Source organism: Citrobacter sp. Cs237 (assembly GCF_030332325.1).
GTDB lineage: Bacteria > Pseudomonadota > Gammaproteobacteria > Enterobacterales > Enterobacteriaceae > Citrobacter_A > Citrobacter_A sedlakii.
In genome coordinates this window covers 694,095-781,440 of record NZ_JAOWIB010000106.1, presented here as the reverse complement: position 1 = coordinate 781,440, position 87,346 = coordinate 694,095, and the positions used below count along the sequence as shown (strand labels likewise).

Here is an 87,346-nt window from a genome sequence, read left to right as displayed (position 1 = left end):
TTTCAGAGTCAACCCTGAATTTCAGGATTTTTCTCTTCAACCGGACCGGCTGTTTGTGTGAAGTGATTCACATCCGCCGTATCGATGGAGGCGCATTATAGGGAGTCGTCTCAGGAAGACAAGCGGAAAAATGCAGATTTATTTCAACCGCTCACCTTTTGAGCACAACGCTTACTTTTACTGCTGTTTTATCGCTAAAGGCAGGTCTGCCAGACTATTAATCACCCAATCCGCGGCATTTTCTGCTTCTGGCGTCACAGGCTTACCGGTACGTACCAACACTTTGGTTCCGACCCCTGCTGCCAGCGCGGCCTGCATGTCTTCTAATTTATCGCCCACCATATAAGACGCCGCCATATCAATATGCAGAAAATCGCGAGCAGAGATCAGCATGCCTGGATGCGGTTTACGACAATCGCAAACCTGACGAAACTCCTCTACGCTTCCCTGTGGGTGATGGGGACAATAATAGATACCGTCGAGATCAACATCGCGGTCTGCCAGCGACCAGTCCATCCATTCTGTTAAGGTTTCAAACTGCGCTTCAGTAAATTTGCCGCGCGCAATGCCGGACTGGTTGGTGACAACCACCAGCGCATAGCCCATTTTTTTAAGTTCACGCATGGCGTCAATGACACCGTCGATGAATTCGAATTCGTCGATCTCATGTACGTAGCCGTGGTCCACATTGATAGTGCCGTCGCGGTCGAGAAAAATTGCGGGTACAGACTTTGCCACCTTTTATAGCTCCTGAATAAGGCATGTGGCGCTAGTATCGCATTTTTCGGCAGGCAAGAAAGTGCTCATCGTAGAAAGCCTGATTGATTTAGACGTCTGGATGCCTTAACATCCATTTTGTTGACGGCGATTCACCGCTTCAGACAGACAAAAATGCTACGGCTAACTTCATTACGATAATAAATAATCAATGATTAAACTTTCGAATATCACCAAAGTGTTCCAACAAGGGACCCGCACCATTCAGGCGTTGAACAATGTCAGCCTGCATGTCCCTGCCGGACAAATTTACGGTGTGATTGGCGCATCAGGCGCCGGTAAAAGTACGCTAATCCGCTGTGTCAACCTGCTGGAGCGCCCGACAGAGGGGAGCGTGTTGGTAGGCGGGCAGGAGCTGACCACGCTTTCTGAATCTGAGCTGACCAAAGCGCGTCGCCAGATCGGCATGATTTTCCAGCACTTTAATCTGCTGGCCTCCCGTACGGTTTTCGGCAACGTGGCGCTGCCGCTGGAGCTGGACAACACGCCGAAAGAGGAGATCACACGTCGCGTGACCGAATTGCTGGATCTGGTGGGTCTGGGCGATAAGCACGACAGTTACCCGGCCAATCTTTCCGGTGGTCAAAAACAGCGTGTGGCGATTGCCCGTGCGCTGGCAAGCCAGCCCAAAGTGCTGCTGTGCGACGAAGCCACCAGCGCACTGGACCCGGCAACCACACGTTCGATCCTCGAATTACTGAAGGACATTAATCGTCGTCTCGGTCTGACCATTCTGCTGATCACACACGAGATGGATGTGGTTAAGCGTATCTGTGACTGCGTGGCCGTGATCAGCAACGGCGAACTGATAGAACAGGATACGGTCAGTGAAGTGTTTTCCCACCCGAAGACCCCGCTGGCGCAAAAATTTATCCAGTCCACGCTGCATCTCGACATTCCGGAAGATTATCTGGAGCGTCTGAAACCAACCCCCGAAGCCGATAGCGTACCGATGCTGCGCATGGAGTTCACCGGTCAGTCGGTTGATGCGCCGCTGCTTTCCGAAACAGCGCGTCGCTTTAACGTCAATAACAACATTATTAGCGCGCAGATGGATTACGCCGGCGGCGTGAAGTTCGGCATTATGCTGACGGAAATGCACGGCGCTCAAGAAGAAACACAAGCCGCCATTGCCTGGCTGCAAGAACACCATGTAAAAGTAGAGGTACTGGGTTATGTCTGAACCGATGATGTGGTTGCTGGTTCGTGGCGTCTGGGAAACGCTGGCGATGACCTTTGTATCCGGATTCTTTGGTTTCGTTATCGGTTTACCGGTTGGCGTGTTGCTCTACGTCACGCGTCCCGGGCAAATTATCGAAAACGCGAAGCTCTACCGCATTCTTTCCGCGGTGGTGAATATCTTCCGGTCAATTCCGTTTATTATTCTTCTGGTCTGGATGATTCCGTTTACTCGCGTCATTGTCGGAACCTCAATCGGACTGCAGGCCGCGATTGTGCCGCTTACCGTTGGCGCCGCGCCGTTTATCGCCCGCATGGTGGAAAACGCGCTGCTGGAAATCCCAACAGGATTGATTGAAGCGTCACGCGCGATGGGTGCGACGCCGCTGCAAATCGTGCGTAAAGTTCTGCTGCCCGAAGCGCTGCCGGGTCTGGTGAACGCGGCGACTATCACGCTGATTACCCTTGTCGGCTATTCAGCCATGGGAGGCGCTGTGGGCGCTGGCGGTCTGGGCCAGATCGGTTACCAGTATGGCTATATCGGCTACAACGCGACCGTGATGAACACGGTGCTGGTATTACTCGTCGTTCTGGTTTATTTAATTCAGTTCGCAGGCGATCGCATCGTTCGGTCTGTAACGCACAAGTAACGTTAACCACAACACAAATAACTCATTAAGGAAATAAGCATGGCGTTCAAATTCAAGACCTTTGCGGCAGTAGGAGCCCTGATTGGTTCTCTGGCTCTTGTGGGTTGCGGACAGGATGAGAAAGATCCCAACCACATCAAAGTGGGCGTTATCGTCGGTGCTGAACAGCAGGTTGCCGAAGTTGCGCAGAAAGTCGCAAAAGAAAAATACGGGCTGGACGTAGAACTGGTGACGTTCAATGACTACGTGCTGCCTAACGAAGCGCTGAGCAAAGGCGACATTGATGCCAACGCCTTCCAGCACAAACCGTATCTGGATCAGCAGATCAAAGATCGCGGCTACAAACTGACGCCTGCGGGCAATACTTTTGTCTACCCGATTGCGGGCTACTCCAAAAAAATCAAATCGCTGGATGAACTGCAGGATGGCGCTCAGGTCGCCGTACCAAACGATCCGACCAACCTCGGTCGTTCGCTGCTGCTACTGCAAAAAGTGGGTTTGATCCAACTGAAAGACGGCGTGGGCCTCCTGCCAACCTCACTGGACATTGTCGGAAACCCGAAAAATCTGAAAATTGTCGAACTGGAAGCCCCGCAACTGCCCCGTTCTCTTGATGATGCGCAGATCGCCCTGGCGGTGATCAACACCACCTATGCCAGCCAGATCAACCTGACCCCGGCGAAAGACGGTATCTTTGTGGAAGACAAAGATTCCCCGTACGTCAACCTGATCGTCACCCGTGAAGATAACAAAGATGCGGAAAACGTGAAGAAATTCGTGCAGGCCTATCAGTCTGACGAAGTCTACGAAGCTGCCAATAAAGTCTTTAACGGCGGCGCGGTGAAAGGCTGGTAATTTTTAGGCTCTTTTCTCAAACTGTAATATCATTCAGGACGGGCACTTGCCCGTCTTGTCATTTATGCAAGCTCCTGATTCAATATCTGACAGTTAGATCATTCATTGAGGAAATATTATGCGTGCTTTACCGATCTGTTTATTGGCACTCATGCTGAGCGGCTGTTCCATGCTAAGCAGATCCCCCGTTGAACCTGTTCAAAGCACTCCAACCCCACCTAAAGCGGAGCCGGAAAAACCTAAAGCGCCGCGCGCAGCTCCTGTCAGAATTTATACCAGTGCTGAAGCGCTGGTCGGCAAGCCGTTCCGCGACCTGGGTGAAGTCAGCGGCGACTCATGCCAGGCAACGAATCAGGATTCTCCACCGAGCATCCCTACGGCGCGTAAGCGTATGCAGATTAACGCGTCAAAAATGAAAGCGAATGCCGTCCTGCTGCACAGCTGTGAAGTGACCAGCGGTACGCCGGGCTGCTACCGTCAGGCTGTCTGCATTGGTTCTGCGCTTAACATTTCGGCTAAATGAGTCATTTTCAGTTTGAGCAAATCGGTGTCATTCGCTCACCTTACAAAGAAAAGTTCGCCGTCCCTCGCCAGCCGGGTCTGGTAAAGAGCGCGCATGGCGAACTGCACCTGCTGCCGCCCTTTAATCAGGCCGATGCCGTCCGTGGTCTGGAAGCGTTCAGCCATCTGTGGGTGCTCTTTGTGTTTCATCAGACAATGGAAGGCGGATGGCGTCCGACCGTACGTCCGCCTCGCCTTGGCGGCAATGCGCGCATGGGGGTCTTTGCCACCCGCTCGACGTTTCGCCCAAACCCTGTCGGCATGTCGCTGGTTGAGCTAAAGGACATTTCCTACCACAAAGAACGCGTCATTCTGAAGCTCGGCAGTCTGGATCTGGTTGATGGAACGCCGGTTATCGACATTAAGCCTTATTTGCCGTTCGCCGAATCGCTTACAGATGCCCGGGCCAGCTATGCGCAACATGCGCCAGTGGCCGAAATGCAGGTAAGCTTTAGTGATGAACTTGAGCGGCAATTCCCGACGCTGGAAAAACGCTACCCGCAGCTTAAAACATTTATTCGCGATGTGCTGGCGCAGGATCCGCGTCCCGCTTATCGTAAAGGTGAAGAAACAGGGAAAACGTACGCGGTCTGGTTGCATGATTTCAACGTGCGCTGGCGCGTAACGGAAACGGGATTTGAAGTCTTTGCGCTCGAACCCCGCTAATTTCATGCCCTTCTCTTTTGACATCCCTTTCTCGCTGGTAAACTAAATCACTTTTTTTGTGTCAGGCTCACGTTGAGCCTGTTCGATCGTCCAACTGGAACCGTAACAACATGCGTACTAGCCAATATCTGCTCTCCACTCTGAAGGAGACACCTGCCGACGCCGAGGTTATCAGCCATCAGCTGATGCTGCGCGCCGGGATGATCCGCAAGCTCGCCTCCGGGTTATATACCTGGCTGCCGACTGGCCTGCGCGTTCTGAAAAAAGTCGAAAACATCGTGCGTGAAGAAATGAACAACGCCGGCGCGATCGAGGTGTCTATGCCAGTGGTTCAGCCAGCTGACCTGTGGCAAGAGAGTGGCCGTTGGGAACAGTACGGTCCGGAACTGCTGCGTTTTGTTGACCGTGGCGAGCGTCCGTTCGTACTCGGCCCAACCCACGAAGAAGTCATCACCGATCTGGTGCGTAACGAACTCAGCTCATATAAGCAGTTGCCGCTGAACTTCTTCCAGATCCAGACGAAGTTCCGTGACGAAGTGCGTCCGCGTTTCGGCGTCATGCGCTCCCGCGAGTTCCTGATGAAAGATGCCTATTCTTTCCACACCTCGCAGGAATCCTTGCAGGAAACCTACGACGCGATGTACGCCGCCTACAGCAAAATCTTCACCCGTATCGGTCTGGAATTCCGCGCAGTGCAGGCTGACACGGGTTCGATTGGCGGTAGCGCGTCTCACGAATTCCAGGTGCTGGCGCAGAGTGGCGAAGATGACATTATCTTTTCTGACACCTCCGATTACGCCGCCAACATCGAGCTGGCCGAAGCCGTCGCGCCAAAAGCCCCGCGCGCTGCCGCGACGCAGGAGATGACGCTGGTTGATACGCCAAACGCGAAAACTATCGCGGAGTTAGTTGAACAGTTTGCTCTGCCGATTGAGAAAACCGTGAAAACGCTGTTGGTGAAAGCGGTTGAAGGCAGCAGCTATCCGCTGGTCGCGCTGCTGGTTCGCGGCGATCACGAACTGAATGAAGTTAAAGCGGAAAAACTGCCGCAGGTCGCCAGCCCGCTGACCTTCGCAACCGAAGCGGAAATCCGCGCCATCGTCAACGCAGGCCCGGGTTCACTTGGTCCGGTCAACATGCCGATCCCGGTTGTCATCGACCGTACCGTTGCGGCGATGAGCGATTTCGCGGCAGGCGCTAACGTTGACGGCAAGCACTACTTCGGCATCAACTGGGATCGCGACGTGGCAACGCCGGAAGTGGCAGACCTCCGTAACGTGGTCGCAGGCGATCCGAGCCCGGATGGTCAGGGTACGCTGCTTATCAAGCGCGGCATCGAAGTGGGTCATATTTTCCAGTTGGGTACCAAATACTCCGAGGCGCTGAAAGCCGCCGTTCAGGGTGAAGATGGCCGTAACCAGATCCTGACCATGGGCTGCTACGGAATCGGCGTAACACGTGTGGTTGCAGCCGCGATTGAGCAAAACTACGACGAGCGCGGCATCGTGTGGCCCGACGCTATCGCACCGTTCCAGGTCGCTATTCTGCCTATGAATATGCATAAATCTTACCGTGTGCAGGAACTGGCGGAAAAACTGTATGCCGAACTGCGAGCCCAGGGCATTGAAGTGCTGATGGACGACCGTAAAGAACGTCCAGGCGTGATGTTCGCGGATATGGAGCTGATCGGTATTCCTCACACTATCGTGCTGGGCGACCGTAACCTCGACAATGACGACATCGAATACAAATATCGTCGTAATGGCGAGAAGCAATTGATTAAAACCGGTGACATCGTTAGCTATCTGGTTAAACAGATCAAAGGCTGATGCACAAAAAACCCCGCAGCCGCGGGGTTTTTCTTTTTCATACTCATGCACTATTGCTGAGCACAGCTTTTACCCGGCATAAACGTAATCGCTTTATCCGCGTTCAGGGTCTTCACTGGCGCTCCCGTGTCCGGGTTGGCTTCAAGCGTGAAGTGCCCTTCCACCGACAACAGGACGGGTTTTTCGCTGTTCCCCCTGGCAGCAAGATAACCGCGCTCAAGCTCGGCGTTATTCGCCACAGAAACACGCTTACCGGTTGCACAATCGGTAAAGGTCGCTGCATCTGCCATATAGAAATACATACCGCGCATCGGCATTGGGGTTACCGGTAAAGTGGCCTTCACGGGTTCAAGCGTATAGTTAAACTGCGACTCAACCGGGTTGCCTTCACGGTCGAGCATCTCAAGCGCATCGCCTTTAGCGCGATAATACGCTTTCTCGCCCTTACTGTCGGTGAGCACCAGCTTATCGGCGGTCCGCGCCCAGGTACCATAGGAAGCAAAGGAAGATGGTTCGTCACGGACGCCCTGGTAGCGTTCATTCATCACCCAGGTGCCATCTTTTTCAAGAAACAACGAGGTTTCAATTCCTTCACAATCTGCGCACGGTAAAATGCCCCGCCAGCTTTGCTGCATCGGTTTAAGTTCCGCAGCCTGCGTCGGTTGCAGGACATCGACTTCTGAACGGTTGTTACAACCTAACAATGAAAAAAGCGAAAGCGCTGCTATCGCCGAAATGAGTGTCTTTTTCACCCCGAATTCCTTCTGCATTTTTATTCCTGCCCGTCAATCCACGCGACGGACTTTACCGCGGAGGGCTTTCACTGTGGATTTTTGCGCTTTCGAAGACAATCTTCGTTCTTTCGAGGCGCGCGTTGGCCGGGTTGCCCGTCGGCTTTTTTGTTCCGCGGTGAGTTCTTTGATCACTGCCACCAGTCGGGCCAGCGCCGCTTCACGGTTTAGCGTCTGGCTTCGGTATTCCTGCGCCTTAATGATAATGACGCCATCAGGGCTAATCAGGTGATGACTGGCAGCAAGTAAACGTTCTTTGTAATACTCTGGCAGGCCAGAGGCCCGGATGTCAAAACGCAAATGGATCGCCGTTGAGGCTTTATTCACATGCTGTCCGCCTGCGCCCTGCGCGCGAATTGCCGTAATTTCCAGCTCATCATCGGCGATAGAGACGTTTCGCGAAATAACAATCATGCCGGTTGTTGCCAGGCAGCCAGATGAATTTCCAGATTATTCTGAGCATCCGAAAGCCAGATGGCTCCGTCCTGAATGGTGGCTTGCAACGTCATCGTCCGTTCCGCGAAGGCGCTTAACTTCGCCAGTTGCTCATCATTAAGATACCAGACTGCCAGATTCGGAAACTGTGCGCACTTATTCTGGTTCTGCTGCCACCAGATCTGCGCCGCTCGGCTGTTGTAAGCAAACAGCGCAACGTTTTTCGCCTGGGTGCAGGCTTTCTTGATCCGCCGCTCTTCCGGTAACCCCAGTTCAATCCACAGATCGATCCCCAAATGGTCGTTACGCAGCCAGGCTTCCGGCTCGTCTTCTGCGCTCAAACCTCGCGTAAACTGCAAGCGCTCATCCGCATATTTGATCCACGCCAGCAGGCGCAGCATCATGCGCTCCTGGGTTTCTGAAGGATGACGGGCCAGCGTCAACGGCGCGTCCAGAAACTGGTTGCGGTCCAGGTCCGCCACATTTACCACGGCTTTGTATATTGTCGCTTTAAGCGCCATGAAAAAACTCCTTTCGAATCAGGCAAACATTGTAACGAAAACGACGACAAAAGGCTGTTAATGGTTCGGCTATCAAGCTGCTGATTTCGGCGGAATGGCTGTGGTATAGTCACCTTGCTAAACAGAGTTTATCTTCGTAGGCTTAGACTTGCATCCACGGTGAAGTCAGAATACTGACAGGAGGGCATGTGGAAAAATATTGTGAGTTAATACGCAGGCGGTATGCGGAAATAGCCAGCGGAGACTTAGGGTATGTCCCGGATGCGCTGGGGTGCGTTTTAAAGGTGCTTAACGAAATGGCCGCAGACAGCGACCTTTCAGAGTCGGTCAGGGAAAAGGCGGCGTATGCTGCTGCGAACTTACTGGTGAGCGATTATGTCAATGAATGAAACATATCAACCCATCAACTGCGATGACTACGACAACCTTGAGCTCGCCTGCCAGCATCATCTGTTGCTGACGCTGGAACTGAAAGATGGCGAAGTTCTGCAGGCAAAAGCCAGCGATCTGGTGTCGCGTAAAAATGTGGAATACCTGATTACCGACGTTGCAGGTGAAACGCGCGAACTGCGTCTCGACAAAATCGCCAGCTTCAGTCACCCGGAAATCGGTACCGTGGTGGTCAGCGAATCCTGAATAGTGGTCGCCGGATGGCGCTACGCTTACCCGGCCTACAATGTGCGGTTACTGTAGGAGGAATAAGCGTAGCGCCATTCGGCATTTTAGTCTGCTTCCCGCCATAACAGCTGTAGTCCCTCTTCCTCCACCGCCATCCCTTCATCAGTGACAAAAACGCCAGCGGCAGCAATGAGCATATCGCCGTAAAACAGCAAAGGCGTAGTATCACGTCGCCAGGGTGGAACACCGAGTTCCTGCCAAACCTTCTTCAGCTTACGTCCACCGTTCCGTCCGACGATATGCAGCAGGCCCGGCGCTTTAAAGCGAATGGAAACCGGTTCATCCGTTCGCGGTGTTCTCAGTTCACCGCCGGGCGCCAGCGCGACTTCGCCCAGCCCGGCGGGCAGCATGAGCGGCTTGCGCCTGTCTCGCCATGCCAGCGTCGTTTCACTCTGACCGCCAACCGATTTTATCCACCACAGCTGCGCCTGGTAGCGGCGAACCTCATACGCGCCAAAACGCAAACAGGGCGCAGCGTCTTCACGCGCCAACGCCACTTCCTGCCAGATGCGCTCAAGGCCGTCACGCGAGGGCATCGGCGCATCCTTCGTCGCCAGCCAGCGGCGGATCACTGCGGCGCGGCGAGACTGGCTCATCGACAGCAGCGGCGCAAGCTGAAGCGTACCGTGCGGGGTCATGCAGCCTGACAGCTCTTCCGCCAGCAGTTCATCCAGCAGGCTTTCCTGGCTGGCGCACAGCGCCGCGCTGCGCGCCGTCGCTTCAGCAAAATGCGGCCAGCGCTGTTGCAGAAGCGGCAGCACACGCAGACGCAGGAAGTTACGATCGAAGGCATCATCCTGATTGCTTTCATCTTCAATCCAGCGAAGCTGATGATCCGTTGCCCACTTTTCCAGGTCGCGACGGCTTTGCTGCAGCAAGGGACGAATAAGGTGGGTACCCGCAAACGTGGACACCTCGGCCATTGCGGAAAGTCCCGCCGGCCCACTACCGCGCTTGAGCGCCAGCAGAAATGTTTCACATTGATCGTCAAGATGCTGGGCGGTCGCCAGCACTTCCCCTGGCAACAGCGCCTGTGCGAATGCTTTATAGCGCGCCTGTCTGGCATGCGCTTCCGTGCCCAGCCCTTCATGCGCCAGCTGTACGCGCTCAACCACCAGCGGCACCTGCCACTGCGCGCATACCGCCTCACAGTGCGCCACCCACGCATCGGCATGAGTGCTCAGCCCGTGATGAATATGAATCGCCCGTAGCGTGATACCTGGCTGCTGGGCCCGCCATTGCACGAGTTGATGCAGAAGAACGGTAGAGTCCAGCCCGCCGCTGTATGCGACGAGAATTTGCTGAGCGCTAAACAGTGAAGTCTTCAGGGTGAGTGTAGTCATGGCGATTATTTACAGTGACGTTGCCCGGCACGTTACCGGGCAATCCTCGCGATCGCAAGTCTCACTGTTCATACAGTTCGAGCGGCAGGCCATCCGGATCGTTAAAAAAGGTGAAACGTTTGCCGGTAAACGGATCAACGCGTACAGCTTCGCATTTGACGTTTTTCGCCGCAAGGTGCGCGATAGCCTTCTCCACGTCATCAACGCTGAAAGCCAGATGGCGCAAACCGCAGGCCTCCGGTCGGCTTGGGCGCTGCGGCGGAAAGGGGAACGAAAACAGCTCAATGACATATTGCCCGTTCAGCGCGAGATCGCCTTTCCAGGAATCACGCTCCTCTCTGTAAGCTTCACTCATCAGGGTAAAGCCCAGCACATCGCAGTAGAACGCCTTACTTACCGCATAGTCGGTGGCGATAATTGCAATATGATGAACCTGTTTTAATCCCAGCATAGTGTCAGTGTCTCCATGTTATGTTATCTGCACGTTACCCGCCCGGGGTCCGCGAAAGCAAGCCGTTACGCGCTTTTTAAGACTCGTACGTGGTACACGCCATCATCATCCTGTTTTGCGCCGTGAATATCCGTTTCAAAGCCAGGATAGTGGTGCCCTATCGAGCAGAGCATCAGGAGAAAGTCGAGCACCGCGCGGCTCTGCTCGGTGATCATCTCCCCCGGCATCAGCAGCGGCACGCCCGGCGGATACGGCAGGATCATATTAGCTGACACTCGCCCAACCAGTTGATCCAGCGTTACCGTCTGCACCTCGCCTTTGATCTGCCGCTGCCACGCCTGATGCGGCGTCATAATCATATCCGGCAGCGTGTCGAACGCCCGCAGCATGAGCCCGGAAAGATCGTGTTGGCGAATCAGTTTATGGATCCCCTGCGCCAGATCCTGAATGCGCATATTGCGATAAAAATCAGGATCTTCAGCGTACAGATCCGGCAACATGTTCTTCACTCGCAGGTTAAGATCATAGGCCCGCTTAAATTCGGTCAAACCGCGCAACAGTCCCATTGCCCGGGTTTTATCAATACCGATACTGAACAAAAACAGTAAATTGTAGGGGCCGGTTTTCTCAACGACCACGCCGCGTTCATCAAGAAATTTCGCCACCAGCGCGGCGGGGATGCCCTCATCGCTCATGTTCCCTTGCTCATCCATCCCCGGCGTCAGGATCGTGACTTTCACCGGATCGAGAAACATATGATCGTCGTCGGCGTCGGTGAAACCGTGCCAGTCCGCGCCTGGCGCGACAGGCCAGCATTCGGCTTCATCGACCTCCTCCGGCTGCCAGATATCAAAGAACCAGCCCTCGGACTCCTCTCGAAGCCGCTGAATCTCTTTGCGAAAATGCAGCGCCCGCTCCACCGAGCGGTTAATTAACCGCTTGCCCGGGTTACCGCGCAGCATCGCCGCTGCCGTTTCAATGGAGGCGACAATGGGATAGCTCGGCGAAGTGGAAGTGTGCATCATAAACGCTTCATTAAAGGTCTCTTCGTCGTACTCACCTTTAATATGAATCAGAGAAGCCTGGGATAGCGCGGCCAGCATCTTGTGCGTCGATTGCGTTTCGAAAATCACTTTGCCGGGCACCCGATCGCCGCTCATGCCGCTTTTACCCTGGTAGATGGGATGAAAATGCGTATATGGCACCCAGGCGGAATCAAAGTGGATCGACGGCACATCCAGCGTCTGCTTGATCCAGTTGGTGTTGTAGAGCAAGCCGTCATAAGTTGAGTTGGTAATGACGGCGTGTACCGGCCACTGCGCCTGCGGCGTTTCGGTGACTTTACGTTCAATACTCGCGCGCGTGAACTCGCGTCGGGGGATGCCGCCCAGGATGCCGAGCGCATTCCGCGTCGGTTTCAGCCATAAAGGGACAACGTCGCTCATCATCAACAAATGCGCCAGCGACTTATGGCAGTTGCGGTCAATCAGCAGCGTGCTTCCCGTCGGCGCGGCGTACATGCCAACGATTTTATTCGATGTCGATGTCCCGTTGGTCACCATGTAGCTCTGTTCAGCGCCGAAGGTGCGGGCAATATACTCCTCGGCTTCCAGATGCGGGCCGCTATGATCGAGCAGCGAACCGAGTTCAGTGACAGAAATCGAGACATCCGCCTTCAGCGTATTGCCGCCGAAAAAATCATAGAACAGACAGCCTACCGGACTCTTTTGATAGGCGGTTCCCGCCATGTGTCCCGGCGTACAGAAGGTGTATTTCCCCTCTTTCACATAGGTGAATAACGCTTTGGTGAAAGGCGGCGTAATATTGTCGAGATACTCACCGGTATATTGACGGATACGCGTGGCGATATCTTCCGCCTGTCCCAGCGCGTACTCAAAAAACCACAGCGCCATACGCATATCATGTACGCTGACATCCATGGTGGAATGGGTATTGATAAAAGCGTACAGCGGCAGATATTCGTTTAACTGATTAATGTCGCTGCACAGATCGAGACTGTATTCATCCCAGTCAAAAATAACGCCGCAAATACGCGGATTGTGTTCAATAAACTTCAGCAGGTCGACGCTGTTTTGTGGCCAGATAATCTGGAACCCTTGCGATTGCAGCGCGCGCTCAAGCTCCTTAATGGGCTCATCTTTATAAAAAACGCCGTGCGGTCCCATAATGGCAATGATATTCATGCGCTCCTCCTGGAAAATCCTTAGCTAATCATAGACTGTTCAAACCGCAGGTAAAAAAAAGGGCCACAATTCGTGGCCCTTTTCAGAATGGTCAACGCTTACGCGTAGCCGTAGCTCATCAGACGCTGATAGCGACGGTTTTTCAGATCGTCAGTGCTTAGCACATCAAGATCCGCAAGGTCAGCCAGCAGTTGCGCTTTCAGCGACGCGGCCATTGCTTCCGGGTTACGGTGCGCGCCGCCCAGCGGTTCCTGAATAATGGAATCGATCAGCTTCAGCTCTTTCAGGCGTGGCGCGATAATCCCCATCGCTTCTGCGGCCAGCGGCGCTTTATCTGCGCTTTTCCACAGAATGGACGCACAGCCTTCCGGAGAGATAACCGAATAGGTGCTGTATTGCAGCATATTCACTTTGTCACCCACACCGATCGCCAACGCGCCGCCGGAGCCGCCTTCACCGATAACGGTGCAGATGACCGGCACGCTGAGGCGCGACATTTCGCGCAGGTTACGCGCGATGGCTTCAGACTGGCCGCGCTCTTCCGCCCCGACGCCCGGGTAAGCGCCCGGGGTGTCAATGAAGGTCACAATCGGCATCTTAAAACGTTCGGCCATTTCCATCAGACGCAGCGCTTTACGGTAGCCTTCTGGCGCCGGCATACCGAAGTTACGACGGATTTTTTCTTTGGTTTCACGGCCTTTCTGATGGCCAATGACCATCACCGGACGACCATCCAGACGCGCGATACCGCCGACAATTGCTTTGTCGTCCGCATAAGCGCGGTCGCCCGCCAGTTCGTCAAATTCCTCAAACGCCAGGCGAACATAATCCAGGGTGTAAGGACGCTGCGGGTGGCGCGCCAGTTGGGCTACCTGCCATGCGCCGAGATCGGCGAAGATTTTGCGCGTCAGTTCTACGCTTTTTTCACGCAGACGATGCACTTCTTCATCGATGTTAATATCCAGTTTCTCGTCCTGACGGCTCACCGCAGTCAGAGAATCGATTTTTGCTTCCAGCTCGGCAATCGGCTGTTCAAAATCAAGGAAATTCAGACTCATAGTATTCCTGTATTAGTCAAACTCCAGTTCCACCTGCTCCGAACCAATGAGGCCACGGAGATCGTTGAGTAAACGATCGCTCGGAGAAACGCGCCACGTCGCGCCAAAACGCAACCGCGCGCGCGCATCCGCCCTCTGATAGTAGAGATGTACTGGAATTGTCCCCGAGCGGTGGGGTTCCAGAGACTGACGGAGTCGGTTTAAAAGCTGGTCATCAATTTGCCTGTCCGTCAGCGAGATAGCAAGCCCGCGAGCATATTTTTCCCGGGCCTCGTCAATATCCATCACTTCGCGGGCGGTCATTTTAAGCCCCCCGCTGAAGTCATCAAAGCTGACCTGTCCGCTGACGATAAGTATGCGGTCTTTTTCCAGCAGTTGCTGGTATTTATCCAGAGCGTCGGTAAATAACATGACTTCAAGACGTCCGGAACGGTCATCCAGCGTACAGATGCCGATACGATTGCCGCGCTTGGTGACCATAACCCTTGCGGCAATGACGAGCCCCGCAGCCGTGGTGACTTTACCACGTTCTGTCGGATGCATGTCTTTCAGCCTGTAGCCTCCGACATAGCGCTCAATTTCTTTTAAATACTGGTTGATGGGGTGCCCCGTCAGGTACAGACCCAACGTTTCGCGCTCGCCATCCAGCACCACTTGTTCCGGCCACGGCTGGCAGCTGGCGTAGGACTGCTCAATTTGTTCCGGCTCTTCCGCCAGTACGCCGAACATATCGGCCTGACCAATCGCTTCCGCTTTGGCATGTTGATCGGCGGCCTTTAACGCATCGCCGAGCGAATTCATCAACGCGGCGCGGTGGGGTCCCAGGCGGTCAAACGCCCCGGACATAATTAACTTTTCCAGTACCCGGCGGTTCAGTTTTTTGGTGTCAGTACGGGCGCAAAGATCGAACAGCTCGCGGAAGTATCCGCCGTTGTTGCGCGCCTCGATGATCGCCTCAATCGGGCCTTCACCAACACCTTTGATCGCGCCGATCCCGTAAACGATCTCACCTTCGTCGTTAACGTGAAAGTGATACAGGCCGGAATTGATGTCCGGCGGCAGGATCTTCAGCCCCATCCGCCAACATTCGTCCACCAGACCTACCACTTTTTCCGTGTTATCCATATCGGCGGTCATAACCGCCGCCATAAATTCGGCGGGATAGTGCGCCTTCAGCCATAGCGTCTGATAGGAGACCAGCGCATACGCGGCGGAGTGTGACTTGTTAAATCCGTAACCGGCGAATTTCTCCACCAGGTCAAAGATTTTCATCGCCAGTTCGCCGTCGATCCCGTTTTTCTTTGCGCCCTCTTCAAAGACAGATCGCTGTTTGGCCATCTCTTCCGGCTTTTTCTTACCCATCGCACGACGTAACATGTCCGCGCCGCCTAGGGTATAACCAGACAGCACCTGGGCGATCTGCATGACCTGTTCCTGATACAGGATGATGCCATAGGTCGGTTCCAGTACGGGCTTCAGGCTTTCGTGCTGCCACTGTACGTCAGGATAAGAAATTTCTTCACGCCCGTGCTTACGGTCGATGAAGTTATCCACCATCCCCGACTGCAGCGGGCCCGGGCGGAACAGCGCCACCAGCGCGATCATATCTTCAAAGCAGTCAGGTTGCAGACGCTTGATCAAATCTTTCATGCCGCGGGATTCAAGCTGGAACACCGCCGTGGTTTCCGAGCGTTGCAGCATGTCGAAGCTTTTCTTGTCATCCAGCGGGATGGCCGCAATATCCAGCGGCGGCTCGCCGTTTTTCTCACGACGGGCGTTAATCATTTCCAGCGCCCAGTTGATAATCGTGAGCGTTCGCAGGCCGAGGAAGTCAAACTTCACCAGCCCGGCGTATTCCACGTCGTTTTTATCAAACTGCGTAACCGGGTGCAGCCCCTGCTCATCGCAATACAGCGGCGCAAAATCGGTAATTTTCGTCGGGGCGATAACCACACCACCGGCGTGCTTACCGGCGTTACGCGTGACGCCCTCCAGCTTACGCGCCATGTCGATCAGCGCTTTGACCTCTTCGTCGGCTTCGTAGATTTCCGGCAGTTGCGGCTCAGCTTCAAACGCTTTTGCCAGCGTCATGCCCGGATCTGGCGGCACCAGCTTTGAAATACGGTCTACGAAGCCATACGGATGGCCCAGCACGCGGCCCACGTCGCGGATAACCGCTTTCGCCGCCATGGTACCGAAAGTAATAATCTGCGATACCGCATCACGCCCATACATATCCGCCACGTGCTCGATCACCTGGTCGCGTTTCTCCATACAGAAGTCAACGTCGAAGTCAGGCATCGAAACACGCTCCGGGTTAAGGAAGCGTTCGAACAGCAGGTCAAATTCCAGCGGGTCGAGGTCGGTGATTTTCAGCGCGTAGGCCACCAGCGATCCCGCGCCGGAACCACGGCCTGGCCCGACCGGCACGCCGTTATCCTTCGACCACTGGATAAACTCCATCACGATCAGAAAGTAGCCGGGGAACCCCATCTGGTTAATAACCTGTAGCTCAATGTCCAGACGCTCGTCATATTCCGGGCGGCGTTTTTTACGCTCTTCTGCATCCGGAAACAGGAATTCAAGACGCTCTTCAAGACCTTCTTTCGATTTCTTGACCAGATAGTCTTCGGTGGTCATATCACCGGTCGGAAACTGCGGCAGGAAATATTCGCCCAGACGCACCGTCACGTTACAGCGTTTGGCGATCTCAACGGTGTTTTCCAGTGCTTCCGGAATGTCCGAGAACAGCTCGCACATCTCCTCTTCCGTACGCATATACTGCTGCGGCGAATAGTTACGTGGGCGCTTAGGATCGTCGAGAGTAAAACCGTCGTGAATGGCGACGCGAATTTCATGCGCGTCAAAATCATCGCTGTTAATAAAGCGCACGTCGTTGGTAGCGACGACCGGCAAGCCGCGCGCTTCCGCCAGTTCTACGGCTGCGTGCAAATAGCTTTCTTCATCCTGTCTGCCGGTACGGATCAGCTCAAGGAAGTAACGATCCGGGAAATGCGTTTCATAGAACGAGACGCACTCTTCAACCAGCGCGCTATTACCCCGCAACAGGCTGCGGCCAACGTCGCCCATGCGTCCACCGGAAAGCAGAATTAACCCCTCTTTCAGTTCGATCAACCAGTCGCGATCGATAACCGGACCCGCCGCGCCGTAGCCGCGTTGATAGGCTTTAGAAATGAGCAGCGTAAGGTTCTGGTAACCGGTGTTATTCGACGCCAGCACCGTTAAATGGGTGAGTTCTTCGCCCATTTGTTCGCTCTGAACGTGGAAATCGGCGCCAACAATGGGTTTAATCCCGGCGCCATGACCCGCCCCGTAGAACTTCACCAGACCGCAAAGGTTGGTAAAATCGGTGATCGCCAGCGCGGGCATGCCCAGTGCGGCCGCCTTTTTCACCAGCGGTCCGGTTTTGGCCAGCCCATCGATCATGGAGTAGTCGCTGTGCACCCGTAGGTGGACGAAACGAGGTTCAGACATCTTCAGATTCCTTTAACCCAGAGATCAGGACGCGAGTCCCAGTGCGCGTTTGACCGGGCCAAAGCTGCGTCGATGGTGCTCTGTCGCGCCATGAGCAGCCAGCGCCTCCAGATGAAAAGCGGTTGGATACCCTTTGTGCTGGGCAAAACCGTACTGCGGGAAAACGCTATCCAGCGCGGCCATTTCCGCATCCCGCGTGACTTTCGCCAGAATAGACGCAGCGCTGATTTCCGCCACACGGCTGTCGCCTTTTACCACCGCCATTGACGGTACCGGCAGCGCGGGGCAGCGATTGCCGTCGATGAGCACGTATTCCGGCGCAATATGCAGACCAGCGACCGCACGCTGCATCGCCAGCATGGTGGCATGAAGAATATTCAGCTCATCTATCTCATGCGGCTCCGCACGGCCCAGACTCCAGCTTAACGCTTTTTCTTTGATTTCGTCATACAGCGCCAGACGGCGCTTTTCAGATAATTTTTTAGAATCGTTAAGACCCACAATCGGACGCGTCGGGTCGAGAATCACAGCGGCTGTCACCACCGCGCCGACCAACGGTCCCCGTCCAACTTCATCCACACCGGCGACTAAATGCATGTGCGGATAAACAAATTCGATCATTGTGCTAACTCCAGAACCGCGTCAGCCGCCTGCTCGTCGGCATTGCAGCGGATCTGCTGATGCAGCTCGCGGAAAGTATCATGCATCGCATGGCTGGTTTTACCGTTAGCCAGAAGCGGCAGTAGCGCTTGCGCGAGTTTCTGCGGCTCGCACTCTTCCTGCAGCAGCTCTTTGACGAGTTCTCTCCCTGCCAGCAGATTCGGCAACGACACATAGTCGGTTTTCACCAGCCGCTTCGCCAGCCAGAAGGTAAACGGCTTCATGCGATAGCCTACCACCATCGGGCACTTCGCCAGCATACACTCAAGCGCGGCGGTTCCCGACGCCAGCAGCGCGGCGTCGCTGGCGACCATCGCTTCGCGTCCCATCCCGTCAAGCAGATGCACGGACAGTTCCGGTGCGACATCCGCTTTGATTTTCTCAAACTGTTCACGCCGTTTGGCATTCACTAACGGCACCACGACTTCGAGATCGGGGTAATGCTGACGCAAAAGCTGCGCCGTTTTCAGGAAGTCGGCGCTGAGCATCTCCACTTCTGCGCCACGGCTACCAGGCAGCAACGCCAGGCAATGGGCGTCATGCGGAATGCCCAGGACATCACGGGCCGCGTTTTTATCCGGGTCAAGCGGCATGGCATCCGCCATCGTGTGTCCAATAAAACGGCACGGCACGTTATATTTATCGTAAAACGCTTTTTCGAAAGGCAGAAAAGCCAGCACCATATTGGTGGATCTGCCTATTTTGAAAACACGTTTCTGCCGCCACGCCCAGACGGACGGACTGACATAATGAATGGTTTTGATACCCTGTTTTTTCAGGTTGCCTTCCAGGGTGATGTTGAAGTCAGGCGCATCAATCCCTACAAAGACATCCGGCTTAAGCCCGGTAAAACGACGGGTTAAATCGGCGCGAATGTGCAGCAGGCGACGGAGGCGTCCAAGCACCTCAACAATCCCCATAACCGCCAGTTCTTCCATTTCGTACCAGGCTTCACAGCCTTCAGCCTGCATACGCGGACCCGCTACGCCGACAAAACGGGCGTGGGGGACACGCGCCTTCAGGGCGCGGATCAAGCCTGCGCCAAGAATATCGCCGGAGGTTTCTCCGGCGACCAGGGCAATCGTTAAAGGACGCTGTTCAGCCATTAACGAATCAAACCGCGCGTTGAGCGGGCAAAAAAGTCGCTGAACGGTTGCACTTCCGGATACTGCTTCGCCAGCTCGGCGATTTCCGGTTTTGCTTCATCCAGCGTTTTACCGCTGCGATACAGCGCTTTATATGCGTTGCGGATCGCGGTGATCGCTTCGCGGGTAAAGCCGCGGCGCTTCAGCCCTTCAATGTTCACGCCAAACGGCGTGGCGTGGTTGCCCTGTGCGATAACGAACGGCGGAACGTCCTGAGCGACGCCAGAACAGCCGCCCACCATCACGTGCGCGCCGATAATACAGAACTGGTGCACGGCGGTCATGCCGCCGATGATGACGTAATCGTCCAGCGAAACATGGCCCGCGAGGGTTGCGTTATTCGCCAGAATACAGCGATCGCCTATTGTGCAATCGTGCGCCACGTGGGCGTTGATCATCAGCAGGTTATCGCTGCCCACCTTCGTTAATCCACCGCCCTGCACCGTGCCACGATGAATGGTTACGCTTTCGCGAATGCGGTTACGATCGCCAATTTCCACACGGGTCGGTTCACCAGCGTATTTCAGATCCTGGTTCACTTCACCGATAGAGGCGAACTGATAAATCTCGTTATCACGGCCAATTTTGGTGTGGCCATTCACGACAACGTGAGACTTCAGTACGGTACCCTCACCAATTTCAACATGGGGTCCAACGAGACAAAAAGGTCCAATGTGGACGTTAGCGCCAAGAGAAGCGCCTTCTTCCACAATGGCGGTTGGATGAATAAAGGCGGATTTATCAATCACGTATCAGGCCTCCCGGCTACGAGCGCACATCATCGTTGCTTCGCAAACTACTTTACCGTCGACCAGAGCAACCCCTTTGAAGCGGGTCAGGCCACGGCGCGTTTTCTCGAAAGTCACTTCCATGATCATCTGATCGCCAGGCACGACAGGACGCTTAAAGCGCGCTTCATCAATACCTGCGAAATAGTAAAGCTCTCCCGGCTCCAGTTTACCCACGCTTTTAAACGCCAGAATACCGGTAGCCTGTGCCATTGCTTCCAGAATCAGAACGCCCGGAAAGATCGGCTTGCCCGGGAAATGTCCCTGGAAAAACGGCTCGTTAACGGAAACATTCTTCACTGCGCGGAGAAAGCGACCTTCTTCAAAATCCAGCACCCGATCCACCAGCAAAAACGGGAAACGGTGCGGCAGAAGTTCTAAAATCTCTTCAATGTGCAGAGTATGAGTGTTAGTAGTCAAAATACTCTTCCTGTCCAAATATACTAAAAGCCAATAATAACACGGCCTGCCGCAATCGTATGAATGCCGACAGGCCGTAAAGTATGTGTGACCGGGTGAGAGTTTAGTCTTGTTGATTAACCTTGCGCTCAATCGCTTTGAGACGCTTGCTCATATCATCAATGTTCATCACCAGTGCGGCTGTCTTACGCCATACTTTGTTAGGTTGCAGCGGAATGCCTGAGGAATAGACGCCAGGCTCCGTGATGGGACGCATCACCATCCCCATGCCCGTCACCGTCACCTTGTCGCATATTTCCATATGGCCATTAATGACGCTGGCGCCGCCAATCATACAGTAACGGCCAATCTTCAGGCTGCCCGCCATAATGACGCCACCGGCAACCGCCGTATTGTCGCCAATCACAACGTTATGCGCAATCTGACACTGGTTATCGATGATAACACCGTTGCCGATCACCGTATCATCCAGCGCACCACGGTCGATGGTGGTACAGGCGCCGATCTCCACGCGATCGCCAATAATGACGCGACCAAGCTGCGGAATCTTCACCCAGTTGCCGCGATCGTTGGCATAGCCAAAACCGTCAGCGCCAATCACCGTACTGGACTGGATCAGGCAATTCTCACCTATCTGGATGTCGTGGTAAACCGTTACATTCGCCCATAAACGCGAGCCGGCACCAATTTTCGTATTTTTCCCGACGAAGCAGCCCGCGCCGATAACCACGTTATCGCCCAGCGCTACGCCTGATTCAATGACCGCATTTGCGCCGATTGAAACATTGCTACCCAGCGTCGCCGTCGCATCCACCACCGCACTTGGTGCGATATTCTGCGCCGGCTGCGGCGTGGTATCTAAAATTTGCGCCATTCGCGCATACGTGAGGTAGGGATTCTTCACTACCAGCGCGGCGCTTTTAGCAAAAGGAAGATCGTCCTGCGTCATGACAACGGCAGACGCCTGGCATAACGCCAGGTGCTCACGGTATTTCGGATTCACCATGAACGTAATGTGACCCGTTTGCGCAGATTGCATGGACGCAACGCCGGTGATGACGATATCGCCATCACCGTGTAATTCTGCATCCAACTGCTCTGCTAAATCAGACAGTCGAATTGAAGGCATTACTTATTTAACCTGTTTCAGTACGTCAGCAGTAATATCTTTTACATCGCTGCTGTTGTAAGCAACGCTGTTCGCGTCAACGACCAGATCGATGCTCTGGCTGTTCGCAACGGATTTCACCGCAGTCTGGATACGGGTAACCAGTTTGCCACGTTCTTCGTTGGAACGACGTGCGCGATCCTGCTCAAAAGCCTGCGCTTTCTGAGAGAACGTCTGGCGCTGCGCCATCACGTCTTTTTCCAGCTTGGTACGTTCGCCACCTGCTTTCATGGACTGCAGACGCTGCATTTTGGACTGCAGGTCAGTTTCCATACGTTGCAGTTCGCTGGCGCGGCTTTTGAACTCGTTTTCCAGCGTTTTGGAAACGCCAGTCTTCTGCGCAACCTGCTGGAACAGGCTACCCATGTTGACGATTGCAATTTTGTCAGCAGCCTGTGCAGACGTAACCATTGCTAAACCGAGACCTGCCGCTAATAACCACTTTTTCACAATAAACTCCTTACCATCCCATTTGCACCCGAAGGTGCAGTTCTTTGCGTGGCCAGGCGACCCCATGCAAGATCGCCTAAAGTCATCGCTACACTACCATTACATTCCCTTGTGAAGAACCGTTACCAGGTTTTACCAATGTTAAACTGGAACTGTTCTGCTTTGTCTCCATCGTACTTTTTAAACGGCTGGGCGTAGGAGAATACCAACGGCCCCAATGGGGACATCCATTGTAATGCGATACCAGCGGACATACGGATATTGCTCGGATCGCTGTAATCAGGATAGCCTGAGAAACGGCTGGAATCCCAGTTTGTATCCCAAACGGTACCCATATCCCAGAAGAAGGAGGTACGTACCGAGTTCGCGTATTTATCGCTGATAAACGGCGTTGGGGTAATGAACTCAAGGCTGGCGACAGCCATTGCGTTACCGCCCACTGCGTCATCGGATTCACACGGCGCCGTGTTGGTGCTTGCACATTCGTTATCGTAGTCATCATCGCCATCATGACGGCTGCTGGCTGGCAGATAGACCGCTTTCGGACCGATGGTGTTCGACTGGAAACCACGTACGGTGCTGGAGCCGCCCGCATAGAAGTTTTCATAGAACGGCATCTCTTTGCCGCCGATACCATCACCGTAACCCCAACGCGTACGACCCAGCACAACCCATTTATGGTCGTCGTCGATCGGCACATAAGTCGCGGTGTCCAGCGTCGCTTTGTAGTATTCGTTATCAGAACCCGGAATGGTCACTTTACCGTTCAGGTTGATACGCGTACCTTCCGTCGGGAAGAAGCCACGGTCGAGTTTGTTATACGTCCAGCCGTAGTTAAAGGTGAAGTCATCCGCGGCGAAGCTGTTGCGATCGTTCGTCGGATCCGGGTTTTCCCCCATCGAGTTCAGATAACGCCACATGGCGACCTGCGGCTGCATGTTGGACAGTTTGTTATGCACATAACCGAGGCCCGCGCGCAGCGTGTTGTATTCATTCACCGGGAAGCCCAGCGTCACGTCCGTACCGTAGCTCTTGTTGGTATAGTCGGACAGATCGGCGTCATCCGCCTGGAAATCGTTATAGAACACGCGACCGCCGAGACTGACGCCGTCAACGGTGAAGTACGGGTTGGTCACAGACAGTTCGGTATAGGTCTGGTAGTCGTTCTTCGTACCATTGATCCCTACCGCATAACCGGTACCCAACCAGTTATCCTGCTGTACGCCCGCCTGGAAGCTGACGCCGCTTTCTGTACCGTAACCGATACCGAAGTTGAAGCTACCGGTGTTACGCTCTTTCACCTTGTAGACCACGTCCACCTGGTCCGGGCTACCCGGAACGCGCTGGGTGTCAGTATCGACGGTTTCGAAGTAACCTAAACGGTTCAGACGTTCTTTACCCTGGTCGACCAGATCGCTGCCCAGCCATGCCCCTTCCATCTGACGCATTTCACGACGCAGAACGGCATCTTTAGAGGTGTCATTGCCTTCAAAACGGATCTTACGTACGTAGAAACGGTTACCCGCATCAACGTTGACGCGCAGGTTAACGGTTTTATCCGTATCGTTGATTTCCGGCTGAGACTGAACGCGTGGATAGGCGTAACCATAGCGACCAAGAAGCTTTTTAATGTCATCTTCCATTTTGGTCACTTTGGTGCCGTTATACAGCTCGCCCGGCTCGATTTTGGTCAGGCTTTCGATCTCAGCAGAGTGACCCGCCAGGTTACCGCTCACCTGCACGCCAGAAAGCTTGTACTGATCGCCTTCCGTGACGTTAACGGTGATATAAATGCCTTTCTTGTCCGGCGTCAGGCTGACCTGAGTAGAGTCAATGTTGAAGCGCGCGTAGCCGCGATCCAGATAGTAGCTGCGCAAGGTCTCTAAGTCGCCCGCCAGTTTCTGTTTCTGGTATTTGCGATCGCCGACCACATTCCACCACGGCACTTCGTCGCGCAACTGGAAGTGAGAGATCAGTTCGTTGGTACTGAAAGCATGGTTGCCAACGATGTTGATCTGCTGGATCTTCGCGGACACGCCTTCCTGGAAGACCAGTTTCAGGTCAACACGGTTACGCGGCAGCGGAGTCACCACCGCTTTAACGCTGGCGCTGTATTTACCGACACTGTAGTAGAAGTCTTCCAGCCCTTTTTCGATATCGGCAATGGTGGTGCGATCCAGAGATTCGCCGACACGCACGCCAGACGCCTCGAGGTTTTGCTTCAGCATATCGTCTTTCACCGATTTGTTACCGGAGAACGTGATGCTGGCAATAGTCGGGCGTTCTTTTACCTGAACCAGAAGGGTATCACCATCACGAAGGACGCGGACGTCCTCAAAGTTGCCGGTGGCAAACAGAGCGCGAATGGTATTACTGATATCTTCATCATTAACCGTGTCGCCTGTGCGCACCGGCATACTGAGGAGGGCCGCACCAACGGCGACACGCTGCAGGCCTTCGAAATGAATGTCCTTCACTACGAACCCTTCAGCACCGTATACGGTGGCGCTGCTAAACAGCAGCGACGCTATGAGCAACTTTTTCATCGCCATCGTTATTATGCGTTCTTCCTAACTAACTCTCTTACAACCGAGAGAAATCATTGAAAAGTGCAAGCCCCATTAACAGCACCAGCAAAATCGAGCCAATGCGATAACTAAAGTCTTGAACCCGCTCGGATACCGGCCCGCCCTTAAGCTTTTCAATCGCCAGGAACAGCAGATGCCCCCCGTCAAGAACGGGCAGCGGAAACAGGTTGATTATCCCGAGGTTCACGCTGATAAGCGCAAGGAACATCAGGTAATATATCACCCCGAACTCCGCTGACATCCCAGCCCCCTGAGCGATAGAAATCGGCCCACTGAGGTTGTTCAGTTTCACATCACCGGTTATCAATTTTCCCAGCATACTGACCGTCAGCTTCATCAACTGCCACGTTTTATCCGTGGCCTGTGCGATGGCGCTAAACGGCCCATACTGGCGTACTGTCTTGTACTCATCCGGCAGAGGAATGATTTTCGGCACAACGCCGGCAAAACCTTCCGCCTTTCCGTTACCCGATTTGGTATCCGGGATTAACGTCAAAGACAAGGCACTCCCCTGCCTTTCAATTTCCAGCGCTAACGGCTTACCGGGATTATCGCGCACAAGCGTCACGAAATTCATCCATTGCGTTAACGGTTGACCATCGACTTTAACGATCCTGTCGCCAGCTTGCAAACCCGCTTTACTTGCCGCGGACTGCGCCTGCACTTCTGACAGCACCGGTTCGATCTGAGGCCCGCGCGGTCGAATCCCCAAAGAAGATACAGGATCTTCCTTGTCTGGCTCAAATGCCCAATGACGCAAATCCAGCGTTTTCTCCTGACGCTGGTTACTGCCAAAAGGCGCGACGCTGAGCGTCGTCTGCTCGTCGCCGATTTTCGCGACCAACTGTAAACGCACCGCATCCCAATCAGGGGTTTCGATACCGTCAATGGCTTTAAGTTCCGTTCCCGGCGCAATTTGCGCGTCGGCGGCAATCGAGTTGGGGGTTATTTCACCAACCACCGGACGAACGCCAGGGACGCCGATGATAAACACCAGCCAGTAAGCGAAGATGGCAAAAAGGAAATTAGCAACCGGGCCGGCGGCGATAATTGCCGCACGCTGACCTACGGTTTTGTTGTTGAACGCGTGGTGGCGCAGTTCCGGAATCACCGGCTCAGCACGCTCATCCAGCATTTTGACGTAACCGCCCAGCGGGATAAGGGCGATAACATATTCTGTACCAGACCTGTCGGTACGGCGCCAAAGCGCTTTACCAAAGCCAATGGAAAAGCGCTCTACACGGACACCGCAACGCCGTGCAACCCAGAAATGACCAAATTCATGCACGGTGATAAGCACACCCAGTGCAACAATGAATGCAGCCAGATTCCAGAGAATACTCAGCATAAAACCTTCCGTTAAAGCGTTTTGAATACCAGTAACAACAGGCACGCAAAGACCGGTACTGCCGCCGTCAGGCTATCAATACGGTCCAGAATACCACCGTGTCCTGGAATCAAATGACCGCTGTCTTTAATTCCTGCTTCACGCTTGAACATGCTCTCTGTGAGATCGCCCAGCACAGAGGCCAGCGCGGCAATAATAGAGCAAATTAACAAGGTGACCGGCGCAACGTCCAGGTTCGCCCACATGCTGTAACCCCAGGAGATTACCGCTGCTGTCGCGAGACCGCCAAAAAAGCCCTGCCAGGTTTTCCCTGGCGACACCTTCGGCGCCAGCTTATGTTTGCCAAACAGTTTGCCAAACATATACGCCCCGGAGTCCGCGCCCCAAACGAGGATCATGACATAGAGTAGCCATATCGCGCCACTGTAATGATTATCGTCATAATGCCAGGCGCGAAGCGCCAGCATGCCCCAGAAAAAGGGAACGATAGTCAACACGCCGAAAATTATGCGTAATGTCTTCGAATTACGCCAGATCGCCGCTGAACCGGGATAGAAAAACACCAGGAGTAAAGCAACGATCCACCAGCCTAACGACGCCCAAAGTGAGACCTCGACCAGCGGCTGGTGAATATTATGATGGTATTCCGGCAGTAAAAACAGCATTAGCGCGAGTAACAGCCCGCACAGTACCGCCAGCCATACGCGTTGCGTGCGAGTGGCAAAACCGCTTAACTGTCCCCATTCCCACGCGGCCAGCATACACACCAGCAGCGTAACAATAGCGAACCCCACCGGCGGCAGCAGAAACAGCGCCGCGATGACCACGGGTATTAAAACAAAAGCAGAAATCAGGCGATACTTCAGCAAAAGCGACCCCCATCAGGCTTTGTCATCACCGGGCTCGGTGCCGCCGAAACGACGCTCTCGATTAGCAAAGGCATGCAGCGCACCTTCAAAGTCTTGTTCATCGAAATCGGGCCAGAGCACATCAGTAAAGTAAAGTTCGGCGTAGGCAATTTGCCAAAGCAAAAAGTTACTTATTCTATGCTCTCCCCCAGTCCTAATTACTAAATCCACCGGAGCCAGCTCATGCATACAGATTTGTTGGTTGAGCATTTCTTCATCAATCTGTTCCGGGCGCAGTACACCGTCCTGCACCTGTTCCGCCAGTTTTCTGACTCCCTGGACAATATCCCAACGTCCGCCGTAATTCGCCGCAATGTTCAGCGTCAGCCCGGTATTCTGGGCAGTTAGCGCTTCCGATTTACGAATACGTTCCTGCAAACGCGAGTTAAATCGACTGGTATCGCCAATAATGCGCAGGCGGACGTTATGGCGGTGCAGGCTTTTGACTTCGCTGTCAAGCGCCCACACAAACAGCTCCATTAACGCGCTAACTTCCTGCGCTGGTCGGTTCCAGTTTTCACTACTAAAGGCATACAGCGTTAACGCATCAATACCGTTGTTGGCAGCAAAAGAGACGGCCCGGCGGACGGATTTCGCTCCGGCCTTATGCCCGAATGCCCGAATCTTCCCTTGCTTTTTTGCCCAGCGACCATTGCCATCCATAATGATCGCGACATGACGACAGCCATGTGCTGGCAAATTTTCGCTTACTGGTTGAGTTGCAGACAACATAACGCGTTTTTAGTCCCTGAAAGGATTTAGCGGTACTCAGGAATACAGAAGCCTTTTACACTTCATCTTTCAGGCTGCCTCTTGTCAGCTTGCTGTCCCGCGTCACGTACCGCTGTACGCGCCCGGGAACGCATCCACTCGCCGCCCTGATGCAACCTGAATGATTTTGCGTATCCACAAAAAAGCCGTGTCAAACCACGGCTTGCCTGACCGAAAAAAGCCAAATACCTGCGATCAGGTGGCGCAGACTATATCACTGAAGCCCAACGCTAACAAATAGCACGATCTTCTGTAGCCGGATTATCCTCAGCTTGCGAGACGCGTCACTTGTTTTCTGGCGACTTCTCGCGCAATGGCATCCACTCGCAGGACGTCATCCACACTCTGAGGCTCTTGCAGGTCCATCTGTTCCAGCACAGCTAAATTGAGATCGGCAATATCGGTAAAGCGAAGTTCTTCAGCAAGAAATGCAGCAACGACGATTTCGTTTGCCGCATTCAACGCAGTGGTTGCCGCCTGCCCTTGCTCAAACGCTTCCATTGCCAGTTTCAGGCACGGATAGCGCTCATAGTCCGGCGCGCTAAAAGTCAGCGCGCTGAGCTGGCAGAAATCGAGCGGCTTAACACCCGAGGTCACGCGATTCGGCCAGGCCATGGTATGGGCAATTGGCGTACGCATATCCGGCTCCCCCAGTTGCGCCAGAACGCTGCCGTCCTGATAACGCACCATTGAGTGAATAACCGACTGCGGATGAATCAGCACGTCCATCTGGCGGGCACTGGCGTTGAACAACCAACGCGCTTCTATGTATTCCAGACCTTTATTCATCATGGTGGCGGAGTCGACGGAAATTTTACGCCCCATCGACCAGTTCGGGTGACGGCATGCCTGCTCGGGCGTCATTGAGGCCAGATCGCGCAGCGGCGTTTCCCGAAACGGGCCACCAGACCCGGTAAGCAAAACCGACATCACGCCATTTTGCTCAAGGTCAGCGTATCCCAGATTGTGTTGAATGGGTTGGGGCATACTCTGAAAAATAGCGTTATGCTCGCTGTCCACCGGTAAAAGCCGTGCGCCACTTTGCTTTACCGCGTCCATAAACAGGCGTCCGCAGGTGACCAGCGACTCTTTATTGGCCAGCAGAATGGTTTTACCGGCGCGAATGGCGGCCAGCGTCGGCAACAGCCCTGCTGCGCCCACAATGGCCGCCATGACTTGATCCACATCATCCAGCGCCGCCATCTCACAGGCTGCCTGTTGCCCGCTAAGAACCTCTGTGCGGCAACCGTGTTGCTGCAACGTGGCTTTTAGCAGCGTTGCGCTGGCTTCATCATCCATCACCGCGTAATGCGGGGAGAATTCCAGGCACTGCTCCACCATACGGGTGACATTTTTACCTGCCACCAGCGCGACAACGCGAAAGTCGTCAGGGTTCTGGCGCACCACGTCAAGCGTGCTGCAACCAATAGAGCCGGTCGAGCCCAGAAGGGTTATGTGCTTCATTGAACGTCCAGTCTGAAAGTGAGACAGGGTAAAAGGTAAAAAGCAAAACGCCGCCAGCCGATCCAAAAGATCTTCTGAGCGGCGTTTTCGTCGTACCGGTGAATCAGAACTGCATCAGTTCCGCTTCTTTGTCTGCCAGCGCCGCTTCCACTTTCTTGATAGCGGCATCGGTCAGTTTCTGAATATCGTCCTGAGAACGACGGTCATCATCTTCGCTGATCTCTTTGTCTTTCAGCAGCGCCTTGACTTTATCGTTAGCGTCACGACGCACGTTACGCACGGCAACGCGAGCCTGCTCCGCTTCGCCACGCACGATTTTCGTCAGGTCTTTACGACGTTCTTCAGTCAGCGGCGGCAGTGGAACACGGATATCGCTGCCGGCAGAACTTGGGTTCAGACCGAGGTCAGACGCCATGATCGCTTTTTCAACGGCCGGGCTCAGAGAACGGTCAAATACGTTGATTTTCAGGGTACGGGAATCTTCTACCGTTACGCTTGCCAGCTGACGCAGCGGCGTCGGCGTACCGTAATATTCCACAACAATGCCATCCAGCAGGCTGGGAGAAGCACGACCCGTGCGAATTTTGCTGATTTGGGTTTTGAATGCTTCAACGCATTTGTCCATGCGTACTTCAGCATCTTTTCTGATATCGCTAATCACGTTACGAATCCTTGGAAACTAGTCTCAGTCAGACCAGACAATTGCACATAGTGGAAATGCGCTTAGTATAGCCCTGATTAAAATATTACGGGTAATCCCGCGATACTGACGCAAAATCTTACCGCGATTTCTGCACAAAATCATTCAGGTTGTATCAAGGCGGCAACTGAACGACAAATTTGTCAGGAACAAATTTGAACAGCCGCAGGCGTCCTTCAGTGAGGGACAAGGATGCCCCTCATTTATTCCCAGCAGCTTACACATGTAAGTGGCTGGGGTGAGCAAAGGCAGCCAACGCAGAGACAGCCTGAAAGATGAAGTGTAACACGGGAATTACTCCGTGATTAACGTCCCTTCTTTCTCACCCATGACCACACGACGCAGCGCGCCCGGCTTGTTCATGTTGAACACGCGAATCGGCAATTTGTGGTCACGCGCCAGCGTAAACGCCGCCAGATCCATCACTTTTAGCTCTTTTTCCAGCACTTCGCTGTAGGTCAGCTGCTCGTACATGGTGGCCGACGGATCTTTTGCCGGATCGGCGGTGAATACACCATCCACCTTGGTTGCTTTCAGGACAACGTCCGCTTCAATTTCAATACCGCGCAGGCAGGCTGCAGAGTCGGTAGTAAAGAACGGGTTACCGGTCCCGGCAGAGAGGATCACCACGCGGTTATTACGCAGCAGGCTGATCGCTTCCGCCCAGCTGTAGTTGTCGCACACGCCGTTAAGCGGAATCGCCGACATCAGGCGAGCGTTCACATAGGCGCGATGGAGCGCATCGCGCATCGCCAGGCCGTTCATCACGGTGGCCAGCATGCCCATGTGGTCGCCCACAACGCGGTTCATTCCCGCTTTCGCCAGACCTGCGCCACGGAACAGGTTACCGCCACCAATAACCACACCAACCTGAATCCCCAGTTCAACCAGTTCTTTGATTTCCTGAGCCATACGATCCAGTATGCTTGCGTCAATACCGAAGCCTTCCGAACCCTGCAGAGCTTCGCCACTCAACTTAAGCAGAATACGTTTATAGACGGGTTTTGCATTGGTAGCCATGTTTCTTTCCTGAGACTGTCAACGATTTAAAAGGGGGTAAATTCTGGCGACAATGATATGTCGCTTCTCAGTACAACGAAATAAGAGCCATACTGATTTTGCGTGACGGGTGACAAAAAGAAGCCGCCCTCAGGCGGCTCCTTTTCAATCATTAAGACTGCTTGGACATTGCAGCAACTTCTGCTGCGAAGTCAGTCTCAACTTTTTCGATGCCTTCGCCCACTTCGAAGCGGATGAAGCCAGTCACGTCAGCGTTGTGCTCTTTCAGCAGCTGACCAACAGACTTGCTCGGATCCATAACGAAAGGCTGGCCAGTCAGAGAAACTTCGCCGGTGAATTTCTTCATGCGGCCTTCAACCATTTTCTCTGCGATTTCTTTCGGCTTGCCAGACTGCATGGCGATGTCCAGCTGTACCTGGTATTCTTTCTCTACCACTTCAGCAGACACGTCTTCCGGCTTAACGAATTCCGGCTTGCTTGCCGCAACATGCATTGCCAGCTGCTTAACCAGTTCTTCGTCAGCGCCTTTCGCGGCAACCAGAACACCGATGCGCGCACCGTGCTGGTAGCTACCCAGAACGTCGCCTTCCAGGGAAGCGATACGACGGATGTTGATGTTCTCGCCGATTTTCGCAACCAGCGCAACGCGCTCTTCTTCGAACTGCGCTTTCAGTACTTCAACGTCAGTGATTTTACCCGCAACCGCTGCGTCCAGTACTTTGTCAGCGAAAGCCTGGAAACCGCCGTCTTTCGCAACGAAGTCAGTCTGGCAGTTAACTTCCAGAATGAACGCGATATTGCCTTCGATTTTGGTTTTGATTACGCCGTCAGCAGCAACGTTGCCTGCTTTTTTCGCTGCTTTGATCGCACCGGACTTACGCATGTTTTCGATTGCCAGCTCGATGTCGCCATTCGCTTCAGTCAGTGCTTTTTTGCAATCCATCATGCCTGCGCCAGTACGCTCACGCAGCTCTTTTACCAGGGATGCGGTAATTTCAGCCATTCTAAAATCCTCGGAAGATTTGATCTGCCCGGCGTCAAACCGCACAGATTTAAAAGTGAAAAAGGGGGCCATTGATAGGCCCCCTAACCAAACGTGATACTACCTGGTCCAAAAAGGGGCTCGAACGAGCGTTCCTTATTATTCAGCTTCTACGAAGCTTTCTTCCGCCTGGGAAGCCAGATCCTGAGAACGGCCTTCACGAACGGTTGCAGCGACAGCGCCCAGGTACAGGCTAACAGCACGGATTGCGTCGTCGTTACCCGGGATAACGAAGTCAACACCGTCCGGATCAGAGTTGGTATCAACGATAGCAAATACCGGAATACCCAGGTTGTTTGCTTCTTTGATAGCAATGTGCTCATGGTCAGCATCAATAACGAACAGCGCGTCCGGCAGACCGCCCATGTCTTTGATACCGCCCAGGCTGTTTTCCAGTTTCTCAAGCTCACGCGTACGCATCAGCGCTTCTTTCTTGGTCAGCTTTTCGAAAGTACCGTCCTGAGACTGAGTTTCCAGGTCTTTCAGACGTTTGATGGACTGACGAACGGTTTTCCAGTTAGTCAGCATACCGCCCAGCCAGCGATGGTTCACGAAGAACTGATCGCAGCTGTTAGCAGCTTCTTTCACCGCTTCGCTTGCAGCGCGTTTAGTACCAACGAAAAGGATTTTACCTTTACGAGAAGCAATCTTGTTCAGCTCAGCCAGGGCTTCGTTGAACATCGGTACCGTTTTCTCAAGGTTGATGATGTGAACTTTGTTACGCGCACCGAAGATGAACGGCTTCATTTTCGGGTTCCAGTAACGGGTCTGGTGACCGAAGTGAACACCAGCCTTGAGCATGTCGCGCATGGAAACAGTTGCCATGATTAAAACCTCTATAGATAAAGTTGGGGTTATGCCTCCACGTATCCCATATTACCGACCCCAAAGGGCACCCCGGAATATGTGCCGATACGTGTGTGTTGTTACACAAAGTGAGATATGTCGCTTCCGTCCATCTTGTGTAGTCTCGAATGGAACGGAAGTCCGGCGCGCTTTATACCACAAATACACCGCCGACACCAATAATTGTTGGCTGAGTGTGCTGTTAATGATTCTCAATTTGGCACGGGGTGCGCCTGACTGATACCATTGACAATACTTACACTAGTATTGTCGAAAAAATCGACACCGATGGACAGATTACATGGCTATCTCAATTAAGACCCCTGAAGAAATCGAAAAAATGCGCGTCGCGGGCCGTCTGGCCGCGGAAGTGCTGGAGATGATCGAACCGCATATCAAACCGGGCGTCAGCACGGGCGAACTGGATCGTCTTTGTAACGACTACATCGTCAACGAGCAGCACGCGATTTCCGCCTGCCTCGGTTACCATGGTTATCCGAAATCCGTCTGCATCTCTATTAATGAAGTGGTATGCCACGGGATCCCGGACGATGCCAAGCTGTTGAAAGACGGCGATATCGTCAACATTGACGTCACCGTCATCAAAGACGAATACCACGGCGACACCTCAAAAATGTTTATCGTCGGCAAGCCGACTATCCTTGGCGAGCGTCTGTGCCGCGTCACGCAGGAGAGCCTGTATCTGGCCCTGCGTATGGTAAAACCGGGCATCCGTCTGCGCGCCCTGGGCGCGGCGATTCAGAAATACGCGGAAGGCGAAGGCTTCTCTGTAGTGCGCGAATACTGCGGACACGGTATTGGCCGCGGCTTCCATGAAGAACCGCAGGTACTGCATTACGATGCGGACGACGGCGGCGTGGTGCTGCAACCGGGCATGACGTTCACCATTGAGCCAATGCTGAATGCCGGTGATTACCGCATCCGCACCATGAAGGATGGCTGGACGGTAAAAACCAAAGACAGAAGCTTGTCTGCACAATATGAGCACACTATTGTAGTAACCGAAAACGGCTGCGAAATTCTGACCTTACGCAAGGATGACACTATCCCGGCGGTCATTACGCACGACGAATAACTGATTGCCTGATGGCGCTGTCGCTTATCAGGCCTGGAAATTGCAGTGTTCCCTGGGCCGGATAAGGCGTTTCGCCGACATCCGGCTTTTTAATGGGTGGCGCATAATGAATATTCTTCCTGAACAGCACGCGAATACCGCACTTCCCACCCTTCCCGGCCAGCCGCAGAACCCAGGCAGTTGGTCGCGTGACGAACTCACCGTCAGCGGGATAAAGTCCCACATCGATACCTTCCAGCAGTGGCTGGGCGACGCGTTTGACAGCGGGATCTCCGCCGAGCAGCTGATCGAAGCCCGAACCGAGTTTATTGATCAGCTGCTGCAACGGTTGTGGATTGACGCGGGATTCGGGCAGATTGCCGATCTGGCGCTGGTCGCCGTCGGCGGCTACGGGCGCGGCGAACTGCATCCGCTTTCCGACATCGATCTGCTGATCTTAAGCCGCAAAAAATTACCCGATGACCAGGCGCAGAAAGTGGGTGAACTGCTGACGCTGCTGTGGGACGTAAAGCTGGAGGTCGGTCACAGCGTACGTACGCTTGAAGAGTGTCTGCTGGAAGGGCTGTCGGATCTGACCGTCGCCACCAACCTGATCGAAACCCGGCTGCTGATTGGCGACGTGGCGCTGTTCCTTGAGCTGCAAAAACACATTTTCAGCGAAGGCTTCTGGCCGTCCGACAAGTTCTACGCCGCCAAAGTCGAAGAACAGAACCAGCGCCACCAGCGCTATCACGGCACCAGCTATAATCTCGAGCCGGATATCAAAAGCAGCCCCGGCGGCCTGCGCGACATCCATACGCTACAGTGGGTCGCCCGCCGTCACTTTGGCGCCACCTCCCTTGATGAGATGGTCGGTTTTGGCTTTTTGACCCAGGCCGAACGCGCGGAGTTAAACGAGTGCCTGCACATACTCTGGCGGATCCGCTTTGCGCTGCATCTGGTGGTGCCCCGTTACGACAACCGTCTGTTGTTTGACCGCCAGCTTAGCGTCGCCCAGCGTCTCAACTACCGTGGCGAAGGCAACGAGCCGGTCGAGCAAATGATGAAGGATTTCTTCCGGGTGACGCGGCGGGTCAGCGAACTGAACCAGATGCTGCTCCAGTTGTTTGACGAAGCCATCCTCGCCTTGCCGGCGGACGAAAAACCCCGCCCGATCGACGATGACTTTCAACTGCGCGGCACGCTGATCGACCTGCGTCACGACGATCTGTTTATCCGCGAGCCGGAAGCGATCCTGCGGATGTTCTATACCATGGTGCGCAATAGCGCGATCACCGGGATCTACTCCACCACCCTGCGCCATCTGCGCCACGCCCGACGTCATCTGAACCAGCCGCTGTGCTACATCCCGGAAGCGCGTTCGCTGTTTCTCAGCATGCTGCGTCACCCTGGCGCGGTCAGCCGCGGCCTGCTGCCCATGCACCGCCATAGCGTGCTGTGGGCCTATATGCCCCAGTGGTCGCACATTGTCGGACAGATGCAGTTCGATCTGTTCCACGCTTACACAGTGGATGAACACACCATTCGCGTGATGCTGAAGCTGGAAAGCTTCGCCAAAGAAGAGACCCGCCAGCGCCACCCGCTGTGTGTGGATCTGTGGCCCCGTCTGCGTCAGCCGGAGCTGATTCTGATCGCCGCTCTGTTCCACGACATCGCCAAAGGACGCGGCGGCGACCACTCCGTGCTGGGCGCGCAGGACGTGCTCAAATTCGCCGAGCTGCATGGCCTGAACTCGCGGGAGACCCAACTGGTGGCCTGGCTGGTACGGCAACATCTGCTGATGTCAGTTACCGCCCAGCGCCGCGATATTCAGGATCCGGAGGTGATCAAGCAGTTTGCCGAAGAAGTACAGACGGAGCACCGCTTGCGCTTTCTCGTCTGCCTGACAGTGGCCGACATATGCGCCACCAACGAAACGCTGTGGAATAGCTGGAAGCAAAGCCTGCTGCGCGAACTGTACTTCGCCACAGAGAAACAGCTGCGCCGCGGCATGCAGAATACGCCAGATATGCGCGAGCGCGTACGCCATCATCAGCTTCAGGCGCTGGCGCTATTACGGATGGACAATATTGATGAAGAGGCGCTGCACCATATCTGGTCGCGCTGTCGCGCCAACTATTTTGTCCGTCACAGCCCAAATCAACTGGCCTGGCACGCGCGACATCTGCTTCAGCACGACCTGAGCAAGCCGCTGATTTTGCTCAGTCCGCAGGCGACGCGCGGCGGAACGGAAATTTTTATCTGGAGTCCGGACCGCCCTTACCTGTTTGCCGCCGTCTGCGCTGAACTGGACAGGCGTAATCTCAGCGTCCACGATGCGCAGATCTTCACCACCCGCGACGGCATGGCGATGGATACGTTTATCGTCCTGGAGCCGGATGGCAGCCCGCTGTCATCCGATCGCCACGAAGCGATCCGCTCAGGACTGGAACAGGCGATCACCCAGCGCAGTTGGCAACCGCCGCAGCCGCGTCGCCAGCCGGCTAAATTGCGTCACTTTACCGTGGATACCGAAGTGACGTTTTTGCCGACGCACACTGACCGGAAATCGTTCCTCGAACTGATTGCGCTCGACCAGCCCGGACTGCTGGCGCGGGTCGGGCAAATTTTTGCCGATCTGGGAATTTCGCTTCACGGCGCCCGAATTACAACCATTGGCGAGCGAGTAGAAGATTTATTCATAATCGCCACCGCGGACCGGCGTGCCCTTAATAATGCGCTCCAGCAGGAAGTGCATCAACGGTTGACAGAGGCCCTCAATCCAAACGATAAAGGGTAGTGTGTTTTTTTATTAGGGAAAGAGTTTACCAATGCAGCAGTTACAGAACGTTATTGAGACCGCTTTTGAGCGCCGTGCCGAGATCACGCCGGCGAATGTAGATACCGTGACCCGTGAAGCGGTGAATCAGGTGATTTCCCTGCTGGATTCCGGCGCACTGCGTGTTGCAGAAAAAATCGACGGCCAGTGGGTAACGCACCAGTGGCTGAAGAAAGCGGTACTGCTCTCTTTCCGTATTAACGATAACCAGGTTATCGACGGCGCGGAAAGTCGCTACTTCGATAAAGTGCCGATGAAATTTGCTGACTATGACGAAGCGCGTTTTCAGAAAGAAGGCTTCCGCGTGGTGCCACCTGCGGCGGTGCGCCAGGGGGCGTTCATTGCCCGTAACACCGTGCTGATGCCGTCTTACGTTAATATCGGCGCCTATGTTGATGAAGGTACGATGGTTGATACCTGGGCGACCGTCGGCTCCTGCGCGCAGATCGGTAAAAACGTTCATCTCTCCGGCGGCGTCGGCATCGGCGGCGTACTGGAGCCGCTGCAGGCGAACCCGACCATCATCGAAGATAACTGCTTTATCGGCGCGCGTTCAGAAGTCGTGGAAGGCGTGATCGTGGAAGAAGGTTCCGTGATTTCGATGGGCGTTTACATCGGCCAGAGCACCCGTATTTATGATCGTGAAACCGGCGAAGTGCATTATGGCCGCGTTCCGGCAGGTTCTGTTGTCGTTTCCGGCAACCTGCCGTCGAAAGATGGCAAATACAGTCTTTACTGCGCGGTGATTGTGAAAAAGGTCGATGCCAAAACGCGCGGCAAGGTCGGCATCAATGAGTTGTTACGTACCATCGACTGACAATGATTTGAAAAAGCGGGCATAGCCCGCTTTTTTTATCGCCTGAAGTGGCGGAAACGGGGCTTTTCGTTAATTATTCATAGGTTATGTTGAGATTAAGGGTACCGCTATGTACGACAATCTGAAAAGTCTGGGCATTACCAATCCTGAAGAAATCGATCGTTACAGCCTGCGGCAAGAAGCCAACAACGATATCCTGAAAATCTATTTCCAGAAGGATAAAGGCGAATTCTTTGCCAAGAGCGTGAAGTTTAAATACCCACGGCAACGTAAAACCGTGGTCGCCGACGGTATTGGGCAGGGTTACAAAGAGGTGCAGGAGATCAGCCCCAACCTGCGCTATGTTATCGACGAGCTGGATCAGATCTGCCAGCGCGATCGCACCGAAGTCGATCTGAAGCGCAAGATCCTTGACGACTTACGCCATCTGGAAAGCGTGGTCGCGAATAAGATCACCGAAATTGAGGCCGATCTGGAAAAATTGACGCGTAAGTAAGCGATTGTTGCCAGATGGCGCCGCCCACGTCCAGCCTACGCCTCCTGTCCTTTGTAGGCCCGATCAGTGCTGCGCCATCAGGCAAAAATTACCGTTGTTCATCAAGTTGTAGCGCCACATACAATAACAATCTGTCGTCAAAATTCCCCAGATCCAACCCGGTCAGCTCTGAAATACGGTTCAGTCGGTACTCCAGCGTATTACGATGAATAAACAGCGCCTTTGACGTTGCCAGCGGCTGCACATTATGACGGAACCACGCCGCCAGCGTTCGGCGCAACAGGCCGTTATTATCCATTGCCTTCAGTCGCGCTAAAGGGCGCGCCAGCTCGTTAGCCTGCCAACCGCCGCGCAGACTGTCGAGCAGCACCGGCAACATTAAATCCTGATAAAAATAACTGCGGCTGTCCGGCATGCGCTGCTTGCCGACCATCATGGTGGTGCGGGCGGTACGGTATGAGCGGGCGATACTGCCGGGGCCGGTAAAGTAGTTGCCCAACGCGACGCGAAAACGCAGTTGCCCATTCTCTTTCATCCGCGAAATAAGCTGCTCAACGCGCCTGCGGTGATCTTCTGCATCCCAGCGACCAAACTGATTCAGCGCCGGTTTTAACACCACCATTTCGGTCAGCGAGACAATCGCGATCAGGTTATTGCGCTCGGGGGTGGTCAGCGCATTTTGCAATTGCTGCAGTTCCGCCATGGCGCTGTCGACGCCAAGCTGTCCGCTGTCGACTTCCACCACCGCCACCACGCGCGGCTGATTGAGATCGATGCCCAGACGCTGCGCCCACTCGGTCAGCGCCGGGGTGTTTTCTTCCGCCTGAATCAGGTTCATCACCAGTTCTTCACGCAGACGGCTGTCCTGCGCCAACAGGTGCATCAGACGTGACTGCTCCAGCATCATTTCTGCCGTCATGCATACCAGCTCGCCATATTTGCGCAGGTGCTCCGGCTCGCCGGTCAGACCGATCACGCCAACGATCTCCCCTTCCAGACGCAACGGTAGGTTGATCCCCTGACGCACACCGTGCAAGTGCCGCGCCACCGCGTCGTCAATATCAACCACGCGTCCCTGAGAGAGCACCAGCAGCGCGCCTTCGTGCAATTCACCAATACGCTCACGATCGCCGCTGCCGATAATCCGCCCGCGGGCATCCATTACGTTGATATTGGTATCAATGATGCGCATCGTCCGCGCCACGATATCCTGCGCCATTTTGGTATCAAGATGCCAGCCAGCCATAAACCCTCCTGTGAGCAGAGCTCAAGCATAAGGAAGATGACTAATCGCAGCATTGTGCAAATGCACAAAGCGAAGCAAAGAAGTATGGAGTTGTGGGGGGTATCACAAAAAGAACCCCCTTCCCTGTTCGGGAAGGGGGTGGGGAGATTACTGCATCAGCAAATAGATGGAGCTATCGCCACGCTGAATATTCAGCGCGAGGACAGACGGCTTGCTGTCGAGGATCTTGCGCAGCTCAGCGATGTTTTTCACCGCCTGCTGGTTAGCGCCGACAATCACGTCTCCTTTCTTCAGACCAATCTGCGCCGCTGGAGAATTCGCTTTCACGTTATTCACCACCACGCCTTGATCCTTGCCTTTGTTGCTCATTTCAGCGCCCTCAATGCCGCTGAAAATAGAGCTGGAATCCACCTGATTCTGGCTGCTCTGCTGCAGTTCCAGATTCACGGTCACCGGCTTGCCGTCACGCAACAGTCCGAGGGTGAGCTTGCTGCCGACCGGCATGGTGCCGACCTGCGCCCGCAGCGCGGCAAAGCTGCTGATGGGCTTGCCGTTCAGGGAGGTAATAACATCCCCGGCTTTAATGCCCGCTTTCGCCGCCGAAGAGTTTGGCATCACCTGGCTGACGAACGCGCCGCGCTGTGCGTCGACTTTCATCGCCTTCGCCAGCTCAGAGTTCAGTTCGGTACCCATAATGCCCAGCTCGCCGCGTTTCACCTGACCGAATTCCACCATCTGGGATGTGAGGTTTTTCACCATGTTGCTTGGGATGGCGAAGCCGATACCAATGTTGCCGCCGTCCGGCGCAAGGATAGCGGTGTTAATACCGATCAGTTCACCATTAAGGTTAACCAGCGCGCCACCAGAGTTACCGCGGTTGATCGCCGCGTCAGTCTGGATAAAGTTTTCATAGTTTTGCGCGTTCAGACCGCTACGGCCCAGCGCCGAGACGATACCGGAAGTGACGGTTTCGCCCAGACCAAACGGGTTACCGATGGCCACCGTGTAGTCGCCGACACGCAGCGCGTCGGAGTCAGCCAGTTTAATCGCCGTCAGGTTTTTCGGATCCTGGATTTGGATCAGCGCGATGTCAGAGCGCGGATCTTTGCCGACAATTTTGGCGTCGAATTTACGGCCATCGCTCAGCTGTACTTTGATTACCGTGGCGTTGTCCACCACGTGGTTGTTGGTGACGACATAGCCTTTCGCGGCATCAATGATGACGCCAGAACCCAGCGCCATGAATTTTTGTTGCTGGCCGCCGTTACCCCCAGGGCCTCCCTGACAGAACGGGGAACTCTGGAACGGAGAACCCTCCTGGCAGAACGGGGAGTCATCACCAAAGAACTGCTGGAAATTACGCGGCATACGCGGCGTATTTACGGTTGTGCTACCTTCAACGTTAATGCTGACCACCGATGGCATCACTTTTTCGAGCATCGGCGCCAGACTTGGCATCTGCTGAGCGGTCGTTGCTGAGGCGGTTTCAGCAGCCGTGGCAGAAAGCGGAGATAACGCCAAACCTAAACTCAGAGCCAGTGCACTCATTGCTAATGTGGTTTTTTTCATGTGTATCAATCTCGATTAACAGATAACGCAAAATTGCTGTGTACGTCAGATTCATTTTATAGCGCTAAGTTCCGGACAAAAGTTTATGGAAAAAGTAAAAATTTATTGTCCGTCTTTACAAAAGTTGCTTTATTGCTCGACCGCCATGAGCCGTCGATATTCATCCCACGCGTAGAGGTCTGTCATGCCGCTGATATAATCCTGGATCAGACGGCAACGGTAATAATATTCCAGCACCGGATACTCGGGGGAATCTGACGCTAATTTACTGACGGCTTCAATGTACGCCAGTCGATGACGAGTGGAGAGTTTCTGAAATAATCTGGATTCTATCGGAAAGCGTATCAGCCGCTCTTTTTCCACCAGCTCGCTGAAGTCTGCTAATGGAAGACTTAATAAAGGCCGGTAAATGTCTAATAACCCACTGATAACGCGATACCCCTGCAGCTCGAGTTGTTCCACGTCGGGGTGGCTAAACACATGTTTTATGGCGACATTTTTATAGAGCTTAAGCAAACGGCTAACGCTGCTGCCATCTTCCAGTAACGCCTGATTAAAAGTACCCTCAAAGATCTGCTCAAGATTATCAATAAAACGCTGCGCGGCATAAGGCACCAGCTTATTTAGCGTGTTCACCCGCAAATACATAAAGAATTGATCTTCCGTACTCCGACTCAGCGTATTTGCGCGGGATTTCTCCCACGCATTTTCCACCACCTGCGCAAACAGAGAGCCTTTTTCGTGCTCGCCCCAGGCCTCGTGCAAATGGTGATACAACTGCTCTACGCTGAAAATTCTTTTCTCTACGGCGTCCTCAAGATCGGCCACGCAATAAGAAATATCGTCAGCGGCTTCCATGATCCAGGTTAATGGAAAGCGACTGTAAAGCGCGAGATCAAGTTCCTGACGTAACCTTGCAATATAGGACTCTTCAGAAAGATAGTAGCCCGGTTTTTTCATTAAATAATGATGCGTCGTAGGCGTTTCCCCCCGCCACCATGCCGGACGGGTATATTTTAAAATCCCGCCCACCTGCGCCCAGGTCAGGTTCATGCGCATTAAGGTATGCACCAGACGTATCCCCTGCGCATTGCCTTCGAAATGGCATAAATCCTGGCGGACTTTGCGCCGGATGTCATTCAGGGACTCCTCCCCTTCGCTCAGGCGCAGCGCGGCGACAATACAGCGGTCCTCCGTCAGCGGCTGGCTTTCGGCATCTGCCGGATGCAGACGCTGGCGAAACCAGTCGTTGATTGCCGCTTCGCCAAAATGACCGAACGGCGGATTCCCAATGTCGTGCATCAGGCAGGACATTTCGACAATGCTTTCGAAGGGACCGGTCAGTTCGTCCAGCCCGTAATGCGCCAGCAGTTGCAGTTCCTTAAGACGGCTCAACACTTCTTTGGCGATATAGCGTCCCACCTGCTGCACTTCCAGCGAATGGGTAAGACGGGTGCGCACCGCCGCGTTGCGCTCCAGCGGAAACACCTGCGTCTTTTGCTGCAAACGGCGGATCGCCGGAGAGTTAATAATGCGCCCACGGTCACTCTCAAAGATGCGCAGGATCTCATGCTCAGTCTTCACCCCCTGAGGTGAGCGGTAACGACGATGCCAGTTTATTTTTTTGCGGAAATCAATCTGAGCCATCTCCTCCCCCATGAACATGCACTTCCCGTTAAGCGCATGATAGACTATGCCTTTAAATCTCACCTGGCGCGAGTAAATCTATGAAAATCGGCATCATTGGTGCAATGGAAGAAGAAGTTACGCTGCTGCGTGACAAAATCGAAAACCGTCAAACGTTCAGCCTGGGCGGTTGTGAAATCTACACCGGTCAGTTAAACGGCACCGACGTTGCGCTGCTGAAATCCGGCATTGGTAAAGTGGCTGCAGCGCTGGGCGCGACGCTGCTTCTTGAACACTGCAAGCCGGACGTGATTATTAATACCGGTTCCGCAGGCGGTCTGGCGCCAACGTTAAAAGTGGGTGATATCGTGGTGTCTGATGAAGCACGCTATCATGACGCCGATGTTACCGCCTTCGGCTATGAATTCGGTCAGCTTCCGGGCTGTCCGGCAGGGTTTAAAGCCGACGAAACGCTGATCGCGGCGGCGGAATCCTGCATTGCGGCGTTAAACCTGAACGCGGTTCGCGGGCTGATTGTCAGCGGCGACGCCTTCATTAACGGCTCCGTGGGGCTGGCGAAAATCCGCCATAACTTCCCGCAGGCGGTTGCTGTTGAAATGGAAGCTACCGCGATCGCGCACGTCTGCCATAACTTTAAAGTTCCGTTTGTGGTGGTTCGCGCTATTTCTGACGTCGCAGACCAGCAGTCGCACCTGAGCTTTGACGAGTTCCTGGCCGTCGCGGCCAAACAGTCCAGCCTGATGGTCGAAACGCTGGTGCAGAAACTGGCGCATGGTTAACGCATTCTTCAGGGCGTTTGTCGCCCTGCTGATTCTGCTGCCGGTGTGGCTGTCAGCCGCACCGCGCGTGATTTCCCTTTCTCCCGCCAATACCGAACTCGCCTTTGCCGCAGGCATCACCCCCGTCGGCGTCAGCAGCTATTCCGACTATCCGCCAGCGGCAAAGAATATTGAACAAGTGTCCACCTGGCAGGGCATGAATCTGGAACGCATTGTGGCGCTGAAACCCGATCTGGTTATCGCCTGGCGCGGCGGCAATGCGGAACGACAGGTTAATCAGCTCACCTCGTTAGGGATCCAGGTGATGTGGGTGGATGCCGTCACCATCGAACAAATTGCCGACACGCTGAAAAAATTAGCCGCCTGGAGCCCGGAGCCGGAAAAAGCGCAACGCGCCGCACAAAGCCTGCTGGACGACTATCATCAACTAAAATCGGCGAACGCGGCGAAAGCCAAAAAACGCGTCTTTCTCCAGTTTGGCATCAATCCGCCGTTTACCAGCGCAAAAGGATCGATTCAAAACCAGGTGCTGGAGCTGTGTGGCGGAGAAAATATCTTTGCCAATAGCCGGGTTCCCTGGCCGCAGGTAAGCCGAGAACAGGTGCTGGCGCGCGCTCCGCAGGCGATCGTGGTGGCAGGCGATGCGGATGAAACCCGCAAAATTCAGCGATACTGGGGCGATCAGCTCACTATTCCGGTTATTCCTTTAACCAGTGACTGGTTTGAACGCGCCAGCCCGCGTATTATCCTCGCCGCAAAACAACTCTGTAGTGCGCTTTCACAGGTGAAGTAAAACCCGTCACAGCACGGCTGGTCTTGAGGATAACGTGATGCTCGTCTATTGGCTGGATATTGTCGGTACCGCGGTATTTGCTATCTCTGGCGTATTGCTGGCTGGAAAATTGCGCATGGACCCGTTCGGCGTACTGGTTCTGGGCGTCGTGACAGCCGTCGGCGGTGGAACGATCCGTGATATGGCGCTGGATAACGGGCCGGTGTTTTGGGTGAAAGATCCGACCGATCTGGTGGTGGCGATGGTCACCAGTATGCTGACGATATTGTTGGTGCGCCAGCCCAGGCGCTTGCCCAAATGGATGCTGCCGGTACTCGACGCCGTCGGTCTGGCGGTATTCGTCGGGATTGGCGTCAATAAAGCGTTTATTGCCGGCACCGGTCCGTTGGTCGCAATCTGTATGGGCGTGATCACCGGCGTCGGCGGCGGGATTATCCGCGACGTGCTGGCGCGTGAAATCCCGATGATTTTGCGGACTGAGATTTACGCCACAGCCTGCATTATTGGCGGAATTGTTCACGCCACCGCGTTTTATACTTTTGCGATCCCGCTGGAAACGGCAAGTATGATGGGGATGATCGTGACATTATTCATTCGCCTGGCGGCGATCCGCTGGCATCTGAAGCTGCCGACGTTTGCATTAGATGAGAATGGGCGTTAAGGCATCGGGGCGAGAAGCGCAGGCCGGATAAAACGTTAGCCGCCATCCGGGACATCGCCCGGCGGCGTTACGCTTACCGGGCCTGTAGAACGGTTAACCGGCGGGACAACCGGCAACTGATCAAATACTGAACGAAGAACCACACCCGCAGGTGCTTTTCGCATTCGGGTTGGTTACGACGAAGCGTGACCCTTCCAGACCTTCAGTGTAATCCACGGAGCCGCCAACCAGATATTGCAGGCTCATCGGATCAACCACCAGACCCACCCCCTGTTTCTCGATGGTCATATCACCTTCGTTGACCTGATCGTCAAAGGTAAAACCATACTGGAAGCCGCTGCAACCACCACCGGTAATATACACGCGCAGCTTCAGATTCGGGTTATCTTCGTCAGCGATCAGGCTTTTCACTTTATTGGCTGCTGCTTCAGTAAATTGCAGTGGCAGCGCTACGTCATCACTCATATTTTTGCTCCAAACGACATCGGCAATTGGGCAAATTCTGACCCAATACGAAAATCATTATCTAATACCCTGGTATTTCATTCAAGTATTCTCGCCAGCGACCGCCGTCTGGCTTTTTGCCGCCTGTTCCGCTTCCTGCTTCGCCAGGGTGCGGGCAAGAATGGTGGAGTATAGCGGTTTTCCGCCGAGGAATTGCGCCAATAGTGTTGCGCCGAGACAGGTAATAATCATTGGCAAAATGAGCTGATAATTGTCGGTCATTTCCAGCACCAGCACGATGCCGGTCAGCGGCGCGCGTACCGACGCCGCCATCAGCGCCCCCATGCCGGCGATAGCAAAAGTGCCTGCTTCCAGCTGATAGTGCGGAAAGAAGGCCGCCGCCGCCATGCCGAACGCGGTTCCCAGCAGCGTGCCGAGCGCCAGCATCGGGGCGAATATTCCACCCGGCGCGCCGGAGGAGAAACAAAGCAGCGTTGTGATTACCCTGGCGACAAAGATAAACAACAGCAATCCGACGCTAAAATTGCCCGCCGCAGCGATGGGGATCAGATTAAACCCGCCGCCTGCCGCTTCGGGTTCAATCAACCCGAGAATACCGCACAGTCCGCCAATCGCGCCGCCCATCAGCACCCATTTGGTGATATTGCCGCCGTGAAAGCGCTGGAACATATCCTGCGTACGCAGCACCAATCTATTAAACAGCGGCCCCACGCAGCCAAAAATCATACCGAGGATCAGATAGAGCCACAGCGTATTCACCGGCGCGTTAGACAGTTTACCGACCTCGATAATCGGTGCTTCGCCATTGACCACGCGAAAGACAATGCTCGACATAATCACGCCCGTGAACACAGCCTTAATGGAAATCAGGTTATAGCGAAACTGCGGACGCATCTCTTCGATGATAAACAAAATGCCCGCCAGCGGCGCATTAAACGCCGCGGAAAGACCGGCTGCCGCCCCGGTAGCCAGCAGCGTATGGCGAGCTTCGGCGCTGCGCATACGAAAAATATCCAGCACCATCCGGCCAATGTTGCCGCCGATCTGGACCGTTGGCCCTTCGCGTCCCAGCACCATACCGGCCCCCAGCGTCCCCATCCCGCCGATAAATTTCACTGGCAGCACGCGCCACCAGCGCACCGGACGCAGCTCTTCCAGCGCGCCTTCGATCTCCGGGATCCCGGAACCACCGGCTTCCGGCGCGAATTTGCGCACCAGAAAATAGCCCACCATGGCGAGCAGAGCGGAAAGCACAAATGCCAACGGCCAGACGAGAAACGCGTGATCGGCAACGCTGACCAGCGTGCTGATACGCATATTCTGCACCCAGGTCACCGCTTTTTCGAACGCCACGCCGACCAGGCCGGTCACCGTGCCAACCACCGCCGCCATCAATAAGATCGCCAGTGGCGTTTTGTCCCGCTCAAGCAAACGACGGATTTGATCCCGGCGCCGCAAGCGCACGATTTGCTGTGCTTCAAAAGAGGGAGTTTCTGTCTTCATCAGATGATCATTAATTGGTAATACAAATGCAGAGGCGGCATTGTACTCGCCTCTCGCCGGAAAATCCCCTGCAAATCGTGATGTTTCAAATGCGCAAAACTTTCATAACCTTCTCTGAATAATTAGAATAGCGGGCATTCACTTTTTCTACGAACCAGGAATCCATCCATGAGTAAGTCTGAAAACCTCTATAGCGCGGCGCGTGAGCTCATCCCCGGCGGCGTTAACTCTCCTGTTCGCGCCTTTACTGGCGTGGGTGGCACTCCGCTGTTTATCGAAAAAGCTGACGGCGCGTATCTGTACGATGTCGATGGTAAAGCCTATATCGATTACGTCGGCTCCTGGGGACCGATGGTGCTGGGGCACAACCACCCGGCCATCCGTAATGCGGTGATCGAAGCCGCCGGGCGTGGCTTAAGCTTCGGCGCGCCAACCGAAATGGAAGTGAAAATGGCGGCGCTGGTGACGGAGCTGGTGCCGACGATGGACATGGTGCGCATGGTAAACTCCGGTACCGAAGCGACCATGAGCGCCATTCGTCTGGCGCGCGGTTTTACCGGGCGCGATAAAATCATTAAATTCGAAGGCTGCTACCACGGCCACGCCGACTGTCTGCTGGTGAAAGCCGGCTCCGGCGCGCTGACGCTGGGTCAGCCAAACTCGCCAGGCGTGCCGGCGGATTTCGCCAAACACACGTTAACCTGCACCTATAACGATCTGGATTCCGTCCGCGCCGCGTTTGAGCAGTTCCCGCAGGAGATCGCCTGCATCATCGTTGAGCCGGTCGCGGGCAATATGAACTGCATCCCGCCGCTGCCGGACTTCCTGCCGGGTCTGCGCGCCCTGTGCGATGAATTTGGCGCATTGCTGATCATTGATGAAGTCATGACCGGCTTCCGCGTCGCGCTGGCGGGCGCGCAGGACTATTACGGCGTAACGCCGGATCTGACCTGTCTGGGCAAAATCATTGGCGGCGGTATGCCAGTGGGCGCCTTCGGCGGCCGTCGCGAAGTGATGGATGCGCTGGCGCCAACCGGTCCGGTGTATCAGGCAGGGACGCTGTCCGGAAACCCAATTGCGATGGCGGCAGGGTTTGCCTGTCTGAACGAAGTGGCCCAGCCGGGGGTCCATGACACGCTGGACGAACTGACGACCCGTCTCGCCGAAGGTCTGCTGGCAGCCGCACAGGAAACGGGTATTCCACTGGTAGTAAACCATGTCGGCGGCATGTTCGGCCTATTCTTTACCGATGCGAAAACGGTCACCTGCTATCAGGACGTGATGGCATGCGACGTAGAACGCTTTAAGCGTTTCTTCCACCTGATGCTGGAAGAAGGCGTGTACCTGGCGCCGTCGGCGTTTGAGGCGGGCTTTATGTCGATCGCACACAGCATGGACGACATCAACAACACTCTCGACGCCGCGCGTCGGGTGTTTGCAAAGCTGTAATAACGAGAAGGTTATCCATCGCAGGCCGGGTGAAGCGAAACCGCTACCCGGCCTTTTTATTGTCTGAAGGCGACGCCAGACGTTTTATCTGGCCGACAACGCAGACTGCCGTCTTATCGACTCTGCTTACGCAGCAGATAAATAAAGTATGGCGCGCCAATAAAGGTGGACAGTATTCCGGCCGGGATCTGATACGGGAACATCAGCATTCTGCCGCACCAGTCAGCAAACACCAGCAGTAATCCCCCCGCCAGGGCCGACATCACCATATGCGGCAGGGTGCGGCGAAAGCCCAGCATTCGCGCGATATGCGGCGCCATCAGCCCGACAAAACTTAACGGGCCGATGGTCATCGTCGCCGTGGCCGTCAGGCATGCCGCCAGCAGCAGCAGCGCAATACGCGACGGCGTCAGCGCCATCCCCACCGCCCGCGCGGTATCGCCACCCAAGGGTAAAATCGTCAACCAGCGACGGCACAGCGGCGCGATCGCCAGCAGAATCACCATCACCACGCCAGTTCGCAGCACCTGCTCTTCCGACGCGTTATAGGTTGACCCTGAAATCCAGGTCAGCACTTCCGCCATGCGCGGATCGCCGCTGGCCTGTAGCATCATCAGCAGCATCGTAAACGCCGTGCTGAGCGCCATCCCCGCCAGCAGCATCCGGTGAGGTGAAAAACCCCCGCGTCCGGCGGCAATCATAATGATCAACAGCGTCCCCGCTGCGCCGAGACTCCCGGCGGGCAGCAGCCAGCCAAACGCGTTGCCTGGCACCAGAAACAGCATCAGGACGACGCCAAACGCCGCACCGGAGCTGATCCCAAGCACTTCCGGACTCGCCATTGGGTTACCGGTCAGACGCTGGATAATACACCCCGCCACCGCCAGCATGACGCCGGCGATAAGCGCCGCCAGAATACGCGGCCAGCGCCACGGCATCAGTTCATCCAGCAGCGCCCCGCTCGCCCAACTCCAGCCATGGGCGTCGCGACCCAGCGAAAGCGCCACATACGCGCCAAGCAACAAAATGACCAGGCCCGCCAGCGCGTAACCCGCCACGTGCTGGCGCTCTGCGGCCACGCGATTGCTGACGTTCATATCCGGCGCGCTCATACTGCGTAAACGCGGCAGCAGCCACAGCAGCAGCGGCGCGCCAATCAACGCCGTCACCGAACCGGTAGAGACCTCCATCCACACGCGGCTCAGCCAGATAATCACCTGATCGGAAAGCCAGAGGATCAGCGCGCCGATCAGCGGCGCGAGAATCAGGCGCGGCAGCAGGCGGCGCGCGCCGAGCATTTTCGCCAGCAGCGGCGCAAACAGGCCAATAAAGCCGATGATCCCGACCGCGTTGACCAACAACGCGCTAAGCACTATCGCCAGCGTCAGAGCCGCCAGACGCGCCAGCGACAGCGCCAGGCCCAGATTACGCGCCACGCCGTCATCCAGCCCCATCAGCGTCAGCGGACGCAGCAGCAACAGCGTAAGCATCACGCCACCGAGCAGTTGCGGCCAAAGGCGCTGCACGCCGCTCCAGTCAGTTTGTGTCAACGTACCGGTGCTCCAGAGGAACATGCTTTGCAATTGATCGTGATGGAATAACACTAACAGCTGGTTAATCGCCCCGCAGTAGAGGCTTACCACCAGACCCGCGAGGATCAGCGTGACGGGTGAAAGGCGCTTGCCCCACGCGACGCCAAATACCAGCACGCCAACGATACACGCCCCGGTAAGCGCGGCAAACTGCGCCGCCATCGCTCCCGGAATCGCCCATAGCGTCGTTACCGTAATCCCCAACTGAGCGCCCGTCGCCACGCCGAGCGTGGTCGGTTCCGCCAGGGGGTTACGCAGCACCTGCTGGAACAATACGCCCACCAGACCCAGCCCGGCCCCCACCAGCAAAGAAATCACCAGCCGCGGCAGCAGGCTGTAGTGAAACATCATCTGTTCGATAACGTTGATATCCGGCGCCCACAACGCCTGCTGCCACTGGCTACGCGGCAGCGCGAGGGAAAGGTTTCCCCAGGTTAAGCCCGTCGCGATAACATACAGCAGAACCAGCAAAAAAGCCGGGAAGAACGCGATACGTTTACTCACGCTTTGCCTCCCAGCGCGTTATCGAGAATGCGTACAAAGTGCATTGTCGATAACGTTGCGCCATAAAACCACACTGCCGGCACGCGCTGGAAGCGCCCTTCGCGTACGAACGGCATCGCCCGCCATAGCGGCGTACGCATCAGCGTAGCCATCTCTTTAGTGTTGCCATGATCAAAACAGAGCACATCGGCATCTTTGTACGCGGCAAGGCGATCGATCCCCACCGCCGTGCTGCCCCAGAAGTTGGTTTCCCCCTGCCAGGCGTTGCGGATCCCGTACTCATCCAGCACCTCCTGGAACAAACAGTTCGGACCAAAGACCAGCATATGACGGGCATCGAGCAGGGTAATCAGCAGCAACGGACGCGTGCCTCGTTGAACGAAGCGCGGCTTTTTACTTTCGATAAACCGATCGAATTCACTGAGATGCCGGGCTGCCGCCGCGTCCAGATTCAGCAGTTGCGCCATCTCATTCAGCGACTTACGGGCCACCGCCAGGGGCTTATTGCCGTCGCTAAAGTTAAAACCACGCCCGGGCGCGATGCGCGCCAGCTTCTCCGGGGACGGACCATAACCTGTCGACCAGAACATGTACGAAGGCTTCATTTCGGTCAGCAGTTCGAGATTAGGTTCGGTACGCAAACCAATATCGATGACCGACGCCGGGAGCGGCGGCTCGTTCACCCATAGCCGGTAGTTAGGAATATCTGCAACGCCATATGGCGTGATACCGAGCGCCAACAGTAGCTCGACCGGCAGCCATTCCAGCGCCACAATGCGATGCGGATCAACAGATGCCGCACGCGCCTGGCTCATCTGCCAGATGAGCGGAGAGAGCGCCATCGCCGTTAATAAACGACGACGCGTTAATTGGTGTAATCCGTTCATTAATAAACAAAACTCACGGGAGCAGCACCGGTCGGATGCGGCAGAATACCCATCGGGATACCGTATATTTGCTCCAGCGTCTCGCTGCGCATCAGTCCGGCAGGTGTACCCTGGGCTATCATTTCACCGCCGCGTAGCGCAACCAGGTAGTCGCAATAGCGCGCGGCCATGTTGATATCATGCAACACGGCAATGACCGTCAGACCACGCTGCTGGCTTAAGCGGTGCACCAGCGCCAGCACATCCACCTGATGGGCAATATCCAGCGCCGAAGTCGGCTCATCGAGCAGCAGGCAGCGGCTGTCCTGCGCCACCAGCATCGCAATCCACGCGCGCTGACGTTCGCCGCCGGAGAGGCTGTCCACCAGACGATGCGCCAGCGGTTTTAAGCCCACCAGCGTAATGGCTTCCTCCACTTTTTCTCTGTCCGCTACGCCAAATCGCCCCAACGCCCCGTGCCACGGATAACGCCCAATCGCCACCAGTTCGCGGACGGTCATGCCCTCTGCCTGCGGCAACTGCTGTGGCAGATAAGCCACCTTTCGGGCGAAAGCTTTGCTGCTCCAGCTGTCCAACGGCTGATCGTCAAGGAGGATCTCCCCTTCGGACGGCGGCTGATGGCGACCTAGCATTTTCAGCAAGGTGGATTTACCGGAGCCGTTGTGACCGATCAGCCCCGTCACTTTCCCCACCGGGAAGGTTAACGACAGAGGATGCAGAAGCGTGCGCCCGGGAACGCGAAAGGCGACATCACGCAGTGCAAAAGTGGTATCGGGAAGAGGGGTGTGTTCCTGCATAGCGGCCAACTTGTAAAACGGGCACGCAAAGCGTGCCCAAAAGAGAAATTAGAAACGGAAGGTTGCAGTTGCAACGACCTGACGTTCCGCGCCCCAGAAGCAGCCATAAGTGTTAAAGCAGCTGGCGACATATTCGCGATCAAACAGGTTGTTCACGTGCAGGGCGACATTCGACCCCGCCATGCCCACGCGTGCCAGGTCGTAACGGACCAGCGCATCCACCAGGGTATAGCTGCCGACTTTAAAGGAGTTCGCCGGATCGCCGTAGCTGGAGCTGGTATAGCGAACGCCAGTGCCCAGCGTCAGGCCGGAGAGCGGGCCGTCAAAGACCGTGTAGTCGCCCCACAGGGAAGCCATGTGTTTTGGCACCTGTGCCGGGGTGTTGCCTTTGTAGTTGGTGTCGGTGGTGTATTCCGCATCAGTATAAGTATAAGAGCCTACCACGTTAACGCTGGCCGACAGCGCTGCTTTCGCTTCAATTTCCACGCCACGCGAGCGAATTTCACCGCCTTCAACCGAGAAGAATGAACCGTTCGGGTCAGCCATCAGGTTGTTGGTTTTGGTCAACTGGTAAACGGCGCCGGTGATAACGATCGGACGATCGTTCGGCACATACTTCACGCCCGCTTCGTACTGCTTACCTTTTGACGGCGCGAAGATGTTGCCATTTTGTCCAACCTGTGAAGCCGGTTCAAATGACTCGCTGTAGCTGAAGTATGGGGTTACGCCGTTATCAAACAGGTAGTTAACGCCGCCGCGCCAGGTGAACTGGTTATCATCACGCGAGTCCTGGACGCCTGTTTCACGGTTCAGGGAGTCCTGCTTCGCCCAGTCATAGCGACCGCCGAGGGTCACCAGCACTTTATCCCACTGCATCTGATCCTGCACGTACAGGCCGGTCTGCTTCTGTTTGTTCAGCACGCGGTAGGCGCCTGACGGGCCAGGATGCGCACCGAAGTCGAAGTCACCGCGGTCAAGGTTATAGATATCAGATGGCGTTACGGAACCGGCATAGCCAAACCAGGAATCGATATCGTTACGCATACGCATAAAGTCAACGCCGGTCAGCAGCGTGTGATCGACAGAGGCGGTGGTAAACTGACTCTGCAGTTGGGTATCCACCGCAAAGTTCTCCAGCTTCTCATTGTCGATAACATACTGACGGGTCAGGGTGTGGCCCCATTGCGACTGAGGAACGCTGGCGCACGGGCTGGAAGTCGGGTTGCTTGAATAGAGCGGATCCGAGCACATGCCGTAACCGTAGACGCTGTTCTGCTCAACTTTGTTCTGCGCGTAACGCAGGTTCTGACGCACGGTAAAGGTATCGTTGAATTCGTGGTCGAAGCTGTAGCCCACCATCTTCTCGTTACGGGAATAGGTGTTGTTGTTCGCCCCTTCGTTGAAGTCGGTCGGCAGACGCTTACCGTTCGGCAGCGTGGATACCGTCCCCTCTTTCGGCAACCAGCCGTAATAACCGGTTTCCGGCTCGTTCTGGAAATACGAGAGGAAGGTGAAGTTGGTTTTATCATCCGGACGCCAGCTGAACGACGGCGCGATGGCATAACGTTGTTCTTCCGCGCCCTGCTGCTGGGCATTCGCCGAGCGCGCCAGACCGGTTAAACGGTAAGAGTAAACGCCGTCATCATCCAGCGCGTCGCTGAAGTCGAAGCCGGTCTGGAACAGGCTGTCGGTGCCCATTTTAAACTGCACTTCTTTCAGCGGTTCGGTGGTGGGACGCTTACTGACCATATTCAGCAGGCCGCCCGGGTTGCTCTTACCGTACAGGACGGAAACAGGACCGCGCATCACTTCTGCGCGTTCCAGCATGTAAGGGTCGATCACCGCATCGTTATAGAAGTTACCCTGCATCTTCAGACCGTTCAGATAGTTATTCTGGCTTTGGCCGTCAGCAGCGAAACCGCGGATGATCAGATAATCATAGGTATTGGACGCACCGCGAGTGCCGACAGCAACGCCTGGCGTATAGCTCAGCGCCTCTTTCACTGATTTAGGCTGATGCAGCGCCATCTCTTCCGCAGTGACCACTGAAATGGACTGCGGTACTTTCTGGATCGGGGTATCGGTTTTGGTCGCCGTGGCAGACTGTCGCGCCGCGATGGTCGCCGCCGGACCCCAGGCGCTTTCCTGCGGAGCAGGCGCAGCAGTTACGGTAATGGTTTCTTCTTTCGGTTGAACCGCCGCCTGTGCATAGACAGACATGCCGCTAACCGCTGTGGCTACTACAACTGCGATTTTACGCAGAGAGTATGTTGGCTGAGCAGTTTTATAACGCGCCATTGGTATATCTCTGATGGAAAGTGAATGATAACGTAAACGAGAATTATTATTATGACGGCAGAATAATATTCGAAACGCTGGCGAGATAGCAAGCAATACGCGTCCCTGGCAAAACTAAGGGGTTAAGAATTATCCAGATGAAAAGAAAGGGTTAAAACAAGCGCCCTGAGGTTAACAAAATGCTCAGGGCTCAGAGAGAACAAAAACCGAGGTTTACCGATAATAAACTTCAAAGGTCGCTACAGCATCGACCTGTCCGCCCTTTATCGTACCGGTTTTGATATATCGGGCTTTAAGCGGAATGGTTACTGACTGGTCCTGAGCCGTGTTACCTGCTGCGGTGTAGTCCCGATCAAACTGAAGCACCGTATCATTGTTGTCAAGAATCTGGATGCCAATGCCCTCAGCCGCATTTTCGCCTGTCGCAATAGAAAGCACATCCCCATCCTGCACGCCCGTTGAGCCTGAGGTTGTGAAGCGATAATCAACCTTAATGCCCGCATCACACCGCTCAAGCTGAATTTTAAAACTGTCGTCAGAAACCACCTTCGAGACATTGTTCGTGAAGTCGTGCGCCGTGATCGTGGCTAACGGTACCGTGATATTGTTTTCCATCAGTTGGCAAGTATTGGATTTAATATCGATTGTGGTTGAATTAAAGCGTAACTGACCGATGACTTTATCGTCGTATTTCCAGTCCGCGATCAGTTTACTGGTGTCAAGCACACCCGATGAAACAGGTCCGGTAACCACGAGCTGAACGGCAGCATGGAGGGTAATGGGATAGGCAGCATCTCTTTTTTTTACCATATCGCTTCCCATATGCCAGGGAGTGATCAGGTTTTCAGGGCCTAACGTTCCATTCGGGAAATTAGCCCACGCAGCACGGAAACCAATTCCTGGAATGCCCGTTGCGTAAACCCCCTCGAGGGAACTTGTTGTAACCAGATCGGCGTCACTAAGTCCGCCGGTATATCCTTGATGAATATTGCCGTCAGCATCGCAGGCAACCGTTATTTGCGCACTGGTCAGTTCCTCAGTGTAAAGAATTTGACCGACAGCGGCATCTTTACTGACGACCAGTGGCGGCAAGGTAAAGGTAACCTGCGCTGCATCAGGTCCCCCTTTCGTAATGACACAGCTTGCCGTGGCGTAAAAACTCAGGCCATTGCCAGTAAGCACCAGTAGTGCAATGGCAAGACCCCGTAAAATCCTCTCGCGTATTCTGTTCATCTTTTTTACCTGCTCTGTAGGCATGCGACGGACGCCGTATAGATTCTGGCCTCCAGGGTTTCCGGCACAGTGACGCTTCCTTCACATTGCGTATCCGGCGTTTTTCCCCACTGAACGGTAAACCGCTGTGTCCCGTTTAAGCCCGTGACGTACGCTTCGCCGTCGTCACCGACAAGGGCTGTCGTCCCCTCCAGACTCAGCACCGCGCCGAAAGGCACTTTCCCCTGACCCAGGTTGAGCGTGAGCAGCGCGCGTTTTCCTTTACGCGCAGTGAAATCCGCCGCCACCGCTGCGCCTTTTGTCGGTGTGACATCAACCGAAGCATCCTGAATATCAATGTCATCGTGACCAAGCGTGTTTACCGTTACAGTATTTCGTCGATAGTTGGTCAGCGTAGGGACAATCGCATTTCCCCAAAAATCGGTATAGATCCCCTGAGAATTCTGCACTTTCACATTGTCGCCATGATCAATATGAACGACTGCAAACGCATCCTGCAGCGACTGTCCGAGCGTGATGCCATGAGGATGGGCCACCACGGAGCCTTGTACGCCATAGCTCCACTGTTTCGTCTCTTTTTGATAGCTATAGCTGGTGTTGAACTCGCCATAGGAGGCGCGATAGCGAGAGGATAAATAGGCGCCATAACCTTTATCATGGTTAGCATAGGTTTGCTGCACGTTATAACTTAAGTTATTGTCTTGTAATAAGGTTCCACTGACGCCCACCTGATGGGAGGTTTCTCCGTGCCGGGTGCTGCTCAGATTGTATGTCGCCCATGAATTAGCCATCCAGCGCGACAACGGAACGGTAAAGCTCACTGACACTTGCTGATCGTTATCCGATGAGGGCGTCTTCGTCAGGCTGTAGTTCAGTGACCAATTGATCCCCTCCCAACTGCTGCTGTAGCCCATACTGATGCTACGTTCATGCCCGTCCATATCCCAGTAGTCTTGCTGGTAAGCATTGGCGTAAATCGATCCCCAATCATTGAGCGACTGTGAGAGATTTAACTGCAAGCGGCTACGGCGATTATTGGTACTGCGATAGCTGTAAATATCATCTTCATCGTAGTCATCGTTACGCTGATCAAGCGCTTCCTGAAACGTGTAAAAACCCGATGTGGAATAGCGATAGCTGGCCAGGGTTAACGTGGTGTCGGTTACGGGAAAATCTTTGGCATACTGGGCGCGCCAGGATTGCCCTTTCGTGTCATTGCGATCGTGATTGAACGCGGTTTTCGCCGTAGTAAAATCGAGAGAGAAGGAGCCGTACCCCTGGAGATCGGCGCCGACACCAAGCAGAGCCGCATGGTACATCGACGCGCCAAGTCCTCCACCGTAAACGGTGATGCCATACGGTAACCCGTAGATCAGCGTTGCCTGACCAAAACCGGGCTCTTCACCGTTATCGACATCACGGTACTTCCCGGCGGCAACGCTGTATTTCACCGCGCCGTCTCGTAACATAACGGGAACCGACGAACTCACCTGGATGAAACTGCGTTCCGTACCATCCGATTCCTGTACAGTCACCTCCAGGTCCGCGCCAGCCGTCACTTGCGAAAGGTCGTGAATTTCAAACGGTCCGGGGGAGACATTGGTCTGATAAATGGTGTACCCGTTTTGCTTAACCGTCACTTTTGCGTCGCTATTCGCAATGCCGCGAACCACCGGGGCAAATCCTTGCAAACTGCCTGGCAGCATACTTGTGTCCGTTTCCAGCTTCACGCCAGTCATCTGTACGCTGTCAAACAGCTCGCCATTTGTGTACGTTTGCCCTACTTCAAGCTGACTTCTTAGCCACTTGATATCGCGTTCCAGCGTAGTGCTAAGCGACTGCCATCCCTCTTCGTCACCCCAGTTACTGCTGTTCCGCAAGCGCCATGCGCCAAGATTGATACCCGAGTTCAAACTTGCCCAGTTAGAGATATTGGTCGTGCTATTTGAATGCTGACGAGAGCCGGAAAAATAATAGCTCGTCCACACAGCGGGCATTCCGTCATCCCAGGTTCTCGGGTTGCTGTCCCCTGCCAGGAGAAGATCCCGGTAAATTTGCGGAATGCGCAACTGCAGCACATGTGTATCCTGATTAAAGTCATAACTCGCGTCAGGAATATATTGACTGATATCATCGACAAGCGCGTCATCGTCCAGGTGATTAAAGCTGGAAAGCGTGTCTACCTTGACGCCCAATTCCCGGAGTTCACCTTTGGTCAACTCCGGAAGCAGTTTCTTTTTATCTTTGGAAAGCGTGTAATTAAGATTGCGAGCGTCGAGGCGCTGTTGGTCCCACACTATCGTTGTCAAATATTGGCCTGGCGATAAACCATTATTTTTCAGATAGGCTTCCAGCGCGCCTGTATTCTCGAGCGGCGTATCCGTTTCAAGCACGCTGAGATTAAAATAATCTTCTGCAAGAACAGGGAAATTTAACGCCAGTATCGATAATGTGCATGTATTTAACGTAAATGCCCGAAGTTTGCGATATATAGCCATTATGACGCTCTCTAAATACAAGGTTCCCGAAAAAAATCATAAAGGCCGCTTTTGCACTTCCGTTTCAGATCCAAAGTCGTTCATTGCAGACCACGCAACGTCCCCTTTTGCGCCCGCAGGTATCTCGAAAGATTGCTCGCTAAAGGGGGCCAACATCATGCTGAGCGCACTTGGCATATTTGAATTTCCTACCGGTTTAGCGTCACGCCCACCCACGGTTAGCTGTCCGAAAGTGATGAAAAAGGGAGAAGGATTTTTAACAGCCATACGATTACCGGTTCGCTTAAACTCTAAGGATTTCCAGGCATCTCTTGCATCGCTATCGCTTAACCCCGCAGGGCGATAAAAAAGCTTCAGTTTCGTCTTTATGGCAAATTGCAGCATATTTTTATCGCGCATATTTTCCGGGATCGCAGAAACAGACTTCACATTTGTCATAAAAATGGACTCGCGATCCTGAGGCAGCGCGTTTTCATGTCCCGTATAAACAATATGCAGTAGGGTTTGTCTGTTTTCATCAATCTTATAAATGGGGGGCGTAATAACAAAGGGCGCTTTGCTATCGTCGAGGTTGCTCACCCAACTTTGTACGAGATAACGTTTATCGGTATCTTTATTTTTTAACGCTATCTGGACTTCCGCCTGCTTAGCCGGGTAGACGATACGCGTTCCGCCCAACACGATACCTGCCATTGCGGAATGCGATAACATGAAGAAAATAAAAGCGTATATATAGCGAAAGTTATTCATACTCTTTTTCAGTCCGTTGAAAAAACTGGCCCGCCCCGGGCCAGCAAAACTATCCTTAACGATAGAGCAAGGTATAGGTTGTTTCAGCAGAGTAATCACCCACCGTTGGCGCTGTGCTTCCTACCTGAATGACTTCAGCGGTATAGTTAAAAGCAACGTTCGCGCTATTGGCCTTATCCAGTGATGAGTCGGGTTCTGAACCATCAAATTTCACATAACTACTGCTTCCCTCAGGCAACAAGCGAACCCCTAAGTTTTTAGCTTTACCAGTAGTTGTTAATACTTCATCGGAATAACCGTCGATGCGGGTGCCTTCGAATTTAACGTTCAGTTTGCCGACAGAAGCATCACATTCCGTCAGGGCGATTTCGACTTTTTGCGTGTCGCCCACCTTTTTATCGGCGCCAAAAGCAGTCGCGGACAAATCATTAAATGTCACCGTTCCGTTAGTTGCCGTCCCATTGATATTAACGACACAACTATCATTAAGGATTTTGCCGCTAAACGTTATCGTTCCTGTATCAACAGCCATGGCTGGTGCAGAGAGCGCCGCGGTTAAACTGATTGCCAGCAGTGATAACACTGATTTTTTGCACATATAGCATTCCTTACTTATGCTCAATAATTGATAAAATGAATAAATACTGGAGAAAATAACAGATAAGGCGGACGTTACGGAGAACTCCATTACGCCTTCAATATTTACATTTACAGTTTCAATATTGAAAACAGCACATATCCTTTGCCTGAAAACCTCTCCTAAAAATATTATTATATTAAACCGCAGGAATGAACACCCTTCGGAATGAGGAAAACGACAAGATTATACGCAAATGCCTGTATTATTTAGGAAATAAAAAACCTGATTTTTATTTAAAATGAAATTAAGTTAAATTAAAATTCATGAAATAAATATAACTAATATTATATTTGACATTATCTAACCATTGACGCCGTTTGCTTTTATAAAAGAAAAAGCCAGATGTTATTCTGGCTTTTTCTCATGACATCAACGGGCACAGCGTCGCGTTAGTTACCGCCAAACATATCTTTGATCCAACCAGCCACGCCGTCGCTGTCTTTCTTCTCTTCCTGTGGCGCCTGCTGCTGTTGCGGCTGCGGCTGAGAAGATTGATCGAACGGGTTACCTGACGGTTGCTGCTGTTGCAGCATTTCACCCTGTTGGCAAAGCGCGTCAGGATCGGTTGTCCACACCGGCAATGTACGCATCCCGCCGCTGCAAACAAAGTTGCCGTCATAGTCCACGCCCATATCAACGATATCTTCCGGCGGCGTTAAGGTCAGCGGCGTCGGCGTCTGATTCGCCAGATAGCGCTGGTAAATCGACATCGCCCCGCTCGCGCCATAGAGCTTCGTCGGCTGGTTGTTATCACGGCCTACCCAGGTAATCGTCACCTGACTACCGTCGATCCCGGCAAACCAGGTGTCCACGTTGTTATTGGTGGTCCCGGTTTTGCCCGCAAGATGCAGACCCGGATACTTCGCGCCAAGCTGGCGACCGGTACCGCGCTGGACAACTTGCTGCATCGTCCACAGCGTCATGTACGCCGCTTGCGCCGGAACGGCGCGCTCCGCCTGCGGGAAGCTTTGATACAGCACGGTGCCATCTTCCGCAATCACCGAACGCAACGCGGAGAGCGGCGCACGGTTACCGCCGCTGGCGATTGTCTGGAACGCTTGCGCCACTTCGACAGGCGTCAGGTTAAGCGCCCCCAGCAGCATGGCCGGAACCGGATGCAACTGATCTTTTGGTACGCCCAGTTTTGCCCAGGTGTCAGTCACCGCAGGCAGGCCCAGCGCCATCCCCAGATTCACCGTCGGCACGTTCATCGAACGCGTCAGGGCATCGACCAGCATTACTTTTCCGCTTTCGCTATAGCGACGGTCATCGTTCTGCGGCGACCAGACCTGGCCGTTTGGCTGACGCAGCGCAATCGGCGCATCAGCGATCCACGTATTCAGGCGATAAATCTTTGGCTGGCTCAGGGCGGTCAGATAAGTAGCCGGTTTTGCCAGAGAACCAATCGAACGGCGCGCCTGCATCGCACGGTTATAGCCCGCAAACTGCGGTTCGGCGCCGCCGACCATCGCGCGCACTTCGCCGCTGAAGCGGTCCACCACCACGATCGCGGTTTCGAGATCGCTCAGCTTACGCTGCTTTTTCAGTAGCGGAATGCCTTCCACCGCCGCTTTCTCGGCGGCATCCTGCGCCACGGAATCGAAGGTGGTGAAAATCTTCACGCCGGAGAGATCTTTCACCTTATCGCCGAGCTTCGCCTGCAGTTCCTGACGCACCATTTGCATGAATGCCGGCTGCGGCGAGATCACCCCACCACGCGGCTGCACGCCCAGCGGACGCGCGCTCAGCATATCGTACAGTTCCTGATCGATGATCTGCTGCTGTTGCAGCAGGCGCAGCACAAGGTTGCGACGCTCCAGCGCCAGCGTCGGGTTACGCCAAGGGTTATAAATGGACGCCCCTTTCACCATTCCGACCAGCAACGCCTGCTGATCAAGGCTTAACTCTTCCACCGGGCGGCCAAAGTAGTACAGACTCGCCAGCGGGAAGCCGCGGATTTCGTTATCGCCGCTCTGTCCGAGATACACCTCGTTCATATACAGCTCAAGGATGCGGTCTTTGCTGTAGCGGGCGTCCATCAGCAGCGCCATATAAGCTTCGTTGGCCTTACGCCAGTACGAACGCTCGCTGGTCAGGAACAGGTTTTTCACTAACTGTTGCGTCAGCGTACTTGCCCCCTGCACCGTCCGTCCGGCGGTCAGGTTCGCCAGAACCGCGCGGCCAATAGAGTACAGACTGACGCCGTCATGCTCGTAAAAGTGACGGTCTTCGGTCGCCAGCAGCGTATCCACCAGCAGATCCGGGAAGCCGCTGCGCGGCACAAACAGACGCTGCTCGCCGTTTGGCGAAGAGAGCATGGTGATCAAACGCGGATCGAGACGGAAAAACCCGAACTGGCGGTTATTATCCATATTCACGATCGTATCCAGATGGCCGCCATCAAAGGTCAAGCGCGCGCGCACCTGCCCCTCTTTGCTGTCCGGGAAATCAAACGGACGGCGGATCATTTCAATGCTGTTGGCCTGCACGGTAAACTCGCCGGGACGCGTCATCTTCGTCACCTGGCGATACTGCGTCGCTTCCAGCAGTCGCACCATTTCGTTCTTGCTGACCGGCATTTCGGGCTCGAGATTCACCATCCGGCCATAAACGGCCGCGGGCAATTGCCAGACTTTGCCATCAATACGACTGCGGATTTTTTGATCCAGATAAACGCCGTAAATGGCGAACAGCACCAGAAAAACAATCGCTATTTTCAGCAGCAGCCACAACCAGCCGCGCTTACCACGAGGCTTACGCCCTTTGCCCTTACCTTTACGCGGCATCGGTTCTTCATCCTCATAGTCATCATCATAATCGTCGTCGTACTCATCATCTCTGAGTTGGCGACGGCTCACCTTTTGTTTCACCGGACGCGAGGGTTTCCCTTTGCGTCCAATCGGCTCGCGGTCATTCCCGGCCATGTTTTTTCTCCGCAACGTTCAGGCGCAAAGGCCCGATTTTCAGTTCTTCTGTCACCCGACAGAAGAAGAAATCTCTCAATTTATCGCTCGCTGTTTTGCCAGATAACGCTTTGCTTACCGGCTTACAGAGGACATTCGTCCCATTATGAATACTTTTTGGTACGCCGCGTGGGCGCGGTATTCGCCGGGTCGTCAGGCCAGACATGTTTGGGGTAGCGTCCTTTCATCTCTTTTTGTACCTCGCGGTACGCCCCCTGCCAGAACGCGCTTAAATCACGCGTAATCTGTAAGGGCCGCTGGGCGGGCGATAAGAGTTCCAGTACCAACGGCACGCGCCCTTCGGCGATGGTCGGCGTACTGGCCTCGCCAAACATTTCCTGCATTCGGACCGCCAACGCGGGCGGGTTATCCTCATGATAACGAATGGCTATCCGACTTCCTGTCGGCACAGTGTAATGTGTGGGCAGCGAACTCACCAGACGTTGCTGCAGAGGATAGTCGAGCAGTCCCAGCAAAGCCTGATGAATATTCAGCGATTTCAGATTTTTTAACGAATGCACACCGGCCATATGCGGCAGCAACCAGCGCTCAAGATTCGCCAGTAGCGTCTGATCGTCCACCGCAGGCCAGTCATATTCCGGCAGCCACTTCGCCGCACACTGCAAACGCAGACGCAACTGCACCGCTTCCGGCGTCCAGTTGAGCACATCCAGCCCCCTGTCGCGGATCCCGTTCAGCATCGCCAGATGCAGCTCGTCTTCCGAGGGTTTCGCCAACGGCTGTACTTTCACCGTCAGTTGTCCGATGCGCATCCTGCGCCACGCTTTGAGCGTCCCCTGCGCCTCATCCCATTCAATCGTGTCCGACTGCTGCAACAGTTCCGGACATTGCCGGACAAGCGCGTCGATGTCCAGCGGCAACGCCAGCAGGATCCGCGCGTCCGGCGACGCACTGCCCTGCAGCAAGAGCGGGGCGATCAGCCATTCATGACGTCCCAGCGCATCATCGGCGTCCAGCACTGCGCCCATGCCGTTTGCCAGTTGATAACGTCCGTCCAGGCCGCGCCGTCGCGCCACGCGATCGGCAAAGGCGTACGCCAGCAATGGCGCGATCCGCGAGACGTCCGCGACGCCGCTGCGGCTATTCAGGCGTTTCAACCGTTGCTGGCTGCGCTGCTGCCAGGCGGGCTGGTGGCGTGAAAACGCTACGCCAAGATCGGTATTGCCTCCGCGCGGCGGCTCTTCGAGGATCGCCGCAAGCTGGGCGGCGGTTGCGGCGGCGTCGGGATCGGAAGCGCTCACTAACATAGCAGCCAGCCGCGGGTCGTTGCCCAACGCCGCCATCTTTTGCCCTCTTGCGCTCAGGCGTTCGCCATCCAACGCGCCCAGCATCTGTAACAGCCGTTTCGCCGCCTGTAAGTGTATCGCGGGCGGCAGATCCAGCCAGGTTAACTGTGCGGGATCGCTGCATCCCCATTGCAACAGCTCCATCAGCAGGCCGGAGAGATCGCTATGCAGGATTTCGGGATCCCCTTGCGCAGCGGCGCGTTCCGCCTGTTCTTTGGCGATCAGATGCAGGCAAATGCCCGGCGCCAGACGTCCGGCGCGACCGGCACGCTGGGTCATTGACGCCTGACTGACGCGCTGCGTAATCAGCCGGGTCAGCCCGGTACGCGCGTCAAATCTGGCGACACGCTCCTGGGCGCAATCGACCACCAGTCGAATGCCTTCGATGGTCAGACTGGTTTCGGCGATATTGGTCGCCAGCACCACTTTACGCATTCCCGGCGGCGCAGGCAGGATCGCCGTACGCTGGGCATTCAGCGACAGCGCGCCATACAGCGGACAGAGAAGGACATCGCTGCCGACACGCGCGCTCAGATGTTCCTGTACGCGCTGGATCTCGCCGACGCCGGGTAAAAACAACAGCAGCGATCCCGGTTCCTGGCGCAGCAGTTCGGCGGTGGCGACGGCAACGGCCTCATCAAAACGCAGTTGCGCCGTCAGGGGTTGATAGCGGCGCTCAACGGGGTAAGCGCGCCCTTCGGACACCACCACCGGCGCATCCGGCAGACGCTGCCGCAGGCGATCGTTATCCAGCGTGGCGGACATGATCAGCAGCGTCAGGTCGTCGCGCAGCCCCTGCTGCACATCAAGCAACAGCGCCAGCGCCAAATCCGCCTGCAGACTGCGCTCGTGGAATTCATCAAGGATCACCAGGCTGACGCCGCTTAGCTCCGGGTCGCGCTGTATCATTCGCGTCAGCACCCCTTCGGTGACCACCTCCAGCCGCGTGGTTGGCCCCACGCAGGATTGCGCGCGCATCCGGTATCCCACCGTTTCGCCGGGCTTTTCGTTCAACAGCTCCGCCAGCCGCTGCGCCACATTACGCGCCGCCAGACGACGCGGCTCAAGCAGGATAATCCGTCCGTCAAAGCGTTGATGGGAAAGAAACTGCAGCGGCAGCCAGGTGGATTTACCGGCGCCGGTCGGCGCGCTCAGCAGAACCTGCGGCGCAGAATCCAGTGCGGCAAGCAGTTCAGGCAGTACGGCGGCAACAGGCAATGACGTCACAAATGGCTCCAGAGGGTTAACATTCTTCGCGCTGCATTGTAGCATCGCGTTAATTCATAACCGAGTACCGAAGATGTCTGAGCCGAAACGGCTGTTCTTTGCCATTGAGCTGCCCGCCGACGCGCGCGCGCAAATTGTTCACTGGCGCGCGGCGCACTTTGCCCCCGAGGCGGGGCGACCCGTAGCGGCCGACAACCTGCACGTAACGCTGGCGTTTTTAGGCGACGTTAGCGCCGACAAACAACAGGCGTTAGCTACGCTGGCCGGACGCATTCGCCAGCCTGCTTTCACGCTGACGCTGGACGATGCGGGGCAATGGCTGCGCTCCCGGGTGGTCTGGCTCGGAACGCGCCAGTCGCCGCGGGGTTTACTGCAACTGGCCAATATGCTGCGCGCCCAGGCCGCGCGCAGCGGCTGCTACCAAAGCCCGCAGCCGTTTCATCCGCACGTAACTTTGCTGCGTGACGCCAGCCATGCGGTCGCCATTCCCGCGCCCGGTTTTTGTTGGTCGTTTCCGGTAACTGAGTTTACGCTTTACGCCTCCTCGTTCACCCGGGGACGAACCCGATACACGCCGTTGCTGCGCTGGACGCTCAGCGAATAATTTAAGGACACGCGTGATGCAGTTTTCTCCCCCCCTCCAGCGCGCCACGCTGGTTAAGCGTTATAAACGTTTTTTAGCCGATGTGATCACACCCGACGGAACCGTACTCACGTTACACTGCCCAAATACTGGCGCAATGACCGGTTGCGCAGAGCCCGGGGACACCGTCTGGTATTCGACGTCAGAAAATACTAAACGCAAATATCCGCATACCTGGGAATTAACTGAAACCCAAAATGGCGCGCTTATTTGTGTTAACACATTATGGGCGAACAGGCTGACGAAAGAGGCTCTGGAACAAGGCAGGGTTTCAGAACTTTCAGGATACAGTACCCTGAAAAGCGAAGTAAAATACGGCGCCGAACGAAGCCGCATCGATTTTATGTTACAGGCAGATTTCCGGCCTGACTGCTATATTGAAGTGAAATCGGTAACGCTGGCGGAAAAGGATTTCGGTTTTTTTCCCGATGCCATCACTGAACGAGGTCAGAAACATCTTCGGGAATTGATGAGCGTAGCGGCTGAAGGCAAACGCGCCGTGATTTTTTTCGCCGTTCTGCATTCCGCCATTACACGGTTTTCACCTGCGCGCCATATTGACGCGAAATACGCGCAACTATTGATTGAGGCACAGCGTAAGGGGGTAGAAATTCTGGTTTATAAAGCGGAACTTTCTGCCGGGAGTATGACTCTTAAAGAGCCATTACCCATTACTTTTTAGTGATGTAAAATTTTGGTTATTTAGTATTCTGGTCGCGTGCGCAAATACGCTTTTCCTCACAGGGTTGTCAAGTGTTACGTTTAGTTAATTGCTATCCGGAAAAGCATCTGCTATTTATAGCGACCTGATTTTTCCCCCGAACATGGGGATCGATAGTGCGTGTTAAGGAGAAGCAACATGCAAGAAGGGCAAAACCGTAAAACATCGTCCCTGAGTATTCTCGCCATCGCTGGGGTGGAGCCGTACCAGGAGAAACCGGGCGAAGAGTATATGAACGAAGCCCAGCTGTCGCACTTCAGGCGTATTCTTGAAGCATGGCGTAATCAACTTAGGGATGAAGTCGATCGCACCGTTACTCATATGCAGGACGAAGCTGCCAACTTCCCTGACCCGGTAGACCGTGCCGCGCAGGAAGAAGAGTTCAGCCTTGAGCTGCGTAACCGTGACCGTGAGCGCAAACTGATCAAAAAGATCGAGAAAACGCTGAAGAAGGTTGAAGATGAAGATTTCGGCTACTGCGAATCCTGCGGTGTGGAAATCGGTATTCGTCGCCTGGAAGCGCGTCCGACAGCCGATCTCTGCATCGACTGCAAAACGCTGGCTGAAATTCGCGAAAAACAGATGGCGGGTTAATCCCCACCGTTTGATCACGTTTACACCAGGCGGGGACTTCCCCGCCTTTTCATTTGTCCGTAACGATGACTGACTCACACTATATTGGCCGCTTCGCCCCTTCCCCTTCCGGCGCACTGCATTTTGGCTCCCTGATTGCCGCGCTCGGCAGTTATTTACAGGCGCGAGCCCAAAACGGCATCTGGCGCGTACGCATCGAAGATATCGATCCTCCTCGTGAAGTTCCCGGTGCCGCTGACACCATTCTGCGCCAGCTGGAACATTACGGTCTGCACTGGGATGGCGAAATACTCTGGCAATCCCGTCGCCATGAGGCGTATCGCGAGGCGCTCGCCTGGCTGCGCGATCACGGGTTGAGCTATTACTGCACCTGCCCCCGCGCGCGCATTCAACGCATCGGCGGTATTTATGACGGCCACTGCCGCGACAAGCATAACGGGCCGGATCAGGCAGCGGTACGCATCAGGCAACGTCATCCGGTCACCCGCTTTCACGATCGCCTGCGCGGTGATATTCAGGCCGACGAACGGCTGGCGCAGGAAGATTTTATTATTCATCGCCGGGATGGGTTGTTTGCCTATAACCTCGCGGTGGTGGTGGACGACCATTTCCAGGGCGTCACGGAAATCGTGCGCGGCGCCGATCTCATCGAACCAACGGTTCGACAAATTTCGCTCTACCAGTTGTTCGGCTGGACAGTGCCCGACTATATTCATTTGCCGCTGGCGCTGAATGCGCAGGGCGCAAAACTGTCTAAACAAAATCATGCGCCTGCTTTGCCGCAGGGCGACCCGCGTCCTGTCCTCATTGACGCGCTGCGCTTCCTCGGACAGCGTATTGCGCCAGACTGGCAGGCCATGCCAGTGGAGGCGATTCTTCAATTCGCCACAGAGAACTGGCGCCTGGCAGACGTGACGGAATCGGCATCTGTAAATCCGCCATTCTCAAACGCGTCGTGCTGAGCTATGATTAGCCGCTATTTTTGCTCGTTGTCTTTCGCATTTTCACAATTCGAAAGCCCGCGGGTAAATTGATTTGATTGATGATTGACACTACCGAGGTGCACTATTTTTACCCGAGTCGCTAATTTTTGCCGCAAGGTGCTAAGCCGCGAGGAGAGCGAGGCAGACACTGCCGTCGCCCGTCCACATATGACGGTCATCCCGCGCGAGCAGCACGCTATTTCCCGCAAAGATATCAGTGAAAATGCCCTGAAGGTAATGTACAGGCTCAACAAAGCGGGATATGAAGCCTGGCTGGTTGGCGGCGGCGTCCGCGACCTGTTGCTGGGCAAAAAACCCAAAGATTTCGACGTGACCACCAACGCGACGCCGGATCAGGTACGCAAACTGTTCCGCAACTGTCGCCTGGTCGGTCGCCGATTCCGTCTGGCGCACGTGATGTTTGGTCCGGAAATTATTGAAGTCGCCACCTTCCGCGGTCACCACGAAGGCAGCGAGAGCGATCGCACGACCTCCCAACGTGGGCAAAACGGTATGCTGCTGCGCGACAATATTTTCGGCTCCATTGAAGAGGACGCCCAGCGCCGCGACTTTACCATTAACAGCCTGTATTACAGCGTCGCTGACTTTACTGTCCGTGATTACGTGGGCGGTATGAAGGATTTACAGGACGGCGTCATCCGTCTGATCGGCAATCCGGAAACCCGCTACCGTGAAGATCCGGTGCGGATGCTGCGCGCGGTGCGTTTCGCCGCCAAGCTGGACATGCGCATCAGCCCGGAAACCGCTGAGCCGATCCCGCGTCTGGCGACGCTGCTGAACGACATTCCGCCAGCCCGTCTGTTTGAAGAGTCGCTGAAGCTGCTCCAGGCAGGCTACGGCTACGAGACCTATCTTAAGCTGCGCGAATACAGCCTGTTCCAGCCGCTATTCCCGACCATTACCCGCTATTTCACCGAAAACGGCGACAGCCCAATGGAGCGCATCATCGCCCAGGTGCTGAAGAACACCGATAACCGTATTCACAACGACATGCGGGTGAACCCGGCGTTCCTGTTTGCCGCCATGTTCTGGTACCCGTTACTGGAGATGGCGCAGAAAATCGCCCAGGAAAGCGGCCTGGCCTACTACGACGCATTCGCTCTGGCAATGAATGACGTGCTGGATGAGGCCTGCCGTTCGCTGGCGATTCCAAAACGCCTGACCTCGCTGACCCGTGATATCTGGCAGCTTCAGCTACGGATGTCCCGCCGTCAGGGAAAACGCGCGTGGAAGCTCATGGAACATCCGAAATTCCGCGCGGCTTACGATCTGCTGGCGCTGCGCGCCGAAGCGGAAAAAAGCGCCGAGCTGCAACGCCTGGCACAATGGTGGGGCGAATTCCAGGTCTCTGCGCCGCCAGAGCAGAAGGGCATGCTCAACGAACTGGATGAAGACCCGATGCCACGCCGCCGCAATCGTCGCCCGCGCAAACGCGCCCCGCGTCGCGAGGGTACCGCGTGACCCTCGCTTATATCGCGCTTGGCAGCAACCTGGCCTCCCCCCTGGAACAGGTCAATGCTGCCATAAAATCGATTGGCGACATTCCGCAGAGCCGGATTGTCGCCGTCTCCTCTTTTTACCGCACTGCACCCTTAGGTCCCCAGGATCAGCCGGATTACCTGAACGCGGCGGTCGCGCTGGACACTGACCTTGCGCCGGAGACTCTGCTCGATCATACCCAACGGATTGAACTGCAGCAGGGGCGCGTACGCAAAGCCGAGCGCTGGGGTCCGCGCACGTTGGATCTCGACATTATGCTGTTTGGCGATCGTGTCATTCAGACCGAGCGCCTGACTGTTCCCCATTACGATATGCACAACCGCGGCTTTATGCTTTGGCCGCTGTTTGAGATTGCGCCCGATCTGCGGTTTCCGGATGGAAAATCGTTACAACAACGCCTCGCCGAACTCGGCGAAGAAAAACCCGAACGCGGGTAAATCCCCTCCCCTTTAGCGTTTACTGCTTTCACGCCAATCGATTGCTTAAAACAATTGCCCCCCTGAATGTGACTGTTAGAATGCCGATAAATATGACGTTCACCATCAGGAAATGTTATGAAACCAACCACTATCTCACTGTTGCAAAAGTGCAAACAGGAGAAAAAACGCTTCGCCACCATTACGGCTTACGACTACAGCTTCGCTAAGTTATTTGCCGACGAAGGCATCAACGTGATGCTGGTGGGCGACTCGCTGGGAATGACCGTTCAGGGCCATGACTCCACCCTTCCTGTTACCGTTGCGGATATCGCCTATCACACGTGCGCGGTACGGCGCGGCGCACCGAACTGCCTGCTGCTTTCTGACCTGCCGTTTATGGCTTACGCGACGCCGGAGCAGGCCTTTGAAAACGCGGCGGCGGTGATGCGCGCCGGGGCGAACATGGTCAAGATTGAAGGCGGCGCATGGCTGGCGGATACCGTAAAAATGCTCACCGAGCGTGCCGTTCCGGTCTGCGGTCACCTGGGGCTGACGCCGCAATCGGTCAATATTTTCGGCGGTTACAAGGTTCAGGGGCGCGGTGACGCCGGGCAAGCGCTGCTTGATGACGCGCTGGCGCTGGAAGCCGCGGGCGCACAGTTGTTAGTGCTCGAATGCGTGCCGGTTGAACTGGCAAAACGCATCACTGACGCGCTCACCATTCCGGTGATCGGCATTGGCGCGGGCAACGTGACTGACGGTCAGATTCTGGTGATGCATGACGCTTTCGGCATCACCGGCGGTCATATTCCGAAATTTGCCAAAAATTTCCTTACCGAAGCAGGCGACATGCGCGCCGCGGTGCGGCAGTATATTGCCGAGGTGGAGTCCGGCGTCTATCCGGGCGAAGAACACAGTTTCCATTAAGGAGTTTTGTTGTGTTGATAATTGAAACCCTGCCGCTGCTGCGCCAGCATATCCGCAGAGCCCGCCAGGAAGGAAAACGCATTGCGCTGGTTCCAACCATGGGCAACCTGCACGACGGTCATATGAAGCTGGTTGATGAAGCGAAAGCCCGCGCCGATATCGTGGTGGTCAGCATCTTCGTTAATCCGATGCAGTTCGACCGCCCGGACGATCTGGTGCGTTATCCGCGCACGCTGCAGGAGGACTGTGAGAAGCTGAACAAACGTAAAGTCGATTTTGTTTTCGCGCCGGCAGCCGATCAAATCTACCCGCAGGGCACCGAAGGCCAGACGTATGTTGATGTTCCAGGTCTTTCCACCATGCTGGAGGGCGCCAGCCGCCCGGGCCATTTCCGCGGCGTTTCCACCATCGTCAGCAAGCTGTTTAACCTCGTTCAGCCGGATATCGCCTGTTTCGGTGAAAAAGATTTTCAGCAACTGGCGCTGATCCGCAAAATGGTGGCCGATATGGGCTACGACATTGAAATCGTCGGCGTACCGATTATTCGCGCCAAAGACGGTTTAGCCCTCAGTTCACGCAATGGTTATTTGACCGCGGAGCAGCGCAAAATCGCCCCGGGTTTATACAAGGTCATGTGTGAGATTGGTGAAAAACTGCAGGCCGGCGAGCGCGAACTGGATGAAATGATCGCCCTTGCGGAAAAAGCCCTGAATGAGAAAGGTTTCCGCGCCGATGATATTCAGATCCGCGACGCCGACACCCTGCTTGCGCTGACGGAAACCAGCCAGCGGGCGGTCATTCTGGTGGCCGCGTGGCTGGGACAGGCGCGTCTGATTGACAACCAGACGGTAACATTAACCCAGTAGACAGGGGTTAAAAATCGGGCAATACTGCCTGAGAAAATTCTCAAGGCAGGGCGCGCCCTGCCGGGTTAACGACAGTACATACTCATCAATCTTCTCAGGCGTCCTGTACAGGGATAGCCTGAATGATGACGAATATTTTAAGGTAGACGTTATGATTCGCACTATGCTGCAGGGCAAACTCCACCGCGTGAAAGTGACTCAGGCGGACCTGCACTATGAAGGTTCCTGCGCCATCGATCAGGATTTCCTCGACGCCGCCGGGATCCTCGAAAATGAAGCTATCGATATCTGGAATGTATCGAATGGCAAACGCTTTTCCACCTATGCAATTGCCGCCGAGCGCGGTTCGCGCATTATCTCCGTCAACGGCGCGGCGGCGCATTGCGCCAGCGTGGGGGATATTGTGATCATCGCCAGCTTCGTCACCATGTCCGACGAAGAAGCGCGCCGCTGGCGGCCAAATGTCGCCTACTTTGAAGGCGACAATGAAATGAAACGCACCGCAAAAGCCATTCCGGTTCAGGTTGCCTGATATCTACCCCTGCGGCTGATTGCTGATCAGCCGCGACATCGTCTCCAGCGAGTCCGTTCTCAGGATGTACAGGCGCTTCAGCAATAACGGATTATCTCCCGGCTTAACCTTCCCTTTTACCGTCGTCACCGCCAGATGAAAACCGGCGTCTTTCGCGGCCTTAACCGCCGTCGCGTTATAACCGCCAAACGGATACGAAAGGTAACGCACCTGCGGCGTAAACTGCGCCAGCGCCCGGCGTGAACGTTTGAAATCAAACAGAATATTATGGTGGCTGCGGCTTAACAGAATGGGATGACGATAGCCATCAACCCGATGCAAAAAGTGGGTATGCGACTGAAGGTCAAAAACATCACGGATGTGGTTAAGCTCGGAAACACTCATAAACTGTAGCGAACGTGGATCCCACTTCTGCGGTCGACCTTTTATGCGCGAGGTGATAATGAACGCGGTGGCCTTCATGCCGTACTGCTTCAACACCGGATACGCATAGCGGCTGACGGACTTGAGACCGTCATCAAAGGTAATGACCACCGCCTTCCCGGGCAGGTTCATTTTATTGCGCACATACCCTTCAAGCTGCGCCATCGTCAGCGTGGCGTAACCCTGGTCCCGCAGCCAGGTCATCTGGTTACTGAATGCCCGCACGCTGGTGGTTGTCGAAGTATGACGAAAGCGGGTGTTTTCTTCATCACGCAGAATGTGGTGGTAAGTGAGCACCGGCAGCCCCTTGTCCTCCTGGGCATCCAGCGCGCTTATCCAGGCCAGCCGCTCGCCAATGCGGATTTGATACCAGGTCTGGTTAAGCCGATCCTTCAGCTTACTGATGACGGGATAACGTAAGTTTTCCGCCAGCACGCCAAACGGCGCGCTGCCCACATTCGGGGCGTTGTAAACGGGCGTCGCTTTCCAGGTCACCAGGTTTTGGTTACTGAGTGGCTTATTGAGATCGCCTAAGCTGTCCTCAACCCGCTGTTTGCCCTGTACCGGCGCCAGGTGCCCTTTATCGATAAAGCCGGTTCCGAAGCCAAATGAAAATTCATAATAGTCAGCCGCCACGGGGATGACCGCAAGGATTTGCCCGGCGCGAATGTTCCCCACCGTTATCATTTTGTCGCCAATCTGCGCCCAGATCGCCGCATCTTCGGTGGTTTGCATATAACGGGCAGGCAACGCCGCGCTGACGACTGTAGAGACACACAGCAGCAGAAAGAGAAGGTATTTTTTCATGACACGAACCGGGAAAGAGACAACGCGAGGATTGTATCAATTCATCTCAGTGATCAAAATGACCCAGCGCCTGTCCCGTCAGGCGCTAGCAGTCATACAGATCGTGCAACAGCACAAACGGTGGATTCTTTTGCTGCTGATGCCAGAGACTGGTTACCTCCGGCGCGCCACGCGACACAATATGATGGCGAAACGCCTCGCTGCTCATCGTTGCGCGGAAGGGGAGCATTTGCTCCAGCAGGGGAAAATGGATGCCGGAAATGACTTCACAACGGGGATGTTTGTGGCTCATCAGTGACGCCACCCGATACGGCGCAGCACCAGACGTATCGGTTAAAAAGATGACGCCGTCGCCGGTATCCGTTTCGTGCAGCGCATCGCACAACATCCTGCTCAGCATGTTGGCGCTCAGACCGCGCCAGAAATTCACCGCCCGGCATTGCGCCAGTGGGCCATATTTCGTTTCCAGACGCTCCAGCAGTTCCTCTGCTTTATCGTCATGACAGGTAATCACCCAGCCTAACATTGTTCGCCTCCTTAGCAGGCAAGTAGTTTATCAGGGTGATAAATAGAGAATGATGACAGCGGTCAAATGTTATCCCCTCCCCGAACGGAGAGGGGAATGAGGCCATTAGCTACGCAGGCCGCGACCTCGCTGGATTAGCGTCCAGCACAGCAGATAAAACGCGACGATAAACACCACCAGCACACCGAACGTGGTCACCAGCGGCACATCGTGAATGCCGAGGAAACCGTAGCGGAAGCCGCTGATCATGTAGACGATAGGGTTCAGATGCGACAGCCCCTGCCAGAACGGCGGCAGCAGCGTCAGGGAGTAGAACACCCCGCCCAGATAGGTCAGCGGCGTCAGCACGAAGGTTGGGATCAGGCTGATATCGTCGAAGGTTTTTGCAAACACGGCGTTAAGCAGACCCGCCAGCGAAAACAGTACTGCGGTCAGCACCAGCGTCAGTGCGACAAACACCCACGAATGCACCTGAAAGGGCACGAAGAACAGCGAAATCGCCGTCACCAGAATACCCACGCATAAACCACGCGCCACGCCGCCGCCGACAAACCCGGCGATGATGACGTGGGTAGGCACCGGCGCCACCAGCAGTTCTTCGATGTTGCGCTGAAACTTGGCGCTGAAGAACGAAGAGGCAACGTTCGCGTAAGCGTTGGTAATGACCGCCATCATGATCAGGCCCGGCACGATAAACTGCATGTAGCTGAAGCCATGCATTTCGCCGATTCGCGAACCGATCAGGTTACCAAAAATAATAAAATACAGCGTCATGGTGATAACGGGCGGCACCAGCGTCTGCACCCAGATGCGCATGAAGCGATGAATTTCTTTCGCCCAGATACTTTTCAGCGCGACCCAGTAAAGCTGCATCATGCGCGATCTCCTTGTTTTTCATGAACCAGTGACACAAACAGCTCCTCAAGGCGGTTCGCTTTGTTACGCATGCTCAATACCTGAATGCCCTGCTCGCTGAGCTGGCTGAACACGCTGTTGATCCCTTGTTCGCGCAGGACTTCCACTTCCAGCGTGGAGGTATCCACCAGCCGGTACTGATAGCCGTTCAGCTTTGGCAGCGGGCTTTTCGGCGCCAGGTCGAGAATGAAGGTTTCGGATTTCAACTTCGACAACAGAGTCTTCATTGAGGTGTTTTCCACCAGCTCACCATGCTGAATAATACCGATGTTGCGGCACAGCATTTCCGCTTCTTCCAGATAGTGGGTGGTGAGAATGATCGTGGTGCCTTTGTCGTTTAAATCCTTCAAAAAACCCCACATTGAGCGGCGAAGCTCAATATCCACCCCGGCGGTTGGCTCATCAAGAATCAACAGTTTCGGCTCATGCATCAGGGCGCGGGCGATCATCAGGCGACGCTTCATCCCGCCGGATAACATCCGCGCGCGTTCGTTACGCTTCTCCCATAAATCGAGCTGTTTCAGATACTTTTCGCTGCGCTCGACCGCTTCTTTACGTTCGACGCCGTAGTACCCCGCCTGATTCACGACAATTTGCTGCACCGTCTCAAAAGGGTTGAAGTTAAACTCCTGCGGCACCAGTCCCAGCTGGCGTTTGGCGTTGACGATATCTTTTTCAAGATCGTAGCCAAACACGCTAACGCGCCCGGACGTTTTGTTAACAAGCGAACTGATGATGCCGATGGTGGTCGACTTTCCTGCCCCGTTTGGTCCCAGAAGCGCATAAAAATCACCCGCTTCGACCTGCAAATCGATACCGCGCAGCGCCTGAACGCCCCCCGGATACGTTTTTTTAAGTTGTTGAAGTTCCAGTGCAATGGTCATAAATTTTTACTTACCTTACGTTCTTACACTTTATATGTGGTTTAAATAATCGCGGAGTTGCCCTATATTAGCCCAACGCACTTATTTGGTTACAGGTCGTTAACCTCCATGAAAGACATAGATACACTCATCAGCAACAATGCACTATGGTCAAAAATGCTGGTGGAAGAGGATCCCGGATTTTTTGAGAAACTGGCGCAAGCGCAGAAACCGCGCTTTCTATGGATTGGATGTTCCGACAGTCGCGTTCCCGCAGAACGTTTAACCGGACTCGAGCCGGGCGAATTATTTGTTCACCGTAATGTGGCCAACCTGGTCATCCACACCGATCTCAACTGCCTCTCTGTGGTGCAGTATGCCGTCGATGTGCTGGAAGTTGAACACATTATTATCTGCGGCCACTACGGATGTGGCGGCGTGCAGGCGGCGGTTGAAAACCCGGAACTGGGTTTAATCAACAACTGGCTGCTGCACATCCGCGATATCTGGTTCAAACATAGCTCATTGCTCGGTGAAATGCCGCAGGAGCGTCGGATGGACACCTTGTGTGAGCTGAACGTAATGGAACAGGTGTACAACCTGGGCCATTCCACCATCATGCAGTCGGCGTGGAAGCGCGGTCAGAAAGTGACGATTCACGGCTGGGCGTACGGTATTCACGACGGGTTGCTGCGCGATCTGGAAGTGACGGCCACCAACCGCGAGTCGCTGGAACAGCGGTATCGTCAGGGCGTGTCTAACCTCAGTAAGAAACACATCAACCACCGCTAATTGACCATGCCGGGCGGCAACGCCATCCGGCATGTCTTCGCTTACTCGTCCAGCAGAACCACTTTACCAACATACGGCAGATGGCGATAACGCTGCGCGTAATCAATGCCGTAGCCCACCACGAACTCATCCGGAATCGAAAAACCGATAAATTCCACCGGCACGTTCACTTCACGACGGGAGGGTTTATCCAGCAGAGTGCAGATCGCCAGCGATTTCGGTTCGCGCAGCCCCAGGATCTCGCGCACTTTCGACAGTGTATTCCCGGAATCAATAATATCTTCCACAATCAGCACGTCTTTGCCGCGAATATCTTCGTCCAGGTCTTTGAGGATTTTCACGTCTCGGGTAGTAGACATGCCGCTACCGTAGCTGGAGGCGGTCATAAAATCGACTTCATGAGATACCTGCACTTCACGGCACAGGTCCGCCATAAACATGAATGACCCCCGCAGCAGACCCACCAGCACCATTTCACTGCCACTGTCTTTATAACGTTCAGTAATCTGACGACCCAGTTCGGCAATACGCGCTTTGATCTCCGCTTCAGGGATCATGACTTCTACAGTATGTTTCATATCTCTAACCATATGATTTAAAAACAAATCACTCAATGCCTGCTCCAGATGAACCGGCATCGAAATGCAAGGCACGCAGTATACCAGTAAAAGTATTTATTCGCGGCATCTGTTGATAAAGCTCATTTTGTGATGACGATCACACATGTTAAATCCTATAATTAATTGCTATTAAAAATTTAACAAATTGAGATGGTGTCTTTTTATGGCTGAAAACAATGCACGTTCGCCACGGCTTCTCGTGACGCTAACAGCCCTCTTTGCCGCGCTCTGCGGGCTGTATTTACTGATCGGCGGCGGCTGGCTGGTCGCTATCGGCGGCTCCTGGTACTACCCGATCGCCGGTCTGGCGATGCTGGGCGTCGCCTGGCTGCTCTGGCGCAGCAAGCGCTCCGCGCTGTGGCTGTATGCCGCTCTGCTGCTCGCCACTCTGATCTGGGGCGTATGGGAAGTCGGCTTCGACTTCTGGGCGCTGACGCCGCGCAGCGACATTCTTGTCTTCTTCGGCATCTGGCTGATTTTACCTTTTGTCTGGCGTCGCCTGATAATTCCTTCCGGCGGCGCGGTCGCCGCCCTGCTGGTCGCCCTGCTGATCAGCGGCGGGATCCTGACCTGGGCGGGCTTCAACGATCCGCAGGAAATTGACGGCACGCTCAGCGCCGAGTCGACGCCAGCCGAGCCTATCTCGCCGGTGGCTGACGGTGACTGGCCTGCCTACGGGCGCAACCAGGAAGGCCAGCGCTATTCCCCGCTGAAGCAGATTAACGCCGATAACGTCCACAAGCTGAAGGAAGCGTGGGTGTTTCGTACCGGCGACCTGAAGCAGCCGGACGATCCGGGCGAACTGACTAACGAAGTCACGCCTATCAAAGTGGGTGACACGCTGTATCTGTGCACCGCCCACCAGCGACTGTTCGCGCTGGATGCGGCGACGGGGAAAGAGAAATGGCATTACGACCCGGAACTGAAACCGAACGAGTCTTTCCAGCACGTCACCTGCCGCGGCGTCTCCTACCATGAAGCGAAGGCCGACACAGCCTCTCCGGAAGTGATTGCCGACTGTCCGCGCCGCATCATCCTGCCGGTAAACGATGGACGTCTGATTGCGCTGAACGCGGAAAACGGCAAGCTGTGCGAAACCTTTGCCAACAAAGGCGTGCTGAACCTGCAAACCAATATGCCGGATCAAACGCCGGGTCTGTACGAACCGACCTCGCCGCCAATCATTACCGATAAAACGATTGTGATTGCCGGGTCGGTCACCGATAACTTCTCCACCCGCGAAACGTCCGGAGTGATCCGCGGTTTCGACGTTAACAACGGTAAACTGCTGTGGGCGTTCGATCCGGGCGCGAAAGATCCAAATGCCATTCCTTCGGATGAGCACACCTTCACCTTTAACTCACCGAACTCGTGGGCGCCTGCGGCCTATGATGCGAAGCTGGACCTGGTTTATCTGCCGATGGGCGTCTCCACGCCGGATATCTGGGGCGGCCACCGTACGCCGGAGCAGGAACGCTACGCCAGCTCCGTTCTGGCGCTGAATGCCACTACCGGTAAGCTCGCGTGGAGCTATCAGACCGTTCACCACGATCTGTGGGATATGGACCTGCCCGCTCAACCGACGCTGGCGGATATTACCGTCAACGGCCAGACCGTGCCTGTTGTCTACGCCCCGGCGAAAACCGGCAACATTTTTGTCCTTGACCGTCGTAACGGCAAGCTGGTCGTCCCGGCGCCGGAAACCCCGGTACCGCAGGGCGCTGCAAAAGGCGACTACGTCACCAAAACCCAGCCGTTCTCCGAGCTGAGCTTCCGTCCGACGAAAGATTTGACCGGTGCGGATATGTGGGGCGCCACCATGTTCGACCAGTTGGTGTGCCGCGTGATGTTCCACCAGTTGCGCTATGAAGGTATCTTCACCCCGCCATCTGAGCAGGGTACGCTGGTGTTCCCGGGTAACCTCGGGATGTTCGAATGGGGCGGTATCTCCGTCGATCCCAACCGTCAGGTGGCGATTGCCAACCCGATGGCGCTGCCGTTCGTTTCGAAGCTGATCCCGCGTGGTCCGGGTAACCCGATGGAGCAGCCGAAAGACGCCAAAGGCACCGGCACCGAGTCGGGTATTCAGCCACAGTACGGTGTGCCCTACGGCGTGACGCTGAATCCGTTCCTGTCACCGTTTGGTCTGCCGTGTAAGCAACCGGCCTGGGGGTATATCTCAGCGCTGGATCTGAAAACCAACGAAATCGTCTGGAAGAAACGCATTGGTACGCCGCAGGACAGTATGCCGTTCCCGATGCCGGTTCCGGTTCCCTTTAATATGGGAATGCCGATGCTCGGCGGCCCCATCTCAACCGCCGGTAACGTGCTGTTTATTGCCGCCACTGCCGATAACTACCTGCGAGCTTATAACATGAGCAACGGGGAAAAACTGTGGCAGGGTCGTCTGCCCGCAGGGGGCCAGGCGACGCCGATGACCTATGAGGTCAACGGTAAGCAATACGTGGTGATTTCCGCCGGGGGTCACGGTTCGTTTGGTACGAAGATGGGCGACTATATTGTCGCGTATGCCCTACCGGACGGCGAGAAGTAACGCTTATGCCCGGGTAACGCCGGGCATACCGCCGGGGGCGCCATCACAGCCGCCCCCGGCATTTTTATACGGTAAATCCTAACATCATCCCCGTATCTTCATGTTCCAGCAGATGACAATGCGCCATATAAGCATGTTCTTTTGGCGCGTCGTGATCGAACTTCACTAACACTTCACTCACCCCGCCTTCAACCCGAACCGTGTCCTTCCATCCGCGGCGATGCGCCACTGGCGGCTGTCCATTTTCTGACAGAATACGGAACTGCGTACCGTGAATATGGAACGGATGCAGCATCATGTCGCCAACGCCAGAAATCACCCAACGCTCATGTTGTCCTTTGCTGGCGGCAAACATCGGTTTGTTCATGTCAAAGGCGACGCCGTTGATCATATTGGCATTGTGGAAGTCAACATGCCCGCCGTGGTTCATCTTATCCATACCGCCGTGCTGCATATGGCCCTTATGCCCCTGCATCTGGCCATGATTCATACCCGACATCGCCTTCGGACCATACTTCTTCATCAGCAATTGCATGCCCATCATGTCAAGCATCGGGTCCATAGATAGCTGCAATTTACGTACGGTCAACCCGTCAAGCGACGGCAGGGCTGGCAATGTCGCGAGCGTGTCCGGCAGCGTCCCGGAGGCGTTTACCGCCACTGGCTGAATGCGCATCACCGGGTGCGGCTTATCAAACGGCGCGACCGCCATCCCCATCTGGCTGACCGGCAGGGTCACAAGGTCAAACGGCTTACCGTCGCTCACGTCCACCAGCACCTCAAAGCGTTCGCCCATCAACATCGGCAGTTCAGCCACTTTTACCGGCTCAGGCAACAGGCCGCCATCGCTGGCAATGACATAGAATGGACGCTTATCGCTGGTCGCAAAATTAAGCGAACGGGCGTTACAACCGTTGAGCAGACGCAGACGCAGCCAGCCGCGCGGCGCAGCATGTTGTGGGTAAAGCGCCCCATTGGTCAGCAGCGTATCGCCAAACCATCCGACGGCGGCAGTCATGACGTCCAGTTGATAGTCTATCTGCCCGGCGTCGGTAAAGCGCTTGTCCTGAACAATGACCGGCACATCGTCAATGCCCCACTGTTTCGGCAGCAGCAGTGTGTGGATCTCGTCGTCTTCAATCATCACCAGACCGGCCAGCCCCATCGCCACCTGACGCCCGGTTTTGCCATGCTGATGGGGATGAAACCAGCAGGTCGCCGCGCGCTGTTCAGGCGTAAAGGTCACGGTGCGTTTTCCCCCGGCGGGAATAATGCCCTGCGGGCCGCCATCCACGTCGCCGGGCACTTCCAGCCCATGCCAGTGCACCGTGGTCTCTTCCGCCAGTTGGTTATGAATATCCACCGTCACCGTTTTACCGCGCTGTAATTTCAGGGCCGGACCAAGCATGTTGCCGTTATAACCCCAGGTCGTCGCCGTCTTCCCGGCAAACGTTGACTGCCCTGCCTGAATCGTCAACGAGAGACGATGACGGGCATCGGGAGTCAGAAGATTCGGAATGGGAAGCGCAGGGCGCTCAGCGGCAAAAACAGCGCGGCTCCACAGCGGCAAAGCCGACGCCACCCCAAGCGCCACAGAATATTTTAAGAAATCACGACGTTGCATAATCACTTCCTTATTTTGCAGCAGGCGAAAACAGCCCAATCCTTGAGCATAGACCCTCCCCTTACGGGAAGGTCAAGTTTATGACATCACGCTGAACAATAATAAAAGTCGTCGCCTTGCCAACAGTGTGCTAACGTTTAGTTTCCGTGATGCCGTGGTAGAAGCAATGAAGACGTTTTTCAGAACCGTGCTGTTCAGCAGTCTGATGGCTGTTTGCGCGAACAGTTATGCGCTCAGTGAATCTGAAGCCGAAGATATGGCCGATTTAACAGCCGTTTTTGTTTTTCTGAAAAATGACTGCGGCTACCAGAATTTACCCAACGGGCAAATTCGGCGCGCGCTGGTCTTTTTTGCTCAGCAAAACCAGTGGGACCTCAGTAATTACGACTCCTTCGATATGAAATCGCTCGGCGAAGACAGCTATCGCGATCTGAGCGGTATCGGTATTCCCGTCGCTAAAAAATGCAAAGCGCTGGCGCGCGACTCGCTGAGCCTGCTCGCCTACGTCAAATAAAATCATGCTACCCTGTTGTTGACATCATGACCGTGCATCCGCGGTCATAGTTAGCTATTATGTTGCGCCCTTTTTAACGGGTGTTAACAATGGAGGTATCAACCTTTGGCCGACAAACAGCAGTGGCATGAAACGCTACACGACCAGTTTGGACAGTACTTTGCCGTCGATAACGTGCTTTATCACGAGAAGACCGAACATCAGGATCTGATCATCTTCGAAAACGCCGCCTTTGGCCGCGTCATGGCGCTGGATGGGGTGGTGCAAACTACCGAGCGCGATGAGTTCATTTATCATGAAATGATGACACACGTTCCGCTACTGGCCCACGGCCACGCGAAGCACGTGCTGATTATTGGCGGCGGCGACGGTGCGATGCTGCGTGAAGTCACCCGCCACAAAAACGTTGAAACCATCACCATGGTGGAGATCGATGCGGGCGTGGTCTCTTTCTGCCGCCAGTATCTGCCTGCGCACAACGCTGGCAGCTATGACGATCCGCGTTTTACCCTGGTGATCGACGACGGCGTTAATTTCGTCAACCAGACGCAGCAAACCTTTGATGTGATCATCTCCGATTGCACCGATCCGATCGGCCCCGGCGAGAGCCTGTTCACCTCGGCGTTCTACGAAGGCTGCAAACGCTGCCTGACCCCCGGCGGGATCTTTGTCGCCCAGAACGGCGTATGCTTCCTGCAACAGGACGAAGCTGTCGACAGCCACCGCAAGCTCAGCCATTACTTCGCCGACGTCGGGTTTTATCAGGCAGCCATTCCCACCTATTATGGCGGCATCATGACCTTCGCCTGGGCGTCCGATAACGACGCGCTACGTAGCCTGTCGACCGAAATCATCCAGGCGCGTTTCCACACCTCAGGTCTGAAGTGCCGCTATTACAACCCGGCTATCCATACAGCAGCCTTTGCCTTACCCCAGTATCTGCTAGACGCACTGACCGCCTCGTCGTCCTAAGGAGAAGATAAGAAATTGAAAAAACTGAAACTGCATGGCTTTAACAACCTGACCAAAAGTCTGAGTTTTTGTATTTATGATATCTGCTACGCCAAAACCGCCGAAGAGCGCGACGGCTACATCGCCTATATCGATGAACTGTATAACGCCAATCGTCTGACCGAAATCCTGTCAGAAACCTGCTCCATCATTGGCGCCAATATTCTGAACATCGCCCGTCAGGACTACGAACCGCAGGGCGCCAGCGTCACCATTCTGGTGAGCGAAGAACCCGTCGATCCGCGGCTTATCGATAACACCGAGCATCCAGGTCCCCTACCGGAAGCAGTGGTCGCCCATCTCGATAAAAGTCACATCTGCGTGCATACCTACCCGGAAAGCCATCCGGAAGGCGGTTTGTGCACCTTCCGCGCGGATATCGAAGTGTCAACCTGCGGCGTGATTTCCCCGCTTAAAGCGTTAAATTACCTGATCCACCAGCTTGAGTCCGATATCGTGACCATCGACTACCGTGTTCGCGGCTTTACCCGCGACATTAACGGCATGAAGCACTTCATCGACCATGAGATCAATTCTATTCAGAACTTTATGTCTGAAGACATGAAGTCGCTGTATGACATGGTGGACGTCAATGTGTACCAGGAAAATATTTTCCATACCAAAATGCTGCTTAAAGAGTTCGATCTTAAGCACTATATGTTCCATACCCGTCCGGAAGATCTGACCGAAGCCGAGCGCAAAGACATTACCGCAGCGCTCTGGAAAGAGATGCGTGAGATTTACTACGGGCGCAATATCCCGGCGGTGTAACGTTTACCAACGTGCCGGATGGCGTCATCCGGCAAATCGGTTCTGTGTTTCGCCCGAAGTGTTTCACCCAATATGGACATGGCCGTGGTCGGCCCCGCCAGGGACGATGGGCGCTATCTGACAGTGATATGGAAGCGCAGGCAGCAAGATTAGGCCTCGGTCTGGCAGAAGAGTGAGTTCGTGAAGATTTAAGCCCACGGCAGGCTCATCCGGACGCTACAGAACCACAGTTTGGGCCTGGAAGGGGCGTTTTTGTATTATCCGCGTCGCAACGTGTCGCCCGCCCTGAGAGCGGTGATCGCTCCCTTTAAATTTCAGGTTGTACCAGCGTAAGAGCCACGGAGTGGGCTTTCAGCTCAGCCTGGACAGGGAATGGCAGATTCACATCGGTCACCACATCGGTAAAACGGCTCAGCGGCGCTACGTTGAACAGCGAATGCGCGCCATATTTGCTGCTGTCGGCCAGCAGAACCTTGCGTTGGGCGTTAGCGATAATCTCCTGCTTCAGCCCTGCTTTGTCTTCCGTCGGCGTCGTGACGCCCTTTTCCATACTCCAGGTGTTACAGCTCATGAAGGCGATATCGGGATAGACGCTACGCAACATTTTGCGACCAAACTCGCCGATGCAGGACTGACTGCTGTCATCAATGCGGCCACCCACAATGGTGACTTCAATCTGGCGAAACTCAGACAAAAACAGGGCGATATGCAGATCGACGGTGATCACCCTGAGCGGCAGATGAGTCAGGCATTTTGCCAACTCCAGCATGGTGGTGCCGGCATCCAACACCACTGCGTCGCCCGCCTGTACCATTGAGGCGGCAAAACGCGCGATCGCCCGCTTTTCAGCAGGCGATCGTAATTGCTTTTCATTGGTTGTGGGTTGCGCCGGTTCAAAACGACGCAGAGCAACACCGCCGTGGCTGCGGCTGATCACGCCCTGTTCATCCAGCTTGATCAGATCGCGTCGGATCGTCGCGGGCGATGCTTCTACCGCATCTACCAGCTGTTCCACGGTCACCAGCGTATGATTTTTCAAATACGCCACAATCTTATCCAGACGGTGTTGTCCTTTCATAACAGGAAATTACGCCAGTTGCATTGCCAGTTTAATCGATACGGCCATGCTCTCAGATTTTGCTTTTCCCGTCCAGGCGATATCAAACGCCGTCCCGTGATCGGCAGAGGTACGAATAAACGGCAGACCGGCGGTGATGTTCACGCCATCATAGAAACCGAGCAGTTTGAGCGGAATATGCCCCTGATCGTGGTACATCGCCACCACCATGTCATATTGGCCTTCGTACGCCTGTAAAAACACGGTGTCCGGCGGACATGGGCCGTAAACGTCTGTTCCCTTCGCCTTCATGTTTTCAATGGCTGGCGACACAATGCGAATTTCTTCATCGCCAAACAGACCGTTTTCACCTGCATGGGGATTGACCCCGGCAACGGCGATGCGCGGTTGGGCGAAACCAACACGCTTCAGAAAGCGATCCGCGATGCCGATGACCGTCTCCACGCGTTGTCCGTTGAGGGTGTCGAGAAACTTGCGTAACGCAATATGGGTCGAAACGTGGATCACCTTCAGCTTGTCGGTGTAAAGCACCATCGCATAGTCACGGCTTTCGGTCAGCGTCGCCAACAGTTCGGTATGTCCCGGGTAATGATGCCCCGCCAGATGCAGCGCTTCTTTATTCAGCGGCGCGGTGGCGATGGCGTGTACATCGCCTTTCAGTGCCAGCTCTGTCGCACGTTTTACGCAACGGTAGGCCAGATCGCCCGCCTCGGCCTGCACTTTACCTGGCTCCAGCGCCTCCGGCTGCGCCAGCGGCTCGTCGATGACGTGAATCACGCCCGGCGTAAATCGCGCCTGCGTGACCCCGTCAATCGCGCGAAAGGTCACCCCTTCCGCCAGCCCTTTGGCTTGCAAACGTTTGAGGGTTTGCAGGCATCCCACCACCACCAGCGGCGCGCCGTTAAGTTCATCTTCACAAAGCGCTTTGACAATAATTTCCGGACCGATACCCGCCGGATCGCCCATCGTAATCGCAATTGTTTTAGTTACCACTGTACATCTCCTCAATAAAATAAAGCGCATCACAAAGGGTGCTGTCTGAACCGAATCCGCCTGCTTTCGTGATCACCGGAAGGTCGTCGATTTCGCTGTTCACAAACGTCCCGCAGGGAATGCAGGGCGCGACCTCGCTCTGGATGCGATAGCCTTCCGCGCCAAGCGCGCTGGCAACCGCAGTGGCGATATCTCCTCCGGTCAGGAACAGCCCGCCAATACGCGCCTGTTCGATAATGCGCAGCGTAATGGTCCCGAGGCGTTGGCTGAGCATCTCACCAAGCTGCTGGCGGCTCACGCCTGCTTCAGTACACAGCGCGTCGATCATCTGCCGATCGTCCGCGCTCCGGCTGGTGCGGAGAATCGTGTGCTGCTGGCGGCCGAGCAGCGCGCAGGCCTGCTCCACCACCGCGGCGATTTCCTGTTCGGCCTGCGCCGAAATCAGCCGTGAGGCATCAATGTCCACCACGCTGGCGCGCGCCTGGCAGAGCGCTTTTTCAACCTGCCGCCGTGTGGCTTCGCTCATCGATCCGGCCACCACCAGCACCGGAAGTTCCTGCTTCTCCTGCATGAACATTCTGACCGGTAGCGCGTTCGCCAGTCCGGCAGCGCCGACCAGCAGCGGCAGCGTAGCCTGTTCACAAATAGCCTGGGCAATCAGCGACAGGTCGCGATCTTCTACCGCATCGACCACCACCATACATTCCCCCTCGGCGGCAAAAGCCCTCAGCAACGCGCTGAGCTGTCCGCGTCGCACGTCATCGAGCGACACGTCATGTACCGGGATATCGCTTTGTAGCGCAATCAGCTCCGCAATGCGCGAGGAGAGAATCGGCGTTTTCGGATCGCTGGCAAATTCGGTTTCCAGTAGCGGCGTACCGTTGACCAGACATAATCCGTCACGGGTGGTGCGCCCGGCAGCGGGGATCGCCGCCGCGATCACCGCCAGCGTCCGGTTGGCGGCACGCATCGCCGCCGTCACTTCCGCGCCGACGTTGCCGCGAAAGGTGGAATCAATTTTCTTGTATACCAGCGGGAGCGTCTCACCTTCGCACCAGGGCGCTAACGCCTGCGCTACCGCTTTCGCCGCCTGCTCTGCGGGTATCGCGCGGCTTTCGGTGTTGATCACCAGCACATCGGCACGACGCGAGGGCTTTTGCTCCGGCGTCAGCATCACTTCCGTGCGCGCCCCTTTCTTCGCCAACTGCACGCCGGTATCGTTAGAGCCCGTAAAGTCGTCGGCGATAACGATCATCTTCATGCTTTTTTCTCCTCAGCGACCTGACGCGCCTGCTTTTTGGCGACCCACGAGGTCAGGACAGGCGTCAGAATCGCGGTTGTGATCACCGATGCGGCAATCAGCGGGGCGGCTGCGGCAGCTACTTCCGCCAGCGACGGGTCTGCCTGGGCAATCGCCAGCGGCGTCGCCACGGCGTTCCCGGCGGTGCTGGAGGCCGCCGCGCCGGCAATGCCGGTTCCCCCCACCAGACGGTCGGCGCGAATGTTAAAGAAACCGCCGACGAAGGTGGTCAGTACGCCAAGCAGAATGCCTGCCAGACCGCCCTGCAGCAGCATTTCAAGGTTGATCCCCGCACCCAGCGCAAACGCGAAGAATGGGATCAACAGTGGCCCCCCTTTGGTCAGGAAGTCGCGCATGTTGGGATCAAGGTTACCGAGGATCATCCCCACCACCAGCGGAACCAGCACCGCGACCAGCGCCATGATCGGTATGTTCGCCATACCCGCCGCGCCCAGCGCGATCATCGTAAAGAACGGCCCGTCATTCAGAGACAGAATGGAAAT

Annotated in this window: 80 protein-coding genes and 1 pseudogene (1 of these 81 running past the window's edge); 31 read left to right on the top strand and 50 right to left on the bottom strand. The window is 55.0% G+C overall.

The window, feature by feature from the left end; translation table 11 throughout:
• Positions 1 to 177 precede the first annotated feature (177 nt).
• Positions 178 to 738 (bottom strand): D-glycero-beta-D-manno-heptose 1,7-bisphosphate 7-phosphatase, encoded by a 561-nt coding sequence (gene gmhB / locus OGY07_RS17040; protein WP_042289808.1) that lies wholly within the window; start codon positions 736 to 738, stop codon positions 178 to 180.
• A 190-nt stretch (positions 739 to 928) separates the two neighbouring features.
• Here gmhB and metN point away from each other — a divergent pair, with 190 nt between their 5' ends.
• The 6 genes from metN to proS all read left to right on the top strand — a co-directional run bounded on the left by metN (position 929) and on the right by proS (position 6,517).
• The gene (gene metN / locus OGY07_RS17035) at positions 929 to 1,960 is read left to right on the top strand and encodes a methionine ABC transporter ATP-binding protein MetN (RefSeq protein WP_286601859.1); all 1,032 of its coding nucleotides are present in this window, start codon (positions 929 to 931) and stop codon (positions 1,958 to 1,960) included.
• A complete protein-coding gene (locus OGY07_RS17030; RefSeq protein ID WP_042289812.1) occupies positions 1,953 to 2,606 on the top strand; it encodes a methionine ABC transporter permease MetI in 654 nt (217 codons plus the stop codon). Before metN ends, OGY07_RS17030 begins: the two co-directional genes overlap by 8 nt.
• Before the next feature lie 39 nt (positions 2,607 to 2,645).
• Positions 2,646 to 3,461, top strand: a complete 816-nt coding sequence (metQ, locus tag OGY07_RS17025) for a methionine ABC transporter substrate-binding lipoprotein MetQ (RefSeq protein ID WP_060570041.1) — start codon at positions 2,646 to 2,648, stop codon at positions 3,459 to 3,461.
• Between the two features lie 118 nt (positions 3,462 to 3,579).
• Positions 3,580 to 3,984: an envelope stress sensor lipoprotein RcsF gene (gene rcsF / locus OGY07_RS17020; RefSeq protein ID WP_042289817.1), complete on the top strand. Its 405-nt coding sequence runs from the start codon at positions 3,580 to 3,582 to the stop codon at positions 3,982 to 3,984.
• Positions 3,981 to 4,688, top strand: a complete 708-nt coding sequence (gene tsaA / locus OGY07_RS17015; RefSeq protein ID WP_286601855.1) for a tRNA (N6-threonylcarbamoyladenosine(37)-N6)-methyltransferase TrmO — start codon at positions 3,981 to 3,983, stop codon at positions 4,686 to 4,688. Before rcsF ends, tsaA begins: the two co-directional genes overlap by 4 nt.
• Before the next feature lie 110 nt (positions 4,689 to 4,798).
• Positions 4,799 to 6,517, top strand: coding sequence for a proline--tRNA ligase (gene proS / locus OGY07_RS17010; RefSeq protein ID WP_060570039.1), 1,719 nt, complete (start codon positions 4,799 to 4,801; stop codon positions 6,515 to 6,517).
• A 50-nt stretch (positions 6,518 to 6,567) separates the two neighbouring features.
• Here the strand turns inward: proS and nlpE are convergent, their stop codons facing one another.
• Genes nlpE through OGY07_RS16995 form a run of 3 tightly spaced genes read right to left on the bottom strand, consistent with a single transcriptional unit; the run spans position 6,568 to position 8,264 of the window.
• Positions 6,568 to 7,269, bottom strand: coding sequence for an envelope stress response activation lipoprotein NlpE (gene nlpE, locus OGY07_RS17005; RefSeq protein WP_248316138.1), 702 nt, complete (start codon positions 7,267 to 7,269; stop codon positions 6,568 to 6,570).
• A 33-nt stretch (positions 7,270 to 7,302) separates the two neighbouring features.
• Positions 7,303 to 7,722 carry an alternative ribosome rescue aminoacyl-tRNA hydrolase ArfB gene (gene arfB / locus OGY07_RS17000; protein WP_042289827.1) on the bottom strand — a complete coding sequence of 140 codons (420 nt, stop codon included), beginning with the start codon at positions 7,720 to 7,722 and terminating at the stop codon, positions 7,303 to 7,305.
• Positions 7,719 to 8,264: a YaeQ family protein gene (locus OGY07_RS16995; RefSeq protein WP_286601851.1), complete on the bottom strand. Its 546-nt coding sequence runs from the start codon at positions 8,262 to 8,264 to the stop codon at positions 7,719 to 7,721. Before OGY07_RS16995 ends, arfB begins: the two co-directional genes overlap by 4 nt.
• Before the next feature lie 188 nt (positions 8,265 to 8,452).
• Here OGY07_RS16995 and OGY07_RS16990 point away from each other — a divergent pair, with 188 nt between their 5' ends.
• The gene (locus OGY07_RS16990; protein ID WP_042289831.1) at positions 8,453 to 8,653 is read left to right on the top strand and encodes a YaeP family protein; all 201 of its coding nucleotides are present in this window, start codon (positions 8,453 to 8,455) and stop codon (positions 8,651 to 8,653) included.
• Positions 8,640 to 8,900, top strand: coding sequence for a Rho-binding antiterminator (gene rof, locus OGY07_RS16985; protein ID WP_042289833.1), 261 nt, complete (start codon positions 8,640 to 8,642; stop codon positions 8,898 to 8,900). Before OGY07_RS16990 ends, rof begins: the two co-directional genes overlap by 14 nt.
• Positions 8,901 to 8,986: 86 nt before the next feature.
• Here the strand turns inward: rof and tilS are convergent, their stop codons facing one another.
• The 20 genes from tilS to rpsB form a co-directional block, all read right to left on the bottom strand.
• The gene (tilS, locus tag OGY07_RS16980; RefSeq protein ID WP_286601848.1) at positions 8,987 to 10,285 is read right to left on the bottom strand and encodes a tRNA lysidine(34) synthetase TilS; all 1,299 of its coding nucleotides are present in this window, start codon (positions 10,283 to 10,285) and stop codon (positions 8,987 to 8,989) included.
• A gap of 61 nt (positions 10,286 to 10,346) precedes the next feature.
• Positions 10,347 to 10,736 (bottom strand): VOC family protein, encoded by a 390-nt coding sequence (locus OGY07_RS16975; RefSeq protein ID WP_042289838.1) that lies wholly within the window; start codon positions 10,734 to 10,736, stop codon positions 10,347 to 10,349.
• 65 nt (positions 10,737 to 10,801) lie between these two features.
• Positions 10,802 to 12,940, bottom strand: a complete 2,139-nt coding sequence (gene ldcC / locus OGY07_RS16970; RefSeq protein ID WP_286601844.1) for a lysine decarboxylase LdcC — start codon at positions 12,938 to 12,940, stop codon at positions 10,802 to 10,804.
• A gap of 98 nt (positions 12,941 to 13,038) precedes the next feature.
• A complete protein-coding gene (accA, locus tag OGY07_RS16965) occupies positions 13,039 to 13,998 on the bottom strand; it encodes an acetyl-CoA carboxylase carboxyl transferase subunit alpha (protein ID WP_042289841.1) in 960 nt (319 codons plus the stop codon).
• A gap of 12 nt (positions 13,999 to 14,010) precedes the next feature.
• Positions 14,011 to 17,493, bottom strand: coding sequence for a DNA polymerase III subunit alpha (gene dnaE / locus OGY07_RS16960; protein WP_042289844.1), 3,483 nt, complete (start codon positions 17,491 to 17,493; stop codon positions 14,011 to 14,013).
• Between the two features lie 24 nt (positions 17,494 to 17,517).
• Positions 17,518 to 18,114, bottom strand: coding sequence for a ribonuclease HII (gene rnhB, locus OGY07_RS16955; protein WP_286601842.1), 597 nt, complete (start codon positions 18,112 to 18,114; stop codon positions 17,518 to 17,520).
• Entirely contained in the window at positions 18,111 to 19,259 is a 1,149-nt protein-coding gene (gene lpxB, locus OGY07_RS16950) for a lipid-A-disaccharide synthase (RefSeq protein ID WP_199956855.1), read from the bottom strand. Before lpxB ends, rnhB begins: the two co-directional genes overlap by 4 nt.
• Positions 19,259 to 20,047, bottom strand: a complete 789-nt coding sequence (gene lpxA, locus OGY07_RS16945) for an acyl-ACP--UDP-N-acetylglucosamine O-acyltransferase (protein ID WP_042289853.1) — start codon at positions 20,045 to 20,047, stop codon at positions 19,259 to 19,261. Before lpxA ends, lpxB begins: the two co-directional genes overlap by 1 nt.
• 3 nt (positions 20,048 to 20,050) lie before the next feature.
• Positions 20,051 to 20,506, bottom strand: coding sequence for a 3-hydroxyacyl-ACP dehydratase FabZ (gene fabZ / locus OGY07_RS16940; RefSeq protein ID WP_003018528.1), 456 nt, complete (start codon positions 20,504 to 20,506; stop codon positions 20,051 to 20,053).
• Positions 20,507 to 20,609: 103 nt separating this feature from the next.
• Complete coding sequence (gene lpxD, locus OGY07_RS16935; protein WP_199956857.1) at positions 20,610 to 21,635, bottom strand: UDP-3-O-(3-hydroxymyristoyl)glucosamine N-acyltransferase; 1,026 nt, start codon at positions 21,633 to 21,635, stop codon at positions 20,610 to 20,612.
• A gap of 3 nt (positions 21,636 to 21,638) precedes the next feature.
• Entirely contained in the window at positions 21,639 to 22,124 is a 486-nt protein-coding gene (gene skp, locus OGY07_RS16930) for a molecular chaperone Skp (RefSeq protein WP_042289857.1), read from the bottom strand.
• A gap of 122 nt (positions 22,125 to 22,246) precedes the next feature.
• The gene (bamA, locus tag OGY07_RS16925; RefSeq protein WP_042289859.1) at positions 22,247 to 24,676 is read right to left on the bottom strand and encodes an outer membrane protein assembly factor BamA; all 2,430 of its coding nucleotides are present in this window, start codon (positions 24,674 to 24,676) and stop codon (positions 22,247 to 22,249) included.
• Between the two features lie 31 nt (positions 24,677 to 24,707).
• Positions 24,708 to 26,060, bottom strand: a complete 1,353-nt coding sequence (gene rseP, locus OGY07_RS16920) for a sigma E protease regulator RseP (protein ID WP_042289862.1) — start codon at positions 26,058 to 26,060, stop codon at positions 24,708 to 24,710.
• An 11-nt stretch (positions 26,061 to 26,071) separates the two neighbouring features.
• Positions 26,072 to 26,929 carry a phosphatidate cytidylyltransferase gene (gene cdsA / locus OGY07_RS16915; protein ID WP_042289864.1) on the bottom strand — a complete coding sequence of 286 codons (858 nt, stop codon included), beginning with the start codon at positions 26,927 to 26,929 and terminating at the stop codon, positions 26,072 to 26,074.
• A gap of 12 nt (positions 26,930 to 26,941) precedes the next feature.
• Positions 26,942 to 27,700 carry a (2E,6E)-farnesyl-diphosphate-specific ditrans,polycis-undecaprenyl-diphosphate synthase gene (gene ispU / locus OGY07_RS16910; protein ID WP_042289866.1) on the bottom strand — a complete coding sequence of 253 codons (759 nt, stop codon included), beginning with the start codon at positions 27,698 to 27,700 and terminating at the stop codon, positions 26,942 to 26,944.
• Between the two features lie 306 nt (positions 27,701 to 28,006).
• A complete protein-coding gene (ispC, locus tag OGY07_RS16905) occupies positions 28,007 to 29,203 on the bottom strand; it encodes a 1-deoxy-D-xylulose-5-phosphate reductoisomerase (RefSeq protein WP_042289867.1) in 1,197 nt (398 codons plus the stop codon).
• A 103-nt stretch (positions 29,204 to 29,306) separates the two neighbouring features.
• A complete protein-coding gene (frr, locus tag OGY07_RS16900) occupies positions 29,307 to 29,864 on the bottom strand; it encodes a ribosome recycling factor (protein ID WP_042289871.1) in 558 nt (185 codons plus the stop codon).
• Positions 29,865 to 30,197: 333 nt separating this feature from the next.
• A complete protein-coding gene (gene pyrH, locus OGY07_RS16895) occupies positions 30,198 to 30,923 on the bottom strand; it encodes a UMP kinase (protein ID WP_042289874.1) in 726 nt (241 codons plus the stop codon).
• Positions 30,924 to 31,074: 151 nt separating this feature from the next.
• Positions 31,075 to 31,926 (bottom strand): translation elongation factor Ts, encoded by an 852-nt coding sequence (gene tsf, locus OGY07_RS16890; RefSeq protein WP_042289878.1) that lies wholly within the window; start codon positions 31,924 to 31,926, stop codon positions 31,075 to 31,077.
• A 138-nt stretch (positions 31,927 to 32,064) separates the two neighbouring features.
• Positions 32,065 to 32,790, bottom strand: a complete 726-nt coding sequence (gene rpsB, locus OGY07_RS16885) for a 30S ribosomal protein S2 (RefSeq protein ID WP_012904553.1) — start codon at positions 32,788 to 32,790, stop codon at positions 32,065 to 32,067.
• 322 nt (positions 32,791 to 33,112) lie between these two features.
• Here rpsB and map point away from each other — a divergent pair, with 322 nt between their 5' ends.
• The 4 genes from map to OGY07_RS16865 all read left to right on the top strand — a co-directional run bounded on the left by map (position 33,113) and on the right by OGY07_RS16865 (position 38,038).
• Positions 33,113 to 33,907, top strand: a complete 795-nt coding sequence (gene map / locus OGY07_RS16880; RefSeq protein ID WP_042289882.1) for a type I methionyl aminopeptidase — start codon at positions 33,113 to 33,115, stop codon at positions 33,905 to 33,907.
• A 106-nt stretch (positions 33,908 to 34,013) separates the two neighbouring features.
• Complete coding sequence (gene glnD / locus OGY07_RS16875; RefSeq protein WP_286601831.1) at positions 34,014 to 36,686, top strand: bifunctional uridylyltransferase/uridylyl-removing protein GlnD; 2,673 nt, start codon at positions 34,014 to 34,016, stop codon at positions 36,684 to 36,686.
• Between the two features lie 31 nt (positions 36,687 to 36,717).
• Positions 36,718 to 37,542, top strand: coding sequence for a 2,3,4,5-tetrahydropyridine-2,6-dicarboxylate N-succinyltransferase (gene dapD, locus OGY07_RS16870; protein ID WP_042289888.1), 825 nt, complete (start codon positions 36,718 to 36,720; stop codon positions 37,540 to 37,542).
• 109 nt (positions 37,543 to 37,651) lie between these two features.
• Positions 37,652 to 38,038, top strand: coding sequence for a DUF3461 family protein (locus OGY07_RS16865; protein WP_042289892.1), 387 nt, complete (start codon positions 37,652 to 37,654; stop codon positions 38,036 to 38,038).
• A gap of 88 nt (positions 38,039 to 38,126) precedes the next feature.
• Here the strand turns inward: OGY07_RS16865 and cdaR are convergent, their stop codons facing one another.
• The 3 genes from cdaR to dgt all read right to left on the bottom strand — a co-directional run bounded on the left by cdaR (position 38,127) and on the right by dgt (position 42,500).
• The gene (gene cdaR, locus OGY07_RS16860) at positions 38,127 to 39,284 is read right to left on the bottom strand and encodes a DNA-binding transcriptional regulator CdaR (RefSeq protein WP_042289894.1); all 1,158 of its coding nucleotides are present in this window, start codon (positions 39,282 to 39,284) and stop codon (positions 38,127 to 38,129) included.
• Positions 39,285 to 39,431: 147 nt separating this feature from the next.
• A complete protein-coding gene (degP, locus tag OGY07_RS16855) occupies positions 39,432 to 40,853 on the bottom strand; it encodes a serine endoprotease DegP (RefSeq protein ID WP_042289896.1) in 1,422 nt (473 codons plus the stop codon).
• Between the two features lie 129 nt (positions 40,854 to 40,982).
• Positions 40,983 to 42,500 (bottom strand): dGTPase, encoded by a 1,518-nt coding sequence (dgt, locus tag OGY07_RS16850; RefSeq protein ID WP_060570030.1) that lies wholly within the window; start codon positions 42,498 to 42,500, stop codon positions 40,983 to 40,985.
• An 80-nt stretch (positions 42,501 to 42,580) separates the two neighbouring features.
• On the opposite strand from dgt, the gene mtnN reads away from it, so the two are divergent.
• The 3 genes from mtnN to OGY07_RS16835 are packed head-to-tail and all read left to right on the top strand — an operon-like array spanning position 42,581 to position 44,733.
• Positions 42,581 to 43,279, top strand: coding sequence for a 5'-methylthioadenosine/S-adenosylhomocysteine nucleosidase (mtnN, locus tag OGY07_RS16845; RefSeq protein ID WP_042289900.1), 699 nt, complete (start codon positions 42,581 to 42,583; stop codon positions 43,277 to 43,279).
• A complete protein-coding gene (gene btuF / locus OGY07_RS16840; protein WP_181821941.1) occupies positions 43,272 to 44,072 on the top strand; it encodes a vitamin B12 ABC transporter substrate-binding protein BtuF in 801 nt (266 codons plus the stop codon). The genes mtnN and btuF overlap by 8 nt, the downstream gene beginning before the upstream one ends.
• Before the next feature lie 37 nt (positions 44,073 to 44,109).
• Entirely contained in the window at positions 44,110 to 44,733 is a 624-nt protein-coding gene (locus tag OGY07_RS16835) for a TRIC cation channel family protein (RefSeq protein ID WP_042289905.1), read from the top strand.
• Between the two features lie 120 nt (positions 44,734 to 44,853).
• Here OGY07_RS16835 and erpA read toward each other — a convergent pair whose 3' ends face one another.
• Genes erpA through clcA form a run of 3 tightly spaced genes read right to left on the bottom strand, consistent with a single transcriptional unit; the run spans position 44,854 to position 46,701 of the window.
• Entirely contained in the window at positions 44,854 to 45,198 is a 345-nt protein-coding gene (erpA, locus tag OGY07_RS16830; protein WP_012904541.1) for an iron-sulfur cluster insertion protein ErpA, read from the bottom strand.
• The gene (gene yadW / locus OGY07_RS23390) at positions 45,195 to 45,245 is read right to left on the bottom strand and encodes a small protein YadW (RefSeq protein ID WP_350396263.1); all 51 of its coding nucleotides are present in this window, start codon (positions 45,243 to 45,245) and stop codon (positions 45,195 to 45,197) included. Before yadW ends, erpA begins: the two co-directional genes overlap by 4 nt.
• Positions 45,246 to 45,279: 34 nt before the next feature.
• Positions 45,280 to 46,701 (bottom strand): H(+)/Cl(-) exchange transporter ClcA, encoded by a 1,422-nt coding sequence (gene clcA / locus OGY07_RS16825; RefSeq protein WP_200034832.1) that lies wholly within the window; start codon positions 46,699 to 46,701, stop codon positions 45,280 to 45,282.
• A gap of 168 nt (positions 46,702 to 46,869) precedes the next feature.
• Between clcA and hemL the strand changes: the two genes are divergently transcribed.
• Positions 46,870 to 48,150, top strand: coding sequence for a glutamate-1-semialdehyde 2,1-aminomutase (gene hemL, locus OGY07_RS16820; protein WP_181821942.1), 1,281 nt, complete (start codon positions 46,870 to 46,872; stop codon positions 48,148 to 48,150).
• A 113-nt stretch (positions 48,151 to 48,263) separates the two neighbouring features.
• Here the strand turns inward: hemL and fhuB are convergent, their stop codons facing one another.
• The 10 genes from fhuB to hrpB all read right to left on the bottom strand — a co-directional run bounded on the left by fhuB (position 48,264) and on the right by hrpB (position 64,846).
• Positions 48,264 to 50,246, bottom strand: coding sequence for a Fe(3+)-hydroxamate ABC transporter permease FhuB (gene fhuB, locus OGY07_RS16815; RefSeq protein WP_286601822.1), 1,983 nt, complete (start codon positions 50,244 to 50,246; stop codon positions 48,264 to 48,266).
• Entirely contained in the window at positions 50,243 to 51,133 is an 891-nt protein-coding gene (gene fhuD / locus OGY07_RS16810; RefSeq protein ID WP_060570026.1) for a Fe(3+)-hydroxamate ABC transporter substrate-binding protein FhuD, read from the bottom strand. Before fhuD ends, fhuB begins: the two co-directional genes overlap by 4 nt.
• Positions 51,133 to 51,930, bottom strand: a complete 798-nt coding sequence (gene fhuC, locus OGY07_RS16805; RefSeq protein WP_042289917.1) for a Fe3+-hydroxamate ABC transporter ATP-binding protein FhuC — start codon at positions 51,928 to 51,930, stop codon at positions 51,133 to 51,135. The genes fhuD and fhuC overlap by 1 nt, the downstream gene beginning before the upstream one ends.
• Before the next feature lie 48 nt (positions 51,931 to 51,978).
• Positions 51,979 to 54,228 carry a ferrichrome porin FhuA gene (gene fhuA / locus OGY07_RS16800; protein ID WP_200034838.1) on the bottom strand — a complete coding sequence of 750 codons (2,250 nt, stop codon included), beginning with the start codon at positions 54,226 to 54,228 and terminating at the stop codon, positions 51,979 to 51,981.
• 213 nt (positions 54,229 to 54,441) lie between these two features.
• Positions 54,442 to 55,485, bottom strand: coding sequence for a fimbrial protein (locus OGY07_RS16795; protein ID WP_286601819.1), 1,044 nt, complete (start codon positions 55,483 to 55,485; stop codon positions 54,442 to 54,444).
• Positions 55,467 to 57,959, bottom strand: coding sequence for a fimbria/pilus outer membrane usher protein (locus tag OGY07_RS16790; RefSeq protein WP_269535425.1), 2,493 nt, complete (start codon positions 57,957 to 57,959; stop codon positions 55,467 to 55,469). The genes OGY07_RS16795 and OGY07_RS16790 overlap by 19 nt, the downstream gene beginning before the upstream one ends.
• A 36-nt stretch (positions 57,960 to 57,995) precedes the next feature.
• Positions 57,996 to 58,709: a fimbrial biogenesis chaperone gene (locus OGY07_RS16785; protein ID WP_181821947.1), complete on the bottom strand. Its 714-nt coding sequence runs from the start codon at positions 58,707 to 58,709 to the stop codon at positions 57,996 to 57,998.
• 55 nt (positions 58,710 to 58,764) lie between these two features.
• Positions 58,765 to 59,307 (bottom strand): fimbrial protein, encoded by a 543-nt coding sequence (locus OGY07_RS16780; RefSeq protein ID WP_060570023.1) that lies wholly within the window; start codon positions 59,305 to 59,307, stop codon positions 58,765 to 58,767.
• A gap of 431 nt (positions 59,308 to 59,738) precedes the next feature.
• Positions 59,739 to 62,273, bottom strand: coding sequence for a bifunctional glycosyl transferase/transpeptidase (gene mrcB, locus OGY07_RS16775; RefSeq protein ID WP_286601815.1), 2,535 nt, complete (start codon positions 62,271 to 62,273; stop codon positions 59,739 to 59,741).
• A gap of 143 nt (positions 62,274 to 62,416) precedes the next feature.
• Complete coding sequence (hrpB, locus tag OGY07_RS16770) at positions 62,417 to 64,846, bottom strand: ATP-dependent helicase HrpB (RefSeq protein ID WP_286601813.1); 2,430 nt, start codon at positions 64,844 to 64,846, stop codon at positions 62,417 to 62,419.
• Positions 64,847 to 64,919: 73 nt separating this feature from the next.
• On the opposite strand from hrpB, the gene thpR reads away from it, so the two are divergent.
• The 9 genes from thpR (at position 64,920) to panD (ending at position 72,052) form a co-directional block, all read left to right on the top strand.
• A complete protein-coding gene (gene thpR / locus OGY07_RS16765) occupies positions 64,920 to 65,450 on the top strand; it encodes an RNA 2',3'-cyclic phosphodiesterase (protein ID WP_286601811.1) in 531 nt (176 codons plus the stop codon).
• A gap of 16 nt (positions 65,451 to 65,466) precedes the next feature.
• A complete protein-coding gene (gene sfsA / locus OGY07_RS16760) occupies positions 65,467 to 66,171 on the top strand; it encodes a DNA/RNA nuclease SfsA (RefSeq protein WP_286601809.1) in 705 nt (234 codons plus the stop codon).
• A 177-nt stretch (positions 66,172 to 66,348) separates the two neighbouring features.
• A complete protein-coding gene (gene dksA, locus OGY07_RS16755; RefSeq protein ID WP_003829221.1) occupies positions 66,349 to 66,804 on the top strand; it encodes an RNA polymerase-binding protein DksA in 456 nt (151 codons plus the stop codon).
• A 65-nt stretch (positions 66,805 to 66,869) separates the two neighbouring features.
• On the top strand, positions 66,870 to 67,766 hold the full coding sequence (gene gluQRS, locus OGY07_RS16750) for a tRNA glutamyl-Q(34) synthetase GluQRS (protein ID WP_181821953.1): 897 nt from the start codon (positions 66,870 to 66,872) through the stop codon (positions 67,764 to 67,766).
• A gap of 105 nt (positions 67,767 to 67,871) precedes the next feature.
• Positions 67,872 to 69,269: a polynucleotide adenylyltransferase PcnB gene (gene pcnB / locus OGY07_RS16745; RefSeq protein WP_204375587.1), complete on the top strand. Its 1,398-nt coding sequence runs from the start codon at positions 67,872 to 67,874 to the stop codon at positions 69,267 to 69,269.
• The gene (gene folK / locus OGY07_RS16740; protein ID WP_286601806.1) at positions 69,266 to 69,745 is read left to right on the top strand and encodes a 2-amino-4-hydroxy-6-hydroxymethyldihydropteridine diphosphokinase; all 480 of its coding nucleotides are present in this window, start codon (positions 69,266 to 69,268) and stop codon (positions 69,743 to 69,745) included. Before pcnB ends, folK begins: the two co-directional genes overlap by 4 nt.
• A 117-nt stretch (positions 69,746 to 69,862) precedes the next feature.
• Positions 69,863 to 70,654, top strand: a complete 792-nt coding sequence (gene panB, locus OGY07_RS16735) for a 3-methyl-2-oxobutanoate hydroxymethyltransferase (protein ID WP_060570017.1) — start codon at positions 69,863 to 69,865, stop codon at positions 70,652 to 70,654.
• Between the two features lie 11 nt (positions 70,655 to 70,665).
• The gene (gene panC / locus OGY07_RS16730) at positions 70,666 to 71,520 is read left to right on the top strand and encodes a pantoate--beta-alanine ligase (RefSeq protein WP_042289945.1); all 855 of its coding nucleotides are present in this window, start codon (positions 70,666 to 70,668) and stop codon (positions 71,518 to 71,520) included.
• 151 nt (positions 71,521 to 71,671) lie between these two features.
• A complete protein-coding gene (panD, locus tag OGY07_RS16725) occupies positions 71,672 to 72,052 on the top strand; it encodes an aspartate 1-decarboxylase (RefSeq protein ID WP_042289947.1) in 381 nt (126 codons plus the stop codon).
• 3 nt (positions 72,053 to 72,055) lie between these two features.
• On the opposite strand, the gene OGY07_RS16720 is transcribed toward panD, so the two are convergent.
• The 4 genes from OGY07_RS16720 to OGY07_RS16705 form a co-directional block, all read right to left on the bottom strand.
• Positions 72,056 to 73,282: a polysaccharide deacetylase family protein gene (locus OGY07_RS16720; protein WP_181821957.1), complete on the bottom strand. Its 1,227-nt coding sequence runs from the start codon at positions 73,280 to 73,282 to the stop codon at positions 72,056 to 72,058.
• An 85-nt stretch (positions 73,283 to 73,367) separates the two neighbouring features.
• Positions 73,368 to 73,808, bottom strand: coding sequence for a PTS sugar transporter subunit IIA (locus OGY07_RS16715; RefSeq protein WP_042289954.1), 441 nt, complete (start codon positions 73,806 to 73,808; stop codon positions 73,368 to 73,370).
• Between the two features lie 105 nt (positions 73,809 to 73,913).
• Complete coding sequence (locus tag OGY07_RS16710; protein ID WP_042289957.1) at positions 73,914 to 74,684, bottom strand: ABC transporter permease; 771 nt, start codon at positions 74,682 to 74,684, stop codon at positions 73,914 to 73,916.
• A complete protein-coding gene (locus OGY07_RS16705; RefSeq protein ID WP_042289958.1) occupies positions 74,681 to 75,607 on the bottom strand; it encodes an ABC transporter ATP-binding protein in 927 nt (308 codons plus the stop codon). Before OGY07_RS16705 ends, OGY07_RS16710 begins: the two co-directional genes overlap by 4 nt.
• Positions 75,608 to 75,715: 108 nt before the next feature.
• Between OGY07_RS16705 and can the strand changes: the two genes are divergently transcribed.
• Positions 75,716 to 76,378 carry a carbonate dehydratase gene (gene can, locus OGY07_RS16700; protein ID WP_042289961.1) on the top strand — a complete coding sequence of 221 codons (663 nt, stop codon included), beginning with the start codon at positions 75,716 to 75,718 and terminating at the stop codon, positions 76,376 to 76,378.
• A 41-nt stretch (positions 76,379 to 76,419) separates the two neighbouring features.
• On the opposite strand, the gene hpt is transcribed toward can, so the two are convergent.
• Complete coding sequence (hpt, locus tag OGY07_RS16695; protein WP_042289964.1) at positions 76,420 to 76,956, bottom strand: hypoxanthine phosphoribosyltransferase; 537 nt, start codon at positions 76,954 to 76,956, stop codon at positions 76,420 to 76,422.
• A gap of 205 nt (positions 76,957 to 77,161) precedes the next feature.
• Here hpt and OGY07_RS16690 point away from each other — a divergent pair, with 205 nt between their 5' ends.
• Entirely contained in the window at positions 77,162 to 79,552 is a 2,391-nt protein-coding gene (locus tag OGY07_RS16690) for a glucose/quinate/shikimate family membrane-bound PQQ-dependent dehydrogenase (RefSeq protein ID WP_042289966.1), read from the top strand.
• A gap of 64 nt (positions 79,553 to 79,616) precedes the next feature.
• Here the strand turns inward: OGY07_RS16690 and cueO are convergent, their stop codons facing one another.
• The gene (gene cueO, locus OGY07_RS16685) at positions 79,617 to 81,176 is read right to left on the bottom strand and encodes a multicopper oxidase CueO (RefSeq protein WP_286601800.1); all 1,560 of its coding nucleotides are present in this window, start codon (positions 81,174 to 81,176) and stop codon (positions 79,617 to 79,619) included.
• Between the two features lie 166 nt (positions 81,177 to 81,342).
• Between cueO and OGY07_RS16680 the strand changes: the two genes are divergently transcribed.
• The 4 genes and pseudogenes from OGY07_RS16680 to OGY07_RS16665 form a co-directional block, all read left to right on the top strand.
• Entirely contained in the window at positions 81,343 to 81,690 is a 348-nt protein-coding gene (locus OGY07_RS16680; protein WP_042289971.1) for a YacC family pilotin-like protein, read from the top strand.
• A gap of 105 nt (positions 81,691 to 81,795) precedes the next feature.
• Positions 81,796 to 82,662: a polyamine aminopropyltransferase gene (gene speE / locus OGY07_RS16675; protein ID WP_060570712.1), complete on the top strand. Its 867-nt coding sequence runs from the start codon at positions 81,796 to 81,798 to the stop codon at positions 82,660 to 82,662.
• Between the two features lie 15 nt (positions 82,663 to 82,677).
• The gene (gene speD / locus OGY07_RS16670) at positions 82,678 to 83,472 is read left to right on the top strand and encodes an adenosylmethionine decarboxylase (protein WP_199956904.1); all 795 of its coding nucleotides are present in this window, start codon (positions 82,678 to 82,680) and stop codon (positions 83,470 to 83,472) included.
• A gap of 98 nt (positions 83,473 to 83,570) precedes the next feature.
• Positions 83,571 to 83,805 (top strand): annotated as a pseudogene (locus OGY07_RS16665) (LysR family transcriptional regulator); the annotation flags it as partial.
• Here the strand turns inward: OGY07_RS16665 and OGY07_RS16660 are convergent.
• The 4 genes in view from OGY07_RS16660 to OGY07_RS16645 are tightly spaced (at most 9 nt apart) and all read right to left on the bottom strand, a layout consistent with a single transcriptional unit that may run on beyond the window.
• A complete protein-coding gene (locus tag OGY07_RS16660) occupies positions 83,780 to 84,550 on the bottom strand; it encodes a DeoR/GlpR family DNA-binding transcription regulator (RefSeq protein WP_060570714.1) in 771 nt (256 codons plus the stop codon). The pseudogene OGY07_RS16665 and the gene OGY07_RS16660 sit on opposite strands and share 26 nt — an antisense overlap.
• Before the next feature lie 9 nt (positions 84,551 to 84,559).
• Positions 84,560 to 85,543: a D-threonate 4-phosphate dehydrogenase gene (locus OGY07_RS16655; protein ID WP_082636854.1), complete on the bottom strand. Its 984-nt coding sequence runs from the start codon at positions 85,541 to 85,543 to the stop codon at positions 84,560 to 84,562.
• Positions 85,533 to 86,804, bottom strand: a complete 1,272-nt coding sequence (dtnK, locus tag OGY07_RS16650; protein WP_042289986.1) for a D-threonate kinase — start codon at positions 86,802 to 86,804, stop codon at positions 85,533 to 85,535. Before dtnK ends, OGY07_RS16655 begins: the two co-directional genes overlap by 11 nt.
• Positions 86,801 to 87,346, bottom strand: partial view of a 2-keto-3-deoxygluconate permease 1 gene (locus tag OGY07_RS16645; RefSeq protein ID WP_042289988.1) — the 3' portion only. 408 nt of this gene lie beyond the right edge of the window; only the last 546 of its 954 coding nucleotides appear in the window; its start codon lies off the right edge, out of view — the gene reads right to left on this strand; it ends in the stop codon at positions 86,801 to 86,803. The genes dtnK and OGY07_RS16645 overlap by 4 nt, the downstream gene beginning before the upstream one ends.

What these genes read in the sequence shown, in the direction of transcription:
- metN (WP_286601859.1), top strand. Translation starts at nt 929, where the DNA reads ATGATTAAACTTTCGAATATCACCAAAGTGTTCCAACAAGGGACCCGC.
- OGY07_RS17030 (WP_042289812.1), top strand. Translation starts at nt 1,953, where the DNA reads ATGTCTGAACCGATGATGTGGTTGCTGGTTCGTGGCGTCTGGGAAACG.
- metQ (WP_060570041.1), top strand. Translation starts at nt 2,646, where the DNA reads ATGGCGTTCAAATTCAAGACCTTTGCGGCAGTAGGAGCCCTGATTGGT.
- rcsF (WP_042289817.1), top strand. Translation starts at nt 3,580, where the DNA reads ATGCGTGCTTTACCGATCTGTTTATTGGCACTCATGCTGAGCGGCTGT.
- tsaA (WP_286601855.1), top strand. Translation starts at nt 3,981, where the DNA reads ATGAGTCATTTTCAGTTTGAGCAAATCGGTGTCATTCGCTCACCTTAC.
- proS (WP_060570039.1), top strand. Translation starts at nt 4,799, where the DNA reads ATGCGTACTAGCCAATATCTGCTCTCCACTCTGAAGGAGACACCTGCC.
- arfB (WP_042289827.1), bottom strand. Translation starts at nt 7,722, where the DNA reads ATGATTGTTATTTCGCGAAACGTCTCTATCGCCGATGATGAGCTGGAA.
- OGY07_RS16995 (WP_286601851.1), bottom strand. Translation starts at nt 8,264, where the DNA reads ATGGCGCTTAAAGCGACAATATACAAAGCCGTGGTAAATGTGGCGGAC.
- rof (WP_042289833.1), top strand. Translation starts at nt 8,640, where the DNA reads ATGTCAATGAATGAAACATATCAACCCATCAACTGCGATGACTACGAC.
- tilS (WP_286601848.1), bottom strand. Translation starts at nt 10,285, where the DNA reads ATGACTACACTCACCCTGAAGACTTCACTGTTTAGCGCTCAGCAAATT.
- OGY07_RS16975 (WP_042289838.1), bottom strand. Translation starts at nt 10,736, where the DNA reads ATGCTGGGATTAAAACAGGTTCATCATATTGCAATTATCGCCACCGAC.
- ldcC (WP_286601844.1), bottom strand. Translation starts at nt 12,940, where the DNA reads ATGAATATCATTGCCATTATGGGACCGCACGGCGTTTTTTATAAAGAT.
- accA (WP_042289841.1), bottom strand. Translation starts at nt 13,998, where the DNA reads ATGAGTCTGAATTTCCTTGATTTTGAACAGCCGATTGCCGAGCTGGAA.
- dnaE (WP_042289844.1), bottom strand. Translation starts at nt 17,493, where the DNA reads ATGTCTGAACCTCGTTTCGTCCACCTACGGGTGCACAGCGACTACTCC.
- rnhB (WP_286601842.1), bottom strand. Translation starts at nt 18,114, where the DNA reads ATGATCGAATTTGTTTATCCGCACATGCATTTAGTCGCCGGTGTGGAT.
- lpxB (WP_199956855.1), bottom strand. Translation starts at nt 19,259, where the DNA reads ATGGCTGAACAGCGTCCTTTAACGATTGCCCTGGTCGCCGGAGAAACC.
- lpxD (WP_199956857.1), bottom strand. Translation starts at nt 21,635, where the DNA reads ATGCCTTCAATTCGACTGTCTGATTTAGCAGAGCAGTTGGATGCAGAA.
- bamA (WP_042289859.1), bottom strand. Translation starts at nt 24,676, where the DNA reads ATGGCGATGAAAAAGTTGCTCATAGCGTCGCTGCTGTTTAGCAGCGCC.
- rseP (WP_042289862.1), bottom strand. Translation starts at nt 26,060, where the DNA reads ATGCTGAGTATTCTCTGGAATCTGGCTGCATTCATTGTTGCACTGGGT.
- ispU (WP_042289866.1), bottom strand. Translation starts at nt 27,700, where the DNA reads ATGTTGTCTGCAACTCAACCAGTAAGCGAAAATTTGCCAGCACATGGC.
- ispC (WP_042289867.1), bottom strand. Translation starts at nt 29,203, where the DNA reads ATGAAGCACATAACCCTTCTGGGCTCGACCGGCTCTATTGGTTGCAGC.
- pyrH (WP_042289874.1), bottom strand. Translation starts at nt 30,923, where the DNA reads ATGGCTACCAATGCAAAACCCGTCTATAAACGTATTCTGCTTAAGTTG.
- tsf (WP_042289878.1), bottom strand. Translation starts at nt 31,926, where the DNA reads ATGGCTGAAATTACCGCATCCCTGGTAAAAGAGCTGCGTGAGCGTACT.
- rpsB (WP_012904553.1), bottom strand. Translation starts at nt 32,790, where the DNA reads ATGGCAACTGTTTCCATGCGCGACATGCTCAAGGCTGGTGTTCACTTC.
- map (WP_042289882.1), top strand. Translation starts at nt 33,113, where the DNA reads ATGGCTATCTCAATTAAGACCCCTGAAGAAATCGAAAAAATGCGCGTC.
- glnD (WP_286601831.1), top strand. Translation starts at nt 34,014, where the DNA reads ATGAATATTCTTCCTGAACAGCACGCGAATACCGCACTTCCCACCCTT.
- dapD (WP_042289888.1), top strand. Translation starts at nt 36,718, where the DNA reads ATGCAGCAGTTACAGAACGTTATTGAGACCGCTTTTGAGCGCCGTGCC.
- OGY07_RS16865 (WP_042289892.1), top strand. Translation starts at nt 37,652, where the DNA reads ATGTACGACAATCTGAAAAGTCTGGGCATTACCAATCCTGAAGAAATC.
- cdaR (WP_042289894.1), bottom strand. Translation starts at nt 39,284, where the DNA reads ATGGCTGGCTGGCATCTTGATACCAAAATGGCGCAGGATATCGTGGCG.
- degP (WP_042289896.1), bottom strand. Translation starts at nt 40,853, where the DNA reads ATGAAAAAAACCACATTAGCAATGAGTGCACTGGCTCTGAGTTTAGGT.
- dgt (WP_060570030.1), bottom strand. Translation starts at nt 42,500, where the DNA reads ATGGCTCAGATTGATTTCCGCAAAAAAATAAACTGGCATCGTCGTTAC.
- mtnN (WP_042289900.1), top strand. Translation starts at nt 42,581, where the DNA reads ATGAAAATCGGCATCATTGGTGCAATGGAAGAAGAAGTTACGCTGCTG.
- btuF (WP_181821941.1), top strand. Translation starts at nt 43,272, where the DNA reads ATGGTTAACGCATTCTTCAGGGCGTTTGTCGCCCTGCTGATTCTGCTG.
- OGY07_RS16835 (WP_042289905.1), top strand. Translation starts at nt 44,110, where the DNA reads ATGCTCGTCTATTGGCTGGATATTGTCGGTACCGCGGTATTTGCTATC.
- erpA (WP_012904541.1), bottom strand. Translation starts at nt 45,198, where the DNA reads ATGAGTGATGACGTAGCGCTGCCACTGCAATTTACTGAAGCAGCAGCC.
- clcA (WP_200034832.1), bottom strand. Translation starts at nt 46,701, where the DNA reads ATGAAGACAGAAACTCCCTCTTTTGAAGCACAGCAAATCGTGCGCTTG.
- hemL (WP_181821942.1), top strand. Translation starts at nt 46,870, where the DNA reads ATGAGTAAGTCTGAAAACCTCTATAGCGCGGCGCGTGAGCTCATCCCC.
- fhuD (WP_060570026.1), bottom strand. Translation starts at nt 51,133, where the DNA reads ATGAACGGATTACACCAATTAACGCGTCGTCGTTTATTAACGGCGATG.
- fhuC (WP_042289917.1), bottom strand. Translation starts at nt 51,930, where the DNA reads ATGCAGGAACACACCCCTCTTCCCGATACCACTTTTGCACTGCGTGAT.
- fhuA (WP_200034838.1), bottom strand. Translation starts at nt 54,228, where the DNA reads ATGGCGCGTTATAAAACTGCTCAGCCAACATACTCTCTGCGTAAAATC.
- OGY07_RS16795 (WP_286601819.1), bottom strand. Translation starts at nt 55,485, where the DNA reads ATGCCTACAGAGCAGGTAAAAAAGATGAACAGAATACGCGAGAGGATT.
- OGY07_RS16790 (WP_269535425.1), bottom strand. Translation starts at nt 57,959, where the DNA reads ATGGCTATATATCGCAAACTTCGGGCATTTACGTTAAATACATGCACA.
- OGY07_RS16785 (WP_181821947.1), bottom strand. Translation starts at nt 58,709, where the DNA reads ATGAATAACTTTCGCTATATATACGCTTTTATTTTCTTCATGTTATCG.
- OGY07_RS16780 (WP_060570023.1), bottom strand. Translation starts at nt 59,307, where the DNA reads ATGTGCAAAAAATCAGTGTTATCACTGCTGGCAATCAGTTTAACCGCG.
- mrcB (WP_286601815.1), bottom strand. Translation starts at nt 62,273, where the DNA reads ATGGCCGGGAATGACCGCGAGCCGATTGGACGCAAAGGGAAACCCTCG.
- thpR (WP_286601811.1), top strand. Translation starts at nt 64,920, where the DNA reads ATGTCTGAGCCGAAACGGCTGTTCTTTGCCATTGAGCTGCCCGCCGAC.
- sfsA (WP_286601809.1), top strand. Translation starts at nt 65,467, where the DNA reads ATGCAGTTTTCTCCCCCCCTCCAGCGCGCCACGCTGGTTAAGCGTTAT.
- dksA (WP_003829221.1), top strand. Translation starts at nt 66,349, where the DNA reads ATGCAAGAAGGGCAAAACCGTAAAACATCGTCCCTGAGTATTCTCGCC.
- gluQRS (WP_181821953.1), top strand. Translation starts at nt 66,870, where the DNA reads ATGACTGACTCACACTATATTGGCCGCTTCGCCCCTTCCCCTTCCGGC.
- panB (WP_060570017.1), top strand. Translation starts at nt 69,863, where the DNA reads ATGAAACCAACCACTATCTCACTGTTGCAAAAGTGCAAACAGGAGAAA.
- panD (WP_042289947.1), top strand. Translation starts at nt 71,672, where the DNA reads ATGATTCGCACTATGCTGCAGGGCAAACTCCACCGCGTGAAAGTGACT.
- OGY07_RS16720 (WP_181821957.1), bottom strand. Translation starts at nt 73,282, where the DNA reads ATGAAAAAATACCTTCTCTTTCTGCTGCTGTGTGTCTCTACAGTCGTC.
- OGY07_RS16715 (WP_042289954.1), bottom strand. Translation starts at nt 73,808, where the DNA reads ATGTTAGGCTGGGTGATTACCTGTCATGACGATAAAGCAGAGGAACTG.
- OGY07_RS16710 (WP_042289957.1), bottom strand. Translation starts at nt 74,684, where the DNA reads ATGATGCAGCTTTACTGGGTCGCGCTGAAAAGTATCTGGGCGAAAGAA.
- OGY07_RS16705 (WP_042289958.1), bottom strand. Translation starts at nt 75,607, where the DNA reads ATGACCATTGCACTGGAACTTCAACAACTTAAAAAAACGTATCCGGGG.
- can (WP_042289961.1), top strand. Translation starts at nt 75,716, where the DNA reads ATGAAAGACATAGATACACTCATCAGCAACAATGCACTATGGTCAAAA.
- hpt (WP_042289964.1), bottom strand. Translation starts at nt 76,956, where the DNA reads ATGAAACATACTGTAGAAGTCATGATCCCTGAAGCGGAGATCAAAGCG.
- OGY07_RS16690 (WP_042289966.1), top strand. Translation starts at nt 77,162, where the DNA reads ATGGCTGAAAACAATGCACGTTCGCCACGGCTTCTCGTGACGCTAACA.
- cueO (WP_286601800.1), bottom strand. Translation starts at nt 81,176, where the DNA reads ATGCAACGTCGTGATTTCTTAAAATATTCTGTGGCGCTTGGGGTGGCG.
- OGY07_RS16680 (WP_042289971.1), top strand. Translation starts at nt 81,343, where the DNA reads ATGAAGACGTTTTTCAGAACCGTGCTGTTCAGCAGTCTGATGGCTGTT.
- OGY07_RS16660 (WP_060570714.1), bottom strand. Translation starts at nt 84,550, where the DNA reads ATGAAAGGACAACACCGTCTGGATAAGATTGTGGCGTATTTGAAAAAT.
- dtnK (WP_042289986.1), bottom strand. Translation starts at nt 86,804, where the DNA reads ATGAAGATGATCGTTATCGCCGACGACTTTACGGGCTCTAACGATACC.